69 protein-coding genes, 2 rRNA genes and 2 pseudogenes (1 of these 73 cut by a window edge) are annotated in these 92,070 nt (G+C 72.0%); 49 read left to right on the top strand and 24 right to left on the bottom strand.

All coding sequences use genetic code 11. The features are described from left to right. Nucleotides 1-127: 127 nt before the first annotated feature. The 4 genes and pseudogenes from ACODT5_RS26110 to ACODT5_RS26095 all read left to right on the top strand — a co-directional run bounded on the left by ACODT5_RS26110 (nt 128) and on the right by ACODT5_RS26095 (nt 6,217). A 23S ribosomal RNA gene (locus ACODT5_RS26110) occupies nt 128-3,251 on the top strand. A gap of 107 nt (nt 3,252-3,358) precedes the next feature. Further along, nucleotides 3,359-3,475, top strand: a 5S ribosomal RNA gene (rrf, locus tag ACODT5_RS26105). Nucleotides 3,476-3,652: 177 nt separating this feature from the next. Then, nucleotides 3,653-4,936, top strand: a pseudogene (locus ACODT5_RS26100) (hypothetical protein); the annotation flags it as partial. Nucleotides 4,937-5,317: 381 nt separating this feature from the next. Then, nucleotides 5,318-6,217 (top strand): hypothetical protein, encoded by a 900-nt coding sequence (locus ACODT5_RS26095; RefSeq protein WP_422525041.1) that lies wholly within the window; start codon nt 5,318-5,320, stop codon nt 6,215-6,217. 64 nt (nt 6,218-6,281) lie between these two features. Here the strand turns inward: ACODT5_RS26095 and ACODT5_RS26090 are convergent, their stop codons facing one another. After that, entirely contained in the window at nt 6,282-7,553 is a 1,272-nt protein-coding gene (locus ACODT5_RS26090; protein WP_422521666.1) for a DUF1015 family protein, read from the bottom strand. Between the two features lie 114 nt (nt 7,554-7,667). Between ACODT5_RS26090 and ACODT5_RS26085 the strand changes: the two genes are divergently transcribed. The 4 genes from ACODT5_RS26085 (at nt 7,668) to ACODT5_RS26070 (ending at nt 11,872) form a co-directional block, all read left to right on the top strand. Then, nucleotides 7,668-8,717 carry an HAD hydrolase-like protein gene (locus tag ACODT5_RS26085; protein ID WP_422521665.1) on the top strand — a complete coding sequence of 350 codons (1,050 nt, stop codon included), beginning with the start codon at nt 7,668-7,670 and terminating at the stop codon, nt 8,715-8,717. Nucleotides 8,718-8,895: 178 nt separating this feature from the next. Beyond that, on the top strand, nt 8,896-9,939 hold the full coding sequence (locus ACODT5_RS26080; protein ID WP_422525040.1) for a FecCD family ABC transporter permease: 1,044 nt from the start codon (nt 8,896-8,898) through the stop codon (nt 9,937-9,939). 71 nt (nt 9,940-10,010) lie between these two features. Next, complete coding sequence (locus tag ACODT5_RS26075; protein WP_422525039.1) at nt 10,011-11,012, top strand: FecCD family ABC transporter permease; 1,002 nt, start codon at nt 10,011-10,013, stop codon at nt 11,010-11,012. Beyond that, nucleotides 11,009-11,872 carry an ABC transporter ATP-binding protein gene (locus tag ACODT5_RS26070; protein WP_422521664.1) on the top strand — a complete coding sequence of 288 codons (864 nt, stop codon included), beginning with the start codon at nt 11,009-11,011 and terminating at the stop codon, nt 11,870-11,872. Before ACODT5_RS26075 ends, ACODT5_RS26070 begins: the two co-directional genes overlap by 4 nt. A 239-nt stretch (nt 11,873-12,111) precedes the next feature. On the opposite strand, the gene ACODT5_RS26065 is transcribed toward ACODT5_RS26070, so the two are convergent. Beyond that, the gene (locus tag ACODT5_RS26065) at nt 12,112-12,459 is read right to left on the bottom strand and encodes a sterol-binding protein (protein ID WP_422521663.1); all 348 of its coding nucleotides are present in this window, start codon (nt 12,457-12,459) and stop codon (nt 12,112-12,114) included. Nucleotides 12,460-12,525: 66 nt separating this feature from the next. Between ACODT5_RS26065 and ACODT5_RS26060 the strand changes: the two genes are divergently transcribed. The 5 genes from ACODT5_RS26060 (at nt 12,526) to ACODT5_RS26040 (ending at nt 17,720) form a co-directional block, all read left to right on the top strand. Continuing rightward, a complete protein-coding gene (locus tag ACODT5_RS26060) occupies nt 12,526-12,786 on the top strand; it encodes a hypothetical protein (RefSeq protein ID WP_422521662.1) in 261 nt (86 codons plus the stop codon). 7 nt (nt 12,787-12,793) lie between these two features. Continuing rightward, nucleotides 12,794-13,609: a TlyA family RNA methyltransferase gene (locus tag ACODT5_RS26055; RefSeq protein WP_422521661.1), complete on the top strand. Its 816-nt coding sequence runs from the start codon at nt 12,794-12,796 to the stop codon at nt 13,607-13,609. Then, a complete protein-coding gene (locus ACODT5_RS26050; RefSeq protein ID WP_422521660.1) occupies nt 13,606-14,565 on the top strand; it encodes an NAD kinase in 960 nt (319 codons plus the stop codon). Before ACODT5_RS26055 ends, ACODT5_RS26050 begins: the two co-directional genes overlap by 4 nt. Before the next feature lie 154 nt (nt 14,566-14,719). Then, entirely contained in the window at nt 14,720-16,447 is a 1,728-nt protein-coding gene (recN, locus tag ACODT5_RS26045) for a DNA repair protein RecN (protein WP_422525038.1), read from the top strand. A gap of 193 nt (nt 16,448-16,640) precedes the next feature. Next, complete coding sequence (locus ACODT5_RS26040) at nt 16,641-17,720, top strand: glycosyltransferase family 4 protein (protein WP_422521659.1); 1,080 nt, start codon at nt 16,641-16,643, stop codon at nt 17,718-17,720. A gap of 503 nt (nt 17,721-18,223) precedes the next feature. Here the strand turns inward: ACODT5_RS26040 and ACODT5_RS26035 are convergent. Beyond that, entirely contained in the window at nt 18,224-19,852 is a 1,629-nt protein-coding gene (locus ACODT5_RS26035) for a PucR family transcriptional regulator (protein WP_422521658.1), read from the bottom strand. Between the two features lie 181 nt (nt 19,853-20,033). Here ACODT5_RS26035 and ACODT5_RS26030 point away from each other — a divergent pair, with 181 nt between their 5' ends. Then, a complete protein-coding gene (locus ACODT5_RS26030; protein WP_422521657.1) occupies nt 20,034-21,566 on the top strand; it encodes an APC family permease in 1,533 nt (510 codons plus the stop codon). Between the two features lie 14 nt (nt 21,567-21,580). Then, nucleotides 21,581-23,218, top strand: a complete 1,638-nt coding sequence (locus tag ACODT5_RS26025) for a flavin monoamine oxidase family protein (RefSeq protein WP_422521656.1) — start codon at nt 21,581-21,583, stop codon at nt 23,216-23,218. A gap of 43 nt (nt 23,219-23,261) precedes the next feature. Here ACODT5_RS26025 and ACODT5_RS26020 read toward each other — a convergent pair whose 3' ends face one another. Together ACODT5_RS26020 and ACODT5_RS26015 are read right to left on the bottom strand one after the other, a co-directional pair. Next, nucleotides 23,262-24,644 (bottom strand): FAD-binding oxidoreductase, encoded by a 1,383-nt coding sequence (locus tag ACODT5_RS26020; RefSeq protein ID WP_422521655.1) that lies wholly within the window; start codon nt 24,642-24,644, stop codon nt 23,262-23,264. A gap of 51 nt (nt 24,645-24,695) precedes the next feature. After that, nucleotides 24,696-26,549 (bottom strand): glycoside hydrolase family 15 protein, encoded by a 1,854-nt coding sequence (locus ACODT5_RS26015; RefSeq protein ID WP_422521654.1) that lies wholly within the window; start codon nt 26,547-26,549, stop codon nt 24,696-24,698. A gap of 413 nt (nt 26,550-26,962) precedes the next feature. On the opposite strand from ACODT5_RS26015, the gene ACODT5_RS26010 reads away from it, so the two are divergent. The 14 genes from ACODT5_RS26010 (at nt 26,963) to ACODT5_RS25945 (ending at nt 43,633) form a co-directional block, all read left to right on the top strand. Then, nucleotides 26,963-28,615, top strand: coding sequence for a CTP synthase (locus ACODT5_RS26010; RefSeq protein WP_422521653.1), 1,653 nt, complete (start codon nt 26,963-26,965; stop codon nt 28,613-28,615). Between the two features lie 80 nt (nt 28,616-28,695). Beyond that, nucleotides 28,696-29,328: an NUDIX domain-containing protein gene (locus ACODT5_RS26005; RefSeq protein WP_422521652.1), complete on the top strand. Its 633-nt coding sequence runs from the start codon at nt 28,696-28,698 to the stop codon at nt 29,326-29,328. Nucleotides 29,329-30,083: 755 nt separating this feature from the next. Next, the gene (locus ACODT5_RS26000; RefSeq protein WP_422521651.1) at nt 30,084-32,075 is read left to right on the top strand and encodes an AAA family ATPase; all 1,992 of its coding nucleotides are present in this window, start codon (nt 30,084-30,086) and stop codon (nt 32,073-32,075) included. A 152-nt stretch (nt 32,076-32,227) separates the two neighbouring features. Continuing rightward, the gene (gene ald, locus ACODT5_RS25995) at nt 32,228-33,343 is read left to right on the top strand and encodes an alanine dehydrogenase (protein ID WP_383953709.1); all 1,116 of its coding nucleotides are present in this window, start codon (nt 32,228-32,230) and stop codon (nt 33,341-33,343) included. 449 nt (nt 33,344-33,792) lie between these two features. Next, a complete protein-coding gene (locus tag ACODT5_RS25990) occupies nt 33,793-34,830 on the top strand; it encodes a ParA family protein (protein WP_385378510.1) in 1,038 nt (345 codons plus the stop codon). Then, nucleotides 34,815-35,303 carry a hypothetical protein gene (locus ACODT5_RS25985; protein ID WP_422521650.1) on the top strand — a complete coding sequence of 163 codons (489 nt, stop codon included), beginning with the start codon at nt 34,815-34,817 and terminating at the stop codon, nt 35,301-35,303. Before ACODT5_RS25990 ends, ACODT5_RS25985 begins: the two co-directional genes overlap by 16 nt. A 508-nt stretch (nt 35,304-35,811) precedes the next feature. Further along, entirely contained in the window at nt 35,812-36,921 is a 1,110-nt protein-coding gene (locus ACODT5_RS25980) for a segregation and condensation protein A (RefSeq protein ID WP_422521649.1), read from the top strand. After that, nucleotides 36,918-37,550 (top strand): SMC-Scp complex subunit ScpB, encoded by a 633-nt coding sequence (scpB, locus tag ACODT5_RS25975; RefSeq protein WP_422521648.1) that lies wholly within the window; start codon nt 36,918-36,920, stop codon nt 37,548-37,550. Before ACODT5_RS25980 ends, scpB begins: the two co-directional genes overlap by 4 nt. Next, nucleotides 37,550-39,205: a pseudouridine synthase gene (locus ACODT5_RS25970; RefSeq protein ID WP_422521647.1), complete on the top strand. Its 1,656-nt coding sequence runs from the start codon at nt 37,550-37,552 to the stop codon at nt 39,203-39,205. Before scpB ends, ACODT5_RS25970 begins: the two co-directional genes overlap by 1 nt. A 123-nt stretch (nt 39,206-39,328) precedes the next feature. Beyond that, nucleotides 39,329-39,928, top strand: coding sequence for a nicotinamide riboside transporter PnuC (gene pnuC / locus ACODT5_RS25965; protein ID WP_422521646.1), 600 nt, complete (start codon nt 39,329-39,331; stop codon nt 39,926-39,928). Continuing rightward, on the top strand, nt 39,925-41,043 hold the full coding sequence (locus ACODT5_RS25960) for an AAA family ATPase (RefSeq protein WP_422521645.1): 1,119 nt from the start codon (nt 39,925-39,927) through the stop codon (nt 41,041-41,043). Before pnuC ends, ACODT5_RS25960 begins: the two co-directional genes overlap by 4 nt. Beyond that, a complete protein-coding gene (locus ACODT5_RS25955; RefSeq protein ID WP_422521644.1) occupies nt 41,040-41,816 on the top strand; it encodes an NUDIX hydrolase in 777 nt (258 codons plus the stop codon). The genes ACODT5_RS25960 and ACODT5_RS25955 overlap by 4 nt, the downstream gene beginning before the upstream one ends. Nucleotides 41,817-41,845: 29 nt before the next feature. Next, on the top strand, nt 41,846-42,868 hold the full coding sequence (locus ACODT5_RS25950; protein ID WP_422525037.1) for an ADP-ribosylglycohydrolase family protein: 1,023 nt from the start codon (nt 41,846-41,848) through the stop codon (nt 42,866-42,868). 12 nt (nt 42,869-42,880) lie between these two features. Next, nucleotides 42,881-43,633 carry a nucleotidyltransferase domain-containing protein gene (locus tag ACODT5_RS25945; protein ID WP_422525036.1) on the top strand — a complete coding sequence of 251 codons (753 nt, stop codon included), beginning with the start codon at nt 42,881-42,883 and terminating at the stop codon, nt 43,631-43,633. On the opposite strand, the gene ACODT5_RS25940 is transcribed toward ACODT5_RS25945, so the two are convergent. From ACODT5_RS25940 to ACODT5_RS25930, 3 genes are all read right to left on the bottom strand, one after another. Continuing rightward, on the bottom strand, nt 43,630-44,349 hold the full coding sequence (locus ACODT5_RS25940) for a nucleotidyltransferase domain-containing protein (RefSeq protein WP_422521643.1): 720 nt from the start codon (nt 44,347-44,349) through the stop codon (nt 43,630-43,632). The genes ACODT5_RS25945 and ACODT5_RS25940 overlap by 4 nt on opposite strands. A gap of 28 nt (nt 44,350-44,377) precedes the next feature. Beyond that, the gene (locus ACODT5_RS25935; protein ID WP_422521642.1) at nt 44,378-44,836 is read right to left on the bottom strand and encodes a Rieske (2Fe-2S) protein; all 459 of its coding nucleotides are present in this window, start codon (nt 44,834-44,836) and stop codon (nt 44,378-44,380) included. A gap of 83 nt (nt 44,837-44,919) precedes the next feature. Then, nucleotides 44,920-45,261, bottom strand: coding sequence for a DUF952 domain-containing protein (locus ACODT5_RS25930; protein WP_422521641.1), 342 nt, complete (start codon nt 45,259-45,261; stop codon nt 44,920-44,922). A gap of 136 nt (nt 45,262-45,397) precedes the next feature. Between ACODT5_RS25930 and ACODT5_RS25925 the strand changes: the two genes are divergently transcribed. The 5 genes from ACODT5_RS25925 to der all read left to right on the top strand — a co-directional run bounded on the left by ACODT5_RS25925 (nt 45,398) and on the right by der (nt 50,161). Next, on the top strand, nt 45,398-45,838 hold the full coding sequence (locus tag ACODT5_RS25925) for a YidB family protein (RefSeq protein WP_422521640.1): 441 nt from the start codon (nt 45,398-45,400) through the stop codon (nt 45,836-45,838). A gap of 168 nt (nt 45,839-46,006) precedes the next feature. After that, on the top strand, nt 46,007-47,095 hold the full coding sequence (locus ACODT5_RS25920; protein ID WP_422521639.1) for a prephenate dehydrogenase: 1,089 nt from the start codon (nt 46,007-46,009) through the stop codon (nt 47,093-47,095). 181 nt (nt 47,096-47,276) lie between these two features. After that, a complete protein-coding gene (gene cmk / locus ACODT5_RS25915) occupies nt 47,277-47,981 on the top strand; it encodes a (d)CMP kinase (RefSeq protein ID WP_422521638.1) in 705 nt (234 codons plus the stop codon). Then, entirely contained in the window at nt 47,939-48,625 is a 687-nt protein-coding gene (locus ACODT5_RS25910) for a lysophospholipid acyltransferase family protein (RefSeq protein ID WP_422521637.1), read from the top strand. Before cmk ends, ACODT5_RS25910 begins: the two co-directional genes overlap by 43 nt. Before the next feature lie 75 nt (nt 48,626-48,700). Then, the gene (gene der / locus ACODT5_RS25905) at nt 48,701-50,161 is read left to right on the top strand and encodes a ribosome biogenesis GTPase Der (protein ID WP_422521636.1); all 1,461 of its coding nucleotides are present in this window, start codon (nt 48,701-48,703) and stop codon (nt 50,159-50,161) included. A gap of 23 nt (nt 50,162-50,184) precedes the next feature. Here the strand turns inward: der and ACODT5_RS25900 are convergent, their stop codons facing one another. Next, complete coding sequence (locus tag ACODT5_RS25900) at nt 50,185-50,610, bottom strand: hypothetical protein (protein WP_422521635.1); 426 nt, start codon at nt 50,608-50,610, stop codon at nt 50,185-50,187. Between the two features lie 251 nt (nt 50,611-50,861). Then, the gene (locus tag ACODT5_RS25895) at nt 50,862-51,659 is read right to left on the bottom strand and encodes a hypothetical protein (RefSeq protein ID WP_422521634.1); all 798 of its coding nucleotides are present in this window, start codon (nt 51,657-51,659) and stop codon (nt 50,862-50,864) included. A gap of 286 nt (nt 51,660-51,945) precedes the next feature. On the opposite strand from ACODT5_RS25895, the gene ACODT5_RS25890 reads away from it, so the two are divergent. Beyond that, on the top strand, nt 51,946-52,656 hold the full coding sequence (locus tag ACODT5_RS25890) for a transglycosylase family protein (RefSeq protein ID WP_422521633.1): 711 nt from the start codon (nt 51,946-51,948) through the stop codon (nt 52,654-52,656). A 263-nt stretch (nt 52,657-52,919) separates the two neighbouring features. Here ACODT5_RS25890 and ACODT5_RS25885 read toward each other — a convergent pair whose 3' ends face one another. Continuing rightward, on the bottom strand, nt 52,920-54,614 hold the full coding sequence (locus ACODT5_RS25885; RefSeq protein WP_422521632.1) for an MFS transporter: 1,695 nt from the start codon (nt 54,612-54,614) through the stop codon (nt 52,920-52,922). Nucleotides 54,615-54,857: 243 nt separating this feature from the next. On the opposite strand from ACODT5_RS25885, the gene ACODT5_RS25880 reads away from it, so the two are divergent. After that, complete coding sequence (locus ACODT5_RS25880; RefSeq protein ID WP_422521631.1) at nt 54,858-55,973, top strand: glycosyltransferase family 39 protein; 1,116 nt, start codon at nt 54,858-54,860, stop codon at nt 55,971-55,973. 237 nt (nt 55,974-56,210) lie between these two features. Further along, complete coding sequence (locus tag ACODT5_RS25875) at nt 56,211-57,404, top strand: phosphatase PAP2 family protein (RefSeq protein ID WP_422521630.1); 1,194 nt, start codon at nt 56,211-56,213, stop codon at nt 57,402-57,404. 304 nt (nt 57,405-57,708) lie between these two features. Here ACODT5_RS25875 and ACODT5_RS25870 read toward each other — a convergent pair whose 3' ends face one another. Beyond that, nucleotides 57,709-58,701 carry a helix-turn-helix transcriptional regulator gene (locus tag ACODT5_RS25870; protein WP_422521629.1) on the bottom strand — a complete coding sequence of 331 codons (993 nt, stop codon included), beginning with the start codon at nt 58,699-58,701 and terminating at the stop codon, nt 57,709-57,711. 207 nt (nt 58,702-58,908) lie between these two features. Here ACODT5_RS25870 and ACODT5_RS25865 point away from each other — a divergent pair, with 207 nt between their 5' ends. Beyond that, entirely contained in the window at nt 58,909-60,078 is a 1,170-nt protein-coding gene (locus tag ACODT5_RS25865; protein ID WP_422521628.1) for an acyl-CoA dehydrogenase family protein, read from the top strand. 93 nt (nt 60,079-60,171) lie between these two features. Here ACODT5_RS25865 and ACODT5_RS25860 read toward each other — a convergent pair whose 3' ends face one another. Next, the gene (locus ACODT5_RS25860) at nt 60,172-60,624 is read right to left on the bottom strand and encodes a cell division protein SepF (protein ID WP_243340959.1); all 453 of its coding nucleotides are present in this window, start codon (nt 60,622-60,624) and stop codon (nt 60,172-60,174) included. 283 nt (nt 60,625-60,907) lie between these two features. On the opposite strand from ACODT5_RS25860, the gene ACODT5_RS25855 reads away from it, so the two are divergent. From ACODT5_RS25855 to ACODT5_RS25835, 5 genes and pseudogenes are all read left to right on the top strand, one after another. Next, nucleotides 60,908-62,083 (top strand): DUF5685 family protein, encoded by a 1,176-nt coding sequence (locus ACODT5_RS25855; protein WP_422521627.1) that lies wholly within the window; start codon nt 60,908-60,910, stop codon nt 62,081-62,083. A 397-nt stretch (nt 62,084-62,480) separates the two neighbouring features. Further along, on the top strand, nt 62,481-63,362 hold the full coding sequence (locus tag ACODT5_RS25850; RefSeq protein ID WP_422521626.1) for a S1 family peptidase: 882 nt from the start codon (nt 62,481-62,483) through the stop codon (nt 63,360-63,362). A 146-nt stretch (nt 63,363-63,508) separates the two neighbouring features. After that, a pseudogene (locus ACODT5_RS25845) lies at nt 63,509-64,389 on the top strand (DUF1684 domain-containing protein). Between the two features lie 198 nt (nt 64,390-64,587). Beyond that, a complete protein-coding gene (locus ACODT5_RS25840; RefSeq protein WP_422525035.1) occupies nt 64,588-65,412 on the top strand; it encodes a S1 family peptidase in 825 nt (274 codons plus the stop codon). Nucleotides 65,413-65,528: 116 nt separating this feature from the next. Then, nucleotides 65,529-66,008, top strand: coding sequence for a hypothetical protein (locus ACODT5_RS25835; protein ID WP_422521625.1), 480 nt, complete (start codon nt 65,529-65,531; stop codon nt 66,006-66,008). Between the two features lie 71 nt (nt 66,009-66,079). Here the strand turns inward: ACODT5_RS25835 and ACODT5_RS25830 are convergent, their stop codons facing one another. From ACODT5_RS25830 to ACODT5_RS25800, 7 genes are all read right to left on the bottom strand, one after another. Beyond that, the gene (locus ACODT5_RS25830) at nt 66,080-66,976 is read right to left on the bottom strand and encodes a DUF4231 domain-containing protein (RefSeq protein ID WP_422521624.1); all 897 of its coding nucleotides are present in this window, start codon (nt 66,974-66,976) and stop codon (nt 66,080-66,082) included. A 95-nt stretch (nt 66,977-67,071) separates the two neighbouring features. Next, nucleotides 67,072-71,088, bottom strand: a complete 4,017-nt coding sequence (gene fxsT, locus ACODT5_RS25825; RefSeq protein WP_422521623.1) for an FxSxx-COOH system tetratricopeptide repeat protein — start codon at nt 71,086-71,088, stop codon at nt 67,072-67,074. Then, nucleotides 71,072-72,526 carry a TIR-like protein FxsC gene (locus tag ACODT5_RS25820; RefSeq protein ID WP_422525034.1) on the bottom strand — a complete coding sequence of 485 codons (1,455 nt, stop codon included), beginning with the start codon at nt 72,524-72,526 and terminating at the stop codon, nt 71,072-71,074. The genes fxsT and ACODT5_RS25820 overlap by 17 nt, the downstream gene beginning before the upstream one ends. 43 nt (nt 72,527-72,569) lie before the next feature. Further along, nucleotides 72,570-73,379, bottom strand: coding sequence for an AAC(3) family N-acetyltransferase (locus tag ACODT5_RS25815; protein ID WP_422521622.1), 810 nt, complete (start codon nt 73,377-73,379; stop codon nt 72,570-72,572). A gap of 337 nt (nt 73,380-73,716) precedes the next feature. Further along, nucleotides 73,717-76,017: a radical SAM/SPASM protein FxsBH, inactivated beta-hydroxylase extension form gene (fxsBH, locus tag ACODT5_RS25810; RefSeq protein ID WP_422521621.1), complete on the bottom strand. Its 2,301-nt coding sequence runs from the start codon at nt 76,015-76,017 to the stop codon at nt 73,717-73,719. Nucleotides 76,018-76,046: 29 nt separating this feature from the next. Beyond that, a complete protein-coding gene (fxsA, locus tag ACODT5_RS25805; protein WP_254384685.1) occupies nt 76,047-76,211 on the bottom strand; it encodes an FxSxx-COOH cyclophane-containing RiPP peptide in 165 nt (54 codons plus the stop codon). Between the two features lie 459 nt (nt 76,212-76,670). Beyond that, nucleotides 76,671-77,573: an alpha/beta fold hydrolase gene (locus tag ACODT5_RS25800; protein WP_422521620.1), complete on the bottom strand. Its 903-nt coding sequence runs from the start codon at nt 77,571-77,573 to the stop codon at nt 76,671-76,673. A 300-nt stretch (nt 77,574-77,873) separates the two neighbouring features. On the opposite strand from ACODT5_RS25800, the gene adhE reads away from it, so the two are divergent. Then, nucleotides 77,874-80,510 (top strand): bifunctional acetaldehyde-CoA/alcohol dehydrogenase, encoded by a 2,637-nt coding sequence (adhE, locus tag ACODT5_RS25795; protein ID WP_422521619.1) that lies wholly within the window; start codon nt 77,874-77,876, stop codon nt 80,508-80,510. 120 nt (nt 80,511-80,630) lie between these two features. On the opposite strand, the gene ACODT5_RS25790 is transcribed toward adhE, so the two are convergent. Beyond that, complete coding sequence (locus tag ACODT5_RS25790; RefSeq protein ID WP_422525033.1) at nt 80,631-81,188, bottom strand: TetR/AcrR family transcriptional regulator; 558 nt, start codon at nt 81,186-81,188, stop codon at nt 80,631-80,633. Between the two features lie 232 nt (nt 81,189-81,420). Here ACODT5_RS25790 and ACODT5_RS25785 point away from each other — a divergent pair, with 232 nt between their 5' ends. The 5 genes from ACODT5_RS25785 (at nt 81,421) to ACODT5_RS25765 (ending at nt 89,120) form a co-directional block, all read left to right on the top strand. Further along, a complete protein-coding gene (locus ACODT5_RS25785; protein ID WP_422521618.1) occupies nt 81,421-82,818 on the top strand; it encodes a purine-cytosine permease family protein in 1,398 nt (465 codons plus the stop codon). Between the two features lie 58 nt (nt 82,819-82,876). Then, nucleotides 82,877-84,529, top strand: a complete 1,653-nt coding sequence (locus ACODT5_RS25780) for an amidohydrolase (RefSeq protein ID WP_422521617.1) — start codon at nt 82,877-82,879, stop codon at nt 84,527-84,529. A 613-nt stretch (nt 84,530-85,142) separates the two neighbouring features. After that, entirely contained in the window at nt 85,143-86,579 is a 1,437-nt protein-coding gene (locus ACODT5_RS25775; protein ID WP_422521616.1) for a hypothetical protein, read from the top strand. 61 nt (nt 86,580-86,640) lie between these two features. Next, nucleotides 86,641-87,882: an AAA family ATPase gene (locus tag ACODT5_RS25770; RefSeq protein ID WP_422521615.1), complete on the top strand. Its 1,242-nt coding sequence runs from the start codon at nt 86,641-86,643 to the stop codon at nt 87,880-87,882. Nucleotides 87,883-87,887: 5 nt separating this feature from the next. After that, nucleotides 87,888-89,120, top strand: a complete 1,233-nt coding sequence (locus ACODT5_RS25765; protein ID WP_422525032.1) for a vWA domain-containing protein — start codon at nt 87,888-87,890, stop codon at nt 89,118-89,120. 95 nt (nt 89,121-89,215) lie between these two features. Here the strand turns inward: ACODT5_RS25765 and ACODT5_RS25760 are convergent, their stop codons facing one another. The 3 genes in view from ACODT5_RS25760 to ACODT5_RS25750 are tightly spaced (at most 34 nt apart) and all read right to left on the bottom strand, a layout consistent with a single transcriptional unit that may run on beyond the window. After that, the gene (locus ACODT5_RS25760; RefSeq protein ID WP_422521614.1) at nt 89,216-90,400 is read right to left on the bottom strand and encodes an AAA family ATPase; all 1,185 of its coding nucleotides are present in this window, start codon (nt 90,398-90,400) and stop codon (nt 89,216-89,218) included. 34 nt (nt 90,401-90,434) lie between these two features. Next, a complete protein-coding gene (locus tag ACODT5_RS25755) occupies nt 90,435-91,100 on the bottom strand; it encodes an acetate uptake transporter (protein WP_422521613.1) in 666 nt (221 codons plus the stop codon). Further along, nucleotides 91,097-92,070 carry the 3' portion of a DUF3533 domain-containing protein gene (locus tag ACODT5_RS25750; RefSeq protein WP_422521612.1) on the bottom strand. 130 nt of this gene lie beyond the right edge of the window, so the window shows 974 of its 1,104 coding nt (coding positions 131-1,104); its start codon lies off the right edge, out of view; its stop codon occupies nt 91,097-91,099. Before ACODT5_RS25750 ends, ACODT5_RS25755 begins: the two co-directional genes overlap by 4 nt.

Genomic DNA, 92,070 nt, shown 5'->3' with positions numbered 1-92,070 from the left:
GTATCTGAGGGTACGGCCGAAAGGCTTTATCTTCGTGATGCCGGCCCCAGTGAACTTCGTCTGCGGATGAGGGTGATGGGTGACTGGTCGTTGCTTGAGAACTACACAGTGGACGCGAGCATCTGTAGGCCAAGTTTTTAAGGGCGCACGGTGGATGCCTTGGCACCAGGAACCGATGAAGGACGTGAGAGGCCGCGATAGGCCCCGGGGAGCTGCCAACTGAGCTTTGATCCGGGGGTGTCCGAATGGGGAAACCCGGCAGTCGTCATGGGCTGTCACCCACTGCTGAACACATAGGCAGTGTGGAGGGAACGCGGGGAAGTGAAACATCTCAGTACCCGCAGGAAGAGAAAACAACCGTGATTCCGGGAGTAGTGGCGAGCGAAACCGGATGAGGCCAAACCGTATGCGTGTGATACCCGGCAGGGGTTGCGCATGCGGGGTTGTGGGAATTCTTTTGATCGGTCTGCCGGCCGGTCGGCGAGTCAGAAACCGTTGATGTAGTCGAAGGACATGCGAAAGGTCCGGCGTAGAGGGTAAGACCCCCGTAGACGAAACATCAGCGGCTTGCTTAAGAATCTCCCAAGTAGCACGGGGCCCGAGAAATCCCGTGTGAATCTGGCGGGACCACCCGCTAAGCCTAAATATTCCCTGGTGACCGATAGCGGATAGTACCGTGAGGGAATGGTGAAAAGTACCGCGGGAGCGGAGTGAAATAGTACCTGAAACCGTGTGCCTACAAGCCGTGGGAGCGTCGCCGTTATTCTTCGGAATAACGGTCGTGACTGCGTGCCTTTTGAAGAATGAGCCTGCGAGTTAGCGGTGTGTAGCGAGGTTAACCCGTGTGGGGAAGCCGTAGCGAAAGCGAGTCCGAATAGGGCGATTGAGTTGCACGCTCTAGACCCGAAGCGGAGTGATCTAGCCATGGGCAGGTTGAAGCGGAGGTAAGACTTCGTGGAGGACCGAACCCACCAGGGTTGAAAACCTGGGGGATGACCTGTGGTTAGGGGTGAAAGGCCAATCAAACTCCGTGATAGCTGGTTCTCCCCGAAATGCATTTAGGTGCAGCGTCACGTGTTTCTTGCCGGAGGTAGAGCACTGGATAGGCGATGGGCCCTACCGGGTTACTGACCTTAGCCAAACTCCGAATGCCGGTAAGTGAGAGCGTGGCAGTGAGACTGTGGGGGATAAGCTCCATGGTCGAGAGGGAAACAGCCCAGAGCATCGACTAAGGCCCCTAAGCGTACGCTAAGTGGGAAAGGATGTGGAGTCGCAGAGACAACCAGGAGGTTGGCTTAGAAGCAGCCACCCTTGAAAGAGTGCGTAATAGCTCACTGGTCAAGTGATTCCGCGCCGACAATGTAGCGGGGCTCAAGCGTACCGCCGAAGTCGTGTCATTGCAGCAATAGGGCCAACGCCCGCTGTGATGGGTAGGGGAGCGTCGTGTGCCGGGTGAAGCAGCAGCGGAAGCTAGTTGTGGACGGTTCACGAGTGAGAATGCAGGCATGAGTAGCGATACACACGTGAGAAACGTGTGCGCCGATTGACTAAGGGTTCCTGGGTCAAGCTGATCTGCCCAGGGTAAGTCGGGACCTAAGGCGAGGCCGACAGGCGTAGTCGATGGACAACCGGTTGATATTCCGGTACCCGCTTTGAAACGCCCAATATCGAATCAGGCGATGCTAAGCCCGTGAAGCCGTTCCGGACCCTTCGGGGAAAGGAAAGTGGTGGAGCCGGTGACCCAGACTTGTAGTAGGTAAGCGATGGGGTGACGCAGGAAGGTAGTCCAGCCCGGGCGGTGGTAGTCCCGGGGTAAGGGTGTAGGCCGAGGGGTAGGCAAATCCGTCCCTCATATAAGGCTGAGACCTGATGCCGAGCCGATTGTGGTGAAGTGGATGATCCTATGCTGTCGAGAAAAGCCTCTAGCGAGTTTCATGGCGGCCCGTACCCTAAACCGACTCAGGTGGTCAGGTAGAGAATACCGAGGCGTTCGGGTGAACTATGGTTAAGGAACTCGGCAAAATGCCCCCGTAACTTCGGGAGAAGGGGGGCCATCACTGGTGATCGGATTTACTCCGTGAGCTGGGGGTGGCCGCAGAGACCAGCGAGAAGCGACTGTTTACTAAAAACACAGGTCCGTGCGAAGCCGTAAGGCGATGTATACGGACTGACGCCTGCCCGGTGCTGGAACGTTAAGGGGACCGGTTAGTCACATTTCGGTGTGGCGAAGCTGAGAACTTAAGCGCCAGTAAACGGCGGTGGTAACTATAACCATCCTAAGGTAGCGAAATTCCTTGTCGGGTAAGTTCCGACCTGCACGAATGGCGTAACGACTTCTCGACTGTCTCAACCATAGGCCCGGTGAAATTGCACTACGAGTAAAGATGCTCGTTTCGCGCAGCAGGACGGAAAGACCCCGGGACCTTTACTATAGTTTGATATTGGTGTTCGGTTCGGCTTGTGTAGGATAGGTGGGAGACTTTGAAGCGGCCACGCCAGTGGTTGTGGAGTCGTCGTTGAAATACCACTCTGGTCGTGCTGGATGTCTAACCTCGGTCCGTGATCCGGATCAGGGACAGTGTCTGATGGGTAGTTTAACTGGGGCGGTTGCCTCCCAAAAAGTAACGGAGGCGCCCAAAGGTTCCCTCAGCCTGGTTGGCAATCAGGTGTTGAGTGTAAGTGCACAAGGGAGCTTGACTGTGAGACCGACGGGTCGAGCAGGGACGAAAGTCGGGACTAGTGATCCGGCGGTGGCTTGTGGAAGCGCCGTCGCTCAACGGATAAAAGGTACCCCGGGGATAACAGGCTGATCTTCCCCAAGAGTCCATATCGACGGGATGGTTTGGCACCTCGATGTCGGCTCGTCGCATCCTGGGGCTGGAGTCGGTCCCAAGGGTTGGGCTGTTCGCCCATTAAAGCGGTACGCGAGCTGGGTTTAGAACGTCGTGAGACAGTTCGGTCCCTATCCGCTGTGCGCGTAGGAATATTGAGAAGGGCTGTCCCTAGTACGAGAGGACCGGGACGGACGAACCTCTGGTGTGCCAGTTGTCCTGCCAAGGGCATGGCTGGTTGGCTACGTTCGGGAGGGATAACCGCTGAAAGCATCTAAGCGGGAAGCCTGCTTCAAGATGAGTATTCCCACCTCCTTGAGAGGGTAAGGCTCCCAGTAGACGACTGGGTTGATAGGCCAGATGTGGAAGCCCGGTAACGGGTGGAGCTGACTGGTACTAATAGGCCGAGGGCTTGTCCTCAGTTGCTCGCGTCCACTGTGTTAGTTCTGAAGCAACGAACGGTTGCTGGTTTCTAGAGCTAGAACATAACTATAAAGTGTGCTTGTTCGCTCGAAACCGATTAGGGTTTCGGTGGTCATAGCGTTAGGGAAACGCCCGGTTACATTCCGAACCCGGAAGCTAAGCCTTTCAGCGCCGATGGTACTGCAGGGGGGACCCTGTGGGAGAGTAGGACACCGCCGAACAATTTTTCAAAGGACCCCTGGTCCAGCGTTCAACGCTGGAGCAGGGGTCTTTTTTTGTTTTCCGGAGCTTTAGGTAGCTTCACGCAGCTTTACGCCGAAGCGCGGCCATGGGTTGGTTGCGCGAGAATGACTAGCGGTACCCCGACGACAGGAGTCACACCCATGTCCAACTCTCCCGACGATCGTCCGGAGCGCGAGCCTCGGCGCAACGACGGCGGTGACAGGGGCGGCTACCGCGGGGGCCGTGACGACCGTGGCGGCGAGCGTCCTCCGTTCCGTCGCGATGACCGCCCCACCGGTGGCGGCGACCGTCCCACCGGCGGTGGCTTCCGCCGTGACGACCGTGGTGGCCGTCCGGCCGGCGGTGGCGACCGTCCGTCGTACCCGCGTCGCGATGACCGTCCCTCCGGTGGCGGCGACCGTCCCACTGGTGGCGGTTTCCGTCGTGACGACCGTGGTGGCCGTCCGGCCGGCGGCGGCGACCGTCCCTCCTACCCCCGTCGTGACGACCGTGGTGGCGACCGTCCGACCGGTGGTGGCTTCCGCGGCAACGACCGTGGTGACCGTCCCTCCGGCGGCGGCTTCCGTGGCAACGACCGCGGCGACCGTCCCTCTTTCCCCCGTCGTGACGATGACCGCGGTGGGTTCCGTGGCGGCCGTGACGACCGTGGCGGTGACCGCCCGTCGTACCCGCGTCGCGATGACCGTCCCTCCGGTGGCGGCGACCGTCCCACTGGTGGTGGCGACCGTCCGTCGTACCCCCGTCGTGACGACCGTGGTGGCGACCGTCCCACCGGTGGTGGCTTCCGCGGCAACGACCGGGGCGACCGTCCCTCGTCCCCGCGCCGTGACGACCGTCCCTCCGGTGGCGACCGTCCCTCGTACCCGCGTCGCGATGACGACCGTGGTGGGTTCCGCGGCGGTCGTGACGACCGTGGCGGCGACCGCCCCTCCTTCCCGCGTCGCGATGACCGTGGTGGCGACCGTCCGACCGGCGGTGGCTTCCGCGGCAACGACCGTGGTGACCGTCCCTCCGGTGGCGGCTTCCGTGGGAACGACCGTGGTGACCGTCCGTCGTACCCGCGTCGTGACGACCGCCCCTCCGGTGGCGACCGTCCCTCCTTCCCCCGTCGTGACGATGACCGCGGTGGGTTCCGTGGCGGCCGTGACGACCGCGGTGGCGACCGCCCGTCGTACCCGCGTCGCGATGACCGCCCCTCCGGTGGCGGCGACCGCCCGTCCTACCCCCGTCGTGACGACCGTGGTGGCGACCGTCCCACCGGTGGTGGCTTCCGCGGCAACGACCGGGGCGACCGTCCCTCCGGTGGCGGCTTCCGTGGGAACGACCGCGGCGACCGTCCCTCGTATCCGCGTCGTGATGACGACCGCGGTGGGTTCCGCGGCGGTCGTGACGACCGCGGTGGCGACCGCCCGTCGTACCCGCGTCGCGATGACCGTCCCACCGGTGGCGGCGACCGTCCCACCAGTGGTGGCTTCCGCCGCGACGACCGTGGTGACCGTCCCTCCGGTGGCGGCTTCCGTGGGAACGACCGTGGTGACCGTCCGTCGTACCCGCGTCGTGACGACCGTCCCTCCGGTGGCGACCGTCCCTCGTACCCCCGTCGTGATGACGACCGCGGTGGGTTCCGTGGCAACGACCGCGGCGACCGTCCCTCGTACCCGCGTCGCGACGACCGGGGCGGCGACCGCGGTGGGTTCCGCGGGCGTGACGACCGTGGTGGCGACCGTGACTTCCGTGCCGACCGGGACCCGGTCAAGCGGCTTCCGATCGACGACGACGTCACCGGTTTCGAGATCGACTCCGACGTTCGCCAGGAGCTGCTGAGCCTGCCCAAGGGTCTGGCCGAGGAAGTCTCGAAGAACCTGGTCATGGTGGCCCGGCTGATCGACGAGGACCCGGAGCAGGCGTACGCGTACTCGCGCATCGCCCTGCGTCTGGCCTCCCGCGTCGCCGCCGTGCGCGAGGCCGCCGGCTTCGCCGCGTACGCCAACCAGAAGTACGCCGAGGCGATCGCGGAGTTCCGCGCCGCCAAGCGGATGACCGGTTCGGTCGAGCTGTGGCCCGTCATCGCCGACTGCGAGCGCGGCCTCGGCCGTCCGGAGCGGGCGCTGGCCATGGCCGGCGAGCCCGAGGTGCAGAAGCTGGACAAGGCCGGTCAGGTCGAGATGCGTCTGGTCGCGGCCGGTGCCCGCCGGGACATGGACCAGCTCGACGCTGCCATCGTGACCCTGCAGAGCCCGGAGCTGGCCTCCAGCTCCGTGCAGCCGTGGACCGCGCGTCTGCGGTACGCCTACGCCGACGCCCTGCTGGCGGCCGGCCGTGAGGACGAGGCGCGCGAGTGGTTCGCCAAGACCCTTGAGGCCGACAAGGACGGGGCCACGGACGCCTCCGACCGTCTCGCCGAGCTGGACGGTGTCGAGTTCGTCGACGCCTCCGCCGACGACTCGGACGAGGACGAGGACGAGGACGTCGAGGTCGAGGTCGACGACGAGTTCGACGACGAGGACGAAGACGAAGACGAGGACGACGACGACCCGGAGGTCGTGGCGGCCGAGCGTGCCTCCGACCAGGCCGAGTACTACGACGAGGACGACGACGAGTACGAGGGGGACGTCGAGGGTGACGTCGATGTCGACGTCACCGACGAGGTCGTCGTGCTCGACGAGGACGAGGACGAGGACGACGACCGTCGTGACGCCGGAGTCCGCGACGACGGCTGAGTGAGCTGAAAAGGGCGGTACCCCCGATGGGGGTACCGCCCTTTTTTGTTGGTCCGGGGAGCCGTCAGTCCACGCTGCGCAGGACCAGGCCGGTGGCGGGCTTCGGGCCGAAGGAGGTGGACTTGCGGGGCATCGTCACGCCCTGGCGGGCCAGTTCCCGTACGACCGCCTCGCGGACGGGGTGCAGCAGGACGGCCGTGCCGCCGAGGCGCTCCGCCATCTCGACGGTGGCCTCGGTGTCGTGGATGTACGAGATCTGGTCGGGGGCGTCGGGAACGGCCCAGAGCGTGTCCAGCAGGGTCGCGTGGAGGACCGTGGCGTCCAGGCGGCGCCAGGCCTCGGGGCGGTCTCCGCGGACCGTGGCCTCGATGAGGGCCGGCTCGGGGTCGGTGACCAGGTGGAAGGTGCCGTCTCCGGTGAGCAGGAAGGCGTTGCCGAGCTCCGCGGCCTCGGCCAGGGCCGACATGGCGGCCGGCAGCGGGCCGTCGACGGTGCGGACCCGGAAGCGGCCGTCGAGGGCGGCCAGGGCGTCGGCGGGGGACAGGCGCCGGAGCAGCCGGTGGATCGCGCGGACCTGGAGCGGGTAGCGGGCGGTGTCGACGAGGAGCACCAGGCCGAAGTCCCACGGGGTGGGGGAGCCGTGCTCCTCCTGGAGGCGCAGGTACGTCGCCCAGCGGTGGTGGCCGTCGGCGATGAGGGCCTGGCGGTCGCCCAGGTCGGCGGTGATCGCCGCCAGGTCGGCGGGGGCCGTGATCGCCCACAGCCGGTGCTGGAAGCCGTCCTCCGTGGTGGTGGAGAACAGCGGGGTGGAACGGGCGGTGCGCTCGACGACGGCCGCCGCGCCCGCCGCCGGATCGTCGCCCAGGTAGGTCAGGAGGAGCGGTTCGAGGTTGGCCGAAGTGGCGCGCATCAGGCCGGCGCGATCGGTGACCACGTGGGGCATGACGTCCTCGTGGGGGAGGACGATCCCCTCCTCGGCCGCGGAGAGGGCGAGGGCCCCGATGACCCCGCGCTGGAGGAGCTCGCCCCTGCGCTGCTCGTAGACGTAGAGCGCGGGCACCGGGTCGGCGCTGAGGATGCCCTCCGCGAGCCAGTCGCGCAGGGTGTGCGCCGCCTGCTGGTTGCGGGCGGCGGGGGTGTCGGCCTGAGGGAGGATCAGGCGGACGATGTTGTGGGGGTCGGCGGACTCCAGGTGGTTGAGTCCGTCGGGGCGCACGACCACGTCGTACGGCGGCGAGGTCACGGCGGCGAGACTGCCGACGCGCTCGGGGACATAGCGCAGGCCATGGAACGGGATCAGGCGCAGTCCGTGGTCCGCGGTGCCAGATGTGGTCATTGACGAATCCTAAGACCCGTCTCGGCATGCGGGATGATCGGGGGAGTACGGAAACCGGACAAGATCGATCTCCCCCAGCTACCGCTGGGAGGTGCCCCAGGAGGAGCAGACACCATGACGCGGCAGAGCAGGACCCTTCCCGCAGGCAGTGAGCGGAGTCTGCACCAGGCGTACGACACGGCCCTGCTGGACCTCGACGGTGTCGTGTACGCGGGCGGGGAGGCCATCGCGCACGCCGTGGACTCGCTCGCCGCGGCGCGGGCCGACGGGATGCACCTGGCGTACGTGACGAACAACGCGCTGCGCACTCCGGACGCGGTCGCCGGGCACCTGAGCGAGCTGGGCATCCCGACGGAGGCCGGCGAGGTGATCACCTCCGCGCAGGCGGTGGCCCGCCTCATCGCCGAGCAGGTGGCGCCCGGCTCGAAGGTGCTGGTGATCGGCGGCGAGGGACTGCGGGTCGCGCTGCGCGAACGCGGGCTGGTGCCGGTGGACTCCGCCGAGGAGGAGGGGCTCGCCGCGGTGGTCCAGGGGTACGGGGGGCCCGATCTGCCGTGGGGGCGGTTCGCGGAGGCCTCGTACGCGATCAACCTCGGGGTGCCGTGGTACGCCTCGAACACCGACCTGACGATCCCGGGGGCGCGGGGGATCGCGCCGGGCAACGGGGCCGCCGTGGAGGTCGTACGGATCGCCACGGGCGCCGAACCCCAGGTGGCGGGCAAGCCGCTGCCCCCGATGCACCGCGAGACCGTGCTGCGGACCGGGGCGAAGCGGCCGCTGGTGGTCGGTGACCGGCTGGACACCGACATCGAGGGCGCCTTCAACGGGGACGTGGACTCGCTGCTGGTGCTGACCGGGGTGACGGACGGGGCGCAGCTGCTGCGGGCCGAGCCGAAGTACCGGCCGACGTACGTGGACCGGGACCTGCGCGGGCTGCTGACCGGGCAGCCGGAGGTGGCGCCGGCCGACGGGGGCGGGTTCCGCTGCGGGGACTGGACCGCGGTGGCGCTGGACGGCGTACTGGAGCTGCGCGGCGAAGGTGAGAGCGACGGGAGCGGTGCGATGGACGGGCTGCGGGCGCTGTGCGCGGCGGCCTGGACCCAGGCGGGGGACGGCTCCTGCGGGCTGGACGCGGGCAAGGCGCTGGCCAGGCTGGGGCTGTAAGGGGCTGTAAGCCGCAGTGATCTGTACGGGCTGCCCGCGTCGGCGGAGCCGGGCTGCCGGTGGGGTGGTGCCGGGTCCTGGCAGGTCAGGGCCGGTGGGGACCGGGTCCGAGGACCCGGCGGGAGGGCCGTTCGGGGGACCCGAGCAGGGCGGAAGGTAGGTTAGCCTAACTTTCGTGTTGGTCGAGAGTCCCCCCGAACCGAGCGCGGCGCCGGCCGCCGCCACCCGCTCGCGCCACGGCGCGCGAGCCGCCGGTCTGCTCGCCGCCTTCGGCGTGCTCGCGCTGATCGTGGTGGCGAGCATCGCCGTCGGCGCCAAGCAGATGCCCCTCCACGAGGTCTGGCACGGCCTGTTCCACTACTCGGGGACGACCTCCGACGTCGTCGTGCGGGACCTGCGGGTCCCGCGCACCCTCCTCGGCGTGCTCGTCGGCCTCGGACTCGGGCTGTCCGGTGCCGTGATGCAGGCCCTGACCCGCAACCCGCTCGCAGAGCCGGGCATCCTCGGGGTCAACGCGGGAGCGGCGGCGGCCGTCGTATCGGCCATCAGCTTCTTCGGGGCGTCCTCGCTGAGCGAGTTCGTGTGGTGGGCCTTCCTCGGCGCCGCCGTCGTCTCCGTGGCCGTGTACGTGCTCGGCGGCAGCCGCAGCGCCACGCCCGTGCGCCTGGCCCTCGCCGGTACGGCGGCCACCGCGGCCCTCGTCGGGTACATCAACGCCGTGCAGCTGATGGACAGCAAGGCGCTGGACAAGCTCCGCTTCTGGACCGTGGGCTCGCTGGCCTCCGCGAACATGGAGACCGTCCGGCAGGTGGCGCCCTTCCTGCTGGTCGGCGCCGTCCTCGCGCTCAGCCTGGGACGGCCGCTCAACGCCATGGCCATGGGCGACGACACCGCGCGGGCGCTCGGCGCGCACCTGACGCGGACCCGGGTCGGCGCGATGATCGCCATCACCCTGCTGTGCGGGGCCGCGACCGCCGCCTGCGGGCCGATCGTCTTCGTCGGCCTGATGATCCCGCACCTCGTACGGTTCTTCACCGGCCCGGACATGCGCTGGGTGCTCGCGTACTCGGCGGTGCTCTCACCCGTCCTGCTGCTCGGCGCCGACGTCATCGGCCGGGTCGTCACCCGGCCCGCCGAACTCCAGGTCGGCATCGTCACCGCCCTCATCGGCGGACCCGTCTTCATCTACCTCGTCCGGCGCAAGAGGATGGCCCAGCTGTGACAGTGACCGACGCACCCTTCAAGGCGCGCGGGGGCCGCACCGGGCCCCGGCCGGTGCGCCTGCCCGGCGGGATGTCCCTGCGGGTGGAGCGGCGCGCGCTCGGGGTGGGGGCGCTGCTCCTGGTGCTCACGCTGGCGGTGGCCGTCCTGCTCATCGGCACCGGCGACTTCGACATCGCCCCCTGGGACGTCGTACAGACCCTGCTCGGCAACGGCACGCCCGCGCACGAGTTCATCGTCAACGACCTGCGGCTGCCGCGGGTCCTGGTCGGCGTCCTGGTGGGCGCCGCCCTCGGGATGGCCGGCGCCGTCTTCCAGTCCGTCTCGCGCAACCCGCTCGGCTCGCCGGACGTGCTCGGCTTCGGCTACGGATCGGCCGTCGGAGCGCTGCTGGTCATCGTGCTGTTCCACGGCAGCGCCGGCGAGGTGGCCGCCGGGGCCCTCGTGGGCGGGCTGGTGGCCGGAGTCGCCGTGTACCTGCTCGCGTACAAGCAGGGTGTCCACGGGTACCGGCTGGTCCTGGTCGGCATCGGCGCCTCCGCGATGCTCGTCGCCGTCATCCAGTACTTGCTGACGAAGGCACAGCTCGTCGAGGCCACCCGCGCGATGGTCTGGCTGACCGGCTCGCTGGCCGGCCGGGACTGGGCGCAGGTCTGGCCGCTGCTCGCGACCTGCGCGGTGCTGTTCCCGCTGGTCCTCGGCCAGAGCCGGGCCCTGCGGATGATCGAGATGGGCGACGACGCGGCGTACGCCGTCGGGGTGCGGGTGGAGCGGACGCGGCTGCTGCTGATGGTGGCGGCGATCCTGCTCACCACCGCGGCCAGCGCCGCGGCCGGGCCGATCAGCTTCGTCGCGCTGGCCGCGCCGCAGCTCGCGCGCCGGCTGACCCGATCGCCCGGGGCGAGCCTGCTGACCGGCGCGCTGATGGGCGCCCTCCTGCTGCTGGTGTCCGACTGGGCATCGCAGCGGGCCTTCGGCGCCGACCAGTTGCCGGTGGGGGTGGTGACCGGCCTGGTGGGCGGCTGCTACCTGCTCTGGCTGCTCGTCACCGAGCGCAAGGCGGGGCGCATATGAGGAACCAGAGGGGCCAGAAGGGCATGAGCGACCAGAGGAGCAGGCAAGTGCAGCGGCTGACCGCGGAGAACGTGACCCTCGGCTACGACCAGCGGGTCATCGCCGAGAACCTGTCGGTGGAGATCCCCGACAACTCCTTCACCGTGATCGTCGGCCCGAACGCCTGCGGCAAGTCCACCCTGCTGCGCGCCCTCTCGCGGATGCTGAAGCCGACGGTGGGGCGGGTGCTGCTGGACGGTCAGGCCATCGGGTCGATGCCGGCGAAGAAGGTGGCCAAGACGCTGGGGCTGCTCCCGCAGTCCTCGATCGCCCCGGACGGGATCACGGTGGCGGACCTGGTCTCCCGGGGCCGCTATCCGCACCAGGGGCTGCTGCGGCAGTGGTCGGGCGAGGACGAGCGGATCGTGGAGGAGTCGATGGCCTCCACCGGGGTCGCCGAGCTCGCGGACCGGGCGGTGGACGAGCTGTCGGGCGGGCAGCGCCAGCGGGTGTGGATCGCGATGGCGCTGGCGCAGCAGACGCCGCTGCTGCTGCTGGACGAGCCGACGACCTACCTGGACATCCAGCACCAGATCGAGGTGCTGAACCTCTGCGCGGAGCTCCACGAGGAGCAGGGGCGGACGCTGGTCGCGGTGCTCCACGATCTGAACCACGCGGCGCGCTACGCCACCCACCTGATCGCGATGCGGGACGGGAAGGTCGTGGCGGAGGGGCCGCCTGGCGAAGTGGTGACCGCGGAGCTGGTGGAGCGGGTGTTCGGGCTGCGGTGCCAAGTCATTTCGGACCCGGAGACGGGGACGCCGCTGGTTGTCCCCGCGGCGCGGGTGGCCCGTCGCGTGGTGGTGGCTCACGCCGAGTAGGTGTGTGCGGCGCCGCTTCCCGGGGCTCCGCGGGCTGTTGCTCGCGCGGGGTGGGTCGGCGGGTGCGGCGCCGTTTCCGGGGCTCCGCCCCGGACCCCGCGCCTCAAACGCCGGCGGGGCTGGATTTGGCGGGGCTGGGTCTGCCCGGTGCGGCCAAAGGCACGGGGCTCGGCCCTGGACCCCGCGCCTCAAACGCCGGCGGGGCTGGAATTGGCGGGGCTGGATTTGGCGAGGGTGATTTAGAGCAGGCTCTTGAGGCGCAGGAGGTCGCGGAAGCCTGCTTCCAGGCGGATGCGGCCCGAGGCCCAGGCCTTGGGGAACTTCAGGGCGCCGGCGACCAGGGAGACCAGGTCGTCGCCGGTCATCGCGAGCCGGATCTCGGCCTTGGCGGGCGGCGGGCCGGGGGCCACCGCGTCCACGCGGATGCGGCCTCCGTCCAGGCGGCCCGTGAAGGTCCGGTCCAGGTCGGTGATGTGGCAGCTCAGCGAGCGGTCGAGCGCGGTCGCACCGCGCACGTCGCCTTCGGCCCGCGCCAGGTTGTCGGAGAGTTGGTCGAGTGCCGCACGGCACTCCTCGATCGTAGCCATCGTGATCCCGACCGTACCGCAGAGCCGTGCGTGGTCGCGGACGCCCTACGCGGTAGCGTCGGGGGCATGAGCGAAGAAGGGTCCGCCGCGGCCCAGGAGCCGGACGAAGCCCCGGCCGCGCCCGCCGGGCCGGTCGCGCTGGGCGTGGTACGCACCCCCACCGGGCACGCCGGGACGGACGCCGCGCTGGAGCGGCTGGCGGACGTGGACCACCTCCCGGCGGACGGACACGTCGAGGTGTACGAGGATGTGCACAGGGGGCTTCGCTCCGCGCTGACCGCGCTGGACGCGACCGAAGGCCCCCGTCGTTACGAAAACAGGAGCTGAACCGATCGTGGCAGGAGTGGCACGCCGCCGCCTGGACGCCGAACTGGTACGCCGCAGCATGGCCCGCTCGCGCGAGCACGCCGCGCAGCTGATCGCCGCCGGCCGGGTGACCGTGGGCGGCAACACGGCGACGAAGCCGGCCACCCAGGTCGAGACCAGCGCGGCCCTCGTCGTCCTCAAGGACGACAGCGACCCCGACTACGTCTCCCGGGGCGGCCACAAGCTGGCGGGGGCCCTCGCGGCCTTCCAGCCCCGGGGGCTGCTCGTGGAGGGCCGCCGGGCGCTGGACGCGGGCGCCTCGACCGGCGGGTTCACCGACGTGCTGCTGCGCGCCGGGGTGGACCATGTGATGGCCGTCGACGTCGGCTACGGGCAGCTCGCGTGGTCCCTGCAGAGCGACGACCGGGTCACCGTGAAGGACCGCACCAACGTGCGCGAGCTGACGGTGGAGCTGATCGACGGGGTGCCCGTGGACCTGGTCGTCGGTGATCTTTCCTTCATCTCCATCGGGCTGGTGCTGCCCGCGCTCGTACGCTGCTGCGCGCCAGGCGCGGATCTGGTGCTGATGGTCAAGCCGCAGTTCGAGGTCGGCAAGGACCGGCTCGGCAGCGGTGGCGTGGTGCGCAGTGCGGAGCTGCGCGCCGAGGCCGTGCGCGACGTCGCGGCGCAGGCGTGGAAGCTGGGCCTGGGCGTGCTCGGGGTGACCGCGAGCCCGCTCCCGGGCCCCTCGGGCAATGTCGAGTATTTTCTGTGGCTGCGGGCGGGGGCACCGGTACTCGACCCGGCGGATGTCGATCGTGCAGTGGCGGAGGGGCCGCAGTGAGTGATCTTTCGGGGGACCCGGTACAGCCGGGGGAGTCAGGGAAGTCGAAGGGGCCGGGGCGGCGGACCGTCTTCCTGCTCGCGCACACCGGGCGGCCGGCGGCCATCCGCAGCGCCGAGCTGGTGGTGCAGGGTCTGCTGCGCAGCGGGCTGGGCGTACGGGTGCTGCGGCACGAGGCGGTGGACCTGCCGCTGCCGCCCGAGGTGGAGCTGGTGGCCGAGTCCGAGTGCACCCCGGAGGTGCTCGCGGGGTGCGAGCTGCTGATCGTGCTGGGCGGCGACGGGACGCTGCTGCGCGGCGCGGAGTTCGCGCGCGGCTCGGGGGTGCCGATGCTGGGCGTCAACCTGGGCCGGGTGGGCTTCCTCGCGGAGGCGGAACGGGACGACCTGGACAAGGTCGTGGACCGGGTCGTGACGCGGGAGTACGAGGTCGAGGAGCGGATGACCCTCGACGTGATCGTGCGGACCAACGGGGACGTGGTGCACCGGGACTGGGCGCTGAACGAGGCGGCCGTCCAGAAGGTGTCCCCGGAGCGGATGCTGGAGGTGGTCCTGGAGATCGACGGGCGCCCGGTGTCCGGCTTCGGCTGCGACGGGATCGTCTGCGCGACGCCGACGGGCTCGACGGCGTACGCCTTCTCTGCGGGCGGGCCGGTGGTCTGGCCGGAGGTGGAGGCGCTGCTCATGGTGCCGATCAGCGCGCACGCGCTGTTCGCGAAGCCGCTGGTGACCTCGCCCGACTCGGTGCTGGCCGTGGAGGTGCAGACCGGGACCCCGCACGGGGTGCTGTGGTGCGACGGGCGGCGGACGGTGGAGCTGCCGGCCGGGGCCCGTGTGGAGGTCCGGCGGGGGGCGGTGCCGGTGCGGCTCGCCCGGCTGCACCACGCCTCGTTCACGGACCGGCTCGTCGCGAAGTTCGCGCTGCCGGTGTCGGGATGGCGCGGGGCCCCGCACTAGGGGCGGGTGCGGGCGCCTACCGGCTCCGTACCGGCCCCGTACGGGTTCTCTGCACCGCGCGTACGTAAATAGCATGATTGTTCGAGCGGGTTCGGGCGGGTGACGTCACATGGCACCCATGAAACCTCGGTATCGTCGTCCCGTGCTTGAGGAGATGCGGATACGGTCGCTCGGAGTCATCGACGACGCTGTGGTCGAGCTGTCACCCGGTTTCACCGCGGTGACCGGCGAGACCGGCGCGGGCAAGACCATGGTCGTCACCAGCCTCGGGCTGTTGCTCGGCGGACGCGCCGACCCCGCCCTGGTGCGGATCGGTGCCAAGGCGGCGGTCGTCGAAGGGCGCATCGTCATGCGCCCGGACGCCCCCGCGGCGCTGCGCGCCGAGGAGGCCGGTGCCGAGCTCGACGACGGCGCGCTGCTGATCAGCCGGACCGTCTCCGCCGAGGGCCGCTCGCGCGCCCACGTCGGCGGCCGCTCCGTGCCCGTCGGACTGCTCGCCGAACTCGCCGACGACCTCGTCGCCGTCCACGGCCAGACCGACCAGCAAGGACTGCTCCGGCCCGCCCGGCAGCGCCAGGCCCTCGACCGGTACGCCGGCGACGCCGTCGCCGTCCCGCTGGAGAAGTACGCCGCCGCCCACCGCAGGCTGCGCGCCGTCTCCGGAGAGCTGGAGGAGATCACCACCCGGGCCCGGGAACGCGCCCAGGAGGCCGATCTGCTGCGCTTCGGGCTCGACGAGATCGCCGGTGTGGAACCGCTCTCGGGCGAGGACACCGAGCTGGCGGCGGAAGCGGAGCGCCTCGGGCACGCCGAATCCCTGTCCTCGGCCGCCCAGGTGGCGCACGCGGCCCTCGCCGGCAACGTCGAGGACCCGGAGGGCGTCGACGCGGGCGCGCTCGTCGCGGGGGCGCACCGCGCACTGGAATCCGTACGCTCCCACGACCCGGCGCTCGGCGCGCTCGCCGAGCGGATCGGCGAACTGGGCATCCTGCTCGGGGACGTGGCCGGGGAACTCGCCGGGTACGCGGACGACCTGGACGCCGATCCGCTGCGGCTGGCGGCCGTGGAGGGGCGGCGGGCGGCGCTGACCCAGCTGATCCGCAAGTACGGATCCGCCGAGGGGGGCGTGGACTCCGTCCTGGAGTGGGCCGAACGCGGGTCCGTACGGCTGCTGGAGCTGGACGGCGACGACGAGCGCATCGGCGAGCTGACCGCCGAGCGCGATGGCCTGCGGCTGGAACTCTCCGCACTGGCGCAGGCGTTGACCGACGCGCGGAACGAGGCGGCGACCCGCTTCGCGTCCGCCGTCACCGAGGAGCTGGCCTCCCTGGCGATGCCGCACGCACGGGTCACCATCGACGTCCGGCAGACCGAGGACCCCGAGGGGGTCGAGGTCGGCGGCCGGCTCGTCGCGTACGGGCCCTCGGGCGTCGACGAGGTCGAACTGCTGCTGGCCCCGCACCCCGGCGCCCAGCCGCGCCCGATCGCCAAGGGCGCCTCGGGCGGTGAGCTGTCCCGGGTGATGCTCGCCGTCGAGGTCGTCTTCGCGGGCTCCGACCCGGTGCCCACGTACCTCTTCGACGAGGTCGACGCGGGCGTCGGCGGCAAGGCGGCCGTGGAGGTCGGACGGCGGCTCGCGAAGCTGGCCAAGTCGGCGCAGGTGGTGGTCGTCACGCACCTGCCGCAGGTGGCGGCCTTCGCGGACCGGCAACTGCTGGTCGAGAAGACCAACGACGGGTCCGTGACCCGCAGCGGTGTCACCGTCCTGGAGGGCGAGGCCCGGATCCGCGAACTGTCGCGGATGCTGGCCGGCCACGAGGACTCGGCGTCGGCGCGGGCGCACGCGGAGGAACTGCTCGCGGCGGCCCGGAGCCCGGAGTAGGGCTTCTCGTCGTCATCCGGGTCGTCAGAGTCGGCGGGCTGACGCCCGGCTAGCCCGTGTGGGTGAGGATCGGGGGGTCCCGACGGTAACTCACACGGGATCCGCACCCGTATGGTCCCGGAACGCGCGTGCGGACTGGCATCCTGGGCGACGTCCCTGCCTTCCTCCCTCCCTCACCCTGGAGCTTCGGCCCGTGAGCAGCTCCCCGGTCCCGGTCCCCGTCCTTCGCACCGTCCAGGTACTCGGCGGCGCGAGCGGTGGTGCGCACGTGCGGTCGCTGGTCACCGGGCTCGCCGCGCGCGGCGTACGGGTCACCGTGTGCGCGCCCGTCGAGGCCGAGGGGGAGTACGACTTCAGCGGCGCCGGCGCGCGGTTCACCCCCGACGCGGTGAGCGCGCTGCGGGCCGCCTGCGTCGAGGCCGACGTGGTGCACGCGCACGGCGTACGGGCCGGCATGCGCGCGGCGCTCGCCCTGCGCGGGCGCCGGATCCCGCTGGTGGTGAGCTGGCACGGCGGCGGCCCCGGCAGCGGCCGCCTGAGCCTGCTGCTCGAGAGGCACGTCGCGCGGGCCGCGGCGATCGTCCTCGGCGCCTCCTCGGCGCAGGTGGACCTGGCCCGGCTGCGGGGAGCGCGGGACGCGCGGCTGGCGGCGGTGGCGGTGCCTGCGGGGGCCTCCGGGCCGTCCGGTGCGGAGGCTTCGGACCCCGGGAAGGTGCGGGCGGAACTCGGCGCGGTCGAGCGGCCGTTGCTGATCGCGGTCGGGAGTCTGGTGCCGCGCCGCGGGTACTCCGTACTGCTGGACGCGGCCCGGGAGTGGCGGACGCTGGACCCGGTGCCGCTGCTGGTGATCGCGGGCGAGGGCCCGATGCGGGCGGAGCTCGCGCGGCGCATCCAGGCGGAGCGGCTGCCCGTACGGCTGCTCGGGCGGCGGCGGGACGCGGCGCGGCTGCTGGCGGCGGCCGATGTCGCGGTGCTGCCGAGCCGGTGGGAGGCGCGGTCGCCGCTCGCGCAGGAGGCTCTGCGGATGGGCGTGCCGTTGGTGGCGACGGCGGTGGGTGGTGTGCCGGAGCTGGTGGGTGCGGCGGGTGTGCTGGTGCCCTACGGGGAGGCGGGGGCGCTGGCCGGTGCTGTGGCCGGGCTGTTGGCGGATCCCGCGCGGCGGGGGGCGTTGGCGGAGGCCGGGCGGGCCCAGGCCCTGACGTGGCCGTCGGAGGACGACACGGTGGCCCAGGTCCTCTCGGTGTACGACGAACTGACCTCGCGCCGACGGTAGCCCTCCGGGCGGAGCCCTGTCCCTGCGTCGCAGGCCGCCCGGCTGCGGGTGTGCCGCTGCGCGGCGCCGGGTCCCCTACCCGCCCTTCGCCCGTTCCCCGGAGCTCCGCCCCGGACCCGTTCCCGCGCGCGGCGCCGTCCCCGGGGGCCGGCCCCGACCCCCGCTCCTCAAACGCCGGAGGGGCTGGGTTTTGTCTGGCGTCAGCTTGTACGTGCACACAGTGAGCCCCGCCGGCGTTTGAGCCCCAGGGGGTCCGGGCGCAGCCCGGGGCCCTCTTCAGCCCGTCCGGCGTTTGAGGACCGGGGTCCGGGCAGAGCCCGGGGAACGGCGGAAGGGCGGGTAGGGGACTTCGCCCCGCAGGGCAGACCCAGCCGCACCCGCCCACCGGGCCCCGCGCCGGGACGGCGGTGGCGGGCACGCCGACCGGCCACCGACGGACGGAGTCCGGCGCAGCGAGGCGAAGCCGGTAAGGCCCGCGAGGGCCGCACCGTGCGAGCATCGCGTTAAGAAGGCGAAGGAATCGTGTGGCGGCGGGCGCGGAGGGCCAGGCTCAGGGAGAGGACCGTTTCCGGGTCGTCCAGGTCCGCGCCCAGGAGCTCCGAGATGCGGGCCAGGCGGTTGTACAGGGTCTGGCGGTTCAGGTGGAGCTCGCGCGCGGTCTCCGCCTTGCGGCCCGCGTGGGCCAGGTAGGTCTCCAGGGTGGGCAGGAGCGGCGGGCGGGACTGGGTGTCGTGCACGCGCAGGGCGCCGATCGCGCGGTCCACGAAGGCCGCCAGGTCGGGCTGTTCGCGAAGCCGCCACAGCAGCAGGTCGATGTCGAGGCGACGGGCGTCGTACCAGGGACGGGACGGCAGCCCGGCCGCGGCGGTCGCCGTCTCCGCGGCGTGGCGCAGGCCCGCCGAGGCCGCCGCCCAGCTTCCGCAGACGCCGACGACCACCGCCGGCGCGGCCCCCGCCCGGTCCAGGCCGGCCCGCTCCACACCGGCGCGCAGTGCCGCCGCGACCCGGTCCGCCACCGTCGTGCGCTCGGCGTCGGAGCGGAGGGAGACGAGGAGGGGGACGCGGCCTTCGACCGGGCGGACGCCGAGGAGCACCGGGACGCCGACGGAGGCGAGCTCCTCCAGGACGGCCCGGGCCAGGACCGCCCAGTTCCCGGACGGGGCCAGGTCCGAGGACAGCCGCATGACGATGGGCAGGAGCGGGCCGGCACCCGGTTTGAAGCCCAGGACGCGGGCCTGGGCGGGGGCGTCCTCCGCCGAGATCCGTCCCTCCGCCAGGTCGGTGAGGAAGTCGCCGCGGCCGCGCGCCGCCAGCTCGTCCTCCTGCCGGGCCTGCATCAGTACGACGGCCAGTACCCCGGCCGTCCGCTCCGCCGCCATCCGGTGCACGGGCAGCAGCGGGGCGGACACCCCGAGCAGGACCAGCCGGGCCCGCACCGAGCCCGTGCCGCGGCCGCCGCCCGGGACGTCGACCACCACGGCGTTGCCGGAGGGCTCCGCCGGGCGCTGGCCCCGTAGGCCCTCCCAGACCTGGAGCGGGTCCGCCGCGGCCTCCCCGGCGACCGGGCCGGCCGCGTACAGCAACTGGCCGTCGGGGGTTTCCAGGAAGACCGGGTTCGCCGTGAAGTCCGCCAGGATGTGGAGCACTTGGGGGATCCCGCCGCCGTCGAGCAGGGCTTCGGTGCAGCGCCGGTGGACTTCCTCGGCCCGCTGGAGCAGTGCGTAGTGCCCGTTGACGATCTCGGTGTGGACCTCCTCCGTGACGGTCACGAAGGGGACCTCCCGGTGCAGCTGGACCAGGGGGAGGCCGACGGCCCGCGCCGTCTCCACCAGGGTCGCCGGGAGCCGGGTGAAGCGGGGTCCCAGCTCGACGACCAGTGCGGCGATGCCGCGGTCCGCGAGGCGGCGTACGAAGGCGCGCTGCTCGGCGGGGCGGGTGCCGAGGCCGAGGCCGGTGGTCAGCAGCAGTTCGCCGCCCTTGAGCAGGGAAGCGATGTTGGGGACCTCGCCGGCGTGCACCCAGCGCACGGTCCGGCCGAGCCGGTCGGCGCAGGCCACGACCTCCGGGAGCCCGCTGCGCAGCCCCGGCAGCTCAAGTGCCCGCTGAACCGTGATCCCGCCCTGATTGTCCATATGGCGGACGCTACCGGGGCTCTTGTTCCGTGCACATCACCGAGCGGTTACGGGGTTTCATCTACCCCCGTCCGGCCCGACAACTCGTCGCCCCGACAAGGTGATTATCGGACTGCATGCCGATTGTGGCGTACGTCACGCGGGGCAAGAGTGAGCGCCCTCACGACAGGAACGAGGAGCCATGAGCACGGATAGCAGCACCGGCGGCGGCGCACCCCAGGTCCACAGGCTGAAAGCCAATTCGGTGGGCCTGGTCGGTGTCGTCTTCATGGCCGTCGCCACCGCGGCCCCCATTACCGCGATGACCGGCAACCTTCCCATCGCCGTCGGCTTCGGAAACGGCATCGGCGCCCCGGCCGGATACCTCTTCGCGACCGTCGTCCTGACCGTCTTCGCCGTCGGCTACGTCGCCATGGCCAAGCGGATCACCGCCGCCGGGGCCTTCTACGGGTACATCTCGCACGGCCTCGGCCGGATCGCCGGCATGGCCTCCGGCATGCTCGCGGTCCTTGCCTACATCGTCTTCGAGGCCTCGATCGTCGGCGTCTTCTCCTACTTCACCAAGACCACCGTGCAGGATCAGCTCGGCATAGACCTGCCCTGGATCGTGTACGCGGCCGCCATGATCGCGATCACCGCGGCCCTCGCGCACTTCGACATCAACCTCACGGCCAAGGCCCTGGGCGTGATGCTCATCGCCGAGATCGCCGTGCTCTTCGCCGTCGCCACCGCCGTACTGATCGCGGGCGGCGGCCCCGACGGCATCCCGGTCGAACCCCTCAACCCCAAGAACGCCTTCACCGGCGCCTCCGCCGGGCTCGGCCTCTTCTTCGCCTTCTGGTCCTGGGTCGGCTTCGAGTCCACGGCCATGTACGGGGAGGAGTCCAAGAACCCGAAGAAGGTCATCCCCAAGGCCACCCTGATCTCCGTCGTCGGCGTCGGCCTCTTCTACATCTACGTCTCCTGGATGACCATCGCGGGCAACGGCCTCACCAAGTCCGTGGAGCTCTCCGCCTCCGCCAGCCCGCTCGACCTGTTCTTCGCCCCCACCCAGACCTTCATCGGCGCCTGGGCCGTCGACGCCTTCCAGTGGCTGCTGCTCACCGGCTCCTTCGCCTGCGGCATGGCCTTCCACCAGTGCGCCGCCCGCTACCTCTACGCCATCGGCCGCGAGGGCTTCCTCCACCCGGGCCTGGGCCGCACGCACGCCAAGCACGGCTCCCCGTACATCGCCTCCATGGTGCAGACGGCCATCGCCACCGGCCTGGTCGCGCTGTTCTGGCTGACCGGGCAGGACCCGTACATCCACCTGTACACGCTGCTCGCGATCCTCGGCACCATGGCGATCCTGATCGTCCAGACCCTGTGCTCCTTCGCGGTGATCGGCTACTTCCGCAAGAACCACCCCGAGGACCGGCACTGGTTCCGCACCTTCACCGCCCCGCTGATCGGCGGCATCGCGATGGCCGCCGTGGTCGTCCTGCTGCTGGTCAACATGAAGACGGCGGCCGGGCTGGCCGCCGACTCGTTCTTCTTCACGCTGATCCCGTGGATCGTCGGGGTCGTCTTCTTCGGCGGGCTGGGACTGGGCCTGTGGCTGAAGTTCAAGGCCCCCGAGCGCTACGAGATCATCGGCCGCGTCGTCCTGGAGGACGCCGCCGAACGCACCGACGAGCCCGCAGACCAGTCCGCCCCCTCCGCCGCGAACGTCTAGAAGGAGCCACCGCCATGGCCCGTACGCCACTGATGCAAGCGCTCCGTCAGCTCGCCGCCGAACACTCCGCCGCCCGGCAGCTGGGCCTGCCCGTCGCCGAGGTCCGCGGCTCCACCCGCCGCCAGCTCCTGGGACGCGCCGCCGCACTCGGCCTCGGCACCGCCGTCGCCTCGGCGGCGGCCGCCCCCGGGCTCGCCCACGCCGTGGAGGCCACGCCCGACAAGAAGCCCGTCACCCCCGCCCGCGTCGCCATCGTCGGCGCCGGCATCTCGGGACTGACCGCGGCCCTCACCCTCAAGGACGCGGGCGTCCCCTTCACGCTCTACGAGGCCAACCCGACCCGCGTCGGCGGCCGGATGTGGACCCAGCGCTCCCTGTGGGCCTACGGGCAGACCTCCGAGATCGGCGGCGAGCTGATCGACACCAGCCACAAGAAGATCCTCGAGCTCTGCCGCCGCTTCAACCTCCCCACCGAGGACTTCCTCGGCGGCGGCCCCAACGGGGCGGAGGAGGTCCTCTGGTTCAACGGGACGTACTACCCGCGCGAGCACGCCGACGAGGACTTCAACGCCGTCTACCAGGCCCTGCGCCGCGACCTCCAGGAGGCCGGCGAGGTCTCCTGGAACTCGACGACCCCCGCGGGCACCGCCCTCGACAACATGACGATCCACCAGTGGATCGAGACCCGGATCCCCGGCGGACACGGCTCGCAGCTCGGCCGCTTCATCGACGTGGCGTACAACGTCGAGTACGGGGCCGACACCGACCAGCAGTCCGCCCTCGCGCTGGTCCTGCTGATGGGCTACCAGCCCAACCCGGGCAACTTCAACGTCTGGGGCCTGTCCAACGAGCGCTACCACATCACGGGCGGCAACGACCAGCTGCCGAACGCCATCGCCCAGGCGCTGCCCGCCGGTTCGATCGTCATGGGCCGCGAGCTGGTGGCCGTAGGCGTCTCCGCCGACGGCACCCAGACGCTGACCTTCAACGACTCGGGCACCACCCGGACGGTCGTCGCCGACCACACCATCCTGTGTCTGCCGCTGCCGATCCTCCAGCGGATCGACATCACCGGCGCCGGCTTCGACCCGCTCATGAAGAACCTGCTGCGCGACGCCCGCATGGGCTACTGCACCAAGCTCAACATGCAGTTCACCAGCCGCCCCTGGCGCGGCACCGGCCCCTGGCCGGGGGTCTCCGCCGGGGACTGCTTCACCGACAGCGAGGTCCAGCAGACCTGGGACACCACCAAGGTCCAGCCGGGCAACGGCGGCATCCTGCTCCAGTACGGCGGCGGCACCCTGGCCGGCGCGATCACCCCGGCGACCCCCTTCGCCACCGACTCCGACCCCTACGTACGCGCCCTCGCGGGCCGGATGCTCACCGGGATCGACGCCTTCTTCCCCGGCACCAAGGCGGCCTGGAACGGCAAGGCGCAGGTGTCGGCCTGGCATCGCAATCCGTACGCGCTCGGCGCGTACTCGTACTGGCCGACCGGCTACCTGCACAAGTACGCCAAGTACGAGGGCACCGCGCAGGGCCGGATCCACATCGGCGGCGAGCACTGCAGCTACGACTTCCAGGGGTTCATGGAAGGCGGGGCGACCGAGGGGGAGCGGGCGGCGAAGGAGGTCGTCACCGCCCTCACGTAGCCGCCCTCACGTGGCCGCCCTCACATAGGGCCCGGGCGGGCGGTCAGGCGGGCTGGATGTTGTGGTTGAAGCGGAAGACGTTGTCCGGGTCGTACTCCCGCTTCAACCGGCCCAGCCGCCGGATGTTCTCCGCGCCGAGGCCGGCGACCACCCGGTCTCCGCCCTCGTCCCCGGTGAAGTTGAGGTAGACCGCGCCGGTGCTCCAGGGCTGGACGTCGGCGCGGACGTCCTTGACCCACTGGCGGCAGCGGTCGTCGTCGGCCGGGTCCTCCCAGGCGCCGAACGGGTGCACCGCCCAGGGCGCGTCGCGGAACGGCACCGGGTAGTCGGCCGGCCCCTCGGCGATCGCGCCGCCCTGGGGCCACACCACGTGCTGCGTGCCGCTCGGCACCGGCATGGAGTCCGCGCGGGCGCAGAACACGTCCACGAACGCGTCGGGGACCCCGGTCAGGTACTCCGCCGACCAGTAGTTCCGCATGCCCGGCGGATCGTCGAGCATGCACTGGAGGTCCGGGTAGGGCAGGACCGTCACCAGCTCCGCCTCGTGCGGGATCGCCAGCAGCGGCGCGGCCAGCCGGCGCAGCTCCTCCACGGGGCCCGCGTACGTGATCAGCGCACCCGCCAGCAGTCGGCCGACCAGGTGCGAGGGGACGAACTCCTCGGGCGGGCCGGTCATGTAGATGGCGCCGCCGCCGGCTTCGCGGGGCCCGTCCTCCATGACGTCCCGGTACGTACGGACCATCTCGGGCCCGTGCTCCGGCAGGTACAGCAGGAACGCGAGGGACATGACCGGCAGTTCGTGCAGCCGCAGGGTCAGCGAGGTCGCGATGCCGAAGTTGCCGCCGCCGCCGTGCAGCCCCCAGAACAGCTCGGGGTGGTCCTCCGCGGTCGCCGTCACCATCTCCCCGTCGGCCGTCACCAGGTCCACGGCGAGCAGGTTGTCCACCGCCAGGCCGAACTTGCGGTCCAGCCACCCGGTGCCGCCGCCGAGCACGAAGCCGCCCACCCCGGTGGTGGAGACGCGGCCGCCGGTGGTGGCCAGTCCGTACCGCTCGCAGGCCCGGTCCAGATGGCTCATCGTGGCGCCGCCCTCGACGCGGACGGCCGAGGCCCCGGGATGGACCGTCACCTCCTGCATGCGGCGCAGGTCCACGACCACGCCGCCGTCGTTGAGGGACATGCCGGCCACGCTGTGGCCGCCGCCGCGCACCGCGATCGGCAGGTCGAGCCGCCGTGCGAAACGCACGGCGGTCACCACGTCCACCGGACTCTCGCACTGCGCGATGACGGCCGGCCTGCGGTCGATCATCCCGTTGTAGAGGATCCGGGCCTCGTCGTACCCCGGATCGTCCGGAACCAGTACGGCGCCGGACAGATCCTCGCGGAGCTCGGCAAGTGCCGTGCCCGCCTTCGAGAGGGGAGCCATGGCTACCCCCTTCCGGGAGAGGCGGAAAGGCGAACGACCCCTCCAGGGTAGTCAGCCCCCGTACGCTCCGCTCGCCGTCAGCCGCAGGGCCGTGTCGATCAGGGGGACGTGGCTGAAGGCCTGGGGGAAGTTGCCGACCTGGCGCTGGAGCTTCGGATCCCATTCCTCCGCCAGCAGCCCCAGGTCGTTGCGGAGCGCCAGCAGCTTCTCGAAGAGGCGGCGGGCCTCGTCGACCCGGCCGATCATCGCCAGGTCGTCCGCCATCCAGAACGAGCACGCCAGGAAGGCCCCCTCGTCGCCCGCCAGACCGTCCACGCCCGCCTCCTCACCCGACGTCGGGTAGCGCAGGATGAAGCCGTCCGGGGTCGACAGCTCGCGCTGGATCGCCTCGATCGTGCCGATCACCCGCTTGTCGTCCGGCGGCAGGAAGCCCATCTGCGGGATCAGCAGGAGGGACGCGTCCAGCTCCTTGGACCCGTAGGACTGCGTGAAGGTGTTGCGTTCCTTGTCGTAGCCCTTCTCGCAGACGTCCTGGTGGATCTCGTCGCGCATCTCGCGCCACCGCTCCAGCGGGCCGTCCGCGTCGCCGCTCTCGATCAGCCTGATCGTGCGGTCCACGGCCACCCACGCCATCACCTTCGAGTGCACGAAGTGCCGGCGCGGACCGCGCACCTCCCAGATGCCCTCGTCGGGCTGGTCCCAGTTGGTCTCCAGGTAGCGGATCAGCTTGAGCTGGAGCAGGGAGGCGTAGTCGTTGCGCGCCAGGCCCGTCATGTGGCCCAGGTGCAGGGCCTCGGTGACCTCGCCGTACACGTCGAGCTGGAGCTGGCCGGCGGCGCCGTTGCCGACCCGGACCGGGCCGGAGTTCTCGTAGCCCGGCAGCCAGTCGAGCTCGGTCTCGCCGAGCTCGCGCTCACCGGCGATCCCGTACATGATCTGCAGGTTCTCCGGGTCGCCGGCCACCGCGCGCAGCAGCCAGTCCCGCCAGGCGGAGGCCTCCTCGCGGTAGCCGGTGCGCAGCAGCGAGGACAGGGTGATGGCGGCGTCGCGCAGCCACGTGTAGCGGTAGTCCCAGTTGCGGCTGCCGCCGATCTCCTCCGGGAGGGAGGTGGTGGGCGCGGCGACGATCCCGCCCGTGGGGGCGTACGTGAGCGCCTTGAGGGTGATCAGGGAGCGGATCACCGCCTCCCGGTAGGGGCCGTGGTACGTGCACTGCTCGACCCAGTCCCGCCAGAACTCGGTGGTCGTCGCGAGCGCCTCCTCGGGCTCGGGCGGCTGCGGAGGCTTCTTGTGCGAGGGCTGCCAGCTGATGCAGAAGGCCTTCCGGTCGCCCGGCCCGACGGTGAAGTCGGAGTACGTGGTCAGGTCCTTGCCGTAGGTCTGCACCTCGGTGTCCAGCCAGACCGAGTCGGGGCCCGCCACGGCCACGGTGCGGTCGTCGACCCGGTGCACCCAGGGAACGACCCGGCCGTAGCTGAAGCGCATGCGCAGCGCGGAGCGCATGGGGACGCGCCCGCTGATGCCCTCCACGATGCGGATGATCTGCGGGGCGTGGTCCTCGCGGGGCGGCATGAAGTCGATCACGCGGACCGTGCCGCGCGGGGTGTCCCACTCCGACTCCAGGACCAGCGAGTCACCGCGGTAGCGGCGCCGGGTGGCACGCGGGGCCTCGGCGCCGGCCGGGAACGCCGGGCCGATCCGCCAGAACCCGTGTTCCTCGGTGCCGAGAATGCTCGCGAAGACGGCATGGGAGTCGAACCGTGGCAGGCACAGCCAGTCCACCGCCCCGTCCCGGCAGACCAATGCCGCGGTCTGCATGTCGCCGATCAGTGCGTAATCCTCGATGCGCCCGGACACGTTGCATCTCCAGTCGAACAGCACGTCCGCCCCGAGGGGCGCTTGCATTGCGCGGTTGCGCGGTCTCCTGTGGGTGGTGGATCGCCGCGTTGAGCCCATGATTCCGGAACCGGCGGGATTACGCCGTTCGCCGGACTGCTCGGCGGTGAGTGTGATCGATATCCGAGCAGGATATGACGGCACCCTAGTGATCCCCTTTAGCCCCGGAACAATGCCACTCGGCTGAACGGGTGAGCAGGGCGTCGTCGCGGTGACGGGGCCCGCGGAAGGTGCCCCGGCGCGTGGCCGGAGGCGGACCGGCCCGGGCGCTGATAGGCTGGTATCCCGTGGACCGGTGGTCTGCCTGTGCGAATCAGGAGCCCCGAAACCGCAGCTTCGGCGCCCCCTGAGACCCTCCGGTTCGACGGTGGCCGGCGCCGGACGCACCTCACCTTCGCGACCACGGGAGCCCCCTCTTGGCGATGCCGCCCAAATCCATGACGACCAAGCACATCTTCGTCACCGGGGGTGTCGCTTCCTCCCTCGGCAAGGGCCTGACGGCCTCCAGCCTGGGTGCGCTGCTGAAGGCGCGCGGTCTTCGGGTCACGATGCAGAAGCTCGACCCGTACCTGAACGTCGACCCCGGCACGATGAACCCGTTCCAGCACGGTGAGGTGTTCGTCACCAACGACGGCGCCGAGACCGACCTGGACATCGGTCACTACGAGCGCTTCCTCGACGTCGACCTCGACGGCTCGGCCAACGTCACCACCGGCCAGGTCTACTCGCAGGTCATCGCCAAGGAGCGGCGCGGCGAGTACCTCGGTGACACCGTGCAGGTCATCCCGCACATCACCAACGAGATCAAGCACCGCATCCGGCGCATGGCGACCGACGATGTGGACGTGGTGATCACCGAGGTCGGCGGCACCGTCGGCGACATCGAGTCGCTGCCGTTCCTGGAGACCGTCCGCCAGGTCCGCCACGAGGTCGGCCGCGACAACGTCTTCGTCGTGCACATCTCGCTGCTGCCCTACATCGGCCCCTCCGGCGAGCTGAAGACCAAGCCGACCCAGCACTCGGTCGCGGCGTTGCGCAACATCGGCATCCAGCCCGACGCCATCGTGCTGCGCGCCGACCGCGAGGTCCCGACCTCCATCAAGCGCAAGATCTCGCTGATGTGCGACGTCGACGAGGAGGCCGTGGTCGCCGCGATCGACGCCAAGTCGATCTACGACATCCCCAAGGTGCTGCACACCGAGGGCCTGGACGCGTACGTCGTGCGCAAGCTCGACCTGCCGTTCCGCGACGTCAACTGGACCGTCTGGGAGGACCTGCTGGACCGGGTCCACAACCCCGACCACGAGGTCAAGGTCGCGCTCGTCGGCAAGTACATCGACCTGCCGGACGCCTACCTGTCGGTGACCGAGGCGCTGCGCGCCGGCGGCTTCGCCAACAAGGCCCGCGTCCAGATCAAGTGGGTCACCTCGGACGACTGCAAGACCCCGGCGGGCGCCGCGGAGGTGCTCGGCGACGTGGACGCGATCTGCGTGCCCGGCGGCTTCGGCGACCGCGGTGTCAACGGCAAGGTCGGCGCGATCACCTACGCCCGCGAGAACAAGATCCCGCTGCTCGGCCTGTGCCTGGGTCTGCAGTGCGTGGTCATCGAGGCCGCGCGCAACCTGGCGGGCATCGAGGACGCGAACTCCACCGAGTTCGACGCCTCGACCCCGCACCCGGTGATCTCCACGATGGAGGAGCAGCTGGCCTTCGTCGAGGGCGCGGGTGACCTGGGCGGCACCATGCGTCTGGGCCTGTACCCGGCGAAGCTCGCCGAGGGTTCCATCGTGCGCGAGGTCTACGGGGACCAGGCGTACGTGGACGAGCGCCACCGCCACCGCTACGAGGTCAACAACGCCTACCGCGGTGAGCTGGAGAAGAAGGCCGGTCTGGTCTTCTCCGGCACCTCCCCGGACAACAAGCTCGTCGAGTACGTCGAGTACCCGCGCGAGGTCCACCCCTACCTGGTGGCCACCCAGGCCCACCCGGAGCTGCGCTCGCGCCCGACGCGCCCGCACCCGCTGTTCGCGGGTCTGGTCAAGGCGGCCGTGGAGCGGCAGCAGGCCGCGAAGTAGCCGCACGACCGCATAACGTTGGCAGCCGGGGTACGGAGATCCGTACCCCGGCTGTCGCGCGTTGTGGAGGGCTTCGGGGCATGGAGATCAAGGACACTGCGGAATCCTGGGAGACGGTGTCGACGCAGCGGCCGTTCCAGGGCGCGAAGACGGCGGTCGCCTCCGACGAGGTGCGGATGCCGGACGGGTCCGCGGCCCGCCGCGACTACCAGGTGCACCCCGGGTCGGTGTGCGTGCTCGCACTGGACGACGCGGGGCGGGTGCTCGTGCTGAGCCAGTACCGGCACCCGGTGCGGCGGCGGCTGTGGGAGCTGCCGGCGGGCCTGCTGGACGTCGTGGGGGAGAACCCGCTGCACGGGGCGCAGCGCGAGCTGCAGGAAGAGGCGCACGTCAAGGCCGAGGACTGGCGGGTGCTGGCCGACTTCTACGCGTCCCCCGGGGGCTCCGACGAGGCCATCCGGATCTTCCTCGCGCGGGGTGTCGCCGAGGCGGACGGCGAGCGCTACGCGGAGTCCGGCTCGGAGGAGGCGGACATGGAGCTGGCGTGGGTGCCGCTGCCGGAGCTGGTACGGGGCGTCCTGGCGGGCGAGCTGGGCAACCCCGGGCTCGTGACGGGAGTCCTGGCCCTGTCGGCCGCCCTCGCCGCCGACCCTTCCCTGTCCTCCCTCCGCCCGGCGGACACCCCCTGGCCGGCCCGACCGTACGAGGCGTAGCCCCGGCGGGGCCGTTCCGGGGGCCGGCCCCCGCGCCCCTGCGCCTCAAACGCCGGCGGGGCTGGGGTGGCCTTGGTCGGCGCCTGCTGCGGGTGGGGCCGGTGCCGGGGGCGGGGTGGGGTGTCGGCCTGGACTGCATGATTTAGGCGCCCTGTGTTCGGCTTTGAGGGTGGCGGGTTTCTTTTGCGCCACAAATCACGCTTTACGTCCAGGCCGACGCCCCACCCCGCCCCCGTCCCCGACCCGGCGAGCCTTCGACCCCGGCCGGGGGGAACGTCCAGTCCCGGCCGGGGGCTGAGTGTTTCGTCCCGGCCGGGGTTTGTCTTTTCAGCCGTCCGGCGTTTGAGGACCGGGGTCTGGGGCGGAGCCCCAGGGGTCCGGGCGCAGCCCGGTGCCCCGTTCCCTTCAGCCTGTCCGGCGTTTGAGGACCGGGTCAGGGCCGGCCCTGGGAACGGTGGAAGGGCGGGTAGGGGACCCAGCCCCGCAGGGCAGTCCGGCCGGCACCCGCCCACCGGGCCCCGCGCCGGGACGGCGGTGGCGGCAGCCCCGCCCGGCCACCGCCGGACGGAGTCCGGCGCAGCGCGGCGAAGCCCGGGAAGCGCGCCAGCGCTGAGCGGTGCGAGGGGCGCGTGAAGAAGGAGGTAAATGTGCCCATCCGCTGATCCGATCGGGCGATTTGTCCGCCGCGCTCCACCCGGTCCGTCGCTCTGTGTGAACTACGCTCGCAATCCGAAGGCAGCGAGAGGAGCGGATCCGTGACGGATTTCGTCGGGCGGCGGCGTGAGCTCAAGGAGCTCCGCGAGGACATCGCGCGAACCGGGCTCGACACCCTCTCCGGCCGCAAGGCCAAGTCCCCGCGGGCCCGCGTGCTGCTCGTCGCGGGGCGACCTGGCTCCGGCCGGACCGCCCTGGCCGAAGCGCTGGTCCGGGAGATCGCCGAGGACTATCCCGACGGGGTGCTGAAGGTCCGCCTCACCGCCCCCACGGGGGAGACGGTCGCCACGGAGCGTGCCGTCCGCACCCTCCTGGAGGGGCTCGGGCAGCCCACCCCGCCCGGCGCCGCCGAGGACGATCTCAGCTCGGCCCTGCGCACGGCCCTGGCCGGCCGCCGCATGGTCCTGCTCGTCGACGACGCCTCCGATCCGCACCAGGTCGACGCCCTGCTGCCGGACACCCCCGAGTGCCTGGTCGTCGTCACCGCCGAGGGCCCCCTGACCGGGATTCCGGATGTCCGCCCCTGCACGCTCGGCGGCCTGGACACCCCCTCGGCCGTCCGCATGCTCGTCCAGCGCATCGGCGACATCCGCGTCGCCAACGACCCCCGCGCCGCCGAAGCCCTCGCCGAGGAGTGCGGCGGCCAGCCCGCCGCGCTCGCCCTGGCCGGCGGCTGGCTCGCCGCGCGCCCCAAGGCCTCCGTGGCGGACGTGGGCAAGCAGCTGCACGACATGCCCGCCGGTGTCGGCGGCCCGCTGGCCAAGGCCTTCAGGCTCGTCTACGAATCCCTCCCGCAGCCCGCCCAGCGGACCCTGCGGCTGCTTCCGCTTGCCCCCGCGGGTCTCATCGACTCCCACGTCGCCTCCGCCCTCGCCGGCTGCTCCGTGGCCGCCGCGCAGTCGACCCTGGAGGACTTCGCCGCGCTGGGCCTGCTCAGGCCCGCCCACGACGGGCTGTACCTGCTGCCCGGCTGCCTCGCGCCGCTGCTCCAGGCCCTGCTGGAGGCCAAGGAGCGGCCCGCCGAGGTCCAGCTCGCGCGGGCCCGGATGCTGGAGCGCACCGTACGGCTGCTGCTCTCCTGCCGGGCCATGGCGGAGCCGGACGCGGACGGATCCGAGGGATACGACGGACCCGTCGGGGCGCCGGAGAAGCTCGACGGGGTGCCGCGCGCGCTGCGCTTCGCCGACCGGCGGGCGGCGGAGACCTGGCTGGACACCCGGCTGCCCGCGCTGCTGGCGGCCGCCTCGCTGGCCGTGGCCGACGGGGAGCTGGACACCCTGGCGCGCAGGTTCGTGGCGGCGCTGGCGGGGGCCCTGTCCGAGCACCGCGGCACCGCCGGGGCCGCGCCCGAGCTGTACGGGCTGCACCGGCTCGTGCTGGACGTGGCCGAGCGGCGCGATCTGCACCGGGAACAGGCCGCAGCGCTGCTGAACCTGGCCGATCTGGACGCCGAGACGGGCCGGACCCGGGAGGCGCTGGACCGGTACCGGGCCGCGCTGGCCGCGGGAAAGGCGGCGAAGGACCCGTACGCGTCGGGCCGCGCGATGGAATCCGTAGGTGGCGCGCACCAGGAGCTGGGCGACTGGCACCGGGCCTCCGACTGGTTCGGCCGGGCCCTGTCCCACGCCCTCGCCCGGGGGGAGCGCGCGGACGAGGCGCGGCTGTACGGACGGCTGGGGAACGTGCACACGTACGCGGGCCGGTACGGGGACGCGCTGCGGAGCTGGCGGGCGGCCTCGGCCGGCTACCGGAAGCTGGCCGATGTCCCGGGCCAGGCAAAGGCGTTGAGCGAGATGGCGCGGATCCAGGAGTACGCGGGGCGGCCCGAGGAGTCGCTGCACACCTGCCGCGAGGCGGTGGAGCTCGCGCGGAAGGCCGGGGACCTGCGGCTTCAGGCCGCGCTCCAGGTGCGACTGGCGGACACGCTGGACCGGCTCGGGGATCCCGCGGCTGCCAGGCTGCACAGGTCCGCAGCCGACAGATTGCTGGGAGATGACCCCGCAGCCTGCGAAATCCGCAGCGTTTCCGACTGAGATTATTACTTTGCAAGGCTAGACAGCCGCTCATCCTTCATTAGACTGGCTTCACCAGGTCATCCTCTGGTGCATCCCGTTGCGCGTTCTTGTGGACGGGTTTGTATTGAAGTAGCCCGAAACATCCCCTGAGCCAAGGACCGTGAGCCACGATGAAGGTCGGCATCCCCCGCGAGGTCAAGAACAACGAGTTCCGGGTCGCCATCACGCCTGCCGGCGTGCATGAGCTGGTCCGGGGCGGCCACCAGGTCTTCATCGAGCAGAACGCCGGTGTGGGCTCCTCGATCACGGACGCGGAGTACGTGTCCGCCGGCGCCGAGATCCTCGGCACCGCCGACGAGGTCTGGGCGACCGCCGACCTGCTGCTGAAGGTCAAGGAGCCCATCGCGGAGGAGTACCACCGCCTCCGCAAGGACCAGACCCTCTTCACCTACCTGCACCTCGCGGCCTCCCGCGAGTGCACGGACGCCCTGCTGGAGTCCGGCACCACCGCCATCGCGTACGAGACGGTCGAGACGGCGAACCGCGCCCTCCCGCTGCTCGCCCCGATGTCCGAGGTCGCGGGCCGCCTGGCCCCGCAGGTCGGCGCCTACCACCTGATGCGCTCGGTCGGCGGCCGCGGCGTGCTCCCCGGCGGCGTCCCCGGCACCCACGCCGGCGAGTGCGTGGTCATCGGCGGTGGCGTCTCCGGCTGGAACGCCGTGCAGATCGCCGTCGGCATGGGCTTCCACGTGACCCTGCTGGACCGCGACATCAACAAGCTCCGCGAGGCCGACAAGATCTTCGGTACGAAGATCAAGACGATCGTCTCCAACGCCTTCGAGCTGGAGAAGGCCGTCGTCGAGGCCGACCTCGTCATCGGCGCGGTGCTGATCCCGGGTGCGAAGGCCCCGAAGCTGGTCACCAACGAGCTCGTCGCCAAGATGAAGCCCGGAAGTGTCCTTGTCGACATTGCGATCGACCAGGGCGGCTGCTTCGAGGACTCCCGCGCGACCACTCACGCCGAGCCGACCTTCCAGGTCCACAACTCGGTCTTCTACTGCGTCGCCAACATGCCGGGCGCGGTGCCGAACACCTCCACGTACGCGCTGACCAACGCCACGCTGCCCTACATCGTGCAGCTCGCGAACCTCGGCTGGGTCGAGGCGCTGCGTCGTGACCCGGCGCTCGCGCTGGGCCTCAACACCCATGATGGCCAGGTCGTTTACCGTGAGGTCGCCGAGGCCCACGGTCTCGAGACCCTCGAGCTGAGCACGCTTCTCGGCTGAGTCGTCAACGACTGACGTCAATCTCACGTATCCGGCCGGACCTTGCTCGCGAGGTCCGGCCGGAGGCGTTCCCGGGGTCCCCGGCGAGGCCGCTCAACTCGCCTCGAACGTAACCCTTTAACCCTTTCGCACACCCGCGAAACTTCCCGGCGACAGCTCGTGCGCCCTTGACAGAGTGGTGTTCGGTTGCCGACACATCGCGGTGGGTCCGGCGGATTGTGTTGCCGCTGAGTGGTGACACGCCATAGAGTCGCCAACCGTCGGCATGGTGCCACGCTGACCTATCGATAAGTGTCCTGGTCACGTCCGAGGAGGTAAGACGACTTGTGAATGAGTCGACATTTGCTCCTGGAGGTGGTCGAGCAGGAGGGCCTGCGCGGGGCCAGGGTCCTGCCGGAATCGAAGCCGTGGGATCCGTAGCGGTCCGCACCTTCGCAAACCACCAGCACATGACGACGCCCCAAAAGAGCATGGACGGCCTAGACGTGAACTCCAGGGCCGGCGACCTGAGCGGCGACAAGCCCGTGGGTCTCGCCGACTACGAACAGGTGCCCGAGGGGCATTTCTACGACCCGGACGCGGAGTACGAGCCCGACCCCGAGTACGCGGCCACTCTCGCCCCCGACGCTGCACGCCAGCGCCGCGAGCGGATCGGCCCGACCGGACGGCCGCTGCCGTACTTCCCGATCCCGGGTCCGCTGACCGATCACGGTCCGGCGACCATCATCGCGATGTGCAACCAGAAGGGCGGCGTGGGCAAGACCACGTCGACCATCAACCTGGGTGCCGCGCTCGCGGAGTACGGACGACGGGTGCTCCTCGTCGACTTCGACCCGCAGGGCGCGCTGTCGGTCGGCCTCGGGGTCAACCCGATGGAACTCGACCTGACGGTCTACAACCTGCTCATGGAGCGGGGCATGTCGGCCGACGAGGTGCTGCTGAAGACGGCGGTCCCCAACATGGACCTGCTGCCGAGCAACATCGACCTGTCGGCCGCCGAAGTGCAGTTGGTCAGCGAGGTCGCGCGCGAGTCGACGCTGCAGCGGGCCCTGAAGCCCCTGCTGCCCGACTACGACTACATCGTGATCGACTGTCAGCCTTCGCTCGGTCTGCTGACCGTGAACGCCCTGACGGCGGCTCACAAGGTCATCGTGCCGCTGGAGTGCGAGTTCTTCGCGCTGCGCGGTGTGGCGCTGCTGACCGAGACCATCGAGAAGGTGCAGGAGCGGCTCAACCCGGAGCTGGAGCTCGACGGCATCCTCGCCACGATGTACGACTCCCGTACGGTGCACAGCCGTGAGGTGCTGGCGCGCGTCGTCGAGGCCTTCGACGACCACGTCTACCACACGGTCATCGGCCGTACGGTGCGGTTCCCGGAGACCACGGTCGCCGGCGAGCCGATCACCACGTACGCCTCCAACTCCGTCGGTGCCGCCGCCTATCGCCAGCTGGCCAGGGAGGTGCTCGCCCGGTGTCCCGCCGAGTGAGTCTGCCCGGAGCCGACGAACTGTTCCGTACGACCGGGGGGATGGCGCTGACGTCGTCCTCGCCGTCGTCGCGGGGAGTCGAGCACGCCGCGTCGGCGGCGGAGGGCACGGCGGGGGAGGGTCGCAGCCGGGAGGCTGAGGCCGGTACGGAGCCGGGCGTCGGTCCGCAGCGGCGCCCGCAGGAAGGTTCCGGTAACGCCGTCCCCGCCCCCACCCCCGGTCGGGTCAAGGGGCAGGGCCGGGGTGCGAACCGGCGGCCCAGCGGGCGCGAACGGCACGACGAGAAGATCACGGTCTACGTCTCCGCCGAGGAGCTCATGGACCTGGAACACGCGCGGCTGGTGCTGCGCGGGGAGCACGGTCTGGCGGTCGACCGCGGGCGGATCGTGCGGGAGGCCGTCGCGGTGGTTCTGGCGGACCTGGAGTCCCGCGGCGACGCGAGCATCCTGGTTCGGCGGCTGCGGGGGCGCTGAGCCCTCCGGGGGTGCGGGCGGGTCGATCCGTCGGCCCCCTGCGGTGCGGGTCCCGAGGGCGGGGCCGGAGGCCGGAAGTCGTCGGTGCCGCCCGCTGTGCGGGGGTGAGGTTCCCCTACCCGCCCTTCGCCCGTTCCCCGGGCTCTGCCCGGACCCGGTCCTCGAGCGCCGGACGGGCTGGATGATCCCGGGGCTCCGCCCCAGACCCCGGTACTCAGGCGCCGGACGGGCTGGATGATCTCGGGGCTCCGCCCCGGAGCCCGGTCCTCGAGCGCCGGACGGGCTGGATGATCCCGGAGCTCCGCCCCGGAGCCCGGTCCTCGAGCGCCGGACGGCTGAGGTGTCCTGGGGCTCCGCCCCGGACCGCGGTCCTCGAGTGTCGGACGGGCTTGGCTGGCCCTGGGGGATTTGCCCGGGTCCCCGCTGCTTCCGTGGCGTAGCGCGTGGGAGCCTTGGGTACTGGGCCACGGCCCGATCAGCCGCTCCTTCCGTACCACCCTGGACCGCGATGCCCCCTCCCGCCGAACCCGGCCTCCCGCCCCGCCGCTCGCTGGGCCGCGGGCCCGGTGCCTCCGTGCCGGAGGAGGAGTTCTCCGTACCCGCCCCGCTCGGCCCGTCTGCCGCGCCCGTACCCGCCCCGGAGGCCCCCTGGGGGCCCGTGGGCGGCTCTGAGGGCCCCGAGGGCCCCGAGAGGGTCTCCGAGGACCCCGGGACGGTCGGGGAGGCCGAGGAGGTCGTGCCGGGTCCCGTGGGGCCTCCTGCGGCTCCTCCCGGGTCCTCGGTCGGAGGCGCCGAAGGTGCGGCCGCGGCGGACCCGGTCGGGGACGGGCGGTTCACGGTGCACCTCGGGAACTTCGAGGGGCCCTTCGATCTGCTGCTGCAGTTGATCTCCCGGCACAAGATGGACGTGACCGAGGTCGCGCTGTCCGAGGTCACCAATGAGTTCATGGCGTACATCCGTGCGATGGGGCCCGACTGGGATCTCGACCAGACGACAGAGTTCCTCGTCGTCGCCGCCACCCTGCTGGACCTGAAGGCGGCCCGGCTGCTGCCCGTCGCCGAGGTCGAGGACGAGGCGGACCTCGCGCTGCTGGAGGCCCGGGACCTGCTGTTCGCGCGGCTGCTGCAGTACCGGGCGTACAAGCGGATCGCCGAGATCTTCCAGGACCGGGCCGAGACCGAGGGCAAGCGCTACCCGCGCACCGTGGGGCTGGAGCCCCACCTCGCCGAGCTGCTCCCCGAGGTGGTCATCGGCATCGGCGGCGAGGGGCTGGCGCGGCTCGCGGTCAAGGCCATGCAGCCCCGGGCGAAGCCCCAGGTGTACGTGGACCACATCCACGCGCCCCTCGTGAGCGTCCGGGAGCAGGCCGGGCTGGTCGTGGCGCTGCTCAAGGCGCGCGGCGTGGCCACCTTCCAGGAGCTCACCGAGGACGCCGCCGACACCCTGACGGTGGTGGCGCGCTTCCTGGCCCTCCTGGAGCTCTACCGGGAGAAGGCGGTGGTCCTGGACCAGGAGGAGGCCCTGCAGACGCTCACCGTGCGCTGGAGCGGCGGGGACGGGGACGGCATGCCGACGGTGACGGACGAGTTCGACCAGATCGTGGAGGTCAAGGAATGAACGACGCGGCGACCCCCGTCGCCGGGCTGGCGCTCAAGCCCGCCCTGGAGGCCGTCCTCATGGTCGTGGACGAGCCGGCGACCGAGGCGCACCTGGCCAAGGTGCTGGAGCGGACCCCCCGCGAGGTCGCGCGGGCGCTGCGCGAGCTGGTGGACGAGTACGAGGTCCAGGGCCGCGGATTCGAATTGCGGCTCGTCGCCGGGGGCTGGCGGTTCTACAGCCGGGCGGACTACGCGCCGGCGGTGGAGGCCTTCGTCCTGGACGGCCAGCAGGCCCGCCTCACCCAGGCGGCGCTGGAGACGATGGCCGTCGTCGCGTACCGCCAGCCGGTCAGCCGGTCGCGGGTCTCGGCGGTCCGCGGAGTCAACTGCGACGGGGTCATGCGCACCCTCCTCCAGCGGGGTCTGGTGGAGGAGGCGGGGACGGAACCCGAAACAGGTGCGATCCTGTACAGGACGACGAACTACTTTCTGGAGCGGATGGGCCTGCGTGGCCTGGACGAGCTCCCGGAGCTCGCGCCCTTCCTCCCCGAGGCGGACGCGATCGAAGCCGAGACGCAAGAGGGTGTTCCGTCGTTCGATCCGGACTCTCCGGATACCGATGAAGACGACAAGACGACGGAACTTTGATGCGAAGCAGCGGCAACGGCAACTCTGGCGGCAACAGGAACAGCGGCGGCGGTGGTGGCGGGCGCGGTAGCTCCCCCCGCGGCGGCTCCTCCAGCGGCGGCGGCGGTGGCTACCGCGGTGGCGGCTCCGGCGGCGGCAGCGGCTCGGGCGGCGGCTCCCGCGGAGGCAGCTCGGGCGGTGGCTACCAGGGTGGCGGCGCCCGTGGCGGCTCCTCCGGTGGCGGCTACCAGGGTGGCGGCAGCTCGGGCGGTGCCTCCCGTGGAGGCTCCTCGGGCGGTGGCTACCAGGGTGGCGGCGCCCGCGGCGGCTCCTCCGGTGGCGGCTACCAGGGTGGCGGCAGCTCGGGCGGCGGCTCCCGTGGAGGCTCCTCGGGCGGCGGTTACCAGGGCGGTGGCTCCCGTGGCGGCTCCTCCGGCGGCGGTTACCAGGGTGGCGGCTCCCGTGGCGGCAGCTCGGGCGGTGGCTCGGGCGGTGGCTACCAGGGCGGTGGCTCCCGCGGCGGCTCCTCCGGCGGTGGCTACCAGGGTGGCGGCTCCTCCGGCGGCTACCAGGGCGGCTCCTCCGACCGTGACCGCGAGGAGGCCCCCCGCATCCGCAACCCGCGCCCCGAGGAGCGTCGCTACGACGTGGGCCCCGAGGGTGAGCGCAACGGCCGCGGCGGTGCCAAGGCGGGCGGCGGCGGTGCCCGCGGCGCGGCCGACGGCAACCGCGGTGGCGGCGCACGCGGTGCTGCGGCCCGCGGTGGCGCCAAGGGCGGCCCGAAGGTCTCCCGTACCCCGGGCATCGGCGGCGCCGGCGGCCCGCGCATCGGCCCCGGCTCCCGCAGCGGCCAGTCCAAGCCGCGCGAGCTGGAGGCGCGGATCGAGGAGCGCGTGCGCGACCGGTACGCCGACAAGCCCGTGATCAAGACCCCGAAGACCTTCCCGGGCGCCGAGGAGGAGGGTGAGCGTCTGCAGAAGGTGCTCGCCCGTGCCGGCATGGGCTCGCGCCGTGCGTGCGAGGAGCTCGTCGAGCAGGCGCGCGTCGAGGTCAACGGCGAGATCGTCCTGGAGCAGGGCAAGCGCGTGAAGCCCTCGGACGAGATCAAGGTCGACGGCCTGACCGTCGCCACCCAGTCGTACCTGTTCTTCGCGCTGAACAAGCCGGCCGGCGTCGTCTCCACCATGGAGGACCCGGACGGCCGCCAGTGCCTCGGTGACTACGTCACCAACCGTGAGACGCGTCTCTTCCACGTCGGCCGGCTCGACACCGAGACCGAGGGCATCATCCTGCTCACCAACCACGGTGAGCTGGCCCACCGCCTCACGCACCCGAAGTACGGCGTGAAGAAGACCTACGTCGCCGCCATCACCGGCCCGCTGCCGCGCGACATCGGCAAGCGCCTCAAGGACGGCATCGAGCTGGAGGACGGCTACGCCCGCGCCGACCACTTCCGCGTCGTCGACCAGCTCGGCAAGAACTACCTGGTCGAGGTGACCCTCCACGAGGGCCGCAAGCACATCGTCCGCCGCATGCTCGCCGAGGCCGGTTTCCCGGTCGAGAAGCTGGTGCGGACCTCCTTCGGCCCGATCGAGCTCGGCGACCAGAAGTCCGGCTGGCTGCGCCGCCTGACCAACACCGAGGTCGGCATGCTCATGCGCGAGGTCGGTCTGTAGGACCCCCGGCCCACACGGGCCTCCAGAACCCGCGGTGCCTTCGGGCGCCGCGGGTTTTTTTGGTTGTGCGACGCCCCCAATCCTTTTATAGTCAACCTGACTATAAAAGGATTGGGGGGCGTCATGGGATGGCAGACGAGCTGGACCGAGATCCTCGGGTTCGTCACGGGGGCCGTGTGCGTCTGGCTGGTCGCCCGGCAGCACATCGCCAACTGGCCGATCGGCATCGCCAACAACGTCTTCTTCATCGTGCTCTTCGCCCAGGCGGGCCTCTACGCCGGCGCCGGGCTGCAGATCGTCTTCATCGCCCTCGCCGCGTACGGCTGGTGGTCCTGGACCCACGGGGGTGGACCTGGCACCACCACGGCCCTGCCGGTGCGCCGCACCACGGCCGCCGAGTGGACCGTGCTGGCCGCGGCGGGGGCGGTGGCGGTGCTCGGCCTGACGCTGCTGCTGGGCCGGGTCACCGACTCCACCGTCCCGTTCTGGGACGCGGCCACGACCGGGCTCTCGCTCATGGCCACGTACGGCCAGTGCCGCAAGCTCGTCGAGTCCTGGTGGCTGTGGATCGCCGCCGACCTCGTGTACATCCCGCTGTACGCCTACCAGGGGCTGTACCTGACCTCCCTGCTCTACGCCGGCTTCCTCGCCCTGTGCGTGGCCGGACTGCTCGGCTGGCGCCGGGCGCTCCCGGCCCGCGACGCGCTGGCGGCGGCGGCATGAAGCGCCACGGACACGGCCTGGTCCTCGGCAAGTTCTATCCGCCGCACGCCGGCCACCACCACCTGGTGCGCACCGCGCAGGACCAGTGCGAGCGGCTGACCGTACTGGTCTGCGCGGCCTCGGTGGAGTCCGTACCGCTCGCCGACCGGGTCGCCTGGATGCGCGAGGCGCACCCGGGCGCCGAGGTCGTCGGCGCGGTCGACGACATCCCGGTCGACCTCCACGACCCGGCCGTCTGGGAGGCGCACATGGCGATCTTCCGGGGCGCGGTGCGCCGCCCGGTCGACGCGGTCTTCACGTCCGAGGCCTACGGGACCGAGCTCGCGCGGCGGTTCGGCGCCGAGGAGGTCTGCGTGGACCTGGACCGCACCCTCTTCCCGGTGTCCGGTACGGCCGTACGGGCCGACCCCGTCGGGAACTGGGAGTTCCTCGGGCCCGCCGTACGGGCGGCGCTGACCCGGCGGATCGTCGTACTCGGCGCCGAGTCCACCGGCACCACCACGCTGTCGCGGGCCCTGGCCGAGCACTGGCGGGGGCGCGGCGGCGTGTGGGCGAAGACGGGCTGGGTCGCCGAATACGGCCGGCGCTACAGCGAGGAGCGGCTCGCGGCCGCGCGCGCCGCGGACCCGGCGGCGACCTGGGCCGACGTGAGCTTCACCTCGGCGGAGTTCCCGGTGATCGCGCGTCGGCAGGACGCGGAGGAGGAGCGGGCGGCCCGGCTGGGATCTCCGGTGCTCTTCTGCGATACGGACTCCTTCGCCACCGGGATCTGGCACGAGCGGTACATGGGCGGGCGCAGCGCGGAGGCCGAGCGGATCGCCGCCGGGACGCGGCGGGACCTGTACCTGCTCACCGACCACGCGGACGTGCCCTTCGAGGACGACGGGCTGCGCGACGGCGCGGAGCTCCGGCCGTGGATGACGGGGCGGTTCCTGGAGGAGCTGGAACGGACCGGCAAGCGCTACCTGGTGGTCCGCGGGGACCGCCGGGCGCGGCTGGCGGCGGCGGTGGCCGCCGTCGACGGACTCCTCGCGGAGGGCTGGCAGTTCGCGGATCCGCTGCCGGAGCGCGTCGCGGAGCGAGTGGCCGGGCAGACGGGGGAGCGGAGCCGATGAGTGACACCGGACCTGGACCTGGACCCGGGCGCAGCCCCGGGTACGACCCGCACGCCTTCGCACCCTTCGCGGTGACCGTCGACCTCGCCGTCTTCACCGTGCGCGGCGGGACCCTGCACGTGCTGCTGATCCGGCGCGGGCAGGAACCGTACGCGGGGGCCTGGGCGCTGCCCGGCGGCTTCCTGCTGCCGCGGGAGTCGGCGGAGACGGCCGCCCGGCGCGAACTGGCCGAGGAGACCGGCCTGTCGGCGCAGGTGATCGACGCCCTCCACCTGGACCAGCTGCGCACCTACAGCGAACCGGACCGGGACCCCCGCATGCGGGTGGTCTCCGTGGCCTTCACCGCGCTCGTCCCCGACCTGCCGGAACCGGTGGCCGGGGGCGGCGGAGACGCGGACCGGGCCCGCTGGGTGCCGGTGGGGGAGGCCTGCGCCCCGGCCTTCGGACTGGCCTTCGACCACGAGGAGATCCTCGCGGACGCCCGGTCCCGCGTCGGCTCGAAGCTGGAGTACAGCTGCCTGGCCACCGCCTTCTGCCCGCCCGAGTTCACCCTCGGCGAGCTCCAGGCCGTCTACGAGACCGTCTGGGACACCGCCTTGGACCGCCCCAACTTCCGCCGCAAGGTCCTGGCCACGCCCGGCTTCGTCGAGGCCGTGCCCGGAGCGGCCCGGCTCACCGGCGGCCGCGGCAAACCGGCCGCGCTCTACCGGCCCGGCCCCGCCAACACCCTGCACCCGCCCCTGCTGCGCCCTTCGGAAGGACACACGCGATGACGAACCCGCCCATGAAGCCGACGAAGCCTATGAAGCCGACGAACACGAAGCGGGCCGCGACGGGATCCCTGATCGGACTGGCCCTGGGAGACGCCCTCGGCTTCCCGACGGAGTTCAACGACGTCCCCGGGATCCTCGCGAAGACCGGCCCGTGGCGGCAGATGGACCTGCCCAGGCCGGCGATCGTCACGGACGACACCCAGATGACGCTGGCCCTCGCCCGGGGGATGCGGACCGCCGGGGAGCGGGGCCGGGTGGGCCCGCTGCGCCTCGCCCGCCCGGTCCGGGAGGAGTTCGTCGACTGGTACCACTCCCCGGAGAACAACCGGGCCCCGGGCCGCACGTGCCTGAAGGCCTGCAGCCTCCTCAACCACCCCGAGCGGGACTGGCGCGACGCGAGCCAGCTCGGGTCCAAGGGCTGCGGGGCGAACATGAGGGTGGCTCCCATCGGGCTGGTGCCGGGCTGGACGGAGGAGGAGCGGGCCGGCGCGGCCCAGCTCCAGTCGGCCCTGACCCACGGCCACCCCACGGCACTGGCCGCCTCCGACCTCACGGCGCGGGCGGTGTTCCTGCTGGCGCAGGGCACGGAGGTGACCGGCCTGGTCGGGCAACTGCGCTCGTACGCCCTGGAGAACCGCACCCGCTACCACGAGCGCTGGCTCGGAGACCTCTGGACGCGGACGGCCTCCGATGCCTCGGCCGAGTCCTTCATGGCGCGCGGCTGGGACGAGTGCCTGGAGGTCCTGGACCGCCTCGCGGCGGCCCTGCGCACCCCGTCCCCGGAGACCGACCCCTGCCTCACGACCGGCGAGGGCTGGATCGCCGAGGAGGCCCTGGCCACCGCCCTCCAGTGCTTCCTGCTCTTCCCGGAGGAACCCCTCCTGGCCCTGCGCCGCGCGGCCTGCACGGCCGGCGACTCCGACTCCATCGCCTGCCTGGCCGGCGCCTTCGCGGGCGCCCACCTCGGCGCGGACGCCTGGCCCGGCGACTGGGAGGGCCGCATCGAATACCGCGCCGAACTCCTGTCCTTCGGCGCCCTCTGGGACGCGTGAGCGGTGCTCGACGTGATGAACGCCCTGGACACCGACCTGACCGCCGTCGTCGCGGAGCAGCCGGACCCGCTGCTCTTCGCAACGGTCTCGGGCGCCCACCTGTACGGATTCCCCTCCAAGGACTCCGACGTCGACCTGCGCGGGGCGCACCTGCTGCCGGCGGCGGAGCTGCTCTCGCTCCGCGACCCGCAGGAGACGCGCAGCCGGATGTGGTTCCGGGACGGCACGGAGATGGACCTGGTCACGCACGACCTGTGCAAGTTCGTCCGGCTGATGCTGAACCGCAACGGCTACGTCCTGGAACAGCTGCTGTCCCCCCTGGTGGTGCACACGACGCCGGCGCACGAGGAGCTGGTCTCCCTGGCGCCCGCAGTGCTGACCTCGCACCACGCCCACCACTACCGGGGGTTCGCGAACACGCAGTGGCGGCTCTTCGGGAAGACGGCCGAGCTCAAGCCGCTGCTCTACACGTTCCGGGCGCTGCTCACGGGCATCCACCTGATGCGCACGGCGCAGGTGCAGGCACACCTGCCCACGCTGCTGGACGAGGTGCCGGAGGCACCGGCCTATCTGGCCGGGCTGATCGAGGCCAAGGCCGAGGCCGAGCACGGCGCGGCCGCAGGCATCGACATCGCGCGGGTGGAACGGGACTTCGGGGCCCTGCACGGGGTTCTGGAGGCGGCCCGGGAGGCTTCGTCGTTGCCGGAGCAGCCGGCGGCCTTCGACGCGCTCGACGAGTTCGTCGTGCGGCGGCGGCTGGGTTAGGCCGTTGCCGATGCGCGGCGGGTGCGCAGGAGGAAGTCCTCCACCCGGGGGAGGTCCGGGGTTTCGGGGAGGGGGGTCGTCGGGAGGGCGGCCTCGGTCTCCTCGGTCAGGAGGGTCATCCAGGCGTCGACCTCCTCCCAGGTCAGCTCGCCGCGGCGGACAGCGAGGAGGCGGTCGCGGTACGGGGTCGCGTCGATCACCAGGCGGCCCGTGCGCAGCAGGTCGCGGCAGGACAGGAGCAGGCGCAGCAGGTGCATGGCGTGCTTCCAGCGCGGGGCGCCGTGGTTGCGGAGGTCGCCGAGGAGTTTGCCGCGCTGGGAGACGGCGTACCGGCTGAAGCTGATGTGGGCCCGGCGGGAGAGGAACGCCCCGCGGAGCGAGAGGAGTTCCTCGCCGACCGGGGTGAGGTCCTCCACCAGGGGGGAGTGGAGGACCTCGAGGACGTTCGGGTTGGCGCGCAGCGCGAGTTCGCAGAAGCGCTCCAGCTCCCAGGAGAACTCCTCGTCCCGGGGTCCGTCCACGTGCGTCGGCGGCTTCTCGAAGCGCCAGAACAGCGGTGTCGGGGCGAGGTAGACACCGCGCCGGTCGGTGTCGCTCGCCTCCGTCGCCAGGCCGAACGCCCTCGAACCGATCACGCACGAGTAGACCGTGTGGTCCCTGACCAGCGTGAGTTCGAGCGGGTCGGGCGTGGGTTTGTGCTGGTTGGCCTCGTTCATCCCGTGAGGCTAGTGCTGCGGACCCGGACTAGGCGAGCGAGATTTCGCCCGCCGTGGAGACGGTGATCTTCTTCTCCGCCAGTGGCTTGGTGGCCGGGCCCTTGGCCACCGCGCCGTCCGTGTCCTTGAACTTGCTGCCGTGGCACGGGCAGTCGATCGTGCCGGCCTCCACCTTGTTCACCAGGCAGCCCGAGTGCGTGCACACCGCGGTGAAGCAGCGGAAGTCGCCCGCCGTCGGCTGGGTGACGACCAGCTTCTCGTCCTTGAGGACCGTGCCGCCGCCGACCGGCACCTCCGAGGACTTGAGCAGGGCCTTGGTGTTGCCGGCCGCAGCGGGTGTGGGGCTCTGCCCCGTGGGCGCGCTGCCGCCCTCGGACGACGGCTTCGTCTCGTCGGCTCCGCCGCAGGCGGTCAGCACGCCGCCTGCCAGGACGCTCGCTCCGGCCGCAAGTACCGTGCGCCGGGCGGCGCGGGTGGGGTCGCTCATGACTTCTCCTCGGGTGATCGCCGGGATGGCGAGAGGCATCCTGGCGCGTGACGGGTCTCAGCAACACCCCGCCACGCGTCGACTCAGCCCTCCGGAGGCCAGGGAACGAGTCCCGCCGGCGCACCGGGGGCGCGTACCACCTCCCACACGCGCACCACGGCGTCCCGGTTCAGCGGTCCGTGGACGTGCGGGTAGCGGATGCCCGGTTCACCCTCCCGGCGGACCTCGGAGGTGAGGGCGCGCTCGTCGAGCTCCACGGCGAGCAGGGTCCCCGGTACGCCGCCGTAGTGCGAGGCGGCGATCGCCAGCGCCGTCTCCGGATCCGCCGAACAGTGCACGAAACCCTCGGAGTCGAGGGAGGGCGGCGCGTACGGGCGCCCGGGATCGGCGGTCCAGTCGGCGAGCGGTACGAGGTGGAAGATCATGCCGCTCGTTCTACCGCAGTCGGTGCACGGCTCTGCGTCAAGTGGCAGACGCGCCCGAGTTGGGTGACATTGTCCGTATCTCGAAGCCGGGTCCGCAGATTTCCGCGTGCCCGGTCCCTCTTCGAAAGGCATCACCATGGCGGGCAACGACCTCGGCTCCCTTCTCGGCGGCCTTCTCGGCGGCAGCGGCGGGCAGGGCGGCAGTGGCGGCGGCAACATCCTCGGCTCCCTCCTCGGCGCCCTCATGGGCGGCGGCGGTGCCGGCGGCGCCCAGGCCGCAGGCGCGGGCAGCAACCCGCTCGGCGGGCTGCTGGACATGCTGACCAAGTCGGGTCTGACCGACCAGGCCCAGTCCTGGGTCGGTACCGGCGAGAACCAGCCGGTCAGCGGCCCGGAGATCGCCAAGGCCCTGCCGGACGAGACCCTGGCCAAGGTCGCCGAGCAGGCGGGCGTCACCCCGGAGGCCGCCGCCGACCAGATCGCGCAGGCGCTCCCGCAGGCCGTGGACAAGCTGACCCCCGGCGGGTCGATCCCGAGCGGCTCGCTGGAGGACATCATCAAGCAGCAGGGCCTCTGAGCGACCGCGAGCGACTCCGAGCGACCCCGGTCCGTCCGGGGGCCGTTCCCGAGGACCCGGCGTCCCGTCCCAGCGGACGGGACGCCGGGTCCTCGCGCCGTTCCCGCTGGCTACCCTGAGGCTGGCACCGCACCGCCGCCACACCCCTGTACCCCTGGAGCACACCCCGTGAGAACCGCCGTCGTCATCGGAACCGGACTGATCGGCACCTCCGCGGCGCTCGCCCTGGCCGCCCGCGGCATCGCCGTCCACCTGTCCGACCGCGACCAGGGCCAGGCCCGTACGGCCGCCGCGCTGGGCGCCGGCACCGAGGAGCCCTACCAGGGCAAGGCAGACCTCGCGGTCATCGCCGTACCGCCCGCCCATGTGGCCGCCGCCCTCGCCGACGCCATAGGGCGTGACCTGGCCCGCGCCTACGTGGACGTGGCCAGCGTCAAGGGCGGACCGCGCCGGGAGCTGGACGCGCTCGGCGTGGACACCAGGGCGTACATCGGCACCCACCCGATGGCGGGCAAGGAGCAGTCCGGACCGCTCGCGGCCTCCGCCGACCTCTTCGAGGGCCGGCCCTGGGTGCTCACGCCGACCCGGGAGACCGACCACGAGGTGCTGAACCTGGCGCTGGAGCTGGTGGCCCTGTGCCGGGCCGTCCCGGTGGTCATGGACGCCGACGCGCACGACCGGGCCGTCGCGCTCGTCTCCCACACCCCGCAGCTCGTCTCCAGCATGGTCGCGGCCCGGCTGGAGGAGGCCGACGAGACCGCGGTGCGGCTGTGCGGACAGGGCATCCGCGACGTGACCCGGATCGCCGCCTCCGACCCCCGGATGTGGGTGGAGATCCTCTCCGCCAACCCGGGACCCGTGGCGGACGTCCTCTCCGGGATCGCCGCCGACCTGGAGGAGACCGTGGAAGCCCTGCGGGGCCTCCAGTCGGCCGACGAGGCCAAGCGCCGGGACGGGGCGGCAGGCATCGAGGACGTACTGCGCCGCGGCAACGCGGGCCGGGTCCGGGTCCCCGGCAAGCACGGGGCCGCGCCGACGGTCTACGAGACGGTGGCCGTCCTCATCTCCGACCAGCCGGGCGAGCTCGCCCGGATCTTCGCCGACGCCGGCCGGGCCGGGGTCAACATCGAGGACGTGCGGATCGAGCACGCGACCGGGCAGCAGGCGGGCCTGGTCCAGCTGATGGTCGAACCCCGGGCCGTCCCCGGCCTCCAGGCCGAGCTGCGCGAACGCGGCTGGGCGCTGCGCCAGCCGTAGGGCCTCGGCCTCCCGGGGCGGGCCCGCGCCCGCACCGGGCCCGTCCCGCGCCCCCTCCGCACCCGCCCCGGGCCCGCCCGCCGACGCCCCGGCGGGCGGCGGCGAAAAGCCCGGTAACCTGGAGGAGGGGCGCTATTGGCGCGCCCGGACACGTACGCGCAACCAGGAAGGTGCCCGCACCGTGGAAACCGCAGCTCCGACCGCCGTGATCGTCGCCATCGACGGTCCCTCCGGCACGGGCAAGTCCAGCACTTCCAAGGCCGTGGCCGCCAAGCTCGGGCTGCGCTACCTGGACACCGGTGCCCAGTACCGGGCCATCACCTGGTGGATGATCACCAACGGCATCGACATCGAGGACCCGCAGGCGATCGCCCTCGCGGCGGGCAAGCCCGTCATCGTGTCCGGCACCGATCCGTCCGCCCCCACCATCACCGTCGACGGCCAGGACGCCTCCGGCCCGATCCGGACCCAGGAGGTCACCTCGAAGGTCAGCGCCGTGAGCGCGGTCCCCGAGGTGCGCACCCTGATCACCGAGCTCCAGCGCTCCATCGCCGCCGAGGCGGCCGACGAGGCCGAGGGCATCGTCGTGGAGGGCCGCGACATCGGCACCACCGTGCTGCCCGACGCCGACCTGAAGATCTTCCTCACCGCCTCCGCCGAGGCCCGCGCGGCCCGCCGCAGCGGCGAGCTGCGGGGCAAGGAGGCCGTGGACCTCGCGGCCACCAAGGAGGCGCTGATCAAGCGCGACGCCGCCGACTCCGGCCGCAAGACCTCTCCGCTGGCCAAGGCCGGCGACGCGGTCGAGGTGGACACCACCGAGCTCACGCTCGACCGGGTCATCGAGTGCGTGGTCACCCTCGTGGAAGAGAAGCGGGGCCGCGCGTGAGCGATACGCCCTCCCTCAAGGGTGCGGCGGTCGGCCGGAGGATCGGCATCGGGCTCATGTACGGCCTCTGGAAGCCGCGCGTGCTGGGAGCCTGGAAGGTCCCCGCCACCGGCCCCGTCATCCTGGCCGTGAACCACTCGCACATCATCGACGGACCCATGCTCATGGGCACCGCGCCCCGGCCGCTGCACTTCCTGATCAAGAAGGAGGCGTACGTCGGTCCGCTCGGCCCCTTCCTCGAAGGGATCGGGCAGGTCAAGGTGGACCGCTCCGGCACCGACCGGACCGCCGTCAGCCGTGCGCTGGGCGTACTGGAGAACGGCGGGGCCCTGGGGATCTTCCCCGAGGGCACCCGGGGCGAAGGCGACTTCGCCTCGCTGCGCGCGGGCCTCGCGTACTTCGCGGTCCGGGCCGGCGCACCCATCGTGCCGGTCGCCGTCTTCGCGAGCACCGAGCGGCGCAGCAGGGTCGTCAAGGCCCTGCCGCCGCTGAAGAGCAGGGTCGACATCGTCTTCGGCGATGCCTTCGACGCCGGGGACGGCAGTGGCCGCCGTACCCGTACCGCGCTGGACCAGGCCACCGTACGCATCCAGGACCGGCTGACCGCCCACCTGGCCGACGCCAAGCGCCTCACCGGGCGCTGAGCGAGACTTGACCTAGTAGTGGAACCGCGCTGCGCGGGCCCCACCGATCACCACGAACGACGAGGAACGGACTTCATGAACGACCAGCAAGACCACGGAGCACTTGGCGATGCCGAGTACGCGGAGTTCATGGAGCTCGCCGCGGAAGAGGGCTTCGACATCGAGGACGTCGAGGGCGCTCTCCAGGAAGCCGGCCACGGCCCGCTCCCGGTCCTCGCCGTCGTCGGCCGCCCGAACGTCGGCAAGTCGACCCTGGTGAACCGGATCATCGGCCGCCGCGAGGCGGTCGTCGAGGACAAGCCCGGCGTCACCCGCGACCGCGTCACCTACGAGGCCGAGTGGGCCGGCCGCCGCTTCAAGGTCGTCGACACCGGCGGCTGGGAGCAGGACGTCCTCGGCATCGACGCCTCCGTCGCCGCCCAGGCCGAGTACGCCATCGACGCCTGCGACGCCGTCGTCTTCGTCGTCGACGCCAAGGTCGGCGCCACCGACACCGACGAGGCCGTCGTGCGCCTGCTGCGCAAGGCCGGCAAGCCCGTCGTCCTGTGCGCCAACAAGGTCGACGGCCAGAGCGGCGAGTCCGACGCGGCCTCGCTGTGGTCGCTGGGCCTCGGCTACCCGCACCCGGTCTCCTCCCTGCACGGCCGCGGCACCGGCGACATGCTCGACGCCGTTCTGGAGGCCCTGCCCGAGGCGCCCGAGCAGACCTTCGGCACCGCCGTCGGCGGTCCGCGCCGGATCGCGCTCATCGGCCGCCCGAACGTCGGCAAGTCCTCCCTCCTGAACAAGGTCGCCAAGGAGGACCGCGTCGTCGTCAACGAGATGGCCGGCACCACCCGCGACCCGGTCGACGAGCTGATCCAGCTCGGCGGGGTCACCTGGAAGTTCATCGACACCGCGGGCATCCGCAAGAAGGTCCACCTCCAGCAGGGCGCGGACTACTACGCCTCGCTGCGCACGGCCGCCGCCGTGGAGAAGGCGGAGGTCGCGGTCATCCTGATCGACACGACCGAGCAGATCTCCGTCCAGGACCAGCGCATCATCACCATGGCCGTCGAGGCGGGCCGCGCGATCGTGATCGCGTACAACAAGTGGGACGACCTCGACGAGGAGCGCCGCTACTACCTCGAGCGCGAGATCGAGACCGAGATGCAGCAGGTCGCCTGGGCGCCCCGGGTGAACGTCTCGGCGCTCACCGGCCGCCACATGGAGAAGCTGGTCCCGGCCATCGAGACCGCGCTCGCCGGCTGGGAGACGCGCATCCCGACCGGCCGTCTGAACGCCTTCCTCGGCGAGGTCGTCGCCGCCCACCCGCACCCGATCCGTGGCGGCAAGCAGCCGCGCATCCTGTTCGGTACGCAGGCGGGCAGCAAGCCGCCGCGGTTCGTCCTCTTCGCCTCGGGCTTCCTGGAGCACGGCTACCGCCGCTTCATCGAGCGCCGCCTGCGCGAGGAGTTCGGCTTCGAGGGGACCCCGATCCACATCTCGGTCCGCGTCCGCGAGAAGCGCGGTGCGCAGCACAAGCGCAAGATGTAGTGCGACGCCAGTAGGGCCCGGGGCTAGTAGCCCCGGCGCGGAGCGGGCGGCAGGGCCGCCGGGATGTGCTGCATCCCGGTCTGGTGCTGTCGCCCGTTCGCGTATCCGGCGCCGGCGTACGAGTACTGCGGCTGCGGAGCGGGCGAGGGCTGCCAGGCGTCCGCCGGCTGCCCGGCGTGCTGTCCCGTCGGCTGCCATGAGGAACCGTTCCAGCCGCTTCCGTAGGAGATCGGGGAGCCCGCGGCGCCGCTGCCGTACGTGCCCGCTCCGCTGCCGTACGCGCCGCTGTAGGAGCCCCCGTACGAGAACGCCGTGAAGCCGAGGTCCTCCTCGCCCGTGCGGTCGCCGGGCAGGGCCCGGAAGGCGCGCAGGTACTCCGAGTACAGCGTGTCGTAGATGGGCGTGTGCGAGGCGGCCGGAGAGCTCCCCAGCTCCCGTACGGGGCGCATCGGGGGGACGCTGCTCGGATAGGACGGGGCGCGGGAGACATCGTAGGAATGCACGTATCAGCCAACGAACCCGGCGGCCCTCGGATGCGGGGTGGCGGGGCGGAAAACGCAGATCGCCGGGGGTGCGCGGGACGGACCGCGCACCCCCGGCGCACGCCGTCCGGCCCCCTGGGCGGGGGTCGGACGGCCGTCTCGGGGACGGAAGGCAGAGCGGGGACGGGAGCCCGGGGAAGGTCCCGGGAGCCGGGGCCTCAGGCGCCCGGGGTACCCGCCAGGGGCATCGAGGCGGCGACGAGCTTGCCGTTGCGGGCGGCCTTGTCCAGGGCGTCGCGGAGCAGGTCCTCGCGGGGCTGCTGGCCGATGGTGCCGACGGGGGCGGCGTACACCAGGACGCGCTGCGTCTTGTTGACGGCGGCCCGCCAGCCGTCGGTGACCGACAGCGGCCGGTGCGCCTGCCACCAGGCGATCTGGCCGGGCTGGAGCACCGAGTGCAGCTGGCCCGCGGCGAGCAGGATCGACCAGCCGGTCAGGGCCTGCGGGACCTCTTCGGTGTCGGTCATGGGGATGAAGCCCTGCTCGATGAGGAGCGGGAGGAAGTCGTCGCCGGGTCCGGTGGTGCCGGGGCGCGCGATGGGCGCGGTCGGCTCCACCACGAGGGCGGGGTGCAGTTCCCCGTTGATCAGGATCAGGCCGCTGGTGATCCCGAGGACGGCCTGGCCGCCGGGCACGGACTGCGGTACGTCACCGGCGGAGCCGGCCGCCGGGGCGGGGCTGTCGCCCGTGATGGAGCGGACGGCGCCCTGGAGGTCCGCCTCGGGCACGGAGACGACCTGCGAGGGGATGCAGCCGGCGTGGGCGAAGGCCAGGACGGCCGTCTCGTCGCCGACGAACAGCACGGTGCTGGTCTGCTCGCGCTCGGAGTCGCCGGGGGTGCGGCAGGAAGTGCAGTCGTAGCTGCCCGGGGATCCGTCACCTGCGAGCAGCCGCTCGGCCTCCTCGTCGCCGATCTCGGCACGTACCTCATCACTGACTTCGAGCATGCGCGGCACGGGGTGGCTCCTCGGACTAGGCGTGCGGGGCCGGGGGGTTCCGGCTCGCCGGGCTCAACGGGGGAGTGGCGGCCGGGGTCACGCCATTTGAGGGAACGGAATCGAACCGGACCCCCGAAGGAGTGAACGGTCCGACCGGGCCGTTGTTTTCGTGCCAACTCTTTTTTGGTTGTGCGCAGTTGATGGCCGGTGCTGGTCGTTTGGCCGGTGGGCCGAGCGGGTGGGGGCGCGCGGGGCGCGGTGTGGCGAGCGCGGGGGGTGGTACGGGGCTGCGTAGCGTGACGCGATGCGCAACTTCGGGGTTCCGGGTGGGGCGGGCGCGGCGGCGCTGGTGCTGGTGGTGGCCGTACTGGCGTCGCCCGCTGCGGCGGTCGCGGAGGCGGTCGCGGCGCCGCCTCCGCCGAGGCCGGGGGCGCCCGGCCGGTCGGTGGACTGCGGGCCCGGCGGTCAGTGGCCCTGGGACTGCGTGGCCGACTGCGAGAGCGGGGGCCGCTGGGCGGTGAACACGGGCAACGGCTTCTACGGCGGACTGCAGTTCTGGCAGCCGACGTGGGAGGAGCACGGGGGGCTTGTCTTCGCGCCGAGGGCGGACCTCGCCACGCGGGAGCAGCAGATCCGGGTGGGGGAGGAGCTGCTCGGGAGCCAGGGCTGGGAGGCGTGGCCCGTGTGCGCGAAGCGGTACGGGCTGGCGGGGCGGATGCACGTGGTGCGGAAGGGGGACACGCTGGTGGCGATTGCGCGGCGGCACCGGGTGCGGGGGGGATGGCCGGAGCTCTACGCGGCGAACCGGGGGGTGATCGGGCCTCGGCCGGAGGTGCTGCGGATCGGGACGATGCTGGTGCTGCCGGCGGCGCGGCAGGATGCGCCTGGACCCGCGGCACCCCCGGTCTCGCCGACGGTGCCGGCCGTGCCGGCCGTGCCGGCCCCGGGGCCGTCGGCTGTGCCGCCCCGGCCGGAGCCGTCCGCGAGTCGCGGTCCGGTGGGGGCGCGGGCGTAGCGGTCCCGTGCCGGTGCGGGGCCCTGCGGGGGCGAAGTCCCCTACCCGCCCTTCCTCCGTTCCCAGGGCTCTGCCCTGACCCGCGCCTCAAACGCCGGCGGGGCTGGGAAGGGGTACCGGGCTGTGCCCGGACCCCCTGGGGCTCCGCCCCAGACCCCGGTCCTCAAACGCCGGACGGCTGAAAGGCCCCGGACGGCTCGAAAGGCCCCGGACGGCTGAAGGCGCAGACCGGACGGCTGAAGGTCAGGCCGGGTGGCTGAAGGTCAGGCCGGGTGGCCGAGGGCCGGGTCGTGGTCGGGGGTGGGCTGGGCCGGGATGCGGGGGCCGGGGGAGGTGGCCGGGGGCTCGGCGCCCTGTTGTGCGGGGATCCGGACCGGCTCCGCTTCGGGGTCCGCGCACTCCATCGTGCGGGGGAGCTTCAGGGCCATCGCCGCGCCCGCCAGGAGCAGCGCCGCGCTCACCAGCAGGGTGACGTGCAGCCCGTGGACGAAGGAGTGCCGGGCGGCCGAGAACAGGGCCTCGCCCGCCGGTCCGCCGAGCCGCGACGCGATCTGGTAGGCCTCGCCCAGCGAGTGGGAGGCGCCTGCGGAGTCGGCCGCCGAGACACCCGGAACCGAGGTCAGGCCGGGCGCGTAGGCCGCGTTCATCACGCTGCCCAGCAGGGCGATGCCCATGCCCGCACCGAGCTGGTAGGAGGTCTCCCCGATGGAGGCGGCGCCGCCGGCCGTCGCGGCCGGAGCCTCGCTCAGCATGGACTCGTAGGCCGCGAAGAGGGTGGTCTGGAGGCCGAAGCCGAGCAGGATGAAGCCGACTGTCAGGAGGACCGGTCGGTCCTGCTGACCCATGAAGGTCAGCAGGAGCACCGCGCCGGCGGTCAGTACGAAGCCCAGCGAGACCATCCTGCGCGGCCCGGTCCGGGCCAGCGTGTAGGAGCCGGTCGCGCCGGCCGCCATCGCGGCGAAGGTGAGCGGCAGCAGGCGCAGCCCCGTCTCCAGCGGGCTCAGGTGCAGCACGAGCTGGAGGTACTGGACGGCGATCAGTTCCAGTCCGACCAGCGCCAGCATGGCCAGCACGATGCAGCCCACGGAGGTGGTGAAGGCCGGCCGGGAGAACATCCGCATGTCGATCAGCGGGTGCGCGCGGCGCTTCTGGCGCCTGACGAAGAGGACGAGGAGTGCCGCGCCGATCAGCAAGGGGACCAGTGCCTGCGGGTCGGCGAGATGGCGCTCCGCGCCCAGCCGCTTGACCCCGAGGACCGCGCCGAGCACGCCGCCGGCGGCCATGAGCGCGCCGAACACGTCCCAGGGCCCCTCGGAGGTGCCCTTGGACTCGGGCAGCAGCCACCGTCCCAGCGGCAGGATCATGATCATGAGCGGGATGTTGATGAGGAAGACGGAGCCCCACCAGAAGTGCTGGACCAGGAAGCCGCCGAGGACGGGGCCACTGGCCGCGCCCACGGCGGCGACGGCGGTCCAGATGCCGACGGCGAGGGCCCGCTCGCGCCGGTCGGGGAAGACCTGGCGCAGGATCGACAGGGTGGCGGGCATGATCATCGCGCCGCCGACGCCCAGCAGGGCGCGGGCCGCGATCAGGACCTGGGCGTTGTCGGCCAGGGCGGCCATGGCCGAGGCCGCGCCGAAGAGGCCGTAGCCGAGGAGCAGGACGCGGCGGCGGCCGATGCGGTCACCGAGGGTGCCGAAGAGGATGAGGAGGGCGGCGCAGACCAGCGGGTAGGCGTCGACGATCCAGAGGAGTTCCATCGGGCCGGGACGGAGGTCTTCGGTGACGGAGGGGATGGCCACGTGCAGGATCGTCGCGTCGAGCGCGACGAGCACCAGGCTCACGCAGAGGACCGCAAGGACGGCCCAGCGGTTGGCCCCGCCGGAGGCCGCGCCGAGTCGCCGCAGTCGCTGCCAGGGGGAAGGGTTCCTGTCGCCGGTCACGTTCGTCCCCGACATGCATGTACCTCCCAGGTGATCCCTCGCACTCGGCGGACCAGCGTTTTTCGGGGCCACGGATGGGGAGGGTGGCGTCCTACGGGGTCCGGCGTCGACACGCGAGTGAAGAGTCAGCGTACGCGAGTTCGGCTGTCCGACACGTGGTCAAGCTCTCATCACGCCGCCGACTGCGCTGTGGTGTGCGCCACTCGTTCCACCCCGGCCCCTCCTGCCCAGGCACCACTGCCCCCGACCTCGATAATCATGCCCGTGAAGGATCTTGGATTTCGCCGGGCCGCGCCCGCTCTGGCCGTGTTCGTGGCGCTGCGGCTGCTCGGGCTGACCGTGCTCGCGGTGTGGGGGGCGGTGGCCGGCAGCAGTGCGCACACCCTGCTCTCGGCCCGCTGGGATTCCCTCTGGTACGCCCGGATCGCCGCCGAGGGGTACGGGTACGAGGTGGCGCTCCCGAACGGCGACGTCCACTCCAACCTGGCCTTCTTCCCGCTGCTGCCCTGGCTGGAGCGGCTGGTCTCGGCCGTCACCGGGCTCGGATACGGATCCGCGGGACTGGTGGTGTCGGCGCTCGCCGGGCTCGCCGCGGCCTGGGGGATCTTCGCGGTCGCGGAATTCCTCCACGGCCGCCGGGCCGGGGTGTTCGCCGTCGCGGTCTGGGCCGCGCTGCCCGTTGGGATCGTCCAGTCGATGGCGTACAGCGAATCGCTGTTCACCGCGCTGGCCGCCTGGAGCCTGTACGGGGTCCTGCGCGGGCACTGGCTCACCGCCGGCCTGCTCGCGGCCGGGGCGGGGCTGACCCGCCCGGTCGGAGCCGCCGTGGTCGCGGCGGTGTGGGTGGCCGCCGCCCTGGCCCTGCGCGGCGGGGAGCGCTCCTGGCGGCCGGTGGCCGGAGCGCTGCTGGCCCCGCTCGGCGCGGCGGCGTACGTGCTGTGGGTGGGCGCGCGCACGGGAGGCGGCCTGACCGGGTACCTCGACGTACAGGGCGGCTGGGGCAACGGGTTCGACGGCGGCTGGGCGTTCGCCCGGTTCATCGGTGACCGGCTGGCCTCGCCGGCCTTTCCCGCCGGGATCGGACTGATCGCCGGGGTCGCGCTGGTGCTGTGGCTGTACGCGCTCTGCGTGCGGCGGCGCCAGCCGGCGCCGCTGCTGGTGTACGCAGGGATCGTGGTGGCGCTGGCCCTGTGCGCCTCCGGGTACTTCGGCTCCAAGCCCCGGTTGCTGCTCCCCGCCTTCCCGCTGGTGTTCCCGCCGGCACTGGCGCTGGCCCGGTGGCGGACGGGCCGGGCGGCCGCGGTGCTGGGCGCGGCGGCCGCCGTCTCGGCCGCGTACGGGGCCTTCTGGCTGAACGGTTCGGGGCCCCCGTAGGTCAGAGATCACGGAATGGGTCGTTCCGTTCCACCTTCTGGCAAAGCAATTGACCAGGACCGATAAATGCGGCCTAAGTGTGCGAGGAAAAGACCGGAGGAAGGGACCTCCACCGCTCCGGCCAAAGACCGAATACCGGGAATTAAGTCCCGCGTGAGACCAACTCCACATCACATGGTCATCACAAAGCGTGTGATTCGACCGGGCCGCCCATCGGCGCGCGGTAACGTCGATTGAGTGCGTACCGACCAAATCCTGCCCAGACTGGAGCGGGTGTTCGCCCGGCTGGACCGGGAACCAGAGCGACCGGCTCATCTGCAAACGCCGCGGATGAGCCGGCACCGCGTCGTGCTCCTCGGAGCGACCCTCGCCTTCTACCTGGCAATCGTCGTCGCGGTGCTGACCACTTCCTGGCTCGTCCGCCTCGACTGGCAGATCATGTTCTTCCGGCCGTACGAGCAGTGGCCGCAGCTCCACGCCTTCCTGGACTACCTCGTCGTGCTGGGCCAGCGCGGCCCCACCGCGGTCATGGTCGCCGCCTGGCTCGGCTGGCGCTCCTGGCGGCAGCACACCCTCCGCCCGCTGATCACCCTCGGCGTGGCCCTGCTGCTGCTCAACGTCACCGTGGGGGCCGTCAAGCTGGGCCTCGGCCGGCTCGGTCCGCACTACGCCACCGAGATCGGCTCCGCCGAGCTCTTCGCGGGCGGCGATATATTTCCTTCCGGCCACACCGCCAACGCCGTGGTGACCTGGGGAATCCTGGCCTACCTGGCCTCCACCGTGGTCACCCGCCGGGTGCTCTCCCTGGTCTCCGCCGTGGTCTCCCTGAGCGTCGGCGCCACCACCGTCTACCTCGGCACCCACTGGGTCAGCGACGTCCTGCTCGGCTGGCTCGCGGGCCTGCTCGTGCTGCTGGCCCTGCCGTGGTTCGAGCCGCTCATCGCCATGGCCGAGGCCTACGTCTTCGACCTGCGCGCACGGCTGCGCAGCCTCGTGGAGGCCGGGCAGGTGCCCGAGGCCCTCACCGGGCTGCTCGTCCCGCTGCTCTCGGCCGGAGGCAAGTGGCAGCTCCAGCGGGTCGCCGCCGAGCCGTCCGGGCAGCCGTCGGCGCAGCCCGTGCCCTCCCTGCCGTCCGTGCCCTCCCTGCCGTCCGTGCAGCCCGTGCCGTCCGTGCAGCCGGTGGTCGTCCTGCGGCACCCCGAGCCGGCCGAGCCCGCGCAGGTCCCGGTCCCGGCGTCGGCTTCCGCTTCCGGTTCCGTCCCGGCCGCGGGGCACCAGCCGGGCGCCCGGCCCGCCGCCCACCTCGCGGGCCGTCCGCACCTGATCCGTTCCGAGCGGACCCCGCTCACCCCGGCCGGCAGTCGCCGCCCGGCCCACGCCGACCGCGCCCCGGTGCGCGGCGCGGCGCCCCGTCCGGCCACCGGCGGCTGAGCCGGACGGTACGCACCCCTTCCGCTCGCACCTCCACGGCGGGCCCCGGTCGACGACCGGGGCCCGCCGTGGCGCGTTCGGGGCGGGGGTGGCCGCGAAAGGCCCGGAACGTCAGCGATGCGCCCGGACGTTCCTCCATACCGGGTCACGCTTGTGTCACGGATTGTCGACAGTCTCCCACTGGGGAGTTTGTCTGGACCTTTTATTTCCCGTCCCGCGACACGCCCGGGGTGAATTCTGTTTCGAATTCCCCCGGAACTCCCCGGAATTGTGGTCGGATCGGGCCCCGGCCCCCTCCGCTTCCTTACAAATCCTTCACTTCTCCGGCCGCTTCGCGCGGTTCCAGAGACCTGCCGAGCCGATCTCGAGCGGCTCGGATCCGGTCCGTCAGTTCGGCCGGTTCGACGACCTCGAACTCACACCCGATCAGCATGATGTGAATGACGAGGACATCGAGGTTGACCGCCCCGGTGCGCAGGATGCAGCTCTGCTCGTCGAGCGGCTCCAGGGTCCCGTCGGCCGGTCCGACGATCCGCGCCGCCTCCTGCTCGGACACCCGCAGCCGGATGACCGCGCGGGTCGCGTACACCCGCTGGGAGATGCCCCGGGAGACGTACGCGGCGAGGTCCTCGGCGGGCGGCGGGCGCGGGGTGAAGCGCGGTCCGTGCGGGGGCCTGGGCTCGATGCGGTCCACCCGGAAGGTCCGCCAGTCCTCCCGCTCCAGGTCCCAGGCGACGAGGTACCAGCGGCGCTCGCTGCACACCAGCCGGTGCGGTTCGACGGTCCTGCGGGTGACGGTGCCCCCGTGGTCCCGGTATCCGAAGCGCAGCCGCTCCGCGTCGCGGCAGACTCCGGCGAGCTCGGTGAGCACGGAGGAGTCGACCGCGGACGCGCCCGCCCTGCGGAACATGGGCACGGTGAACTCGTTCAGCGCGGACACCCGGGCCCGCAGCCGCGACGGCAGCACCTGCTCCAGCTTCGCCAGCGCCCGTACGGAGGCCTCGCCGATGCCCTCCACGCCGTTCCCGGCGGCCGTCCGCAGCCCCACGGCCACGGCGACGGCCTCGTCGTCGTCGAGCAGCAGCGGCGGCAGCTCGGCCCCGGCCCCCAACTGGTACCCGCCGCCGGTGCCCGGACTGGCGTTCACGGGGTAACCGAGCTCCCGCAGCCGGTCCACGTCCCGGCGCACGGTCCGCGGCGTCACGCCGAGCCGGCCGGCCAGGTCGGCCCCGGTCCATTCCCGGTGGGCCTGCAACAGGGACAACAGGCGCAGCAGTCGCGCGGAAGTATCAAGCATGTCCGCAGTCTGCCCGCAGGGCCGGGGGCAGCAGGACCGGGCCACGGGGCAGGGTCGCAGAGCAGGGCCACAAGACAGGGCCACAAAACAGGGCCACAGGCCAGGGCCACAGGACGGGGGTCACATCCGAAGCGGGTGGACCGCGGACCGGCGGGGCGACAAACTTGCGGCGCTAGGTTTTGTGATCCCGGTCTGCCAGGAGGCGCAGTGTCCTTCGTTCCCACCGACCCGCTCGGGCTCGACGAACTCCTCACGCCCGAGGACCTCGCGATCCGTGACACGGTCCGCGGCTGGGCCGCCGACCGGGTCCTGCCGCACATCGCCGAGTGGTACGAGAACGGCGAGCTGCCCGGGATCCGGGAGATCGCCAAGGAGCTCGGCGCCCTCGGGGCGCTCGGCATGTCGCTCGAGGGATACGGCTGCGCGGGCGCGAGCGCCGTCCAGTACGGGCTCGCCTGCCTGGAGCTGGAGGCCGCCGACTCCGGGATCCGCTCCCTGGTCTCCGTACAGGGCTCCCTCGCGATGTACGCGATCTGGAAGTACGGCTCCGAGGACCAGAAGCAGCGGTGGCTGCCCGGCATGGCCGCCGGAGAGCTCATCGGCTGCTTCGGGCTGACCGAGCCGGACGTCGGTTCGGATCCCGGTGCGATGCGCACCCACGCCAAGCGGGACGGCTCGGACTGGGTGCTGAACGGCCGCAAGATGTGGATCACCAACGGCTCGGTGGCCGCCGTCGCCGTCGTTTGGGCGCAGACCGAGGAGGGGATCCGCGGGTTCGCCGTCCCCACGGACAGCGCCGGCTTCTCCGCCCCGGAGATCAAGCACAAGTGGTCCCTGCGCGCCTCGGTGACCAGCGAGCTGATCCTGGACGACGTACGGCTGCCCGCCGACGCGGTGCTTCCGGGCGTCACCGGACTCAAGGGGCCGCTCGGCTGTCTCAGCCACGCGCGGTACGGGATCGTCTGGGGATCCATGGGCGCGGCGCGCGCCAGCTTCGAGTCGGCGCTGGACTACGCGAAGACGCGCGAGCAGTTCGGCAGGCCCATCGGAGGCTTCCAGCTCACGCAGGCCAAGCTCGCGGACATGGCGCTGGAACTCCACAAGGGGATCCTGCTCGCCCACCACCTGGGCCGGCGGATGGACGCGGGAACCCTGAGGCCGGAGCAGATCAGCTTCGGCAAGCTCAACAACGTCCGCGAGGCCATCGAGATCTGTCGCACCGCGCGGACGATCCTCGGTGCCAACGGGATCTCCCTCGAATACCCCGTCATGCGGCACGCCACCAACCTCGAATCGGTCCTCACCTACGAGGGCACCGTCGAGATGCACCAGCTCGTGCTGGGCAAGGCGCTCACCGGGCTCGACGCCTTCCGCTAGGCCGGAGTACGGCCACTGGATGCCGGGAGGGCCGGAAGGAACCGGGGGCGGCCGGTGAGGTCCCCCAGCTAACGCTGGGAGGTGCCCCCGGGCTCAGCTCTGGTTGAAGAAGTCGCGCGAGCGGCCGCCGGGCTCGCCGCTCACGATCTGGGTGTCGGCCGGGGTCAGCAGGAAGACCCTGGTCGCCACCCGCTCGATCGAACCGCGCAGGCCGAAGGTCAGACCGGCCGCGAAGTCGACCACGCGCTTCGCGTCGCCCGGGTCCATCGAGGAGAGGTTCACGATGACCGGGACACCGTCGCGGAACAGCTCGCCGATGCCGCGGGCGTCGCGGAAACCGTCCGGGGTGACCGTCGCGATGCGGCGGCCCTGATCGACGGCGGACTCCGACGCCACCTTGACGCGCGGGTCCGTGACCCACTGCTCGCCGGGGCCGACCACCGAACCCCCCTGCGGGGCCTCCGCGTAGTCGTCGTCGTAGTAACGCTCGTCGTCGCTGTCCTCTACGAGACCCAGCCAGGCACTCGCCTTGCGCACCGAACCCATGGACGCCTCCTTTCATCGCGGTCAGTTCTGTCTTCTCTTCCGCGTCCCTATCGTCGTCCATGATGCTGACAACGCGCCAAGTGGATAGTCGCCGCGCAGGGGTTTCGTGACGGTACTGGTGCAGAACATCCGTTGCACGGTCAAGGATCCCGGCGGGTACCGCTGCTGACTGAGTGAAAATACGACCAGTGCGGCCGTACGGGTGAGCGATGGGGACGTACGGGTGACGCGCGGTCTCGCTACGATGCCCGTCGAGCACGCGCAAGCACACGGGGGAATCGTTTTGTTCGGCATCGTCAGACCATGCACGCACCGCCTCGGGGAACGGCTCAAGACGGAGTGGATGGCCCATCTCTGCGGGCTGTGCCTGGCACTTCGGGGTGACCACGGCCAGTTCGCGAGGATCGTGACCAACTACGACGGGCTGCTCGTCTCTGTTCTGACGGAGGCTCAGTCCGGACCCGCCCCGGGCTCCCGGCGCACCGCCGGGCCCTGTCCACTGCGCGGGATGCGCACCGCCGCGGTGGCCAACGGCGAGGGTGCGCGGCTCGCCGCCGCCGTCTCGCTCGTCCTGGCCTCCGCGAAGGTGCGCGACCACGTGGCCGACCGGGACGGCCTGTTGGCCCGCGCCCCGATCGCCCTCGCGGCACGCCGCGTGGCCCGGGGCTGGGACCGGGCGGGGGCCCGTACCGGAGCCTCGCTCGGCTTCGACACGGCCGTGCTCGTCGACGCCGTGGACCGGCAGACGGGCATCGAGACCCTGGCCGGAGCGGGCACGCCGGTGCTCGTGGTGACCGAGCCGACCGAGACCGCCACGGCCGCCGCCTTCGCCCATACCGCGACCCTCGCCGGGCGGCCAGGCAACGCCCCCGCCCTCGCCGAGGCCGGACGCTATTTCGGGCGGCTCGCGCACCTGCTCGACGCCGTCGAGGACCAGGCGGCGGACGCGGCGGCGGGCGCGTGGAACCCGCTGACCGCCACCGGGACCCCCCGCGCCGAGGCCCGCAGGCTGTGCGACGACGCCCTGCGGGGCATCCGGCTGGCGCTCGGGGAGGTGGAGTTCGCCGACGCGGGGCTGGCCCACCGGCTGCTCGTGCACGAGCTGCGCACCTCGGTGGACCGGGCCTTCGGGACCGCGGGCTGCTCCCACACGTCCCCCACGGCGGCGGACCCGGCGCCCGGGGGCTCCTTCCAGGTCCCCGAGGGCTCTTTCGGCCCGCCCCCCGTGGGCTTCGGCCCGCCGCCGGCGCCCCCGCGCAAGCCGCGCCGCGACCTGCTGCCGGGCTGCGCGGTGGCCCTGGGGCTGTTCTGCACCTGCCAGCTGTGCTGCACGGACCACGAGGGTCCGTGGTCCCGCAAGAAGAGGGACGCGTGGTGCAACAACTGCGACTGCGGTCCGAACTGCAACGGTGACTGCGGATGCGGCGACTGCTGCTGCTGTCCCTGTGACGGCTGCTGAGGACGTTCGGGCTCCGCTTCTGCTCCGTTTCTGCTTCGGTTTGTCTCCGGTTCTGCTGCGGTTCGGCTACAGGTTTGGCACGGGCTTGGTTCGACTCTGCGTACCGACGATCCGGCAGGGCGATTTCCGGCCGTTCGAGGAGTCGGTGTGCAGGGGACGGCGAAACGATCTGGCCTGCGGCAAGGGTGTGTGTCGGTCGAGGCTGTCGACCGGGAACGAACAGTGGCGCAAAGTCGCCCTTGCCCCGCGGGTCCAGTGCCAGAAAACCTTCGATAGCATTTACGGGGTTTGTCAGGGGCACGGCGAAAGATGATCTATCGGCCGTGGTTCCTGCTGCCCGCACAAGCTCGGGCACCGCACCTGCCCTGGGCTTCGATTCCCTTCGGGAGGACAATAAGTGACGATCAAGCGCATCTTCCGTTCCAGGCTCTTCGCAGCGGCCGTCGGCCTGACCGCCGTGGCCACCCTCGCGGGTCCCGCGTCGGCGTCCGAGACCGCGAACGGCGGCAGCGTCAATGCCGAGACCCTCGCCGCGGTGGAGGCCTCGCTCCTGCGGGCCGACGTCGTCGGCACCGCGTGGGGTACCGACCCCAACACGGGTGCCTTCGTGGTCACCGCGGACTCCACGGTCTCGGCCGCGAGCATAGAGAAGATCAAGAAGGAGGCCGGGGCGAACGCCTCGGCGCTGCGCATCGAGCGCACCCACGGCAAGCTGTCGAAGCTGGTGTCCGGTGGCTCCGGCATCTGGACCTCGGGCTGGCGCTGCTCCGCGGGCTTCAACGTCCGCAAGGGCACCACGTACTACATCCTGACCGCGGGCCACTGCACCGAGGGCACCACCAACTGGTACGCCAACTCGACGGGGACCACCTGGATCGGCACGAAGCGGGGCTCCAGCTTCCCGGTCAACGACTACGGTCTGGTCCGCTACGACAACAAGTCGCTCTCGCACCCGGGCAAGGTGGGCAGCCAGGACATCACCAGCGCGGCCAGCGCCACCGTCGGCATGTCCGTCAAGCGGCGCGGCTACACCACCGGTACCCACAGCGGCAAGGTGACCGGCCTGGGCTGGACCGTGAACTACGAAGAAGGCTCCGTCTCCGGGATGATCAAGACCAACGTCTGCGCCGAGGGCGGCGACAGCGGCGGTCCGCTCTACTCGGGCACCCGCGCCATCGGCCTCACCTCCGGCGGTAGCGGCGACTGCACCATGGGCGGCACCACCTTCTTCCAGCCCGTCAAGGAAGCGCTCAGCCGCTACGGCGTGAGCGTCTACTAAACGCACGCGCACACGCACCCCGCTTCATCCCTGGACCTCCTCCCGCTCGCCGGGGGGAGGTCCTGTGCGTTCGGGGATGCGTGCGTTCGTGGCGCTTTGCGGCCCTTCCGGTTTCGGGCCGGGCCGGTGTGGAAGGGTAGATCGGCATGAGCGCTGACGCATCCGACACCGGCGAAACCGATGCCACCGACGACCCGGAGGATCCGGCCGCGGCCTGGAAGCGGTGGCACGAGCACCGGGTGGCCACCGTGTCCGCCCCCTACGGGCCGCTCGCACCGACCGGCACGCTCCCCCAGACTCCGTCCGGGGGGACCCCCGGGCTCGCCGACTACCCGGAAGGTCGAATTCCGGCCGTTCCGGGGCACTGGCGGGCCACCCCCGGCGGCGTGACCCTGACCGCCGGGCCCGAGGACGGGATCACCCTGGACGGCGAACCCCTCGCCGGCGCCGCCGTCCTCGCCGCCGACGGGTCCCCGCCCTCGCACTCCCGGCTCGGCGCCGGGGAGGCGCGGCTCGTCGTGATCCGGCGCGAAGGGGAATGGGTGGCACGGGTGTTCGACCCGGCGGCACCGGGCCGCGCGGCCTTCACCGGGATCGAGGCCACCCCGTACGACCCGGCGCGTACGCGGTGCCCGGGCGGTCCTCCCCGTACGGGGAGGACCGGACGGTCCAGGTCGAGAACGTCGACGGGCGCACGCGCGGGCTCGGCCTGGGCGGTGAGCTGGGCTTCGACTTCGCGGGGGCCCGGCACGCGCTGCGGGTCGCGGTGGACGAGGAGGACGGCAGTCTCTGGGCGGTCGTCGGCGATGCCACCGGCGGCCGTTCCAGCTACCGCTTCCGCTTCCTCAGGCCCGGAATCCCGGCCGCCGACGGCTCGATCACCGTGGACCTCAACCGGGTCCAGCTGCCTCCCTGTGCCTTCGCGGACCACTTCGTGTGCCCCTTCCCCCCGCCCGGCAACACCCTGCCCTTCGAGATCGCGGCGGGGGAGCGGCGGCTGAAAGGCGCCCTTGCTAGCGGTATCTGACACCAGGAGACTCCCGTCAGCGTCTCTCGGGGCTTGTCAGGGGCACGTCGAACGGCATCCCGTCCGCCGTGCCCCCGGCCGCCCTCCACGGGCTCCGGCACCACCCCACCCCGCCGGGCCTCCGACCCCCACTCGGGAGGACGACAAGTGACGATCAAGCGCATCATCCGCTCCAGGCTCTTCGCCGTGGCCACCGGCATGGCCGCCGTGGCCGCCCTCGCGGCCCCCACGGCCGCGCACGCCGACGGCGGGTTCAGCGCCGACCGGCTCGCCTCCGCCGGCGCCTCGGTCCTGCGCGCCGACGTGGCCGGCACCGCCTGGCACACCGACCCCGCCACCGGCACCCTCGTGGTCACCGCCGACTCCACCGTCTCGGCGGCCTCCATCGCCAAGATCCGCAGCGCGGCCGGAGCGGACGCGGCCGCCCTGCGCATCGAGCGCACCCCCGGCAAGCTGACGAAGCTGCTCAGCGGCGGCGACGCCAAGTACGCGACCAGCTGGCGCTGTTCGGTCGGCTTCAACGTCCGCAGCGGAAGCACCTACTACGTCCTCACCGCCGGCCACTGCACCGACGGCGCGGGCACCTGGTGGACCAACTCCGCCCGGACCACCGTCATCGGCGCGACGGTGGGCTCCAGCTTCCCGAACAACGACTACGGACTCATCCGCTACGACAACGCCTCCCTCGCCCACCCCGGCACCGTCGGCAGCCAGGACATCACCAGCGCCGTCAACGCCACCACCGGCATGTCCGTCACCCGGCGCGGCTCCACCACCGGCACCCACAGCGGCTCGGTGACCGGGCTCAACGCCACCGTCAACTACGGCGGCGGCGACGTCGTCTACGGGATGATCCGGACCAACGTCTGCGCCGAGCCCGGCGACAGCGGCGGCCCGCTCTACTCGGGCACCCGCGCGGTCGGCCTCACCTCCGGCGGCAGCGGCAACTGCTCCTCGGGCGGCACCACGTTCTTCCAGCCCGTCGTCGAGGCGCTCAACGCGTACGGCGTGAGCGTGTACTAGGCCCTGCCCGGGCCCGCGGCACGGACCCGTGCGCCCCCTCCGGACCCCTGGACGTCCTCCCGCCTTCTGGGAGGATGTCCAGGGCGTTCGTGTTCACGGGGGGAGCGGGTTTCTGCATGAAGCGAATCGGCGTGACCGGGCACCGGTCGATTCCGGACGAGCTGCTCGGCCATGTGGAGGAGGGCCTGCGGGCCGTCCTGGGGGGCCACGAGGGGCCGTTGGAGGCCCTCTCCAGCCTCGCCGAGGGGGCGGACCAGCTGTTCGCCGCCATCGCGCTGGAATACGGCGCCGACCTCACCGTGGTCATCCCCAGCGGGGACTACGAGGAGGGCTTCGGGGACACCGGATCGCTGGACCGGTACCTGGGGCTCAAGCGCCGGGCCGCCCAGGAGGTCCGGATGGACTTCGCCCGCTCCACCGACGAGGCCTACTACGCGGCCGGCACCTACATCGCCGATTCCTGCGACCGCCTCGTCGCCGTCTGGGACGGCCTGCCCGCCCGCGGACACGGCGGGACCGCCGAGATCGTCGCCTACGCCCGCGCGCTCGGGAAGCCCGTCACCGTGATCTGGCGGGAGGGCGTGACCCGGGACTGAGGCCACGCCCGCCCGGCTGCTCAACCGCTGTGTGGTCTGAACTGCTGCGCGGTCTCAACTACTGCGCGGTCTCAACTACTGTGCCGGGCCAGCCAGTCCGTGTGCTGCGGGGACACGTACCGCTCGGTCTCGTAGACCGCGGTCGGCCACTGCGTCTCGGTGATCGTCGTCTGCATCACGACCATCATCGCGGAGAGGTCCTGCTCGATCAGGGTGTGCGCCTCGATCAGCGGGTGGTGGCGCCGCACCTCGTTCCAGGCGATCCCGGCCGTCGCCGCCGCGCTCAGCAGCCCGGTCAGCGCCGGCCCCGGACCCGAACCGAAGGCCCCGAAGAGGGCGAACAACAGCGCCAGCAGGGTCAGCAGCACGATCGACCACGACCACAGGGCCGTCGCCCGCCGGGACACCTCCGTCTTGCGCTGGTACCAGTTGCGCTGCTCGATCAGCCGGTCACGGACGTACGTCTCCCTGCGGACCTGGTAGTCCAGACCCCGCAGCCGGAACATCGCGCCGGTGATCTCCCCGCCCTGCGGCACCAGCCCGGCGGTCCGCGGATCCTCCCAGCCCATCTTCCGCAGCTCGTTCAGGCCCGCCTCCAGCCGGGTCCGGTACGTCTCCTCGACGCCCGGGACCTCACTGCCGAAGGGCGCGCCGTGGACGGCGTACCGCCAGGCCAGCGATTTGATGAACTCCGCGGCGCTGCGGTTGAGCTGCCACTGCGGGCGGGCCCGGCGCCGGGTGGCCCGTACGCCCACGCCCAGCACCCCGGCGTAGGCGAGCACGCTGAGGAGCCCGGACACGTAAGCGGAGCCGAGCCTCGGCCCCGCGGGGAGCGCGGCGATCACGGCGGCCACGACGAGCAGCATCAGCTGGGCGCGGGTGGCCTGGGTGGACTCCCGCTGCCGGGAGATCGCCGCCTGGTCGGTGTGGTGGAAGAGGGCCGGCAGGTCCTCGTTGCGAAAGGTCATGCTGTCACTCACAGCGAACCCCCCAGTCTGCTGGTTCTGCGTCTGTCGGGAGGGGAGGTGCGGGGGCGGCTCCCGGCGGGAGCCGCCCCCGCGGATCACACCGCCAGCGGCTCCAGGTCCCGGTGGACCCGGCGCTCGTCGCGGGCGTACCGCGTCAGCCCGTGGTCCTCGCCGAGCAGCCGCGTCAGCTCGGCCACCGTCTCGGCGCGGACCCGGTTCGCCTCCTCCTTGCGGCCCATCATGTCCAGGCTGACCGCCATGTTGGAGGCGCTCGCCAGGGTCTCCGGGTGGTGTACGCCCAGCGCCTCGCGCAGCCGCATCACCGCGAGCCGCTCCAGCTCCAGGGCGCCCTCCGGATCGCCCAGGTCGGCCCGGGCGTTGGCCAGGTTGAGGTTGGCGAAGATGGTGTGCGGGTGGTTGTCGCCCAGCACCTCGCGCATGTGGTGGATGGTCTGGCGCAGCATCGAGTCGGCCGTCTCCGCCGCCCCCGTGCCCCAGTGGAACACCGCGAGGTTGTTGACCGCGGCCAGGGTGTACGGGTGCCGCTCGCCCGGCACTTTGACGTACTCGTCCACCACCTCCTGGGCCAGGTCCCGCGCCCCGCCCGGGTCCCCGGTCGCGAACAGGTCCGCGGCCAGGTTGAGTTCGCAGGCCAGGAGGTCGGGGTTGACCGAGGTGTACTTGGCCCGGTACCGGTTGCGGGTCGCGGTCGTCAGCCGCAGCGCGTCCTCCACGTCGCCCGCCCTGCGCAGCGAGACGGCCAGGTTCTTGGCCGCCGACAGGGTGCCGGGGAAGGCCCGCCCCAGGGTCCGCTTGTAGATCTCGTACGTCCGGCTCAGCAACTGCACCGAGTCGTCGTACCGGCCGACCTCGCGCAGGTCGCGCGCCAGGTTCTGCGCCGAGGACAGGGTGTACGGGTGGTCCGTGCCCAGCACCTCGGTGCGCCGGTCGAAGACCTCCTGGTCGATCTCCCTGGCCCGCGCGTACTGCCCGATCATGCGCAGGTTCAGCGCCAGGTTGTTCGCGGCGGCCAGGGTGCGCGGGTGGGCCTCGTGGAAGATCTGCCCGAAGCCCTCGTGCGCGGCGTTGGCCAGTTCCATCGCCTCGCCGTACCGGCCCAGCGCCCCCAGGTCCATCGCCAGACCGCTGGTGGTCATGTACGTGTGCGGGTGCGAGACGCCCAGCGCCGCCTGCTGGCGCTCCAGCGTGCCCTCGTCCAGCTCCATCGCCTCCACGAACCGGCCCTGCGAGCGCAGGATGTTGGAGAGGTGGAAGCGCAGGTACAGGTACTGGAGGTCGTCGCCGCCCAGGGTCTCGCGCCAGGTCTCGCGCAGCTCCTCGCCCAGCGCGTACGCCGCCTTGAAGTCGCCGCGCTTCCAGAGGTACCGCACGCGGTCGATCAGCAGCCGGCGGGTCTCCGGCTCCTTGCAGAACCGGGCCTCCGACGGAGTCAGGTGCGGCCAGATGGTGTTGAACCGCGGCCAGGTCTCCGGGTTGTCTATCGGCTCGTCGTCGTCCGGCCGGGCACCCGCCAGGATCCGGTGCACCGCGTGCCGGGCCTCGCGCTGCTCCTCCTCGGAGAGCTGCGCCCGGATCACGGCCTGCACCAGGCGGTGCACCTGGATGCTGTTGCTCACCTGGTCGACCTTGGCGAGCGCGAACCGGCCGATCTCCCGGATGACCCGGCCCAGGACGAGCTTCTCCTGGAGGGAGGAGTCGTACGGCTTGAGGGCGTCGATCATCTCCTTGCTGTAGAGCAGGTTCGCCGAGATCGGCTCGGGCGCGAAGAAGGCGCACAGCTGGAGCAGCCGCACGGCCGCGGGGGAGCGGGACTGCAGCCGCTCTATGGAGACGTTCCAGGTGGCGGCCACCGGCTCCGGGTAGCCGGGCGGCTGGTTCAGCGCCAGCACGCGGGCGGCCTGCTGGGCCAGCTGCTCGATGTACGCGGACACCGGGGTCGCGGTCTCCGCGATCCAGGCGCCCGCCTGCTCGACGGCCAGCGGCAGGTCACCGACGGCGACGGCCACTTGCTCGGCGTCGTCCTTGCTCAGCCCGGGGGCCCGGCGCTGGAGGTGCTCGATGGACTCCTCGCGCAGGAACACGTCCACCGGGAGGGCGTCGCCGTACTGGGACCAGGACTGGTTGCGGGAGGTGACCAGCACGTGTCCCGGGCCGCCCGGCGGGAAGTACCGCTTGAGCGTTTCGGGGTCGTCGGCGTTGTCGAAGACCAGCAGCCAGCGCGAGGAGGGAACTCCGCGCCGCAGCAGGTCGATCGCCTCCTGGGAGGCGGCCGACATGTCCTCGCCGGTCTGCGCGCCGAGGCGTACGGCCAGTTCCGCGAGGGCCGCGACCACGTCGTCGGTCTGCTCGGCGGAGATCCACCAGACCAGGTCGTAGTCGGCCATGAAGCGGTGGACGTACTCCAGCGCCACCTGGGTCTTGCCGACGCCGCCGAGCCCGAACAGGGTCTGCGGCTGCGGCAGCACCACGGATATGCCGCCGCCGAGCTGGTCGCGCATCCGCTCCAGCACGATGGAGCGGCCGGTGAAACCGGGGTTGCGGGGCGGCGCGTTCCAGATCTTCGGGACCGTCCCCGGGAAGCGGGGGCCGGGCGCGGAGGCGCTGGCGACCGTGTCGGGCAGCGCCATCGGCCGCTCCACCGCGCGCAGCAGCGCGGTCGTGGCGTGCACCTCGTCGAGGCGGAACAGGTCCACCGGATTGCGGTCGATGTACGGGGTGGACAGGCGTACGTCGCCCACCCGCAGCGGCACCAGCTGGCGCCGGCCCCCGGTCGGGTCCTCGGCTGCGGCCCGCTCCCACACGTCCACCGCGCGGGCGGACTTGAGGTAGGCGCTGGAGAGCAGCACCACGGTCCGCGCGGCGGTGTCGACGCTGATCCCGGTACCGCCCAGGGTGTCCCCGCCGGCGGTGGCCGGGACCCGTTCGGCGGAGACGTCCCGGGGGACGACCCGGAAGCCGGCCCGGGTGAGCACCGATTCGATCCAGTCGGCCCACATGCGGTTCTCGGCGACGTAGGAGAGGAAGAGGTCCGCGGGCAGGGCGGGGCGGCGCCGGGTGAAGGCGTCCCGGATGCGCAGGCGCACCTCCTCGCCGATGGCCGGCATCGAGGTGACGTCGCCCTCGGTGACGACGGCGGTGAGCCGTTCGAAGGCGGAGAGCAGGGAGTTGGTGAGCCCGGCCTCGTCCCCGAAGGTGGCCAGGGTCTCCTCGTAGGCGTAGTAGGGGCGGTACGGGATCTCCACCGCTCCCCAGTAGGAGGTGAGGTCGTCCCCGATCAGGCCGTTGGGGAAGCGGTCGAACTTGATCCGGGCCAGGGCGCGCCCGGCGTCGGCCTTCTCCTTCTCGCCCTCGTCGATGCGCATCGGGACCGGGTAGATCTTGATGCCGCGGTCGTTGAACCGCTCGTCGATCTGCCGGGCCACGGAGGCCGCGCCGTCGATGGACTGGTCGGACAGGGTGAAGCAGTCGACCAGGACGTCGGGCAGGTGGACCGTGCAGATGTCGGCTATGTCGGAGAGGCCGGTGCGGCTGTCGATCAGGACGTAGTCGTAGTTCCGCTTCATGTCCGCCCGTAAGGCGTCGAAGAAGAGCCCGCCGCCGAGCCGGTCGTAGAAGTTGTCCCAGTCGAAGGTCGAGACGGTCGCCGAGTACTCGCGGTTCTGCCGGCCCGCCGAGACGAAGTCGAGGGTCCCGCCGTCGGGGAATTCCCAGCCGAGGGTCTCGGGGGTGAGCGAGACGGCGTGCGGCTGGATCCGCGCGTAGTCCTTGTGCCAGTCGTCGGCGCGCTGCACCGGGCTGGTGGCCGCCCACGCGTACTCGCTGATCAGGTCGATGACACCGGTGGTGGCGCCGAGGGTGGAGGGGTCCAGGAACGGGTGGAAGAAGCGGTGCAGGCCGGGAGCCTCCAGGTCCCAGTCCACGGCGAGGACCCGCTTGCCGTTGGCGGCGAGGATCCAGGCGGTGTTGGCCAGCGCCATCGTGCGGCCCGTGCCGCCCTTGTACGAGTAGAAGGTGACGATGCGTCCCTCGCGGTGCTCGTCACCGCCGCTGTGCCGGCTGTCATGGCTCTGGCTGTCACGACTCGATGTCATCCGCGTCCCCCCGGTCGTTGTCGTTGTTGTCATCCGGCCTGCCGGACCGGCTGAGCCCGCCGCCGAGCCCGCCGCCGGGCCCGCCGTGCCCGTCGCCCGTATCGCCCAGGGTGGGCGGGAAGGGGGCGGGCGGTGGGGCAGGAGGCCCGTTCATCCCCATCGGACCGAGCAGCCGGGGCCGTTCGGTGCCGGCCGCGGGGCTGCCGGCCGGCGGATAGACCTGGGCGTGTCTGAGGAACTGCTGGGCGGCGGCCTCCACCACCTGCGGCAGGATCTGCCCGAGCGTCTCCATGTTGGCCACCCCGTTGGCGGCGGCCCGGCAGGCGGCCCGGCCCTGGCTCATCTTGACGGGCATGGTGTCCTCGAGCCGGTGGGCCAACTCGCTCTCCTTCGCGCGGCTCTGGTGGTCGTACCGGTTCCACGGCACGACCACGTTGATCCACGGCCGGGACTCCTGGTCGAAGGCGGCCAGGCGCTGGCGGCGCTGCTCGTCCTCCACTGCCCAGCGGTCCACGATGAGGATCTCGGGCCGGGTCGGCGGCTGTTTGGAGTCGAAGTGGCCGGCCTCGTCGTCGAACGACCCCACCGTCGTCTGGTAGTTCAGGTTGCGGACCAGGTCCTCGGCCACGTAGGCGATGGGCCGCTGGGAGACCGGGTGGTACGGGTTCCAGTCCAGCGCGCTGTCCCCGTAGTACTCGGGGCTGCGGCCCTCGGGCAGATCGTGCCGGGAGGAGGCGGCCACGGTGACGTGCAGGGTGCGGGCGGTGCTGCTGGGGGCGCCGCTCGCGGAGCCGAAGGCGCTGGGCACCAGCCGGTAGTCGAGGGGCCGGATCGGATCGAGCCGGACGGTCTCGGCGACCCGGACGATCCGTTTGGCGAGTTCGTACACCGCGCTCTCGTACTGCTCGGCGTAACCCCGCAGTTTGATCAGTCCGTAGAGCCCGTCGGTGACGTACCGCTCGCCGAAGGTGTTGTGGTTGAACTGCAAGCGCTCTGCGGGAAGCGGCAGTTGGGAGGGCGGCACCGGCACCCATAACGCGGGCACGATGGCCTCGGCCGGCCGGTTGCTGAGCGCCACGTGGTGGATGGTGCGCTGCGCGAAGGCGAACCACTCCCTGCCGCACATTTCGCTGGCGAAGTAGCGCGGCGAGAAAAGGGGGACGAAGACCCGGCAGGTGGCGAGCGCCGCCCCGAGCCGTTCCGACCAGCCCTCACCGCTGCGTATCTCCCGGTCCATGAAGCCGGCCTCGGCTCCCGCGGGCAGATTCGTCAGCGCCATGACATGGCTGCAGAGATCGCGGAAAAGCCGCTCCACCCACATGTCCGGGTCCGGTCCTCCCGCCCCGAACCTCGGTGTATGCGCATAACTGAGAAAAAAGTACGGCTGCACTGATGCGGGCACACGACCCCCGTCCCGAAGATGCGAGCGAAGAAACATCATTCCGGAGCTGCTCCGCCACATCCCCTCATCGTTCAGTCAATCAGCGTCTATTTTCGGTCATCCATTCAAGCGCGTGATCGACGGCATGCGGAAGGGCGAAGAGCATGGTCGATGCTCCGCCGATCCGCCCCCGGCGAATCCCTTCTTCCGGGAACGCCCTGCCGATCTCGGCGAAATCGCTGTCATCCAGCGCGATGTCCTCGTACGCGGTCCACCCTTCCCCCTCGGACCCTTCGGGCTGCCGCCCCGGAAGGCCCGGTTGGTTCACCTTCACCACACACTCGTACATGCGCAAGGGGGGCTTCGGAATTCGATACTCCGCGAGATGGAAAGCGGTACAGACGGAAAATCCCACATTGATCATGAGTACCTCCCATCCCTTCCCGCACATCTTTCCCAGGGGTGATTCCTCACCCAAATGGCTGGTCAGCGGATGCCCCGCACACAGTTCCCGGGCCCCTTCCCCGACCGCGGCGAAAGAGGTCTGCGGATGCCCGCTGCGCACCGCTCCCGGGGCGGTGCGCACCGCCTCGGCGAGGACCCCCATGCCGTGGCTCGGGGTGCGCGCCGGGTCGAAGGCGGGCATCCGTGCGCGGAAGTCCCGTACGCCCTCCTCGGAGAGGCCCGCGATCCGGGCCCGGTGCGCGGTGGAGGTCTTGGAGTTCTGCGGGGTGAAGGCCGGCGCCGCGAGGGTGCCGCGCGGGCCCACGGCGGCGAGGAGGGCGCCCAGCAGCTCCTCGGCGCGCAGGCCGGTCCCGCCGAGCGAGGCGTGCACCAGGAGGCGCGTGCCGGGGCGGACGCCGAGCGCGTGGAGGGGCCCGTCGGCCCCGGAGTTCGAGGGGAGGGTCAAGCGTCCACCGCCTTCCGCAGGTTCTCGCGAGGAACCCCGGACGTCTTTGCCGGGGGAAGAAGCGCATCCATGACCCCGACGCGCCGCTGTATGGCTACACTTCTTCAAGGGCTGCGAGCGCGAAGGCACGAACCACACGCCGGTGGGGACACGGTTTTGCCGCCAGGACCAGCTCAACACAGATGTGGCTCGCCCATAGGCGAGTCTCGGCAACTCCCACCCCTCCGGGCGTGGGTAGCGGGGCGCAGTCAACCGCCCCAGAAACGGCGCAAGCCGGTTCCGGACGCGGGAGTCCACGCGGCAGCCTGTCGCGCGCCCTACCTGCAAGGCTGGGCCTTTAGGGCCGGGTCAAGTTGACTTCCCAGCGGAGCTGCTCCACGAGCCGCTTTCCGGTGCTCGTCAGCTCCGCCGCCCCCGACAGCCGGTCCAGCGCCCGGTTGATCCGGTCCAGCCCGCCCGGCTCCGCGGCGGCCGTCGCCCGCCGGTAGGCCTCCACGGCCACCCGCTCGTGGACGTCGGCCAGCAGCCGGGACACCGGGACCGGGCGCTCCCGCCACGGCGAGGGGTGCTGCCACTCCCCGTCCAGCGCGTACAGGTCGGCCACCTCGGTCAGTGCCTGGAGCCCGGCCCGCCGGCGCCCGGTCAGCAGCGCGAGCGCGGTCTCCGCCGTCCCGGCCGCGTACGGCACTCCGAGCGCGCCCGGACCGTGCCGCCCGGCCTCGCCCCAGCCGCCCGCCCGGGGGCCGCCCGCGAGCGGGGTCAGGGTGGTCAGCCCGGTGGCGGCCGCCCGCGCGAACTCGGGCACCGAGGCGTGCAGCAGCGCCCACGCCGCGTCGAGGCGCTCCCGCCACTCCGCGGCCTCCGCGGCGCCGAGCCGCAGCCGGGGCGGGCGGGCGAAGCAGTTGCGGTGCGGATCCAGGTCCTCCAGCGCCACCGGGGCCGCGTCCGGCCCCGGCGACCAGGTGCGTACGGGCTGCCAGCGCGCGTCACCCGCCGCCGGCCCGAAACGGTGCTCGGGGCGGCCCTCCTCGCGGACGGCGTACCCCCCGTCGGCGGCGGCGTGCAGCGTGGCCCGGCCCTCGGTGCCGGGCTCGCCCAGGCGCAGCAGGCCGAGCGTCGGCAGGTACACCTCGCCGTCCCGGTAGACGACCTCGGCGGGCAGGTCTAGCCCGCCGCGCAGGACGGCGGCGGCGGCCAGGGCGGTCAGCAGGCGGGCCGCCCGCGGGGCATCGGGGCGGCCCTGCGCGGCGGGGTCGAGGCAGGCCATCACCCAGGTCCGGGTGAAGGGGTGGGCCAGTACGGCGTCCAGCGCGTCCGCACCGGCCTCCCCGGCCCGCTCCACGGCGCCCAGCACCCGCCAGGCCCGCTCCCAGTCGGAATCACCCGTGCGGCGGTCGTTCAGGAGGGCGAGCAGGTCCCTGGTGAGCTGCTCCTGGGAGCCGGCCAGCTCGGCCGGGTCGGACAGTTCCGGCGCGCTCGCGCGGGCACTCGTACGGCCCTCCACACCGTCGACGAGCTCGCGCAGGTCGGTGCAGTAGACGGAGGGGTTGTCGAAGTCCCCGGCGGCTTCCGTGGCGGCCTCCCCGGCGGCTTCCGCGTCCGGGGCGGCCTTGTAGCGGTGCGTGTAGAGCCCGCCTCCGCACGAACGTACGACGGGGCACCGGCGGCACGTATCGCTGACGCCGGCCAGGCCCAGCTGCCGGGCGCGGACCCCGGGATGGGCCGCGACCAGGTCGAAGGCGTGGTCGAAGACGTTGAACCCGGTGGCGGCGGCTCCCTCGAAGGCGCTCTTCAGGGAGTCGACCTGTTCCAGGTTCCCGTCGGTTTCCACGACCACGAGGTCCGTGGGCGCGAGGCCGAGGGACTCGGTGAGGCTGGGGCCGCCGGCCAGGGTGGAGAACAGCGAGTCGAAGAGCCGCACGGGGACCGGGCGCCCGCGCTGCTCCCAGTGGTCGAAGATCCGCAGCAGCCAGCGCGCGTAGGCGTCGGGGGCCTCGTCGGGGCGGACCGGGGGCGTCTGCCAGGTGGCGTGCGGGAGGAGGAAGTCCACGCGCGGCGGGGCCAGTTCGACCAGGGCGTCGAGGACGGCCACGGGGTCGTTGGCCACGTCGATGGTGCAGAGCAGGCCCTGGTAGAGGTGGCGGTAGGGCTCGGTGCGCAGCAGGTCCACGGCGGCCAGGACCAGGGGGTGGCTGGTGCGTCCGTCGGCGAAGCGCCGGTGGCGGTCGTTGGCCGCGCGGTCCCCGTCGAGGGAGACGCTGACGCTGACGCCGAACTCCGCGAAGAGGTCCAGGTAACGGGGGCTGAGCTGCAGGCCGTTGGTGTGCATGCGCAGGTCGAGGGCGGCGACGCCGTCGAGGGCGCGGGTGAATTCCTCGCACACGAGCCGGAGGCGGGCGGGGCCCGCGAGAAGCGGTTCCCCTCCGTGAAGGATGACCGTGACGGAGGGGAGTGCGTGTGTCCTTGCGTGTTCTGCGAGACGCGACGCGGTCTGCGCGATCACCTCGGGGGAGATCACCTTGGGCCGGGCGCGCCAGCTCTGATCTGCGTGTTCGTAGACATAGCAATGGTCACAAGCGAGATCGCATCTGCTGTGAACTTTCAGGACGATCTCGCGAAAAGCGATCAGGCCGGTCATTCCACCAGTCTAGAGCGCTGATTTGGTCGTCAGAGTGCAGAGTTGAAGATGGGCGTCTGAACCTTTCGGCCGGATTCAGTCGGAAGGACGCGGCCCAGGGTCGCGGCGGCGCGCGCGCCGCGGACATCGATCCGGTCGAGCGGGACGCGGGTGGCCGTGACGGTGCTGGCCGGGTGGGTTGCGGAGGTGTTCATGACGCCGTCCTCGGGGAGGTCATGGGGAATGGGAGGGGTTGACATTGGCGAGGAGCCAGTGTCTGGCGCGGACTTTACCTCCCCCGCCACTGATCGGCGTGCCGAACTGCCCAGGTCGTTGTTACAGAGTGATGTCCTGTGCAGGGCCGATCGGGGGTCGGTGGTAAACATGATCGAATTCGCTCGGGGCAGGTATTCGCCCGTTTGCCTTACGGCAAGATCCTTTCCATTTGACGGCCTGTCGCGGCCCGTCGCCGCCCACCGCGGGCCGCCGGTCGTCACCCCGGACCGGCGCCGGCGGCGGGGCGGCGCTCCCGGCGCCGATCGGGCTGGTCAACTTCGCCGCGCGCGTGCGGAGTTGGGGATCCGGGGATGGCAAGTCGGCCTGAGGAAATGCCGAGTTGGCGTCGCCGCAGGCCCGACCCCGACGGCCGGACCCGCGGGGGCCGGCCCGCGCGCCTACGCCGGCTGCTGCTCGTTCAAGGGGGGCGCCGGCAGCTCCCTGAGCAGCCACGTCAGTACGTCGGGCAGCGCGTGCAGCGCACCGAAGTGCGCGGCGGCCGGGTCGATGGTGGTGGTGGCTCCGGGGATGCGCCGGCCCAGCCAGCGGGAGTGGCCCACGGGGGAGAACTCGTCCAGCCCGCCGTGCCAGATCATCACCGGACAGCGGATGTCGGCGGGGTCGAACCCCCAGGGGGTGCTGAAGGCGAGGATGTCGTCGATCCAGCCGTAGGCGGAGGTGCGGACCCCCTCGCGGTAGTTCCGCAGCAGCATTGCGCGCAGTCCCGCGTCCGAGACGACCAGGCGGTCGCTCTCGGTGAGCTCGCGGCGCAGTTCGTCGAGCAGCTGCCCGGGATCGGCCGCGATGCCCGCCGCGCGGGGGATGAGCCGGGCGGCCAGTTCCTCCGGGTCCCGGCCGGCGGTGGAGTACGCGATGACGTTCGAGGCGGTCATCCCCTCGAACCAGTCGAGGTCCTCCGCGTCCCGGGGGGCGAGGGGGACCAGGGCCGCGGTCCGGGTGACCCGGTCGGGGAGCAGGGCGGCGCAGGCCAGCGCGCCGGGGGCACCGCCGGAGCGGCCGGCCACGGCGAAGCTGTCCAGGCCCAGGGAGTCGGCGACCGCGGCCACCTCGGCGGCCACGTCGGCGACGGTGCGGCCCGGGTGGCGGTCGGAGCCCCCGTAGCCGGGCCGGTCGTAGGCGATGAGCTGCATGCGGCGCTGGTAGAGGACCATGCCCCGGGGGGCGGGGCCCAGTCGGCTGCCGGGCATGCCGTGGAGCAGGAAAACGGGCTTGCCGTCCGGGTCGCCCCAGCGCTCCACCGTCAGATTCCGTCCGTCCGCGACGCGCACCTGACTGCGCACGCGCTCCCTCCCTCACGGTCGACGCGACTCGTCACGGTGATTGTGCTCGCTGGGGGAGGAGCGCGGTAGGGCGCACTTCCCGCGAAATTCTTGTGAAAGTTTTCACAAGCGCACAGGGGTCTAAGGTCCCGAGGTGTTTGCGCAGGTCAGGCTGGTGATGGAGAGGGGGTGAACGGGTGTGAACGGACCTTCGGCCCGTCGGGAAAGGGCTTTTTCGGCAGCGCGGCTTCCGCTTTTGGGTGTCGAATTGAGTCATCAGGAAAGCGGTTCAGGTTGAGTCGAAATGAAGGAGTTCCTGCCATGCAGGCGAACGAGATGGTGGATGGACTGGTCCAGGGGGCGCTCACGGCGCTCGACCAGTTCTCGTCGTTCAACCAGGAGCAGGTCGACCACATCGTCAAGAAGGCCTCGCTGGCCGCGCTGAGCCAGCACGGCGAGCTCGCCCAGCTGGCGGTCGAGGAGACCGGCCGCGGCCTCTTCGAGGACAAGGCCGTCAAGAACCTCTTCGCCTGCGAGCACGTCGTGAACTCGATGCGCGGGCTCAAGACCGCCGGCGTCATCCGCCGCGACGAGCTGAACGGCATCACGGAGATCGCCGAGCCGGTCGGCGTCGTCTGCGCGATGACCCCGGTCACCAACCCGACCTCCACCACGATCTTCAAGGCCCTGATCGCCCTGAAGACCCGCAACCCGATCATCTTCGCCTTCCACCCCTCCGCGCAGAACTGCTCGGCCGAGGCCGCCCGCATCGTCCGCGACGCCGCCGTCGCCGCCGGCGCCCCCGCCGACTGCGTCCAGTGGGTCACCGCCCCTTCCATGGAGGCCACCGGCGCCCTCATGAACCACCCGGGCGTCTCCACCATCCTCGCGACCGGCGGAAACGCCATGGTCAAGGCCGCCTACTCGTGCGGCAAGCCGGCCCTGGGCGTCGGCGCGGGCAACGTCCCGGCGTACGTCCACAAGAGCGCCAAGCTCGGCCGCGCGATCCACGACATCGTGCTCTCCAAGGCCTTCGACAACGGCATGATCTGCGCCTCCGAGCAGGCCGTCATCCTCGACACCGAGATCTACGAAGCGGGCCTCGCCGAGTTCAAGCGGCTCGGCGCCCACGTGGTCTCCGCCGCGGAGAAGACCAAGCTGGAGCAGTTCGTCTTCGGCACCACCGCCTACGCGGCCGACTCCAACGGCGCCAAGCTGAACCCGGCGGTCGTCGGCAAGTCCCCGCAGTGGATCGCCGAGCAGGCCGGCTTCACCGTCCCCGCCGACGCCTCGATCCTCCTCGCGGAGTGCAACGAGGTCGGCGAGAACGAGCCGCTGACCCGCGAGAAGCTGTCCCCGATCCTGGCCGCCCTGAAGGCCTCGGACACCGAGCACGGCCTCGAACTGGCCGCCGCGATGGTCGAGTTCCACGGTCTGGGCCACAGCGCCGCCATCCACGCCGAGGACGAGGAGCTCGTCGAGGAGTTCGGCAAGAAGGTCAAGGCGATCCGCGTCATCGCCAACTCGCCCTCCACCTTCGGCGGCATCGGCGACGTCTACAACGCCTTCCTCCCCTCGCTCACCCTGGGCTGCGGCTCGTACGGACACAACTCGGTGTCGAACAACGTCACCGCGGTCAACCTGATCAACGTCAAGCGGATCGGACGGCGCAACACCAACATGCAGTGGTTCAAGGTCCCGCCGAAGATCTACTTCGAGCGCAACTCCATCCGCTACCTCGGTGAGATGGACGGCATCAGCCGGGTCTCGATCGTCACCGACAAGACGATGGTCTCCATCGGCTTCGTGCAGAAGGTCGTCGACATCCTGCAGGCCCGCGAGGGCGCCGTGTCGATCCAGGTCATCGACAACGTCGAGCCGAACCCGGAGCTCTCCACCGTCCAGGCCGGCGCCGCGATGATGCGCGACTTCAAGCCCGACACGATCATCGGCCTCGGCGGCGGCTCGCCGATGGACGCCGCGAAGATCATGTGGCTGATGTACGAGCGCCCGGAGGTGGAGTTCGCCGACACGAAGGAGAAGTTCTTCGACGTCCGCAAGCGCGCCTACAAGTTCCCCTCGCTGGGCGAGAAGGCCAAGATGGTCGCCATCCCGACCACCTCGGGCACCGGCTCCGAGGTCACCCCGTTCGCCGTCATCTCCGACCCGGCCGCGGCCCAGAAGTACCCGCTCGCCGACTACGCCCTGACCCCGAACGTCGCCATCGTCGACCCGATGCTGCCGATGGGCCTCCCGCCCAAGGTGACCGCCGACTCCGGCTTCGACGCCCTGACGCACGCCACCGAGGCCTACGTCTCCGCGTACTCCAACGACTACACCGACGGTCTGTGCCTCCAGGCCATCAAGCTCATCTTCGAAAACCTGCAGCGCTGCGTGGTCGACGGTCCGAACGACCCCGAGGCCCGCGAGAAGATGCACAACGCCTCCACGGTGGCGGGCATGGCCTTCGCCAACGCCTTCCTGGGCATGGTCCACGCCATGGCGCACACCCTGGGCAACACCTTCCACGTCGCCCACGGCCGCACCAACGCGCTGCTCCTGCCGCACGTGATCCGTCACAACGGCACGGTCACCCACAAGGCCACCCCGTGGCCCAAGGCCGAGGTCTACCGGGCGCCGGAGCGCTTCCAGGAGATCGCGAAGATGCTGGGCCTGCCGGCCGCCACGGCCGCCGAGGGCGTCGAGTCCTACGCCAAGGCCGTCGAGGAGCTCCGCAGCAAGTGCGGGATCACCTCCTCCTTCGCCGAGGAGGGCGTGGACGAGCAGGCCTTCATCGAGGCCCTGCCGACCCAGGCCATGAACGCCTACGCCGACCAGTGCGCCCCCGCCAACCCGCGGATGCCGATGATCGACGACCTGAAGCAGCTCATGCGCCAGGCGTACTACGGCAACGCCGAGGGCGCCCCGGCCAAGAAGGCCGCCGCCAAGAAGAAGTGACCCTGAGAAGGGGCGACCTTCCTCTTCCTGAGAACCTCCGCTAAGGAGCGGAAAAGCCCGTCCGGGGCGCTAAGGCCCGGGCGGGCTTTCCACATGTCCGGACGGCCCCGGGCGCGGGGCTCAGGTGTGCGGGATCAGCAGGGCCGCCGCCGAGCGGGCGCGCTCCAGGGAGGTGGCCCGGTCCGCGCCGCGCTCGCCCAGCACCACCCGGGTGCTCAGCCCGTCCAGCAGCGCCAGCAGCTCCGAGGCGCGGGCGGGGACGTCCAGGCCGGCGGCGAAGCGGCCCTGTTCCACCCCCCTGGCGAGCAGGGCCTCCAGGTCCCGCTGCCAGCCGTCGTCGATCTCCTGCTGGGCGGCGCGCAGCGGCTCGTTCGAGGGGATGCGGGCCCACAGCTCGATCCAGAGCGTCCAGCGCGGATCGCGGGGGCCGCGGGGCAGGTAGAGCTCTAGGAAGAGCGCGAGCTTGCGGTGGGCGGTGACCCGGCGGCCCAGCAATCCGGTGCGTTCTTCGGCCAGTTGCTGCTCGCTCCAGTTCAGGGCGGCCAGCAGCAGCCGGTCCTTGCTGCCGAAGTAGTACAGGATGTGGCCGCCGCTGGTGCCGAGCCGTTCGGCGAGCGCGGACATGGTGAGCGTCGCCAGCCCGTCCTCGGCGATCGCCGTCATGGCCTCTTCCAGCATCCGCTCCTGGGCGATCTGCCCGTCGCGCCGCCGTGCCGCTCCCGCCGCTCCTGCCACCCGTGCCGCCTTCCCGATCTTCGTGGGCCGACCTTATCCCGGACAGGGTCTTGACGGGGTCCGGGTCGGGAGCGCATCTTGAATGCCATTCAAGAACTTAGAACGCCGTTCAAGGTCTGTTCACGGTTCGTGGTTCACGGTTCACGGTTCACCGCCGAAGGTCAGGGGCAGACGCATGGCACACCAGGAGACGACGGCCGCCGTCGACGAGGTCTTCAGAGTCGAGACGCACGGCATCGACCCCATCCCCGACGCCGAGCGCCACGGCGGGGCCAAGGACCTCTTCTGGCTCTGGTTCGGTTCCAACCTGACCTTCACCTACGTGATCAACGGAGCCCTCGCCGTCGCCTTCGGCCTCAGCTTCTGGCAGGCCACCGCCGTGGTCGTGATCAGCGGGCTGGCCTTCTTCGCGATCAGCGCCGCCGGCCTCAGCGGCATCCGCACCGGCACCGCCACCCTGGTCATCTCCCGGGCCGCCTTCGGCGTACGGGGGAACTGGCCGGCGGGCGTCCTGAACTGGGTGGTGAGCATCGGCTACACCATCGTCAACACCGTCGTCGGCACCCTGGCCCTGGAGGTCTTCTTCGCCGAGGTCGGCCTGGGCGAAGGCACCCTGGTCCGGGCCGTCGCGCTCGGCATCACCCTCGCGCTGACCTTCGCCGTCGCGATGTGGGGCCACGCCACCGTGCAGTTCGCCGAGCGCTGGATGGCCTACGTCCTGGCCGTCGGCTTCGGCGCCCTGCTGGTCTTCGTCCTGCCCGGTGCCGAGACCACCGCCCCGGCCGACGCGCTGGCTCCAGGCCTGTCCGGCTGGAGCCTGGCCTTCGTCGTGATGCTCGCCGGGCCCTTCTCGTACCTGCCGATGCCCTCCGACTACACCCGCTACCTGCCCCGCACCACCTCGCTGAAGTCGATCACCTGGATGGGCGCGCTCGGCGGGTTCCTCTCCTCCGTCGCCCTCGGCATCGCCGGTGTGGCCGCCGCCACCCAGACCGACATGACCGACGCCGTCGCCGGGGCCGAGAGCCTGCTGCCCGGCTGGTTCCAGCCGCTGTTCCTGGCCCTGGTCCTGGGCGGCTCCGTCACCAACTCGATCATCACGCTCTACTCCTCCAGCCTGAACCTCCAGGTCCTCGGGATCCCGTGGAGCCGCGCCCGCGCCATCGTGGTCAGCGCCGCCGTGACCGCCGCCGGATCGCTCGCCGCCCTCTTCCTCACCGACTTCACCACCTCGCTGCTGTCCTTCCTCTCGCTCCTGATCATCGTGTTCGCACCCTGGGGCGGCGTCTTCCTCGCCGACATGCTGCTGCGCCGCTGCCGCTACGACTCCGACGCGCTGCACGCCGGGAGCCGGGGTGCCTACTGGTACCGCTCCGGATACCACCCCGCCGGCATGACCGCCCTGCTCGCCGGCATGGCCTTCGCCGCCCTGACCTGCGATTCCGAGCTGTGGACCGGGCCGCTCGTGGCCCCGCTCGGGGGCGCCGACCTCACCCTGCTCGGCTCGGTGGTCTCCGGGCTCACGTACTGGGCCCTCGTCCGCCGGGTGCCCGCCTACGCCCCGGCCGCCTGAGGGCCCCTCCGGCACCTCCCCGCTCGTCCGTACCCCCTCTGCACAGGAGCACCACCCCATGTCACACTCCGCCCCCGCCGACCTGCTCCTCACCGGAGCCCGCATCCACACCGTCGACCCCGAGCTGCCCGAGGCCGAAGCCCTCGCCGTGCGGGGCGGGCGGATCGTCTGGGTGGGCCCGGACGCGGAGGCCGCCGACTGGGCGGGCCCGGACACCGAGCGGATCGACGCGGGCGGCCGGCTCGTGCTGCCGGGCTTCATCGACGCCCACAACCACGTCCGGCTCGGCTCCGACGACGCGTGCGTGCAGCTCGCCGGGGTACGGACGCTCGAAGCGATCCTCGACCGGATCGGCGCGTGGCGGGAGGCCAACCCCGGCGCCGAGTGGATCGAGGCCGAGGCCTTCGACTACTCCGCGATCCCCGGCGGGCGCATGCCGACCGCCGCCGACCTGGACCCCGTCACCGGGGACACCCCCGCGATCGTGCTCTCGTACGACGTCCACACGGCCTGGCTGAACACGGCCGCGATGGACCGGCTCGGAGTCGCGAAGGACCGTACGGACCTGCCCTTCGGCACGGCCGCCGTGGACCCGGAGACCGGCGAGCCCACCGGCTTCGTCAAGGACTTCGCCATCAAGGGGCTGTCCCGCGACGGCCACCGCGCCCTGCGCGACCTGGGCGTGCCGTGGGCCTCCCCGGACCGCCAGTACGGGCGCCTGGCCAAGAGCCTCGACGACGCGATCGGCTTCGGCATCACCACCGTCGTGGAGCCGCAGAACTCCCTCGACGACCTGGAGCTCTACGAACGGGCCCGCGCCGAGGGCCGGCTGCGCTCGCGGATCGTCGCCGCGCTGTTCCACCCGCGCGGCACGACCGAGGACGACCTCGACCTCTTCGAGGCGGCGGCCAAGGCCCACGCGGGGGACCGCTTCCGGGTGGGCCCCCTCAAGCTCTACATCGACGACGTGGTGGAGCCGCGCACGGCCGCGCTGCTGGAGCCGTACACCGGCTGCGGGTCGCACCGGGGCGAGACCTTCTACCCGGCGGAGGAGTTCGCCGAGCTCCTCGCCCGGCTGGACGCGCGCGGGTTCCAGTGCTTCGTCCACGCCACGGGTGACCGGGGCATCCGTACGGTCCTCGACGCCGTCGAGCACGCACGGGCGGTGAACGGCCCGCGCGACGCCCGCCACCAGGTGGTGCACGTGGAATGCCTGGATCCCGAGGACGTACCGCGCTTCGAGCAGCTCGGCGTGGTGGCCTGCATGCAGCCCCGGCACTGCGCGCCGGAGATCGCAGGTCCCGGCCAGGACTGGGCGGAGAACGTGGGGGAGGGCCGCTGGCACAAGGCGTGGCCCATGCGGAGCCTCGCCGAGGCGGGAGCGGTCCTGGCCTTCTCCAGCGACTGGAACGTCGCCGAGATGGACCCGATGGTCGGCATCTACACGGCGCTGACCCGGCGCCCGCTGGCCGGCGGCGAACCGTGGCAGGAGCAGGAGACGGTGGACGCCCGGACGGCGGTGTACGGCTACACGATGGGCTCCGCGTACGCCAACTTCCTCGAGGAGGACCGGGGTTCCCTCACGGTCGGCAAGGCGGCCGACTTCGTGATCCTGTCCCGGGACATCCTCGCGGTGGCCCCGGAGCAGATCCCCGGGACGGTGGCCGAAACCGTGGTGGTCGCGGGCGAGGTGGTCCACCGGGCCGGGTAGGTTGGCGGAACTTTTGCCGTGGACCCCGGGGGACCGTAGGGAAGCGCTGCTCGGAACGCTGGTCGAAATCGTCCTGCTGGGTCTGGTCGTGGTGCCGGTCGGCTGGTTCACGCGGAGGACCGTGAGGCGCGCGGCGGAGAGGCGGACGGCGCAGGCGGTCGCCGGCGCCGCGGTCGCCGTCCCCTGTCAGGCGCGCTGGCGGCAGGGCGGGCGTCGGAGGTTCTTCGGCTACGGGAAGCTCGCCGCCGGCGCGGACGGTGTCGGCGCGAGCTTCAAGGCGCCCCTGCGACCGGTGGTCACGCTGCCCGTCGGCGGCCGGGGATGCGGGTGCTGGAGTACCGGGCCCCGGACGGGCAGCGGATCGACTTCCAGGTGTACGAAGCCGAGGCCGGCCGGGCAGCGAAGGTCCTCGGGATCCCCGACCCGGCGCACTGGGCCTGACGCCTCGGCCCCCGCCCGCTCCGCCCGGAGCCGCGCGTCGCCCGGAGCCCCGCGCCGACCGTCCCCGGTGGAGAAATGCCTGGCGGCCGCCGGGGCGGGGCGTTAATCTCGCCGCGATGACGACTTTCCGTACACACAGATCGGGGGTCCCGTCCGCGCAAGGTGAGTGCTGATGCTCACTCGGACCGCGAACGGGACTTCTTCCCACCCTTCCTTCTGGCTGCGCGTGCGCGAGTTCGCCGTGCCGCCGTCCATGATCGAGACCGCGACCGCCCGCCGCTCCGCCGGTGACTGGGCGGGGGCGTGCGCCGCCGCGGCCGTCGACGTGGACTTCGACCTGCGCGCCTTGGCGCGCACCCACGGCCGCGAACTCGCGGCCCGGATCCGGGCCGACCTGCGCCACCTGGCACCGGACCTGCTGCGCTGGCACCTGCCGAGGATCGCCCCGGACGGACTGCTGCGCCCCGGGCTGACCGTCGCCCTGGCCCGGTACGGGGACGCGGGGCCCGGCGGTGCACGCCCGCTGCACCTCGTGGTCCGTACTCCGCCCGCCTGGGCGGAGTACGGACAGCGGATCAGCCTCGCCCTGTGGGACGGATCCCGCTCCGAGGACGCCGCCCGCCGCCCTCCGGGGGCCGGGCCGCATCCCCATCCGCACCCCCATCCACGCTTCCGCCTTGACCTGCACCGCCACCTGTGGGACGCCCGCCGCAGCGACGAGCTCCGCTCCAGGTCCGGGGCCGACCGGCAGCCCGGCGACACCGGCCCCGCGGTGGATCCCGGCCTGCCGGGGCCGCTGCCCGCGCTGCCCCGCTGCGCCGTCGACCGGTGGGCGGCCGAGGCGCAGACCGTGCTCCGCGCCGAGGGGCGATCCGGCGGCCCGGTCGCCGTGCGGCTCGGAGCCCGGCGCCGGCTGTACGTGCACCCGCGCGGGGACGGCGACGGAGGCGGCTGGATCTCCGCAGCCGCGTCCACGGAGGCGGGCGCTCCCGCCCCGCCCGTGCTGCCCGACGCGGCGACCTGGGTACTGCCCGACCTGGAGCTGCTCCGCACCGGGGCGATCGACGCCGGCCGGCTGCACCCGCTGGTCGCGCGGGCCCTCGTACCGGACCGGCCGCCGTTCGGGCCGGCCGGGACCGGGGCCGAAGCCGCTGACCGGGCGGGGGGAGCCCGCCTGGTGGACTGCCGGGGTGCCCGGCACCGGATCGGCCTCGTCGACGGGGTACTGGTCCCGCTGGACCACGACCCGGTGGAGATCCGCCGCGAGGAGCTGCTGGTCGCGCTGACCGGTACGCCGCTGCCCTGCCTGCGGGCCATCGACGAGGCGCACCGCCGCCCCGACTCCCTCTCCGGCGTCCGCGAACGCCTCGACCACGGGGACACCGCCGGCGCCCTGGCCGTCGTGGAGGGGCTGCTCGGTCCCGGTGCGCTGCTGCGCGACGGGCCGCTGCGGGACGAGCTGGAGGCGGCCGCGCTCCGGCGCGTCACCTACGGGCTGTTCCGGGCGGGCCTGTCCGAACCGGCCGCCCTCCGCGCCCACGCCGGCTACCGCTCTCCCGGTCCGCGCCGCACCGGGCGCTCGCACCCGCGGCACGCGACCCACCGCTGACCGGGGCTCCTGCCCTGCCCCGCCCTGCCCTTTCCCACCACACACCCAAAGGTGATTCCGCATGCGTTCCTACGCCCCGTCCGCCCAGGCCGGTACCGCCCAACTCGACGTCGCCGCAGGGCTGCTGGCCCTGCTGCGCGATACGACGACCGAACCGCGCCCCGACATCCAGCTGGAGGCCCTGACCCTGGCCGTGGCCGCCGACCTGCCCGTCCTCCTGTGGGGCGAGCCGGGCATCGGCAAGACCGCGGCCCTGACCCAGCTCGCCGCATCGCTGGACCTCCCGCTGACCACCGTCATCGCCAGCGTGCACGAGCCCTCCGACTTCTCCGGCCTGCCCATCGTCGGGGACGACCCCGCCGAGCAGGGAGTCCCGATGGCCCCGCCGGACTGGGCCGTGCGCCTGGTACGGGCCGGCCGGGGGCTGCTGTTCCTCGACGAGCTGTCCACCGCGCCGCCGGCCGTGCAGGCGGCCCTGCTCCGCCTCGTACTGGAGCGGCGGATCGGCGCGCTGCGGCTGCCGCCCGAGGTCCGGATCGTGGCCGCCGCCAATCCGCGGGCCTCCGCCGCCGACGGCTGGGAGCTGAGCCCGCCCCTGGCCAACCGCTTCGTCCACCTCCAGTGGACGCACGACCACGAGGTGGTGGTGCGCGGTCTCGGCGGGACCTGGCCCCGCGCCACCCTGCCCCGGCTCGACCCCGAACGGCTCCCGGAAGCAGTGGACTTCGCCCGACGCGCGGTGTGCGGGCTGCTCGCCGCCCGGCCCAAGCTCGTCCACCAGCTGCCCTCCGGCGAAACCCGCCGGGGCGGCCCCTGGCCCTCTCCCCGGAGCTGGGAGATGACCCTCTGCCTGATCGCCTTCGCGACCGCGGCCGGCTCCTCCCGGGAAGTGCTCTCCCTGCTGGTCAGGGGGACCGTCGGAGACGGTCCCGGGCTGGAACTCCTGGCGAGCCTGGACCGGATGGACCTCCCGGACCCGGAGACGCTGCTCGCCGACCCGGCGGCCGCCGTCCTGCCCGAGCGCGGGGACCTGCGCCAAGCCGTCCTCGACGGGGTGGTCGAGGCGGTGCGGGGGCGCCCGGAGAAGTCCCGCTGGGACGCGGCGTGGGCGCTCCTGGCCCGGGCGCTGGAGAGCGGCGCACCGGACCTGGTGGTCGTCCCCGCGAGCACGCTGGCCGCGCTGCGCCGCGAGGACTGGGAGGTCCCGGCCGCGATCGACCGGCTCGCCGGGGCCGTGGCCCTGTCCCGGCGTGCCGACCGGGCGGCCGCCCGGTCGGGGGTGCCCGTCAAGGCGGGCCGGTGACGGCCGTGACGCCCGTAACGCTGGACCTGGACAAGCTCTACGCCGCCCGGCTGCACGCCGTCCGCGTGCGGCCGTACCTGGCCACGGCGCTGTTCGCCCTGCACGTCGTGGAATCGCGCCGGGTCCCGACGATGGCCGTCGACCGCCACTGGCGGTGCTACGTCTCGCCCGGCTTCGTGGACCGCACCTCCGAGGAGGAACTGGCCGCGGTCTGGGTGCACGAGGTCTCCCACCTGCTGCGCGACCACCACGGACGCGGGGACCGGGTCGCTCGGGAGCACGGCCTGACCGGCCCGGGGGAGCGGCTGCGGATGAACATCGCGGCCGACTTCGAGATCAACGACGACGCGTACGGGGACGGGCTGGTCCGGCCCGAGAGGGCTGTCCAGCCGAAGGCCGTGGGGCTGCCGGAGGGCGAGCTCATGGAGGAGTACCTGACGCAGTTCGGGCTCGGGCCGCACACGCAGCACATGGCCTGGCTGGACTGCGGCAGCGGCGCCGACGGCCTGGAACGGGAGTGGGACCTCGGCGCGGACGGAGCCGACGGCCTCAGCGAACAGGAGCGGGACGCCGTTCGCTTCCGGGTGGCGCAGGGCATCACCGGCCGGCCGGGACGCGCGTCGAGGGGCTGGAAGCGCTGGGCGGAGGAGGTGTTCCACCCGCCGCAGCCGTGGCGGGAGTTGCTGGGCGCGGCCGTCCGATCGGCCACCTCCGGATCCGGCGCGGGCGACGACTACACCTACAGCCGGCCGTCGCGGCGTTCGGCCGGGGTGCCGGGCGCCGTGCTGCCGAGCCTGCGGCGCCGGCCGCCCCGGGTCGGCGTGGTCATCGACACCTCCGGGTCCGTCAGCGACGCCGAACTGGGCAGCGCGCTCCTCGAGGTCACCGCCATCTCCCGCGCGGTGGGCGGCCGCCGGGACCTGGTGACCGTGGTGCCGTGCGACGCCTCGGCCCGGATCGCCCATCCGCTGTGCCGCGCCGAGGGGATCCCGCTGCTGGGCGGCGGCGGTACGGATCTGCGCACGGGCTTCGCCACGGCGCTGCGCTCGGCGCCCCGGCCGGACGTGATCGTGGTCCTGACCGACGGGCAGACGCCCTGGCCGAGCACGCGGCCCCCGTGCCGGACGGTGGTGGGGCTGTTCCCCCGGGGCCCCTCCGACGGATCGTGGGACGAGGACGATCCCGACCACGTGCCGATCCGGCCGCCCGAATGGGCCCGTGTGGTGGAGATCGGCTAGGCCGTCTCTTTCGGATCTTGCCGGGCGGCGCGGGCCCGGCAAGATCCGAAAGAGACGGCCTAGAGAACCCGGCCGTGCGGCGGACCGGCCGGCGGCTACCGCTTCGGCCAGTACCAGAGCGGTTCGTCCAGGGGGCCCTCGCGGCCGGCCACCTCGGTCTGCCCGAAGTCCTTGAGCAGGGTGATGGTTCGCAGGTCCACGCGGTGGCGGCGGACGCCCGCAGCGAGGGCGTCCGCCAGCGGGGCGGCGTGCGTGACCACCACCGTCTGGGTGTCCCGGGCCACCGTCAGGATCAGGTCCGCGAGGGGGCCCAGCAGGTCCGGGTGGAGGCTGGTCTCCGGCTCGTTGAGCACCATCAGCGCGGGCGGGCGCGGGGTCAGCAGGGCGGCCGTCCACAGCAGGTAGCGCAGCGTCCCGTCGGAGAGTTCCGCCGCGCCCAGCGGGCGCAGCAGGCCGTGCTGGTGCAGCTCCAGCTCGAAGCGGCCGTCCCGTTCGGAGACCGCCACGCTGCTGCCCGGGAAGGCCGCCTCGACGGCGGCGTCCAGCGCCGCGTGGTCGCCGGTCTCCCGGATCGTCTGGAGCGCGGCCGGCAGGTCGGAGCCGTCCGCGGCGAGCACCGGCGTACGGGTTCCGACGCGCGGGGTGCGGGCCGGCGCGTCGGCGTCGGTGCGGACGTGGTCGTAGAACCGCCAGGATCGGATCAGTTCGCGCAGGGCCAGCAGGTCGGGGGCGAGCTGCGGGTCCGCGAGTTCGCTGAGCATGGAGTCGTACGGGCGCAGGGCGCCCTGGGTGCGGTGCCAGCCGCCGTCCGCGGTCCGGGTGCGCACGGCGGGCCCGGCGCGGTCGGAGAGCAGGGCGGCGGGGCGCAGGACCGGCCCGGCCCAGGTGCACTCGCGTTTGATCTCGGGGTCGAGGCCGAAGAGCGACCCGCTGACCGGCTGGGGATGGCCGAAGTCCACCGCGTAGCCGAACTCGTCCCCGGCGAAGCCGAGCCGCAGGCTCACCGGTTCGGAGCGGACGGTCGGCTCGACCGCGTACCGGCCCTCGCGCACCGCCCGCCCCGTCTTTTCCGGGCCGGCCCACAGGGTGGAGGGCAGCCCGCCCTCCCGGGCCAGCGCGGCGATGGCGCCGCCCCGCGCGGAGTCGGCCAGCAGCCGCAGCGACCGGTACAGGCTGGACTTGCCCGTGCCGTTGGCGCCCGTCACCACGGTGAGCCGGCCGAGGGGGACGACGAGCCTGCGCAGGGAGCGGTAGTTCTCCACCGCGAGGGTCGTGATCACGTCGTGGCCGTGCGGTGGCCGTGCCGGGCGGCGCTCACGTCTCCGGGTGCTCCTCGGGGGCGAGGAAACGGCCCATCGGCAGCACCTGGCGGCCCCAGGTGCTCGCCATGATCTGCCCGGCGAGCAGGTACGTGGCTCCGAGCGCGGCCAGCAGCCCGCTCCAGCCGGTGATCCGCTCCCAGATCACCGAGCCGGTGAACCCGCTGATCGTCATCCCGACGAAGACCACCAGCACGCACGTGAAGGTGGACAGCAGCACCAGGTGGATCCGCCAGCTGCCGATCCACAGCACGAACACCACGAACACCCACGGCAGGGCGAACAGCCCGCTCACGTCCCCGCGCAGCGCCGGATCGGTGGCCGGCAGCACCCATTGGAGCAGCAGGGCCTTCGACATCCAGAACAGCCCGAAGCCGCCGAAGACGGTGGCGTGCCAGGTGTCGCCGCGCTGCGCCTGGAAGAGCCCGGCCAGCAGCTGGGCGAGTCCGCCGATGAAGAAGCCGACCAGCGGCAGCACGGAATGGCTGAGCTTCTCGGGGAAGATGCCCGCGTCGATGCCGGTGGCGATGGTGGTGACGACGATGAAGCCGGTGAGGCCGAGGGGGCCCAGCTGCGCCTGGGCGCTGGGCTCCATCCGCTTGACGGAGACGGCCTGTTCGGCCGGGCCCATGCGGTTGCGGAGGTGGACGGGGTTGTTCATCGCACGGCTTCCCTCTCCGGCAGGGCGTCCGGCCCCTCGGGGAGCCCGCTGCCGACCGCCGATCCCGCCTTGCCCCTGCGGCCCGCCGCGCAGGCCAGTGTGATCGCCGAGCCGAGCACCGCCCAGCCGCTCAGGACCAGTAGCGGCCCGGTGATGTCATTGCCTTTGAAGTACGCGATCGAGCGCGCGGCGTACGTGCCCGCGCCCGGCGGCAGCCACGGGCCGATGGCCTTCCAGAACGGCGGCAGCAGCGGGTACGGGTAGGCGCCGCCGGCGCTCGGGTTGCCGAGCACCACCACCAGCAGGATCGCCAGGCCGATGCCGACCACGCCCGCGAGGCCCTGGAAGGCCAGGGTGATCGCGCCGACGGCGAAGACGACGAGGGAGCCGAGGCCCCACAGGCCCCAGATGCTGCCGGGCAGCGCGCCCAGGATCGGGTCCGCGATGACCGCGCCGAGGAGTCCGGCCGCGACCGCGTACGCGAACAGGGCGCCGAGCCGGATGACGGCGCGGTGGACGTTCGCGGGCCGGGCGCCGGCACTGATCGCGAGGATCGCGGCACACAGGTAGCCGCCCACGCACCAGCCCACGACCAGGTAGAACGAGCTCAGCCCGCGCCCGTCGCCGGCGGCCGCCGGGGCCACGTCCACGACGGTCACGGTACGGCCCTGGGTCTTCTCGACGAGGCCGACGACCTCTTCCAGGGCCTGCGACAGGGAGGCCCCGGCGCCGCTCGCGACCAGCAGCTTGTCCGTCGTACCGGCCGGGTCGACGATCAGCGCGCCGTCCACGTCCCGGTTCTGGATCTGCCGGAGCGCCGTCGCCTCGTCCTGCACGGCACGGGGATCGAGCGGCTTGCCCGGCAGCGCGGAGAGCTGTTTCGCCGTCTGCTCGGCGATCGGCTGTGCGGGCGCGGCCACCGCGATCGGGATCTCGCTGGGCTTGGGGTGATGGAAGGCCCCGACGTACG

Source organism: Streptomyces tatrensis (assembly GCF_049310065.1).
Lineage (GTDB): Bacteria > Actinomycetota > Actinomycetes > Streptomycetales > Streptomycetaceae > Streptomyces.
This window is presented reverse-complemented; position numbering and strand designations above follow the sequence as displayed.

Excerpts from the sequence above, each read along its gene's own strand:
- ACODT5_RS26090 (WP_422521666.1), bottom strand. The coding sequence starts at position 7,553 with ATGACCACATCTGGCACCGCGGACCACGGACTGCGCCTGATCCCGTTC.
- ACODT5_RS26085 (WP_422521665.1), top strand. The coding sequence starts at position 7,668 with ATGACGCGGCAGAGCAGGACCCTTCCCGCAGGCAGTGAGCGGAGTCTG.
- ACODT5_RS26075 (WP_422525039.1), top strand. The coding sequence starts at position 10,011 with ATGTCCCTGCGGGTGGAGCGGCGCGCGCTCGGGGTGGGGGCGCTGCTC.
- ACODT5_RS26070 (WP_422521664.1), top strand. The coding sequence starts at position 11,009 with ATGAGGAACCAGAGGGGCCAGAAGGGCATGAGCGACCAGAGGAGCAGG.
- ACODT5_RS26065 (WP_422521663.1), bottom strand. The coding sequence starts at position 12,459 with ATGGCTACGATCGAGGAGTGCCGTGCGGCACTCGACCAACTCTCCGAC.
- ACODT5_RS26060 (WP_422521662.1), top strand. The coding sequence starts at position 12,526 with ATGAGCGAAGAAGGGTCCGCCGCGGCCCAGGAGCCGGACGAAGCCCCG.
- recN (WP_422525038.1), top strand. The coding sequence starts at position 14,720 with ATGCGGATACGGTCGCTCGGAGTCATCGACGACGCTGTGGTCGAGCTG.
- ACODT5_RS26035 (WP_422521658.1), bottom strand. The coding sequence starts at position 19,852 with ATGGACAATCAGGGCGGGATCACGGTTCAGCGGGCACTTGAGCTGCCG.
- ACODT5_RS26030 (WP_422521657.1), top strand. The coding sequence starts at position 20,034 with ATGAGCACGGATAGCAGCACCGGCGGCGGCGCACCCCAGGTCCACAGG.
- ACODT5_RS26025 (WP_422521656.1), top strand. The coding sequence starts at position 21,581 with ATGGCCCGTACGCCACTGATGCAAGCGCTCCGTCAGCTCGCCGCCGAA.
- ACODT5_RS26020 (WP_422521655.1), bottom strand. The coding sequence starts at position 24,644 with ATGGCTCCCCTCTCGAAGGCGGGCACGGCACTTGCCGAGCTCCGCGAG.
- ACODT5_RS26015 (WP_422521654.1), bottom strand. The coding sequence starts at position 26,549 with ATGCAAGCGCCCCTCGGGGCGGACGTGCTGTTCGACTGGAGATGCAAC.
- ACODT5_RS26010 (WP_422521653.1), top strand. The coding sequence starts at position 26,963 with ATGCCGCCCAAATCCATGACGACCAAGCACATCTTCGTCACCGGGGGT.
- ACODT5_RS26005 (WP_422521652.1), top strand. The coding sequence starts at position 28,696 with ATGGAGATCAAGGACACTGCGGAATCCTGGGAGACGGTGTCGACGCAG.
- ald (WP_383953709.1), top strand. The coding sequence starts at position 32,228 with ATGAAGGTCGGCATCCCCCGCGAGGTCAAGAACAACGAGTTCCGGGTC.
- ACODT5_RS25990 (WP_385378510.1), top strand. The coding sequence starts at position 33,793 with ATGACGACGCCCCAAAAGAGCATGGACGGCCTAGACGTGAACTCCAGG.
- ACODT5_RS25980 (WP_422521649.1), top strand. The coding sequence starts at position 35,812 with ATGCCCCCTCCCGCCGAACCCGGCCTCCCGCCCCGCCGCTCGCTGGGC.
- scpB (WP_422521648.1), top strand. The coding sequence starts at position 36,918 with ATGAACGACGCGGCGACCCCCGTCGCCGGGCTGGCGCTCAAGCCCGCC.
- ACODT5_RS25970 (WP_422521647.1), top strand. The coding sequence starts at position 37,550 with ATGCGAAGCAGCGGCAACGGCAACTCTGGCGGCAACAGGAACAGCGGC.
- pnuC (WP_422521646.1), top strand. The coding sequence starts at position 39,329 with ATGGGATGGCAGACGAGCTGGACCGAGATCCTCGGGTTCGTCACGGGG.
- ACODT5_RS25960 (WP_422521645.1), top strand. The coding sequence starts at position 39,925 with ATGAAGCGCCACGGACACGGCCTGGTCCTCGGCAAGTTCTATCCGCCG.
- ACODT5_RS25955 (WP_422521644.1), top strand. The coding sequence starts at position 41,040 with ATGAGTGACACCGGACCTGGACCTGGACCCGGGCGCAGCCCCGGGTAC.
- ACODT5_RS25950 (WP_422525037.1), top strand. The coding sequence starts at position 41,846 with ATGAAGCCGACGAACACGAAGCGGGCCGCGACGGGATCCCTGATCGGA.
- ACODT5_RS25940 (WP_422521643.1), bottom strand. The coding sequence starts at position 44,349 with ATGAACGAGGCCAACCAGCACAAACCCACGCCCGACCCGCTCGAACTC.
- ACODT5_RS25935 (WP_422521642.1), bottom strand. The coding sequence starts at position 44,836 with ATGAGCGACCCCACCCGCGCCGCCCGGCGCACGGTACTTGCGGCCGGA.
- ACODT5_RS25930 (WP_422521641.1), bottom strand. The coding sequence starts at position 45,261 with ATGATCTTCCACCTCGTACCGCTCGCCGACTGGACCGCCGATCCCGGG.
- ACODT5_RS25925 (WP_422521640.1), top strand. The coding sequence starts at position 45,398 with ATGGCGGGCAACGACCTCGGCTCCCTTCTCGGCGGCCTTCTCGGCGGC.
- der (WP_422521636.1), top strand. The coding sequence starts at position 48,701 with ATGAACGACCAGCAAGACCACGGAGCACTTGGCGATGCCGAGTACGCG.
- ACODT5_RS25900 (WP_422521635.1), bottom strand. The coding sequence starts at position 50,610 with ATGCGCCCCGTACGGGAGCTGGGGAGCTCTCCGGCCGCCTCGCACACG.
- ACODT5_RS25890 (WP_422521633.1), top strand. The coding sequence starts at position 51,946 with ATGCGCAACTTCGGGGTTCCGGGTGGGGCGGGCGCGGCGGCGCTGGTG.
- ACODT5_RS25885 (WP_422521632.1), bottom strand. The coding sequence starts at position 54,614 with ATGTCGGGGACGAACGTGACCGGCGACAGGAACCCTTCCCCCTGGCAG.
- ACODT5_RS25880 (WP_422521631.1), top strand. The coding sequence starts at position 54,858 with ATGCCCGTGAAGGATCTTGGATTTCGCCGGGCCGCGCCCGCTCTGGCC.
- ACODT5_RS25870 (WP_422521629.1), bottom strand. The coding sequence starts at position 58,701 with ATGCTTGATACTTCCGCGCGACTGCTGCGCCTGTTGTCCCTGTTGCAG.
- ACODT5_RS25860 (WP_243340959.1), bottom strand. The coding sequence starts at position 60,624 with ATGGGTTCGGTGCGCAAGGCGAGTGCCTGGCTGGGTCTCGTAGAGGAC.
- ACODT5_RS25840 (WP_422525035.1), top strand. The coding sequence starts at position 64,588 with ATGGCCGCCGTGGCCGCCCTCGCGGCCCCCACGGCCGCGCACGCCGAC.
- ACODT5_RS25835 (WP_422521625.1), top strand. The coding sequence starts at position 65,529 with ATGAAGCGAATCGGCGTGACCGGGCACCGGTCGATTCCGGACGAGCTG.
- ACODT5_RS25830 (WP_422521624.1), bottom strand. The coding sequence starts at position 66,976 with ATGACCTTTCGCAACGAGGACCTGCCGGCCCTCTTCCACCACACCGAC.
- fxsT (WP_422521623.1), bottom strand. The coding sequence starts at position 71,088 with ATGACATCGAGTCGTGACAGCCAGAGCCATGACAGCCGGCACAGCGGC.
- ACODT5_RS25820 (WP_422525034.1), bottom strand. The coding sequence starts at position 72,526 with ATGTTTCTTCGCTCGCATCTTCGGGACGGGGGTCGTGTGCCCGCATCA.
- fxsBH (WP_422521621.1), bottom strand. The coding sequence starts at position 76,017 with ATGACCGGCCTGATCGCTTTTCGCGAGATCGTCCTGAAAGTTCACAGC.
- fxsA (WP_254384685.1), bottom strand. The coding sequence starts at position 76,211 with ATGAACACCTCCGCAACCCACCCGGCCAGCACCGTCACGGCCACCCGC.
- adhE (WP_422521619.1), top strand. The coding sequence starts at position 77,874 with ATGCAGGCGAACGAGATGGTGGATGGACTGGTCCAGGGGGCGCTCACG.
- ACODT5_RS25790 (WP_422525033.1), bottom strand. The coding sequence starts at position 81,188 with ATGCTGGAAGAGGCCATGACGGCGATCGCCGAGGACGGGCTGGCGACG.
- ACODT5_RS25785 (WP_422521618.1), top strand. The coding sequence starts at position 81,421 with ATGGCACACCAGGAGACGACGGCCGCCGTCGACGAGGTCTTCAGAGTC.
- ACODT5_RS25780 (WP_422521617.1), top strand. The coding sequence starts at position 82,877 with ATGTCACACTCCGCCCCCGCCGACCTGCTCCTCACCGGAGCCCGCATC.
- ACODT5_RS25775 (WP_422521616.1), top strand. The coding sequence starts at position 85,143 with ATGCTCACTCGGACCGCGAACGGGACTTCTTCCCACCCTTCCTTCTGG.
- ACODT5_RS25770 (WP_422521615.1), top strand. The coding sequence starts at position 86,641 with ATGCGTTCCTACGCCCCGTCCGCCCAGGCCGGTACCGCCCAACTCGAC.
- ACODT5_RS25755 (WP_422521613.1), bottom strand. The coding sequence starts at position 91,100 with ATGAACAACCCCGTCCACCTCCGCAACCGCATGGGCCCGGCCGAACAG.